Raw genomic sequence first — 99,567 nt, 5'->3', positions numbered from 1 at the left:
CGAATCCCTCTTTCTCCGCTGAGAGCTTAAAAAGAGACTTTTCAAAGTTTACAAAAAAAGCTAAAATTCACAAAAAACCCTGCAAATTAGAAAATTTACAGGGTTTCTTCTTTTATTCCGCTTTTCAATATTTTCAAAACCGCACAGAACTTTAGTTGAAGAATCACGGCACAAAATCGCGATTGAAAAATGAACAAAACCAACGATACTGAACTTTGGTTCGAATCTGCAGGAATTTGGTTTATTTTACAAACAAGTTTCGAATAACCTACTGATATCCCGAAACTTGAGACAACAAAATCTCAACAAAATAATTATATTCTCGCCAAAACAGCAATGTCCCTGCCAGTTAAACCCTCCAAATCTTGTTTTTACCATTACCATTTTCGAATCTAATTATCAATTTTTCGTTTTGGTTATGACAATCCTCATTTAAGCAACGCCATTATCTCTATTTGGAACCAACTTTGCCGTTATATTTATACAATTAAAAAATGGAAAATAAACAGAAAGAAAAAGTTTGGTTCATTACAGGATCTTCAAGAGGTTTTGGAAAAATATGGACAGAAGCCGCCCTGAAACGCGGAGACAAAGTCGCAGCTACGGCACGCAACATTAATAGCATTGCCACATTAAAAGAAATGTATGGCGATCAGGTTTTGGTTCTTGAAGTGGATGTAACCAATGCCTCGCAAGTGCAGAATGCCATCAGTGAGGCCAATAGATATTTTGGAAGATTAGATATTGTGTTCAATAATGCAGGATATTCTCTGGTGGGCACCATCGAAGAGAGCAGCACCGATGAGATAAAGGCCATGTACGAAACCAATATTATGGGAGCTATCCATATAATTCAGGCGGCATTGCCTATACTGCGGGCTCAAGGTTATGGCCATATTTTGGGGACATCCAGCGCCGTTGGCATTTATAGCAATCCTCTTATTGGTTATTACTGTTCTTCAAAATTTGCGTTTGAAGCTATCTATGATAGTTTATCGAAAGAAGTTGCCACATTTGGCATCAAAGTAACGCTGATTGAACCTGGGGCATACAGCACTGAATTTGGCAGTGCCGAATCGCTAAAAATAGCCAGCAAAAAAATAGCGGATTATGATGATTTAAAAAGCAGGTTGATTGAAAATTTACAAAAGCTGGAACGAGGAAATCCTATTGCCACTCCCGAGGCTATATTTGCAGTTGTAGATGCTGAAAATCCACCATTGAGATTGCTTTTGGGTAAAAATGATTTGCCATATATTCAACAAACCTATGCTGAACGTCTTCAGGAATGGGAAACTTGGAAAACTGTTTCAGAAGCAGCTCAAGGCTAATCTCATCTATGATGTTTTTGACGTACTTTTATTCGCTTTTTTTCTAGGGAAAAAGCGAATATTGCTTAACTTGTATTCTAGAATTTTTATAACATGGTTTCAAAAAAATCGAATCAATCCATAAAAAGATTCAATACGCTGGCTGACGTAATGGAGACATCTGGTTTTCCGCCCCCAAAGCACCCTTTAATCGTTTTGCTAAACGGAGTGGACAAGCCGCTTAAAGGCCATGCGCCTAAAAAATCGCACGTGTTGAATTATTATAAAATAGCTTTTAAACCAAATACCGGAGGAGAGTTGATGTACGGCAAGACTAAATTTGATTTTAAAGAGGGAGGTTTGTTTTTTGTAGCTCCACAGCAAATTCTATCTTCAATAGAAGATAATAAAGAGGAAACTGCACAACAAAAAATACTTAGCCCGCAGATCACACTGCTTATAGATCCTGATTTTTTACTGCAATACCCATTGGCACAAAAGATCCATCAGTATACCTTTTTCTCTTATGCTGCCAATGAAGCGCTTCACCTTTCGACAAAAGAAAAAGAAACCATTCTATCGCTATTCAGAAATATTGAAGAAGAGCTTGAAAACCGTATAGACGAAATGAGCCATAATGTGATCATATCTCAAATTGAACTATTACTAAACTATGCACAACGTTTTTATAATAGGCAGTTTCTTACGAGAAAACAAAACTATTCTAGTCTTACCGATCGTATTGATCAGTTGTTGGAGGATTATTTTAATAGTAATAAGGCCTTGCATGCTGGAGTTCCAACCGTTAATTATTTAGCTGATCAGCTACATATGTCAGCAAGTTATTTAAGTGATCTATTAAGAAAACTTACAGGGCAAAACACCCAACAAATTATTCATGATAAAATGATTTACCGTGCTAAAAATAAATTATCTGCTACAGCTCTAAGTATTTCTGAAATTGCATTTGAATTAGGTTTTGAACAGCCTCAATCCTTTAGCAGATTATTTAAATTAAAAACCAAACATAGCCCACAACAATATAGAGCTCAATTCAATTAATTTTTTACAATTTGCTCATTTCAGTATTTTTTTTTAAGGAGTGTGGCGCCAGCATGCGTTTACCGGAAATCTACACTGGCAACAGCTTTAGGAATTTTCTATCTTCCATTTTTATATATCCAAGATCTTTGTATAATATACTCGCGGCATTTTTATAAAGCTGTATATTTGATATGGATTGGAATAAATTAAAAACAAACCGAAACAGCCACAATTGGTACCTAGAATCCAATGGAAGATAAATATAATTTGCTAAAAGAACATATAGAGAAAGTCGTTCCCCTTACTGACGAAGAATTTGCATTTGTAAGAGAATGTTTTATTCACAAGAAATATAAAAAATCTGAATGTATTTTTAAGGAGGGTGAAGACGTAAAATATATATACTTTGTTTTGTCCGGTCTTATGAAGTTCTATTATACAGACAAGAATATTAAACAGCATATTGTTTCATTTGCAATGGAAGATTGGTGGGAAACCGATGTTTCGGCCTTTTATACGAGGGGGTATGCTTCATTTACTTTAGAATGTTTGGAAGACACTGAATTACTTTGTCTATCGCTAGAAAATTTTGAAATGTTGTGTAATCATCTACAAAAGATAGAACGCTTTTTCCTTCGTAAATCAATTGCCGGTCATATCGGTTCTCAGCAACGGATTTTATCATTTTTAACTTTGGGGGCAAAAGAAAGATATGAGCAGCTGATAGCCCGAAATCCAGCTTTGGTACAACGAATTCCAAAATTACTGCTTGCTTCTTACCTTGGTGTGTCCAGGGAAACCTTAAGCCGTCTGTTCTCTTGATTTTATTAATTGTGAGGTTTGTCACACGGGTGAATGAAAAAATATCTTGAGCTTTGTCTCATAATATTTTTATAGAAATGGAAAAGAAAGTAATCAATCCTTGGAACTGGCAGGATGCCAGAAATTATGTGCAGGCAGTTGAAGTTAAACATGCAGATGCCACTTTATATGTGTCAGGCCAATGTGCCATTAGTGAAGACGGAATATCGAGCAATTCTGATATGAGGACGCAGATTATCCACACCATTGAAAATCTTGAAAAAGTTATTCGATCAAGTGGATATGAAGCTCGAAATCTCGTTCGTCTCAATATTTATACCATTGATTCTTCTGAATTATTTGAGAACTTCGATGTTATACAGCAGTGGCTCAGCAAAAATCAGGTACAGCAAACTAGTACTGTTTTGGAAGTCAAGTCTCTTTTTGAAACTTTAAAGGTAGAGTTTGAAGCTACTCTTGCCAGATAATTTCGGTAAGAGTTAAAAATGGCAATTATTTCACTATTTGCCATTTTTATTTTTGTGATTTTTCGTGCTATTATAAATTAAAAACGCATTTTTTTTAATCAAAAAAAAGAACTATAACTAATTAAAAAGCAATACATTACACATTAAAACGTCACATTTTAAAGTTAATGGCAGAATCGTTGCGCAATAAATTATAAAAAATTAGAAACAGTATAAATGAGATGGGGAAAATTTGTCCCTTTTTCTCCTAACTTTAAAACCCATAAATCTGGTGAGAGGCTTTCTTTTTTAATATTTTCAAGAAATCGAGAAATACAACAATCCCCTTCAAATTAAATAATTTGAAGGGGATTGTCTTTTACACGAATATCCAATATTTACAAAATTTCTCAAAAAGTTTCGCAATTTTTTTTTGTGCGCTATTTTATTGCTCTATTAAAGATTATCGAATCACGATTCAAATATAGTAAGGCTTTAAAACTGCATCTTTAATTTTCATAGCTGCTAATCAGGTAGTTATACTTGAAGCCACAAGAATCATTTTAAATAACTTTGTGTAAATCAATATTTTAAACACTAAGAATACAAAAATATTAGCACTCAAAAACAAAACACTATTTCTAACCAATATCACAAAAAAATGGATCAGAAAATTATCAATAACAAATATGGATTTGCCACGTTCCCTTCTGTAAAAATAATGGACTATGTTACAGACAAAAAAGGCAAAACAACATTTAAATGGGTAAAACACTTATTATTTGGAGATTGGATCGGTCTTCTAACAGGACCTGATGGTCTTCCTGTCTACAAAGAACATAATAACAAACAATATGTGAAGGTTAGAGGAAGAAATAAAAGCGGCTGGATCAGACCTGAAGAAATACAGCCCAACAGAATACTAGAGGTTAATTTTGTTGATGTCGGTCAAGGAGACGGCTGTCACGTAGTTACCCCCGAAGATCAGCATTACATTATAGATGCAGGTGCCTCTGATAATATGTTCCGCTTTTTAAAATGGAGATTCAATCTTAACAAACCTGGCAAGTTTCCACCTCCCATGGATATCATTATTTCACATTCAGATGAAGATCATTATGCTGGTTTCACCAAAATTTTCACACATGAAAAAGAAGGACGTAAAACCTTTACAATAAAAAAAGTATATCATAACTGCATGATCGAAAAAAGCGGAGAAGATCCATCTTCACTCGGAACATTAATCTCTCATCAAGGTAAAGATTACATTACTGATCTTTGTGAATATAACTCAGACTTTCAAAACAGAGTAAGCTCTCCCACAGGACAAGGGAATTACATTAAAATGCTGTTAAAAACCACGGCAGATAAAATCGGGCTGCGCGCTGGACTACCTGCTCTTGGCAGTCAAAATACAGTTATGGAAATTTTAGGACCTGTTGCGGAAAACATTCAAGGCAAAAGAGCTTTACAGGTTTTTAAAGACAATAAAGGCAAAACTAAAAATGGTCATTCTATTATTCTAAAACTTAAAATAGGCAAAGTCAAACTGCTCCTTGGAGGAGATTTAAATGAACCCGCCGAAGATCATTTGATGAAACATTATACTGGAGCAGATATTCCAGCACTTCGAGCTGCACTTAAATCAGCCACTGCAACTCAAAGACAGGATGCCGAAAATGCTCTTCGTGCCGCAATACTTCAAGCAAGGACAGTTTTTCAAACTGACATAGCCAAATCTTGCCATCATGGTTCATCAGACTTTACTAGTGAGTTTATGGATGCGCTAAACCCTATCGCCACCATTATTTCTAGTGGAGATGAAGAACCGCACTGCCATCCGCGTCCCGATACGCTTGGAACCATTGGAAAGTATAGTCGTGGTTTAAGATCATTGATATTTTCAACAGAGCTTTCCAGATCTACACCAGAATTTTTGCAAAGAACTCAAAACAAAACTTCTTCAGCCATACCAATAGACAAAGAGCGTTTAGTAACAGTTTACGGTATGATTAACGTGCGCACTGACGGTGAGAAAATAATAATTGCTCAAAAATTAGAAGCACCCTCAAACAGGGGCTCATGGGATATCCAAGAAATCTTGTGGAATCAAGCCTTAAATGACTTTGAATATCAATTCTGACAATAGTTTTTATTTGGCTTGTATTTACCCATTAATAATATCAAACTAGGATTTGAAATTACTTCTTAAAACAAAAAAGGATGAACTAAACCTCATCCTTTTTTGTTTTTAATCACATAGAAAACTGACCGCTCCTAATAAGGCAGCGATTTCATTGTCATTTGAAATGGAAATTTCGATTTTTAAATCAGATTCCTGAATTACTTTATCAAATGAAAACAGAAACAAATCACTTGCATTAGCAATTTTACCGCCAATAATAATATGGTCAGCTGCAAATTTTTTAATCCACGGAATAACAACTTCGGCTAAATCCTCTCCCATTCTTTCAAATACCAAGATTGCTTGCTTATCTCCGTTTTTTGCTAGATTATAAAGTTCTAATCCATTATTAAGATCTTTATTGCTCAAAGATTTATAATGCGACAAAAGACCTCTAACTGAAACATAATCTTCTGCAATTCCATCCCTATAAGGCAGGTTGTATATTTCTCCGTCAGTCGGAACAGAATTTCCTGAGCTGATAGATGTTCCTTTATCAATAAAACAAGCTCCTAATCCTGTTCCTAATGTAACGGCCATTACTTTTTTAGAAAGGTTTTGTTGTTGTTTGAAAACTTCTCCTTTTCCAAAGCAGACCGCATCATTTTCAAAAAGAACTGGAAAATCTGCAGGAAAACCAAGAGTTTCGAGAAGCAATTCTCTAATATTCAATCCGTAAAAGTGTTCATATTTAGATTGATCTTTAATCCAGCAAATTCCGGTTTTATAATCAAATGGTCCAGGCATGCAAATAGCAATTCCTGTAATGTCTTTAATCTTAGAATTTTCAATTGAGGTGCTGATTACTTTTTTCCAAATGTTCATAACCTCGTCTACTGGCCTATTCGAATCGAAGGACTCTTTACAGAGTGAAAAGTCAAGCACTTTCATCTCTGTTTTATTAATAACCGCAGCTGTAATATGCGTTCCTCCTATATCTAGCCCAATGGCGTGTGATGTATTCATTTTTAATTATTAAGCTTTAGTACTAGATATTTTTATCTTTTAGAATTTGAGGATAATGTACACTGGTATGTACAATCATTTCGCCAAATAATGTATTTGCCCAAGCAAACCATTTACGGGTAAATTTATTGACATCGTCTTTATGGAACGATTCGTGCATAAATCCAGTATCTGCATTGGTTTTAATTAAATTACTGATACAAGCTTTAATTTCGTTTTCGTCTACACTCGTAATGGCTCTCAAAACAATACTCATAGGCCAAATGGTATCAACTCCTGTGTGCGGACCTCCGATACCTTCTCCTGCTTTTCCTTTATAGAAAAACGGATTATTTTCAGACAATACCACTTTTCTTGTGTTAAGATATAAAGGATCATTTGGAGCAATCGCACCTAAATATGGCAATGATAATAAAGAAGGTACATTAGCATCGTCCATCATGTGGAAACTGCCGTAACCGTTTACTTCAAAAGCAATGATTTTTCCGAATTTTGGATGATTGATAATTCCGTGTTCTTTTAATCCGTTTTGAACCTCATCTCTTAATTTTGTGGCTTTCGCTACTAAATCATTATCTTTTAAAGCTGGAAGAGAGAAAATTTCAATCAGATAGCCTAATATTTCAATAGCGAACATATTGCTCGGAATCAGGTAACCGAATAAAGTAGAATCGTCGCTTGGTCGGAAAGTCGAAACGATTAATCCGCAAGGTTTTACTGGATAACCATAACCGCCTAACGGAACTCCATCTGTCGCCCAAGCCGTCTGACGCTGAAAACTATAAGGACCGCCCTTGCCATCCATTCGCTGCTGTTCTTTAAAAGTTTGCAGAATCAAAAGCATGGCTTCTTTCCATTTGGCATCAAATAAGCTGATGTCTCCCGTTTCTTTCCAATATCCGTGCGCTAATCGAACGGGATAACACAAACTGTCAATTTCCCATTTTCTTTCATGAATTCCGGGTTGCATCTTGGTAAGATCGTTTTTCCACTCACTTTCCTTCGTGAAATCTTTATAAAAAGCATTCGCATATGGATCCAGCAGAATACATTTCGCTTGACGATTAATTACTCCTTTTACCAATTCTGCCAGTTTTGGATCTTCTTTTACAAACGGAATATAAGGCCAGATCTGAGCTGTACTGTCTCTAAGCCACATGGCATCAATATCACCCGTAATTACATATGTATCTGGTTTTCCGTCAATAATTTCAAAATCTACTGTTGTATCTAATGTGTTTGGAAAACAGTTTTCGAATATCCATGCCAATTCTGGATTGGCAATTTGTTTTTTAATGCGCACGATCGCAGCTTCAATCGCTTTACTTGTAAATTTTCTTTCAGCAACTGGAGGCCTTTTAGAAACAAAATCTTTTAGCGGCAACTGAAAAGCATCTGAATTAAATCCGAAAGCTTCTGTTTGAAGTGCTAATACTCCTGCGGAAAAAATGCCTGCGTTTTTTATAAATTTTCTACGTGACTGCATATCTTTTTATTTTGAATTTGAATACGAATATGGGTAGGCTTCTTTTGTTGTTCCTCTTTTTAAATTCGGAGAACTTGTCATATCAAAATTTAATTCGCCTCCTTTTAATACATCAAAATGGTTGATGTAATTTTTAGAATGAGAAGCATTATCCCATTTCAATTCGTTTACATATTTGTTGGTTTCTGAATTATTCGGTGCATTGATAATAAGCTGTTTTCCGTTTTCTAACTGTAACGTTGTTTTCTTAAACAAAGGCGCTCCCAAAACATATTCGTCTGTCGCTGGACAAACTGGATAAAACCCCATTGCTGAGAAAATATACCATGCAGAAGTTTGTCCGTTATCTTCGTCTCCGCAATAACCATCTGGAGTTGGTTTGTACAAACGGTTCATCACTTCTCTTGACCAATATTGCGTTTTCCAAGGTTCTCCTGCATAATTATATAAATAAATCATGTGTTGAATTGGCTGATTTCCGTGAGCATATTGCCCCATGTTCATAATCTGCATTTCACGGATTTCATGAATAACAGCTCCATAATAACTGTCATCAAAAACTGGAGGCATTGTAAATACATCGTCCAATTTTGCAGTGAAATTCTTTTCTCCTCCCATTAAATCAATTAAACCTTGAATGTCGTGAAAAACGCTCCAACTGTAATGCCAGCTGTTACCTTCTGTAAAAGCGTCTCCCCATTTGAACGGATTAAAATTGGCCGGAAAACTGCCGTCTTTATTTCGTCCGCTCATTAATCCAACAGAAGGATTATAGAGATTTTTATAATTCATCATTCGCTTTTCAAGCAAATTGATTTCTTTTTTAGGACGATCTAAAGCTTTTGCCAATTTCCAAATTGCAAAATCATCATAAGCATATTCGAGTGTTCGCGCTGCATTTTCGTTGATCTTCACATCATACGGAACATATCCTAAAGTATTGTAATACTGAACTCCTTTTCTGCCAACAGCATCCATTGGTCCTTCATTATTGGCTCCGTGCTGTAAAGCTTCGTACAAAGTATTGATATCATAACCGCGTAATCCTTTCATATAAGCATCAGAAACTACAGAAGCAGAATTATTTCCAACCATGACATTTCTAAAACCTGGACTTGACCATTCTGGCAGAAATCCACCTTCCTTATAATCATTTATCAATCCTTCTTGCATTTCCTTGTTTATAGAAGGATACACTAGATTTAACAATGGGTATAAAGCACGGAAAGTATCCCAAAATCCAGTTCCTGCATACATATAACCCGGCAGAACTTTCCCATTATATGGGCTGTAATGTACTATATCGCCGTCTTTATTGATTTCATATTGTTTTTGAGGAAAACAAACCGTACGGTACAAACAAGAATAAAAGGTTTTTAATTGATCTTCATTCGTATCTTCTACGGCAATTTTTCCTAAAACTTTATTCCATTCTGTTTTAGATTGCGAAACCGTTTCTTCGAATGAAGCATTGGCTAATTCATTTTTTAAGTTTAATTCAGCCTGTTCAAAACTTATAAAAGATGATGCTATTTTTACATTTACTTTTTCACCTTTTTTAGTTCGAAATCCGATAATTGCTCCTACATGTTTTCCTTCTGCTTCTAATTTATCAGCAGATAAAACTTTATCAATCCAAGTTGAATTGGTTAAAAACTTTTTATCAAATACTAGCACAAAATAATTCTTAAAATTTTCAGAGACACCTCCACTGTTACGCGTTGTATAGCCAATTATTTTGTTTTCTGAAGGAATTATTTTGATATACGAACCTTTATCAAACGCATCAATTACAATAGAAGATTTTTCGTTCTCTGGAAATGTGATCTGAAAATGTGCAGCTCTTTCTGTTGTTGTAATTTCAGTCGTAACATCATGATCTGCCAGATAAACGCTGTAATAATAGGGTTTTGAAACTTCTGCTTTATGACTGAACCAACTCGCACGTTCGTCTTCAGCGAAAACCAATTTCCCCGTAACAGGCATAATCGAAAACTGACCGTAATCATTCATCCAAGGAGATGGCTGATGAGTTTGTTTAAATCCTCTGATTTTTTCTGCCGTATAGGTATAAGCCCATCCATCGCCCATTTTCCCCGTTTGAGGCGTCCAGAAATTCATTCCCCAAGGTCTGCAGATGGCGGGATAGGTATTTCCGTTTGAAAGATTATGCAAAGATTGTGTTCCCATTAACGGGTTTACATATTCTACAGGATCTACGGATTTTACCTGTGCATTTAAAAAAAGACAGGACTGTACTATTCCTAAAAAAATTAAACTTTTTATTTTCATATTCTGTGTTGCTATCCTAACAGGTTTTAAAAACTTGTTAGGTATTTATTTTTTTATAAAATGCCAATTTCTATTATCCAAGCTTTGTCAAAGTTTAAAACTTTGACAAAGCGACCATGAATCTTAAACTTAAATTATACCTAACAGATTTCAAAAACTTGTTAGGAAATCTAAAATCAGAACTCTTAAATCTTAAATTATTGAGGTCTATCTTCTTTCTTCACTCCAAATGTTGCTGACGGTTTGCTTCCCATATACAATTTAAGTTCACCGCCTTTTACAATCATATCATGTGTGATGTATGATTTTGTGTACGGCTTCCCATTAAATTCTACTTTTTGGATATACATATTTGAAGCACTGTTATTAATTGCACTTATTGTAAATGAAATACCTTTTTTGTGATGGATAATGGCTGAATTTACCAATGGACTTCCTAAAACATAAATTCCGTTTGCTGGATTAACTGAATAGAATCCCATAGAAGATAAAACATACCAAGCCGACATTTGTCCTAAATCTTCGTTACCGCATAATCCGTCTGGTTTTGTTGAATAGAATTTCTCATCGATTTCTCGAATTAATCTTGCTGTTTTCCAAGGCTGCCCCACATAAGCATACAAATACGGAATATGATGATTTGGCTCATTTCCATGAGCATATTGCCCAATTAAACCGCTGATGTCTGGCGAAACATCCTCCCCTTCTACTTTATCTGTCAGAAGAAAAAGTGAATCCAGTTTTGCGATAAATTTATCTTCGTTTCCAAATAAATCGATCAAACCGTACGGATCTTGAGGAACCAGCCAAGTATATTGCCACGCATTTCCCTCAACATAATCGTCTTTACGGTGTGCAGACGAAAGCGGATTAAATGGTGTTCTCCAATTTCCATTTGCCAATTTACCGCGCATAAAAGTGGTTTCTTTATCAAAATACTCTTTGTATAAATTCGCTCTTTTGGTGAAATAATTATAATCGTCTGTTTTGTTTAAAGCTTTTGCCATTAAAGCGATACAGTAATCATCAATCGCATATTCTAAAGCATTTCCAACAGATTCTAATAATTTATCGGCAGGAATATATTCTAATTTCTGAACATAATCCATTCCGTCGCGGGTCTGCATTGCCGTTTTTTTAATCGCTTCATATGCCAAATTGATATCATAATCACGATATCCTTTTAAATACGCATCAACAATAACCGCTATAGAATGGTTTCCGTTCATGGTATTGGTCTCATTGCCCATTAAATGCCAAACCGGCAATCTTCCTTGCTGCTGATAAATCGCTAAAAACGATTTTACAATATCATTGATTTTTTCAGGCTGTGTAATAGTGTATAATGGATGCAGTCCGCGGTACGTATCCCAAAGTGAAAAAGTAGTGTAATTGGTAAAATTGGCTTTTTCGTAAACCTTTTTATCTGTTCCTAAGTAATCTCGATTCGCATCATTAAAAATAGAAGGTGCAAACATCGTATGATACAACGAAGTATAGAAAACTTTCATTGTTTTTTCATCTGCTTTTATCTGAACTTTATTTAGCTCTTTGTTCCATTTTGAATCTGCCAATTTTACAACTGCATTAAAATCCCAATTCGGAATTTCTGCTTTTATATTGGCAGATGCATTTTCTGTGCTAACTGGAGAAATTCCGACTTTTACCAGAATCTGTTTGCTTTTTAAGTTTTTAAAATCTAAAACCGCTTTTATTTTCAGGCCTTCGCCTTCTGTTCCCTTTACTGTAGCTGTACTATCATAAACCATCATATTTGTAATCGACTCAGAGAATTCCATTGCAAAATAAATACGCTGATCGGCAGCCCATCCAGCCGAATAACGATACCCTTCAATTTTGGTTTCGCTTATTTTTTTAATGAAAGTTTTTACTGGTCTGTCCCAGCCGATTCCGTCAGCAAGATCAATTAAAATGTGTGAATCGTTTGGGCTCTCAAAAGTATATTTATGAAAACCAACTCTTTCACTTGCCGTTAATTCAGCTTTAATTTTATATTTATCCAATAAAACGCTGTAATATCCTGGTTTTACCACTTCGTTTTTATGAGAGAAATACGAACCGTAACCGTTTACCATATCTTCTTTTGTTCCTTTGGTCAAACCAACTTTTCCGCTTATAGGCAAAACAAGAATATCATTTAAATCCCCAATTCCGGTTCCGCTTAAATGCGTGTGTGTGAAACCTAAAATCGTATTGCTGGCATAATTGTAACCGCTGCACCAATCCCAACCTTCAAAAATATTTACCGGTCCCAACTGTACGGCTCCAAAAGGAACATTTGCACCTACAAATACGTGACCATGCCCCGCCGAACCAATAAGCGGATCTACATATTGCGTATAATTTACATCTGTTTGTTTTGTCTTTTTTTGCTGTGAAATTATCGGATTGGCCAAAAGTAAACTTAAAGCCAAAAAACCGCTAAATACTATTCTCATATATTTTAATTTTTAAATTCTGTAGGTGAGACGCACTGCGGTGCGTTTCTACGGAATATCCTTGTCCGTTTAATTGTTTAAATGTTTTTAAATTCTGTGGGTAAGACGCACTTCAGTGCGTCTCTACGAAAAACCTTTATCCCTTTACAACTTAGAACCTCAGCCACCTTAGTACCTTTCGAAAACCTCAAACAAAGAATAAATCTTAATCTCTGGCTTCGCCATTTTACCTTCAAACGAAATTGTTTTTTCTTCTCCCGCTTTTAGATCAAAATAATTATCGCTCCATTTTCCGCTATAGCCTTTCATCGAAATGCAAACATATTTTGCCATTTTCTGGGCTTTTACAACTACGTTATTTCCTTTTATTTTCCAGCTGATTTTTGGGTCTTCTAATGCCAAATCTTTCGGATGTGTAAAATCGGTTTCTGGTTTTATGTCGTCTCTATAAGCTTCTTTTATGGCATACCAAGCAGCTTTTGGCTGTCGATTATTGTAATCTGTAATGCTCCAACTTGCTACAGGCCAACAGTCATTTAACTGCCAAACTAAAGTCCCCATATTATAAGGCGCTTTAGCACGATGTATGCCAACAATATTTTTTATGGAATAATAATGCAGACACTGGCTCAAATAGGCATAATCTTCCAAATTCATCTTTTTTATTTTAGATTCATCGATAAAATATTTGGCGAGATAGGAATCTAATTTTTCAAAACCTTTGCCTGCTTTTAAATGTACTTTTAGTATATCTGAATATAATTGTCGGTCTTCTGGCGAAGTGAAACTTTCAATTGAATTATAATTTGGCAAAGACAGCATTCCGTATTCGCTCACAAAACGTCCTGTCTTTTTCTGAACAGCTTCAATATCTTCTAATCCCCACCAAATTCCCCAATAGTGGCTGTCTCCTTCGGTCACGCTTTTTGCTTTTGACCAATGATATAATGGTGAAGAGCTTAAATACGGACGTTTTCCATCGACTTCTTTTACCCATTTTGGGATACTGTCATGAAATAAACGCGTATAATCTTTCCACAAACGGATTGAATATTGTTTTGAAATTTTAAAACTTTTCATCCAGCCCCAATTTTTAAAAGCTTCGTCTGATTCATTATTTCCGCACCATAAAACAATGCTTGGATGATGGCGCAATCTCTTTACCTGATATTGGACTTCTTTTTTTACATTATCAAAAAAAGCGTCGTCTCCAGGAACCATTGTACCTGCGAACATAAAATCCTGCCAAACATTTATACCGTATTTATCGCATAAATCGTAGAAATAATCATCTTCATAAATGCCACCGCCCCAAACGCGAAGCATATTCATATTGGCTTCTTTGGCAGATAAAATTATTTTTTCATATTCTTTTTTGGTCACTCTCGAAAGAAAAGCATCTGACGGAATATAATTGGCTCCTTTCATGTAAACTGGTTTTCCGTCAATCTTAAAATAAAAAGAGCGGCCAAGACTGTCTTTGTCTTGTATTAATTCAACTTTTCGATTTAAAACATACGGTTTCTCAGGTTCTTTTTCATCATAAGCTTCAAATCTTGGCGTTTTCCATATTCCGCAAGTGGTGAATTTTGGTCCCCAATCCCAGCCAAAATGGTATTGCGCTTTGCGAACATAGGCGCGTGGATTGTCTGGAATTACAAATGGATAATCTTTTTTTGCCAATGAATCGACTACATTTTGTGCTGATTGAAATACGATTCGCAAATCATTATTTCCCGATTTCAAAACTTTTTTAACGTCAACACGCCATTGACGGAACATGTTGTCGGCTTTTAAAACTAGCTGATTATTTAAGTAAACTGATGCATAAGTATCTAATCCGTCAAAAACTAATTCTGTATTTTTCTTTTTCAGCATATTTGCCGAAACCTGAAAAGCAGTTTTGTATTCCCAGTTTTTACGTTCAATCCATTGCAGTTTTTTCTCGTTATCTCTGTAAAATGGATCTGGAATTAATTTGCTGTTTAGCAAATCGGTATGAATTTCTCCTGGTACAGTAGCCGAATACCATTTTTGTGTTTTTTCTTCACGATACTTCCAATTGTTTTTTAAATCAATTTTCTGCGAAAAGGAAATTGACGTAAAACCAGCCAGAAATAAGGACATTATCCAATGAAGTTGTTTTTGATAATTCATTTACAGAGTACTATTTTAATACCTTCTAAAATTACTAAAAAAGGTAAGTAATTTGGCAGTTTTAGAGAAGGAAAGACTGACCGCACTATTCCTTCTCTTGAAAATTTATTCTTTGTTAGTAACTCTAAAATACAACTAGAAATATTTTCTTTTCCACTGCCTTATGTTTTATTTTATTTTGATGTGGGTTGTTTTTAAATTCAAATAATTGAAATAAACTTTAAGTATAGGATTTTGAAATTTTTAAAATCCAGAAAATAAAATCCATCTTTTTCAGCAGAATCGTATTGGTTGCTGCGAAAAAAAAGCATTTAAATCTGTAAAATAATTTTTCAATTCCTTACTTCTCAGATCAATCAATTAAACGATTTTAAAAATAAGCCGGGTATGCTCAGTACCCGACTTATCTTAACTAACCAACCAATTTAAAAATTATTTATCCCACCAGATTCTTGTGGTCATTAAATCTAAACCTTGACGTTGAATTGCTGCTTTATAATTAGCCTCATTTGTGATAAGTTCTGACTGATCATAAATTAATCTTCTCGGAATTGTTCCTTGTGTTTCTCCTGTTGGATCATTCACAGGAACTAAAACTGGGTAGCCTGTTCTTCTGTATTCTGAAAAAGCTTCAAAACCGTTGAATAACAATACAATCCATTTTTGAGTGATAATCTGTTCGATTTTTTGCGCTTCTGTTCCTGCAGATTTAAACGGATACGTTGTAATATAAGTGTTGTATTCTGCTGGAGTTACCGCAGGCACTTTATCTCCAAAAATGGTTAAGATATTCATCGCCGCCTTTACTCCGTTTTCATAGTAAGTCTGAGCCGATCCGCCAACATTCCATCCTTTTACTGCTGCTTCTGCTAATAAAAACTGAACCTCAGCATAAGACATAATTAATGTTGGAGCATCTAAACGCAATACTGTAGAAGTATTTGGGTCTGAGAATAATTTTTTGTCTCCTCCTGGAAATTCTTTTGCATCATTTGCCAAACCTTGCTGACTTGCCGGATTATTATCTCCTGTTGCTTCCAATTTTGCATAAATTCTTAAACGTGGATCGTTTGTGTTTTTCAACATATCGATAAACGTTTTACTGAATTTAATGTTAGATTCTCCTCCGTTCAAATCGTTTCTCACCCAAGAAGATGTAATTGGATTGGTTTTAACTCCTGCAGGACCTGCATCGTGTTTTAAAACCAAACTGTCATCATTTGAAGTAAAAACTCCTTTTGCATAAGCTTTTTCTACAAATTCTTTTGCTTTTGCAGGATTTACTTTAGATAAACGCATTGCTACTCTCAGCATTAAAGAGTTTGCTAGTTTTTTCCATCTTGCAACATCACTTTGGTAGTACAAATCGGCACTTCCGACAAATGGTTTGCCTGCATCAAGTGCAGTTCCAGCTTCGTCTAATTCTTTTAAAAGATCATTGTAAATAGCCTCTTGTGTATCATACTTTGGAGAAAACACGTTTCCGTTATATCCTTTTCCAGCTTCAAAATAAGGAACTTCACCGTAAGTATCTGTCAATTTTTGGAACAAGAAAACTTTCATAATTCTTAATGCCTGAATCATATTGGTGTTTTCTGGCGTATTTTCTACTACAGATAATAATTGGAAAATCTGATTTAATCCTTTTCCGTAAGTCTCACCAAAAAGAGCGGCAGAATACTCAGAAGAATACGTGTATTTTGAACCCGGCCCTCCAAGTGAAGAAAACTGCTGTACGATTTGTGCAGCGTATAAATTGTTTCCTCTTGTGTTAGAAAAATCTTGTCCGTCTACATAAATCTCAGCAAGCGTAAACATAGATTTTACAGCTGGATCTGTTAAGGCATTTGGATTCTTATTCATTTCTTCGAATCCTTTATCGCATGAAGCTAATGTCAAAGCACCAACAATTGCGACACAAAATATTTTGATATATCTATTTTTCATCTTTTTTAGAATTAGAATTTGACATTAAGTGCAAAACCATAGTTTCTTGTCAATGGCATAGAAGCTCTCTCCATACCTTGAGCATTACTATTTGAGTAATTTGACTCAGGATCGATATTTGGAACTTTGTCATAAATAGTCCATAAATTATGAGCTGAAAATGCTAAACTAACAGACTGGAATGGTGTTTTTTGTAAATACGCTTTTGGGAAATTGTAAGCAAATGAGATTGCTCTAAGCTTAACAAAATCAGCATCGTAAACAAAGTTTGACGTTACATCACTATAGCTTCTCCAATAATTGTAAGCAGAAACGTTTGTATTAACTGGGTTTCCGTTTACATCTGTTCCGTTTACTTGAACACCATTTTCACGTCCTGGAAGCGTAATTTCAGATAATCCGTAACGTGTTCCTAACTGGTTTGTAGCTGAATAGATTTCTCCTCCAAATTTAGCATCAACAAAAACTGAAAGTGTGAAATTTTTATAAGAGAAATCATTTGAAAATCCCATTGAAGTTGGTGCAACACCTTGTCCTGCAATGATTAAGTTTCCTCTTAAGAATTTACCATCCGTGCCAAGCACTATATTTCCATTAGCGTCTCTTAAATAGTCATACGCTTTAATCACTCCAAATGGCTGTCCTTTTTCTAAAACTACATTAGCTCTTCCATCTCTGTTTCCTTCTAATGTTTTCGTCGTAATTTTATCAGAAAGATTCAAAACCTCACTATCATTGTATGCAAAATTATAAGCTACGTTCCAAGAAAAACTTGGCGTCTTAATAGCTTTCACATTAACAGCAAACTCCACCCCTTTGTTTAGGATTTCACCAACATTAATTTTTGTTGTTCTGTAACCAGAAGCTTGAGAAACGTCAGCATCTGTAATATCATTTGTAGTTTTTTTGCTGTAGAAAGTCAAATCTGTACTCACTCTATTATTGAAGAATGTATTTTCGAAACCAAACTCAATTGTACTTACATTATAAGGTTTTAGAGTTCTGTTTGGAATTGTTTCTCCGTTTACACCCAAAATTGGCTGTCCTAATGAATCTGTCTGTCCGTCTGGTGTAGTGTAAGTTAATGCTAAAGCATAAGCTTCTGGCAATGCACCTCCAACGTTACCCCATCCTACTCTAACCTTACCATAAGACATCCATTCAGGAAGACCAATAACTTCAGAGTAAATAAAACTTGAGCTTACAGAAGGATAGAAAGTACTGTTGTTTGCAGGATCTAATGTTGAAAACCAATCTTCACGACCTGTTAAACTTAAGAATAAGAAATCTTTATACCCAATATCTGCAGAATAGAAAAGAGAGTTTACTTCGCTTTCCGAGAATAATTTTTCTGTTTTATCTGGTTGTGTATTTCCGTAGAAATATTTGAACGGAACAATAAAGTTGTTTCCTTTCATTTTGATTCCGCTGTATCTGTTATGCTGACGGTTTGCACCAATAAAAGCATCCAATGAAATATCTTTAGCAATATCTCCTTTGTATCCTAAGAAACCAGAAGCATTTACTTCAGAACGAGTTTCGATTCTATTTTCGATAGATCCTCCTGGATTATAGTTTATTCCAGTAGGTTCAATTTCAGTGTATTCATAATTAATATCATCAATACCAATAACAGCCTTAGCATAAATTTTATCTGTAATGTTGTAATTTACTTTTGCAGAACCAATAAAACGCTTCCTAAGATCATCATTTAATGGAGATTTCGTAGCAAAATAAGGATTGGTATGATATACGTTTGCTCCTAAAAAGTCTTCTTCGCCTCCATTAGCATCATAAGGATTGCTTAACCATCTAATATCTGAACCTGGAGTCATGAAAGTAGTTGGAAAAGAAGGGTTTCTTGGCGAATCATTTAAATATGGACGATTATGGCTTTTCTCTGAAATATATTGAGCATTACTTTCAATGCTAATTCTTTTATTTGGAGCCGAATTTAAGCTTAAAGCTACGTTGTTTCTTCCAAAAGTAGTTTCTGGCATAATCGATTCGTCTTTAGTATTTCCGAAAGACAATCTGAAATTTGTTGATTCATTTCCTCCAGAAATTGCTAAAGTATTGCTGAAAGAATATCCAGTTCTGTAGAAATTCTCCACATTATCTTTTCCATAAGCTTGATAAGGTCTTGTTTTACCGTCAAGTGATAAAGATGGCGTTCCGTCATATTTATCCCCCCATGCAAAATAGTATGAGTCTCTAAGTTCTTGCAAATTGTTAAATCTAGTTGGCACACCACTCGCATTTGGAGCTCCAGCACCATATTGATCTTGCCATTTCAAAAGGCTTGCAGGCGTATTAAAAGAAGAATTTGTGCTGAAATCTACTCCTATTCCCGTTCCGTTTTTACCTTTTTTAGTTGTAATTAAGATAACACCGTTTGATCCTCTGTACCCATAAAGAGCAGAAGCGGCACTACCTTTAAGAACCGACATCGAAGCGATATCATCTGGGTTAAAAGATGACATACCATCTCCTTTATCCGCGCCTCCCCACATACCCGCATTTCCCTGCTGTGTATTGTCAATCGGAATTCCATCAACAACATACAACGGCTGATTAAGCCCTGATGCAGAAGTTGCTCCACGAATTACAACACGACTAGAACCTGAAGGTCCAGTAACTGGCGCCGAAACGTTTACTCCGGCAATTTTACCTTGAAGCGCGTTTCCTAAGTTAATTTCTTTATTTTTTGTCAGGTCCTCTCCTTTTAGTTCTCCAACTGCGTAACCTAAACTTTTCTTTTGTTTTTTAACTCCAAATGAAGTTACAACAACATCTTTCAATTCTTGCGTTGTTTCAACTAACGTAACGGCAACTCTTGTATCTTTTTCTTGAACTGCCACTGATTGTGACTGAAACCCTATAGAAGATACATTAAGGGTAACTTTACCTTCGGGAACATTCATTCTAAATCGGCCTTCGGCGTCTGAAATAGCACTAAATGGTTTTCCCTGAACTTCGATTGATGCACCGACAATTCCCTTGTTCTCTGCATCTGTAACTATACCGGTTATTAATCGATTTTGCGCGGCAGCACTCAAACTGCTAAGCAATATCACTCCTAACACTGCTAATATTCGTCTCATAAGCGTTTTTTTGGTTATTGGTTTTGATTTGTTTTGTGTTTTGTTGTTAAGTTGTTTGTTTTTAAATAATTAATAAAAAATTGTACTCTATTTCAATATTACAGCTCGAATAACAAGTAATCTCAATAGCTGTTTTAGTTTTTTAAAGTCTAAGAAAATCCAGAAAAAATCTTACTAAATCGTTTTAGTGAAATGATTAAAAAAAAAGTCACACTTTTTAATTTCTAATTTTCGTTTTTAATTTTCGATTGGTTAAACAGATTCTCTTATTATCAAAGTCCCTTTCTTGAGAACCTTTTCTATTTTGAAATCTTCCAAATTTGTCATCTGGCTCATTAGCAACTGTATCGATTTGACGGCAATTTCTTCAATGGGTTGTGCAATAACTGAGATTGTGGGCGTGTGCAACTTGAAGCTGTCATGATCATCAAAACTTATGACGGAAACATCTTCGGGAATTTTACATTTCAAAATCCTAAAAGCCTGAAGTCCTGCAAGTCCGAGATAGTTGGCTGAAAAAAGAACTGCATCTATTTCTTTATTTTTCTTGAAGAAATTTACAATGGCTTCAATTCTGCTTTGCTCACTTGAATGATAATCCAAATGAAGTGTATACTTTTCGTTATAAATTCCTTCTTCTTTTAAGGCTTCTACATATCCTTTTTCTCTTAGCTTCATCTGAATCATTCCAGACTCATTATTCACAACGGCGATATTCTTTTTTCCTTTGTGGATTAAAAATTTAGTGGCCGAATAAGATGCTTCGTAATTGTCCATTAGAACGTGACTTACTTTTTGGTTGGCAAAATATCGGTCAATCAAAACAACAGGTTTTTGCAATTTTAAAAGCTGTCCGATTGTTTTCTCTAAATTACGAGTCGGCGTAATAATAAAACCCTCCACATTGGCTTGCAAAAGACTTTGCACTAATTCTTCAGAACGGTTATTATCATCACCAGTACTGCAATAAAAAACTCTGTAATCTATATTTTTTGCTTCGTCTTCTATAACTCTAGCCAAATCCGCAAAAAACTGATTGGATATGTCCTCTACAATAAGTCCTATTGATCTTGTTTTTCCAGTTCTCAAACTACTAGCAATCATACTTGGCTTATATTGCAATTTTTGCGCTACATCCTGAACTTTTTTAATTACCGTTGGGCTAATAGCCATTTTTTCGCCCTTTCCGTTGATCACAAAAGACACAGTAGAAATAGAAACTTCTGCCTGTTTCGCAATATCTCTAATTGTAATCTTTTTCATCGGACAAAAAATGTATTGTTGAATATTTTAGTACATCGCAAATATATGCAAGTGAAACTTACAAAAACGTTTTAGTAAAATTTTTTTTCAATAAATCGTTTTTTTAAAGCGAAAATAAAGCGAAAAATTCAGCAAATACTGGTTTTTGATTAGTTATTGTCAGTTTGACTTTTAATATGTATTTTATAGATTTTGTACAGATTTAATTGATTTTAATGGGATTTACCAATCATTTTTCATCACAATTTTTCTCTAAAAGGTTCAAAAAATGGAAAATATGTTTGAAATGTTAAAAAATACATTTGCAAAATTTTAAGGTTCTAAATTTTCACCCAAACTTTCACTTGGAAAGATTTTTCCTTCATAAATTTATATCCAACGAGTAGTTTAAAAACTACTTTATTACTTATCTTTGGCTATTTATAATTAAAATCAGGTCTTTTATATATTCAATGACAAAAGAAAACCAAATTGAAGAAAGCTTAGTTAACAAGCTGAAAGATTTAAAATATGCCTATCGTCCTGATATACGAGACAGACATTCTCTTGAAAAAAATTTTAGAGAAAAGTTTGAATCACTTAACAGAGTAAATTTAAGTAATTCAGAATTTGCTCGTTTACGTGATGAGATTATTACGCAGGATGTTTTCACAGCTTCGAAAACTTTACGTGAAAAAAATTATTTTCAGCGTGAAGATGGAACGCCTTTGCATTATACTTTAGTAAATATTAAAGATTGGTGTAAAAATGAGTTCGAAGTAATTAATCAGTTAAGAATAAATACTGAAAATAGTAACCATCGTTACGATGTTATTATTCTAATCAATGGTTTGCCTGTTGTCCAAGTTGAGTTAAAAGGGATTAGTATATCTCCTAGACAAGCAATGCAGCAAATTGTTGATTATAAAAACGATGCAGGAAATGGTTATAACAATTCTCTTATGTGTTTTATGCAATTGTTTATTGTAAGTAATCAATCCAACACGTATTATTTTGCTAATAACAAGAATCAACATTTTCAGTTTAATGCTGACGAACAGTTTTTACCTGTTTATCAATTAGCAGACGAAAGCAATAAAAAAATAACTCATTTAGATTTATTTGCTGATAAATTTTTGTCAAAATGTACTTTGGGCGAAATGATCAGCAAATACATGGTTCTTGTTGAAAGTGAGCAAAAGCTTTTAGTAATGCGACCTTATCAAATATATGCGGTTAAAGCGATTGTAGATTGTATCAATCAAAATCGCGGTAACGGATATATTTGGCATACAACGGGAAGTGGAAAAACTTTAACTTCTTTTAAAGCTTCGACACTCTTAAAAGAAAATCCTGAAATTGATAAATGTTTGTTTGTTGTAGACAGAAAAGACTTAGACAGGCAAACAAGAGAAGAATTCAATAAATTTCAAGAAGGAAGTGTTGAGGAAAATACCAATACTGAAAGTCTAGTTAGACGTTTATTGTCTTCTGATTATTCAGATAAGGTTATTGTTACAACTATCCAAAAATTAGGATTGGCTCTTGATGATACTAAAAACTATAAAGAACGATTACAATATCTGAAAGACAGCCGAATGGTATTCATTTTTGATGAATGCCATCGTTCTCAGTTTGGAGAAAACCATAAAGCAATTAAAGCCTTTTTCCCAAATTCTCAACTATTTGGTTTTACAGGAACACCTATTTTTGAAGATAACTCAAATTATACAGTAAGAGAAGGCGAAGAAGCAACATACAAAACAACAGAATCAATTTTTGAAAAACAATTGCATGCTTATACAATAACGCATGCAATAGAAGACAAAAATGTACTGCGTTTCCATATCGATTATTTTAAAGGGCAAGGTGATGTAAACCCAAAACCTGGTGAAGTAATTGCCTAGCAAGCTGTAGTAGATGCCATTTTAGAAAAACACGATGCCGCAACAAACCACAGAAAATTCAATGCGGTTTTAGCAACGGCTTCTATTAATAATGCTATTGAATATTATCGTTTATTTAAGCAAACCCAGCAAAAAAAGAAACAAGAGGACGAAGATTATGTTCCTCTAAATATTGTTTGTGTTTTCTCTCCACCTGCTCAATTAATGGCAAAAGAAGGAGATCAAAAAAATGCTGATGATATTAAACAATTGCAAGAAGATTTACAGCAAGAGAAATATGATAATCAAGTAAATCCTGAAGAAAAGAAAAAGGCTTTAATTGAAATTATTGACGATTATAATAAACAATTTGGAAGCAACCACAATATTAATGAATTTGATGGTTATTATCAGGATGTACAAAAACGTATCAAAGACCAAAAGTGGGCACTCTCACGCAAAGAAAGAATAGATATCACTATTGTAGTAGACATGTTGCTTACTGGTTTTGATTCTAAATTTTTGAATACTTTATACGTAGATAAAAATTTAAAATATCATGGATTAATTCAGGCTTTTTCACGAACCAATCGTGTATTGAATGACACTAAACCATACGGAAACATTCTAGATTTCCGTTCGCAACAGGAACAAGTAAATCAAGCAATTACTTTATTTTCTGGTGAAAACAAAGACAAAGCCATTAAAATCTGGATGGTAGATCCTGCTCCTGTCGTTATCGAAGAATACAAAAAAGCGGTAGAGGCTCTGGGGTATTTTATGGAAGAAAACAATTTGGTGTGTGAGCCTTCAGCAGTGTATAATTTGAGAGGCGACAGCGCTAAAATTGCTTTTGTAAAAAACTTTAAAGAAGTACAGAAACTAAAAACACAATTAGATCAATATACTGATTTAAACGAAACACAAAAAGAAGCAATAGAAAGCATTTTGCCAACAGATCTTTTGCAATCGTTTAGAAGTTCATATTTAGAAACAGCCAGACAATTTAAAGCCATACAAGACAAAGACGGCAATAATGCTCCAGAAGATATCCAGCAATTGGATTTTGAATTTGTATTGTTTGCCTCTGCCTTGATTGATTACGATTATATCATGAATTTGGTAGCAGATAACTTGCAGATGAAACCGTCTAAACAAAAAATGACGAAGCAGGAAATTATTAGCTTGTTGACTTCTACTGCCAATTTAATGGAAGAACAGGAAGATTTAACCGATTATATCAATAGTTTAGATTGGAACACTGGACAAGATGTAGAAAAACTACGCAAAGGCTATCAAACTTTTAAAGCTGCAAAAAATGATAAAGCTTTAGCTAAAATTGCTTCTTCGCACAATTTACAAACAGCCGATTTAAAAGCTTTTGTAGAAAATATTTTAAGCCGATTGATTTTTGATGGTGAAAAATTAACTGATTTGTTAGAACCTTTAGAACTGAACTGGAAAGAGCGAAGCGTAAAAGAACAAGCTCTTATGACCGACTTAATACCATTATTAAAAAAACAAGCCCAAGGGCAAGAAATTTCTGGACTTACGGCTTATGAATAAAGAAACAAATAAATTGATTCCTGAACTACGATTTCCTGAGTTTGTAAATGATAAATGGGAAGAAAAATTAATAGGAAATATTTTTAATTCATTCAGTGGTGGAACACCAAACACTTCTGAAAAGGAATATTATAATGGTAATATCCCTTTTATTCGTTCCGCAGAAATAAATAAGGAAAAAACGGAATTATTTTTATCTGATTTAGGACTCAAAAACTCATCTGCCAAAATTGTAGAAAAAGGAGATTTACTAGTAGCTCTTTATGGAGCAAATAGTGGTGATTCTGCAATATCTAAAATTAATGGTGCAATAAATCAAGCTGTATTATGTTTAAAATCTGAATTCAGCAATGTTTTTACGCATAATTACTTAACGTACAGAAAGAATTGGATTATTTCAAAGTTCGTACAAGGAGGACAAGGAAATCTTTCTGGTGATATTGTAAAATCGTTATCTATTCCTTTTCCAGAAAAACCAACTGAACAAAAAAAAATTGCAGATTGTCTTTCTTCATTAGATGAATTAATAACAGCTCATACAGATAAATTAGAAACTTTAAAAACGTACAAAAAAGGATTGATGCAAAATCTTTTTCCTCAAGAAGGTGAAAAAGTACCGAAGTTAAGATTTAAGGAGTTTGAGAAAGATGGAGAGTGGGAAGAAGAAATTCTAGGAAATTTAGGGACATTTTTAGGTGGTGGAACTCCCGAAAGATCAAATCCAGAATATTGGAAAGGAAATATTCCATGGATTTCAAGTTCTGATGTAAATGAAGATGACATACACAATATTTCAATTACAAGATTTATTAATGAAAATTCAATTAAAGAATCAGCAACTAAGATAATTCCAAAAGGCAGTGTACTTTTTATTTCCAGAGTTGGGGTTGGAAAATTAGCAATAAATAATGAAGAAGTTTGTACTAGCCAAGATTTTACAAATTTTATTCCAGAAAGAGTTTTGAATTATTTTATAGGGTATTATTTTATTGAGAATAAAAATCTTTTACAATCATTAACGCAAGGTACATCAATTAAAGGTTTTTCTAAAGGAGATTTAGAAAATTTCAAACTCTGTTACCCTGAAAACAAAAAAGAACAGCAAAGAATAGCCGATACACTTTCTTTTTTAGATAATCTAATTAAAGAGCAAAGTAACAAAACAGAACAACTGAAATCACATAAGAAAGGATTAATGCAAGGTTTGTTTCCTAAAGCAAGAAATTAAAGTATGAGTACATTAACAGAAATAGCTCAGGAATTAAAAGATACAAAGGAAAAAATTATCATTGTATATGCTTTTAATGCAACAGGAAAAACCAGATTATCTGTTGAATATAAAAATATAACGAAAAATCCTGAAGATGGAAAGCACGCAGGAGTTTATTATAATGCTTTTAGTGAGGATTTGTTTGTTTGGGACAATGATGAAGCACATGATAATGAAAACATAAAACTGGACATTGTATCAAGTTCATTGAATCAATTTCATTCATTACTACTGGATACAGAAATATTAGAAGAAACATTATCTCTATATCATCCTAGATATAAATTCAATTTAAATCTTTATGAAGATGGAGATAGAGAAAAAGGCATTCATTCGGTAACTTTTTATTTAGATGATGAAAATACTGATCCAATAAAGATATCAAGAGGTGAAGAAAGAATTTTTATCTGGTGTTTTTTTGTAGCCCTATTTGAAACTGATTCTTGGACAGGTGTACAAGATGCACATTTCTTCATTGATGATCCTGTTTCAAGTATGGATGATCACAATATATTTTTGACTGCAGAATCTATAACAAAGTTAATTGATGATACGTTTCCTAAAAAACAAATAATTGTAACAACTCACCATATAGGATTGTTTTCTATATTGTTTGATCGATTAAGCAAGGGAGAGAAAAGCGATAAATACAAAAAGAATTCAAAGTATTTTATGCTTAAGAAGCAAAAAGATGAATTAGAATTAAAACCATTTAATAAGGAAGTATTTCTTTTTCATCTACATCTTTTACAAGTATTATCAGAAGCAAAAAATTCAAATGAGCTCTATACTTTTCATTTTGTTCTTTTACGACAATTATTAGAAAACATTACTTCGTTTATTGGCACAAGCCAAATAAAATTGTTGTTACAAGAAATAAAGGTCGAAAAACCTGAAGATACAATAATGATGATTAATTCATTATCTCATACAAGAGTTTTTGCTCCTCAAATAAGCGAAATGAACGAAGAGCAGGCAAAGGTATTTAATGAAGTATTTGAAAAGTTAGTAATCAGATACAATTTCAAATTTTAAAAAATGACAAAAAAAGAACAACAACAGCTGGGTAAAACCCTTTGGGATATTGCAGATAATTTACGAGGCGCAATGAATGCAGATGATTTTCGTGATTATATGCTGTCATTTCTTTTTCTTAGATATTTATCTGCTAATTATGAAGAATCTGCTAAAAAAGAATTAGGCAGAGATTATCCACAATTATCAGAAAACGACAATAGAAATCCTTTGAGTGTTTGGTACAAAGCCAATGAAGCAGATGTAGTTGATTTTGAAAAACAAATGCGAAGAAAAATCCATTATGTTATTGAGCCCAAGTATTTGTGGAGCAGTATAACAGAAATGGCTCGTACTCAAAATAACGAATTACTTGAGACATTAAATAGAGGATTTGATTATATAGAAAATCAATCGTTTGGAAATGCCTTTCAAGGTTTATTTTCTGAAATCAATTTAAATTCTGAAAAATTAGGTAAAACTCATCCAGATAGAAATAGTAAACTTTGTGTTATTATTCAGAAAATTTCAGAAGGAATTAAAGATTTCAGCACAGATTCTGATACTTTAGGAGACGCTTACGAATATTTAATTGGTCAATTTGCAGCTGGTTCTGGAAAAAAGGCAGGAGAGTTCTATACGCCACAACAAATATCTTCTATACTTTCTGAAATTGTAACTTTAGACAGTCAAGATCCTACAACGGGACCAAAAAGCAAGTTAGAAAGAGTATTAGACTTTGCAAGTGGTTCAGGTTCGTTGTTACTTAATGTTAGGAAACGCATTAAAGAAAATGGTGGAAATGTTGGAAAAATATACGGTCAGGAAAAAAACATTACGACTTACAACTTAGCTCGTATGAACATGCTTTTACACGGCATGAAAGATACTGAATTTGAAATATTTCACGGCGATACTTTACTCAATCAATGGGATGATTTAAACGAAATGAATCCTGCTAAAAAAATTGAGTTTGATGCTATTGTTGCCAATCCGCCTTTTAGTTTGCGTTGGGAACCTAATGAGGCAATGGCAGAAGATTTTCGTTTTAAAAGTTATGGTTTAGCGCCTAAATCAGCAGCCGATTTTGCTTTTCTATTACATGGTTTTCATTTCTTAAGTCAAAACGGAACAATGGCTATTATTTTGCCTCACGGGGTATTATTCCGCGGAGGAGCAGAAGAAAGAATCAGAACCAAATTATTGAAAGATAACAATATCGATACCGTTATTGGTTTACCTTCAAATTTGTTTTATTCTACAGGTATTCCAGTTTGTATTATCGTTCTTAAAAAGTGTAAGAAAGAAGATGATGTTCTTTTTATCAACGCTAGCGATCATTTTGAAAAAGGCAAAAGACAAAATACACTTAGCGAAGAGCATTTCGAAAAAATCATTGATACTTATAAATACAGAAATGAGCTGCCGAGATATTCGCGTAGAGTATCAATGGAAGAAATTGCAAATCAAGGATACAATTTAAATATTTCTCGTTATGTAAATACTTCTATCGAAGAAGAAAAAATTGATTTGAAAGAAGTTAACCAAAAACTTATCGACATTAATAAAAGGATAGAAGAAGCAACAAATAAACACAATGAATTCCTAAAAGAATTAGGTCTTCCTTTGATTTAATAAATCTAAAAACAGTTTATTTTAAATAATATTTAGTGTGAAGTTTTCTAAAACTTCACACTAAATATAAATTACTTTAATTTTAAATTTTCAATATCTTCTACAAAATCATATTCTTTACTATGGATTTTTGTACTGGTAAGATCAATTTTCACAGTTTCTATAAAATCCTTAAAATCATTGTTCATCGCCAATTTATTTATAGTTTCTAAGTCCAGATTTTTCTTGTACTTAGCTGGAATAATAATCTCTGAAGAATGCGGATCTTCGACATCCAATTCTATAACTCCAATACCAAAAGAAGCAGACAATCTAGACAATTCATTAAAAAAATCTTCATCTTCAGAAATTCTGGCAGCCACCAAATAAGATTCATTTGCCCACGAAGAATTTGAAACACATTGAAAAAAGCTTTCTCTTAAATTCGTAAAATTCAATTCTCTTTTTAATTCAAAAGAATACAAAACAATCGACCTTACTCCTATTGCATTACTAAAATCATTTACTTCCTTTTTCCAATCCTGCATACGAAAATAACAACCAACCATATCAGGATGCACCCATTCTCCAAACTCTTTTTTATTGGATATATGATGTTTTATGGTTTTGGTATAACAATGCATATGATAATAAGCAAAATAGGTCAAAATTTTATGAAGATCTTTCTCTAAGTAATTAAACTTTTTCTTTTTAACTGGAAGTAAATCTTCTGGAATAGTATGATCTTCAAGATTAAGACTACTTGCCATTGATTTTAAATAAAACTTTTTAGGTCTAGAGTCAGTTTTACCGAAAATTGTTCTAGGATTATCCTTTGCATTAACATAAATGAGAGCACCTAAAGTTGCCCATGGTGTTTTACCTTGAGAATTCAATTCTTTATCATATTCTTTTTTGACAGCTATATTCCATATTTCTGACGAAGTTAAAGGTCTCTTTTCTTCTTTTAAAACTGATTCTGCTAATTCAAGAAATGTCATTTTTATAAATTATAGTTTGTTATGCAACCTCTGCTATTATTGGCTAATGTAAGGAAAATATTAAAATATTGCCGTTCGTTTTTTATTAAGATACACACTTGATTTTTCTGGCAACTTTATTCAGGCCTATCCAAAAAACAAATCCTCAACAAGCGACAACAACATGTAGCAAGTAAGAAAAAAATCACTATTTTTAAACTAACCTTCATTCTTTGCATTATGAACGATAAATCTCAGCTTTTAGGTTCCATTTTCAGACATCTTGACGGATTAGTTACAGCTCCTGTAGCGATAGCATTCAAAAACAAATCGGTTTTAGAATTTATATTAAGCAAAGAAAAGCTCACTTTATCTGAGCTTACAGCCGCTTTTAAAGCCAACGAAGGTTATCTGAATGTCGCGTTGCGAGTTTTGGCTTCTCAGGGTTTTCTGGATTATGAGGTTGATAACCAAAAGCAGAAAGTCACAATTTCAGTAAACGAAAAAACAAAAACAGCTTTTTCACTGTTTTATCTCTATGAAGATGTGGTGAGTTTGTTACAATTGTCTATTCAGTTTCATCCGCGTTTGTTTGAAGATGTTCCTTTTGAAAAACTCAATATTATCTTCGAAAAATATAAAAAAAGATACGGAGTTGAACCTTCAGAAAATCCACTGAAAAACAGCATTCAAGAACAGATTTTAAAACATATTGAAGGTTATCTGATTGGCCCGACCATTGTTCGTTTGGCAATGAATGGAATGTTTCACAAGTATTTTATGGAAACTTCTTTCAGACCCGAAGAATTTCATAAATCACCTGAAAATTTTAAAAAGATATTAGACTTTTTTGTTCATCTGGGGTGGTTTTTGGAAAAAAATGGCAATTATCAGTTTACTGAAGCTGGTTTGTTTTTTGCTAAAAGAGCCAGCGCTTATGGCGTTACGGTTTCTTACTTGCCAACTTTTGCCAAAATCGAAGAATTAATTTTTGGCAATCCAGATATTTTAAGAACAGCTGAAGGTGAAAACGAACTTCATGTAGATCGTGAAATGAACGTTTGGGGAAGCGGTGGCGCTCACGACACTTATTTTAAAGTGGTTGACGAAATTCTGATCAAACTTTTCAATCTCCCTATTGACGAACAGCCAAAAGGAATCCTAGATATGGGTTGCGGAAATGGCGCTTTTCTACAGCACATTTTTGAAGTAATTGACAGACAAACTTTAAGGGGAAAAATGCTCGACGAATATCCGCTGTTTCTAGTTGGTGCCGATTACAATCAAACCGCTTTGAAAGTAACCAGAGCCAATCTTATCAATGCAGATATTTGGGCAAAAGTAATCTGGGGTGATATCGGACGTCCAGATTTACTTGCCAATGATTTGAAAGAAAATTATAATATTGACTTGAAAGATCTTCTGAATGTAAGGACATTTTTGGATCACAACAGAATTTGGCAAGATCCGAAACATATTAGCAAAAACAGAGTCAGTACCTCAACTGGTGCATTTGCATATCGAGGAAAAAGAATTAGCAATAATCTAGTTGAAGACAATCTTTTGGAACATCTGCAAAAATGGTCCCCTTATGTACACAAATTTGGTTTGCTTCTGATTGAACTTCATACCATAAATCCTAAATTAACAGCCAATAATCTAGGCAGAACTCCTGCAACTGCTTATGATGCTACTCACGGATTTTCAGACCAATATATTGTCGAAATTGATGTTTTTAATACAATCGCGGCAGAAGCAGGATTATTTCCAGACAAATCCATTTTCAAGCGATTTCCAGACGCAGATACAGCAACAGTTAGCATTAATTTGTTGAAAGGAAAATAAATAAAATGTAACGTTTAAAATTAACCGAAATACTATATTTCACCCCGCTGGGGCTCTTTCTTAAACCGCAATTCTATTTCTATAAATATTTCGTCCCTCTGGGACTTTCCTAAGACACATTGTAAAGCTAATATATTGTTTCATTGGGATTTGAAAAACGTTTTCAAGCTCTGGAAGAGCGAAATATTTATAGAAAAAAATTCAAAGACAACGATTAAAAAGCTACAGCGGAGCGATATATTTCTGAAATCAAAAAGGAGCTGTCTTTTTAGGCGCTCCTTTTTGAATTTTATATCAATTGAAAACAAATCATTTCCCTCCAATCAACTCCATAATTTTGTCATAAATCGCTGTATTCTGATACACACCCATGAATTTTTCAGAACCTGGTCCATAAGCAAAAACAGGAACTGGAATTGCTGTATGATCGTTTGTACTGAAACTTCCATGAACATATCCTTTTTCAATGCTTCCGTCAATTAGAGATAATCCGCCCGTTTCGTGATCTGCAGTTACGATTAGCAAAGTTTCCGGATTTTTATCTACAAATTCCATTACCTGGCCAACCAATTTGTCAAAATCCAGCATTTCTCTCACCACATATTCTACATTGTTTTGGTGTCCGCCGTAATCGATTTGAGCGCCTTCACCCATTATAAAAAACGGATTTTTTGTTTTTGAAAAAGTAGTTGTCGCTTTCGTTAAGGATTTGGTTAGAAAATCTCCTCTTCCGTTTTTCATAGAAACCACGGCTGCATCTTCTAAAACTACAAATTTGTTATTTTTAATCGTATCCAAACTCGCAAATTTATCTGAGAAAGTATAACCCTTTTCAATTAAGATTTTAGACAAATCTTTTCCATCTTTTCTGGAAATAAATTCTTTCTGCCCTCCTCCTATTAAAATATCTGACGGATTCGAAAGAAAATCATTTGCAATTGGCTCGCTTAAACTTCTTTCTGGCTGATGTGCATAAAACGCCGCTGGAGTTGCATCGGTAATATTTCCAGCAGAAATAATGGCCGTTTTATAGTTTTTCTTTGCCAATTGCTGTGTAATCAATTCAAGAGGTCTTCTGTTTTCATCAACACTTATAAAACGGTTATTGGTTTTATGTCCCGTAGCCATTGCTGTTGCGCCTGCAGCAGAATCTGTAATATAACTATCTGAAGATTTTGTGATTGAAAATCCTTGAGTTGGAATGTTAAACAAATTCAATTGCCCTTTGTTTGCCGTATAACCTGAATAGATTTGCGCTAATCCCATTCCGTCTCCAATTAAGAGAATAACGTTTTTTGGACGCTTATTCTTGAAAACATTTTTAGGAACATAAGCTTGATGAAATTCTGTATTCTGGTAAAATGTCGTTTTAATATTATTTATAAATTCAGTCAGTTCGGCTACTTTATCCGTTCCGATAAAGTCAACTTTTAAATTCATCAAAGTCATATATGTATTCACGTTGTCTTGAGTGGCCCAGAATCTTATCTTTTTGTTTTGATCGTGGACTTTTTTGATAATGGCCTGAATTTTTTCAGAATCGGGCTGCGTCAAAACACCTTTTCCGTTCCAAACTGTGATTTGATGCAAATCTTCACTAATCATTTCAACTCTCGCCAATTGATCTGGAGTATAGCTTTCATTCAGCCTTCCGTCAAAATAAATAAAATCTGGATACGTTGCCCAAAGCGATGGTAAAGGTCTATTTCCAGAAATAACCACTTTTATGTTTTTATTCGAAATAATATCTGGAAAAGTCTTTAACTGCTGTGTAATTGCTTTTAGAGTCGAATCGGCATCCGACTTTATATCAATCATTAAAATCAATGGCTTATTACTTGGATATGCTTTCCCTTCCAACGTTTTTAATTTAGCAGAAAGCGGTTCTAAATACAGACTTTTCAATGTATTGTGAGGAGCAATTTCTTTAGAAGTGTGAGCTACAAACAGCTCATTATTTACTAAAAAAACATCGGCTTCTATAACGCCTGTTTCGTTAGAATAAGCTCCGTAGAATGGTAACTTACTTTCATAATCGTTATGCGAATGAATGTTGGACGAACTGTATTCTTGCGCTTGAGCGAACAAGCAAAATTGAAGGCTAAAAAGGGTGATTATTTTTTTCATCGAAAGTGATTTTATTCTTTTAAAGCTGTAGGTGACTTTATTAGAAATGGGTTTAAGCTATTTATTTTTTAACACATAGAAACATAGCTTTTCTTTATGTGTAAAGGCGTTTCACTTGTTTAAATGCACATAGCAAAAAGTAATCTTGTCATTCCTCAAAATGACAAACTTTATTTTTTACAACTGCAGTCTCCTGACTAAGACTGCAGCGTAAAAAACAAAAAAAACACAACAAAATTTTTTATTACCAGCCTTGGTTTTGAGTCAACGCTCCTTTACTTACTGCAATTTCATCTGGCGGTATTGGCCACACATGATGAATTGCAGGATTGAAATTACGAGCAGGATAAATAACGCTTCCGTTATAATGGTGCAATGGTTTTGCGTAAGTTTCCTTTGCATCTCCCCAACGCACTAAATCAAAATGGCGGTCTGTCCACTCGCCTGCCAGTTCGCATCTTCTTTCTCTTTTTAAATCGACCATTGTAGCTCCAGAAATATCTGCAAGACCTGCACGGTGACGAATCATATTGATTTCTGTATCTGCATTTTGGCCTTTCATTAATTTCGCTTCCGCTAACATTAAAATCACATCAGCATAACGTAAAAGAGGCACATTTAAAGCTGTTGAAGGTTTGTCTCCGTTTGCATTTACATAACGAATATCTACTCCTCCCGATGTTGTTTTTGGATAACTGAACGGCTCCATGTATTTTTTAAACTGATAACCCGTTCTGTTACTTGAACTTACTACGTGATTTCCTTCATTAAAAGTTACTGTTTCTCCGAAATAAACAAATTTGTCTCCTTTTTGTAAAATTGTCGCACTACGTCTTTTATCGTTTGGAGCATAAGCATCAAATAATTCTTTTGTCGGATAGAAATTTCCCCATCCGTTGTAAACTCCCCAACCTTTATCTTCTAGACAAACTCCAGGAAAAATAGAGCCTAAAGAAGTATTTTCTGCACTTGAAGTTACAGACCAGATATACTCTGAGGACCAATTGTTGCTGATTTTAAATACATCTTCAAAATTGTCCAATAACTTGTGCTTTCCGCTAGCCACAATCATATTGGCATATTTGATGGCATTGTCCCAATCTTTTGCATATAAATACGTACGAACCAAATATGCCCAAGCCGCAGTTTTGTGAGCGCGTCCGCGATTGTCTGGTGTAAGCTGATCGAAATAAGGCAATAAATCTGCTGCTTTGATTAAATCTGCTGCAATGTAAGCGTAATTTTCGGCTACATTTTTAGCACGAGGCACATAAACATTTGTCGGGTTTGCCCTGTCTTGAATTGGAATTCCTGCACGATCGTCTCCGTAATGATAAGCCAATTCTAAATGCATTACAGCGTGATTAAAATAAGCTTCTCCTAACATTCCGTTTCTTGTTTTTTCATCCAAAGCAATATTTGGAATATTACGAATCACGTCGTTGCAACGCTTCATAATTTCGTAGTGAATTCTCCAGATATCTTTAGTATCCGATTCTGATCCGTCTACAATAAAGTTTTTGATTCTTTCTGCATTTTGTCTTGGCTTTGTACCGATATCATCGCTGGCATTATTTAGCCAAAAGAAACCACGACCGTACATATTATCATCAGAATACAAAGCGTAGATTGCATTTACTCCTGCTTTTGCATCTGCTGGCGTTTTCCAGAAATTTCCGCTTGACGGAGCTCCTTGTGGTACAACATCAAGTTCGCTTTCGCAAGCCGATGTGCTTACCAAAAGCACAAAACTCAATAATAAAAGACTTATTTTTTTCATTTTAATTGTTTTTTATTTTTTAAAAAGTTGCGTTAACACCTGTCATGTAAATACGAGAAAGCGGATAACGTCCTAAATCCATTCCGAAGTTTTTAAGACCAACTTCAGGATCCATTCCAGAATATTTCGTGATTGTAAATAAGTTTTGTCCAGAAATAAAGAATCTCAATTTTGCTTTTCCGTTCAGCCAGCTTTCTTTTATTGTATAACCAAGCGAAACGTTTTTCAATCTTAAGAAAGAAGCATCTTCAATGTACAAATCAGAAATACGTCCGAAGTTGTTATTGTTATCTGTTGACGATAAAACCGGAACATTTGTATTGGTGTTTGTTGGCGACCAAGCATCTTTCGAATCTGCCAATAAGTTGTAACCAGGAAAAGAAGCATTTAAACCTGTATGTTTTACAGCATTGAAAACACTGTTTCCTGCAGCACCTGTGAAGAAAATATTCATATCAAATCCTTTGTATCTGAAATTGGCATTCAAACTATAAGTTGTTTTTGGGAAAGGACTTCCTAGAACCACCCTATCGCTGTTGTTGATTACGCCGTCGCCGTTTTCATCTTTAAATTTAATATCTCCTGCAACCGCATTTGGCTGATACATCACACCATTTTTGTTTACATACGCTTTCACCTCATCATTGCTTTGGAATAATCCATCAGTAGCATATCCGTAGAAAGCTCCAACTGGGCTTCCAACTTGGTAAATATTGGCTAATGGTAAACTACGAACTCTGCTTAAACCTAGAGGTTCTAGTGAATTCAAATCATCTTTAATAGAAACAATTCTATTGCTTAAGAAACCCGCATTTGCCGTTACATCAAATTTAAATTCGCCACGAGTTTTTTGATAGGTTAAACTCACCTCGATTCCTTTATTTTCTACATCTCCCGAGTTTACAATTCTTCCTTGCGGAGTTCCAGAAACTCCAGGCAATTGATCACGAACCAACATGTCTTTGTTTTTCTTGACGTAGGCATCAACAGATCCTACTAAAGTGTTATTTAACATGGTAAAATCTAAACCGATATTAGTCTGTTCAGAACTTTCCCATTTTAAATTCGGGTTTGATAATTCGCTTTCAGCATAACCATAATTGATTGATGGCACAGCGCCAATTAAAGCTTGAGTTTGAACTAAAGGCACACTAAATTGGTATGGGCCAAGGTTTCCTAAGTTTCCAATTTGTCCCCAGCTTGCACGAAGTTTCAAATTGCTGATGATTGGCTCAATACCTTTCATGAAATTTTCTTCAGAAATTAACCAACCTGCAGAAACTGAAGGATATACTTTCCAACGATTATTTTCTAATAATTTTGAAGTTCCGTCACGACGAACAATTCCGGAGATTAAATATTTCTGATTGAAATCGTAATTAATTCTTCCCACATAAGAAGAGATAATTTCATCTGATCTTCCTGCTGCTGTCTGCTGAATTAATTTTGCATTCAATAAATAACGCTGTGATGGATCTTCGTTATCAAATCCAGTTCCTTCAACTGTGTAGAAATCTCTTTTCGTTTCTTGATACGTATATCCAGCCAAAGCTTTTAAATTGTGTTTTCCGAATGATTTCTCATAAGAAATGGTTTGCTCGCTCAATAAATCGGTAACTGTTGAGTTTTTCAACGTCAATCTGTTGAAATCGAATATTTTTCCTGGTTCAGTAACCTTTACTGTAAAATCTGTCGCATTGTCCTGAATTCTGGTATATCCCCAATTCGATTTTACTTTTAAACCCGGAACAATTTCCCATTCTGCATACGGATTGATCAAAATGGTAGAAATTGGATTTTTATTGTTTAATCTTTTCAAATACGCCACCGGATTGATAACGTCTCCGTAAGAACCAACATATTTTTCTGGAACACCACCAAATTGGCCCGAACCATCTTCTCTGTAAATTGTTGCGTTTGGCGGATATAAAATCGCTGCCTGAATTGCTCCTGTATATGAACTTGAAGTATTAGCCGTCTGACCATCAGTTAAGGAATACGATAAATTTTCTCCAATGGTGAAATTATCTGCCAATTTGAAAGAAGAGTTTGCTCTTACTGTGTAGCGTTCTCCATAAGTATTTAGCAAAATACCTTCGTTTTTTCTGTAACTTCCAGAAAGAAAGAAATTAGATTTTTCTGTTTTTCCGTTTACCGAAAGCGACAAATCTTGAATTTCTCCTGTACGGAAAATTTCATCCATCCAGTTGGTTTTTGTTGTTCTTGCTGTTGGTTCAAATGCAGGATCGAAAGCTGGAATTCTTGGCAAACCTGCATTGTCTCTTGCAAGATTCATTGCATCAGCATATTCTGCAGCATTTAAAACCTCTAATTTTTTGGCTACATTCTGAAAACCTCCTTGGTAGTTTACATTCACATTAATTTTGTCTGAAATTCCTTTTTTAGAAGTAATTAAAATTACTCCACCAGAAGCTCTCGCTCCATAAATTGCTGCAGAAGCTGCATCTTTCAAAACGTTTATCGATGCAATATCATTTGGATTTATAGTGTTTAATGATCCGCTATAAATGATTCCGTCTAAAACAATTAAAGGCGTTTCAGCGTTCAAAGATCCAATACCACGAATGTTGATTGTTGGCGATGCAGTCGGGTCACCGCCATCGTTGATTACGGTAACTCCGGCAACTGTTCCTTGCAATAATTCAGCGGCGTTATTGTAGGTTCTGCTTGAAGTTTCTTTCATAGAAACAGAACCAACGGCTCCTAAAACTTCATTCTTTTTTACGCTACCGTAACCCATTACTACAACTTCTTGAAGCTGTTTTACGTCAGCTGCCAATTTTACAGTAATATTTTGTGAACTCGTTACTTTTACTTCTTGCGTTACATAACCCACATAAGAAAAAATAAGCGTGGCTTCAGAAGCATTTACTTCCAATTTAAATGTTCCGTCAAAATCTGTTGCTGTTGCTGCGTCTGAACCTTTATCTTTAATTCCAACTCCCGGCAATGGCATATTATCGTCTCCTCCAAAAACAGTTCCTGAAACAATAATTTTATTCTGATCTGCAGAAGCAACTTTCTGATTTTTCTTGATTACAATATTGTTGCTCACAATCTCATATCGAAGCACATTGCCGCAAATTTTATCCAACGCTTGTTCCAGCGTTACATTATTCAGTTTTAAACTTAATTTCTGATTGGCGTTTACTTGGCTGCTTTCGTACATAAAATGCACATCAACCTGATTTTCAATTTTTTGAAATATATTTTTTATACTCTCATTATCAACTTTTAAAGTGACTCTTTTGTTAATGTCAACATTCCCGGCTTTTACTGTTAGTGCAGCAAAAAACAAAGTCATAAACAGGAATAATTTTGCTCCTATTGTCCTTATGCTGGCATACCGCATTTGTTTTTCATTCATAGTTTTTAGATTTAGTGTAATTGTTTTGTTTATAGTTGCTACGTAGTTTTATTTTTATTGCTTAAAGAATTATTCGATTTTATAAACTCCAGAATCCATTTTGTATTGAGCGTTGATGATGTTGCACACCAATCCAATTACCTGATCGGCAGGAAGTTCTTTAAAATAAGCGCTAATCTTTAAATCGTTTAAATTCTTGTTTTTGACTTCGATCGAAACGTTATAATTGCGATTGATCGTGGCTACAACTTCTGCCAAAGGTGTTTCTTCAAAAACCATAATGTTTTTACGCCATAGCGAAATAGTATTTACCGGAATATCCTTAAAAGCCTGAAGCTTATTATCTTGAGATTTAAAAACCACTTTCTGACCTGGAGTTACATATACATTCTCGTCTGTGACAGTCGATTTCACATTTACTCTTCCAGTTGCCACCGAAACTTCTTGCGTGGTCTGATCAGGATAAGCTTGAACATTAAAACTGGTTCCGAGAACTTTGGCATCCATTTTATTGGTATGAATAATAAAAGGATGTTTCTTGTCTTTGGCTACATCAAAAAAAGCTTCTCCGCATAAATACACTTCTCTTGTATCGCCTTTAAATTCCTTCGGATATTTAAGAATACTTCCCGCATTTAGCCAGATTTGTGTTCCGTCACTTAATTTTATCTGAGCATGTTCGCCTAGTTTTACTGCAAATTCCTTGCTTTCAATAGTATTGGATGTTGCGCAAAAAAACACTGATAATCCAACAAGGAAAACCAAAGAAGCCGCAACAGCCCAGTTTTTATATTGAAGTGAAATAACTTTATTGGTATTCTTTATTTGTCTTAATTCTTTTTTCAGTTTTGAGCGATCCGATTGAACCACTTCCATATTATCAAAAAAATCATCTGTACGGTCGTACCATTTATTCCACATCTCTTGTCCTTTCGGAGAATACTTTCCTTCTAAAAAATTTTTGATTTCGTTATTTGAATTTTCAGGCATTATAATTTCTTTATGTCTTTAATAGTATGTCTTGGGAATTGCAATTTTAGGTAGGCGCAAAAGGTTACGCTTCTGTTAAGAAAAAAGTTGGGTTCTTAATCTGAAGTTTACTTTTAATTGAATTCGCCCAAATAAGTGCGCATAAATTTCAGCGCATACGTAATGTGGTATTTTACTGTTTCGATCGAAACATTCAATTCTTCGGCGATTTCTTTATTGGTGTAATGTTTTATGCGGCTGAGAATAAAAACCTCTTTTGATTTTTTAGGAAGTAATGATGCTGCTTCGTCAACCGCTTTTTGCAACTCATCGTAATAAATAGAATCTTCGATCGCATTATAACTGGTTTGCGAAACCGTATTTTTTTTTAAAACTTCTTGAATGTATTGATCGGTAACCTCGTGCGATTTTATATAGTCTAAAGTCATGTAGCGAACCGAAGTGTAGATGTACGCCGCAAAACTTTTCTGGATTACAATTATTTTGCGTCTTTCCCAAATAGAGGTAAAAACTTCCTGCACAATTTCTTCTGAAATGGCGATCGATTTCATTCGCAGATATACGAATCGAACGAGCAGGTCTCGATATCTAAAATAAAGTTCATCAAAAGCTTTATCCTTGCCTGATTTTAATAATTCGACAAGTTCTTCGTCTGTAAACTTCTTATACATGATTCATTATTTTATGATTAATCAAATTAAAAGTGCTAGCCAAAACACTTTTTCTGATTTCGTCTTGATAATGATCGTGCTGTTTTAAAAATGGCATATACAAAGTATTGGTTTCTTCTTATATGTCTCCAAAATTAAAGCTGAGGGTAGGTCGATTAGGTTACGTTTACATTAATAAAACCTTTCTAAAACGAAACATATTATTAACATTTGAAGTCAAAAGCCAACTGAAAAATAAGGGTTTGCAGTATTTCGCGTAAAAAATGAAATACTTTGTTTGGTATAACAATCTTTCTCTTATAAAAAGCAGAAAAAGTGCTTAACAAATAATTAATGAGAATGCATTAAGATGGGTTTATTCTTTTCAAAATTCTTTCAAAAAAAAAATAAAAATCAAAAACTAGTTGACAAAAGCAACTAAATTTATATATTTGTACCTCAACAATACACTATTTTAATCATGAATACTACAACTTCAAAAATCAGAAGTTTCAACCGATTTTATACGGCACATTTAGATATCTTAAGTCAACATTATTTAGATAGCGAATATTCTTTAACAGAAATACGAATCTTGTATGAAATCAGCGAAAGCAAAACCATAACAGCACAAAAAATCACTGAAATTCTAAATCTGGATAAAGGATACTTAAGCCGAATTTTAAAACGTTTTTTAAAAGAAAACTTAATAGAAAGAGTTGCTTCAGAAGAAGATAAACGCGCTTTCAATATTAAACTTTCTAATACAGGAAAAGAATTATTGGCTGTTTTAAACACCAAATCTGAAAACAAGATTGAAGGTAAAATTGAAAAACTAAACAATTCTGAAAAAGAAATTTTAGTCGATTCAATGAATACGGTTAGAAATCTGCTGACAGAAAATAAAATAGCTCGAGAAGATATCGCATATCGCCATGAAATCACGCCTGGAGATATTGGCTACATTATTCATCTACACGGCGCGATTTATGGCAAAGAATATAATTTTTCGACTGATTTTGAGAAATATGTGATCAAGACTTTTTACGATTTCTTAGAAAAATATTCCCCAGAAAATGACCGAATTTGGATGGCAGAATACAATAATAAAATTGTGGGATGTGTTGCCATTGTGCATCAGCCAAACGAAGAAGCCCAACTGAGGTGGTTTCTTCTGGATTCTGCTTTTAGAGGCCTTGGAATTGGCAAAAGATTATTGACTGAAGCTGTAGATTTTAGCAAAGAGAAAAAGTTTAAAAATGTTTTCCTGCTTACGACAAACATGCAAGACAAAGCGCTTCGAATGTATAAAATGATGGGATTTGAACTTACGAAATCGGAGGAAGTTCAGGAATGGGGAAAAACGTTTTATGAGGAGCGGTATGATTTAAGGCTTTACTAAGCAGTATGATATTTTTGTTTTTTATTAAAATATAAAAAGCGCAAAAGTCTTCTAACTTTTGCGCTTTCTATATCCCTCATTGTAACTGCATTTAATTCAGTATTCAATTATAGAAAACATTCTATTTTATCTTTATAAAATTTATTTAATCTTTTTGAAAATTTTATCATCCGAACCTAAATCAGATTTCAAAACAAGTTTGTTAGAACTTTTTATTTCAAAAATCAATTCCCTGTTAATTTCAAGCTCTGTTACTTCCCATTTTTTATTCCCACTTTTTAAAGCTTCTTGAGTAGATTGAATTGGTGGATAAATTGGTTTTTCTAAAATATCTGAAGAAGCTATATTTATATTAACTTTCACAACATTATTCTCTAAAGGCTCACTCTGTATTGTTCCAACAAAAAATCCTGGTTTATATCCTTCTCTAGCCTCGCCAAACAAATCTGTATTTCCATAAAATATTCCTGACAAAGTAACATCAATATTTTCTCCTTTTTCATTTTTCTCTTGCCAAGAATAGCCTTCAAAATTAGGGATCGTTTTAATATCTACTTTTTTAAATATCAAAAGGAGACTTTCATCTGGAGTATCAGTATTTTTATACTCATATTTTCCAATTAAATTATCCAAACTATCATTTTGCACAACAGACACTTTACTGTCAACGGAAGTTTCTGCTTTTTGTTCTACTTTTTGTTCTTTTTTCTGCTCTTTACATCCAATAAGTGAAAGGAATAAAAAACAAAATACTATACCATTTTTTTCATTACTTTTTTTCAAAATAGATTAATTATTGCGTCTTAAATGATCTTTTTTTGCATGAAATTACAAGTAAAAATAGTGCCCAAATAAAACTTCTTAGCATAATATTTTGTAAATGAGAATACAACTTAAAACTAAAAAATTATACTTAGCAACTTAGAGAAATATTTTTTCACATATGGTAACTGCAATTGTTAGTGAAAATTTATTCTTCCTCAATAAATTTACCATTGTTTCTTAAGATAAAATTTTTAAATGAGCCATCAGAGGTTATTATTGGTCCTAACAAAATCTGCGTTTCATCTATCTTCTGTAAAGTCACTTCCTCTTCATCATGTACGGTATTAAATATTTTTAAATCAGTAATCTCATTTTTTGAATTTAAGATAAATATGACACATAAATCATCTATCATTTCTGGATAAGCAATTAATAATGTCTTATCACCACTTAACATTTTTCCATAAATATATATGCCTGCATCATCTTTCTGCTTAATTTTAAGGACTTCTAACAGACTATTATAATAACCTTGTGAAAATTTGCTTTTTGAAAAAAATATCCTTTTAATTTCATCAATATTTAACAAGGTTGATCTTGAAAAAATTGGATCATTTGGGCCGATATCTAACCTAAGATTTTCTATGTCTTTTAACAAATCAGTTTTTTTTATTATATATTGAAATCGATCAGCATCTGACATATTTTTTTGATCTAGAGGCGTATATTTTTTTATTATTTCAAATTTGCCTTGATTATTTACGTTGTACAAAACATAAGGATAATAAGGTGCGCCAGATTCAATATAGCAATTTATTATTCCTTTAGAATCAATAAAAAGTTTTGGCATACATCTGCAAAACAGCTGGTTGTATTTGGACAAATCAAGAAAATCAATTAGTTCACCCTTTTCATTGTAATTTAACAATATATAAAAATCCGTTGTAAATAGTATAATTGTGTTAAACTTCTCATTTAGTTTAATTCGGCCAAAAACAATTGAATTTTTAATCAATTCCTCATTATCTCCATAATGAAACTCTCTATACTTCGTAGAAGTTTCCCTGTCAAATTTTTTATGTTTTACTAATAATTCAGTAAAACTTTCCTTATAGTTTTGATATTTTCTCCATTCATCTCCAAATTGATCTGTGTTTTCATTGAGAAACAAAGTATCTTTTATTGTAATTAATTTTATATCATTAATATTAAGTGTTTTGCTTGTAACACTATCCTTTTTTTCTTCATTTTTGCCTTCATTTTTGCAACCAAGTATAATTAGTAGTAATCCAAAAATTACTGATCTATAAATAATACCACTCATAACGTTTAAATATAATTTTATCATCTTTTAATTGTTTAAGCTTTAATATTTGCTTTTTTGTACGAAAATACACTTTTAAATTTCCAAAAAACAATATTATTAAATCAAAAAAGCGCAAAAGTTAAAAATACTTTTGCGCTTTTTATAATGCTATTAATTCGGTTTTATAAAAGTTTAATTTTTTCCGGATTATCTTTCTGTATTGAAAATTTAATTTTCTCAACCCAGTCAGTATCAGGAATATTTAATGTTGCTTTAAAGAAGTAATCTCCATTCTTTTCATTAACAAATTCAATATACTTAATAATAGAATATTGATTGAACTCTGAGTCTTTAATCCTGAAATCAGATTTATTGATTTTTTTTTCTAAAATAGTTTTACCTCCTTTACTTAAAGAGATAACTGATATGCGATTATGATACACGTCAGAGTTAATATGATATAAATCACTATCAACATTCTTTACAATAGAGCTATCATTAAGGCTGTAGTTTATTATTCTTAAATCAAGAATTTCTTCATTATTTTTTATATTTTCTGAACTTTTAATAGTATCAAGATCAATTGGCCAAAAGTTTTTAATTGTATCTTTATCTTGTTTCTCTTCTACAATATCATACTTAGTCAATTCTTCTTTATTAGGGGTTTGGTAAATTTTATTTTCTTTAGGTTGATTCTTTTTACAGCTCAATATTACCAGTAAAACCAAAAAAAATATTATTCTCTTCATAGGGTACTTTTTAAAGCTAAAATAGCATTTTTAAATTATTTAATCCAATCTTGAGGATCTATTAAGTAATCTTTATTTTTTCCATGTCCTTCGGTAGGGTCAATTTGAGTATATGTTTTTTCACTTTTCTTACCTTCCAATTTCATTATTTCATAATGTAAATGCGCACTAATGTCTCCTCCTTTTTCTTTTCCATTATAGGATGCTCCTAGTTCTCCTATTTTTTGACCTTTTTTAATTTTTTCGTCTTTTTTGACAACTATTTTACTTAAATGTAAATATCTAGTTTGAAATAAATTATCCTCAGAACGAATTATTAAATATCTACCAGTATTTCCACTTGCGTCATCTTTTAAGCTATAGATAAAACCATCATGAGTTGAAAAAACAGGAGCTCCAATATCCGTATCTCCTCCTCCTGAGTAATTAAAATCTAAACCTTTATGAAATTTTGATCCTACTTGTACATCTCGTTTACCATAACCTGAAGTTATTTGATTTAATGTCCAATTTTTATATTTTAAGTTAAGAGGTAGAGCTTTTAAGACTTTCTCAAATTTTTCTCCTTCATTTTTAATCCTTTCAAGTTCTTCCCTAACTTCCCACATAAATGTGGTGCCTTCTTCAAATCCCCTTTTAGTTTTTCCACTTTTAATAATTTTATTATCATATTCTCCCTTTTCTTTATGATAAGATGGATTGTTATAATATGCCATTCTATTACTAGTCCATAGAATATTACCATCTTTATCACCTTGTCCGACACTTGTAGGCTGCAGTACAGCTAGATATAAATCAGTTAATGATTTATATCCATTTTTTCCTAATTTTTCAAATCTCTTCTCAACATAATTCAATTGAGTTACTGCTGTCATCTTTTTTAATTCCGCATGTGTTGTTCCTACTTGTTCAGCAGAAGCTTCACTGAATTGAATAAGTCCTACATATCCAATACCATTATCAATATGCGGGTCAAAAGTTAGAGAAGTCTCTTTCGCAATAATAATCATAATCCAATTAGGGTCTACTTTAAGCTTCTTAGCTATTTTAACAACTTTTACTCTAAATTCCTTACTTACTTTAGAACCCCAAATTAATTGTGGATCATTTTCATCAATTATTTTGTTGTTATTTTTATCCTTGTTCCCCTCACCCACAATCATAACCAGCACTTTATTAACCAAGTGCTTTGTAGAATAACCTTCAACACCCGCATAATAATTTATTTTTGATCCTAGCTTGAGTTTCTTATCAAGATTCTTTAAAAGGAAACTGGTTGTGGCAACCCCCTCTGAGTTTACTGTTGCTTTACCTGCAAAAGATGGCTTTTCGCTTACTTTATGAGCACTCAATGTAACTTCTTCTCCAATCATATTTTGGGTTTTCGCAACAATAGTCACAATTGCGCCTTTTTTGCCAAACGGAACCTCATCTTCTGGTGTTACTCTATTGCCGTCATAGGTAAAGTAAACATCAAGTACTTTTTTATCTGCTGTAAGAGACAAAGTTGTATTAGCATCGTAATTGGCTGGTGACTTAAATGGATATGGTTTACTATTCTGGATTCCTAAGAGTTTAAAACCAATTTTGGCATTTTTCTTTCTTCCCAATCCAATTGCTTTTTGAAAAGTGGCATCAAATTTTACCTCTTCAAAAATTTCACCTTTACTATTTGTTTTTACGTCAATGTAATGGTTAGTTTTTGCGTTGCCTAAATAAAAATAGATTCTAACGGTTTGATTGTTATAATATGGAATACTGGCGTTTATCCAATTGCTTTCTAAAAGACCCGAAATTGTTTTTTTACTTCCTCCCCTCCATGCCCAATATGCTTCGGTTATTTCAGGCTGTTTTACTTCCATTTTAAAAGTAACACCATCTTTTGGCCCTTTTTTATCATTACAGTAGGCTTCTATTTTGTAAAATCCTATTTTTTGAGGAATTGGTACATCATAGAAATCCCACTTATGAATATATGGTTTTTGAGGATCTTTATTTTCATTTATAATTACCTCTCCGTCTGGAACATATAACTTATTATTAGAGTCATGAATTATCCATTTTACATCTTTTTTTTCTGTATCTGTAGGAGGATTTATTTTGAAAGTCTTAGCTTCTAAAGTTAAAGCATTACTCGGATTACCTAATAAAAACACATTTTTTTTAGGTGTGTCCTTAACGTGACCGATACTTGTAACCTCATTTTTAATTACCGAAGTTTTGAATTCCTTATTTAATCCATATTGGTCTTTACTGTTAACTTTAATTTTATAAATGCCTAAATCTCGCATGGCAAGTTTAATAATACCTGTCGAGTCTAATTCTCTTTCTTCTGAGATAACAGCATTTTTTCCGCCAACAACAGTTTCAATCTGATAATAAAGCTTCATCGGATTTAATGTTTTTATTGCTTTATTTTTAAGAGAAACTTTAAATGTTTTTTCTTCAGCAAAAGGTCTTATAAATTCAGCTTTAGCAATTGCAGGTGGTGTAATTATAATATCTTGTGCTACTATCTTTAGCTCTATGAAAGTAGCTGTCGCAGCGCTCTTTTTCTGTTTTACTGTATGTTTTTTTCCATAAGCATCAATTCTATACGTTCCTGGAGTATCAAAATTATAACTGAATGAAGTGCCTTCGTTTTCAAAAATGTTATCGCTATCGGTTGTAATATTATAAACTATCCAGTTAATATTTTCTTTTTGATTCACTTTCTGATTTATAAAAGCTTCATCGACGAAAAATTCCAGACTTTCGCCAACAATAAATGAGGTTGCATTCGCATTCTTAATTTTTACTGCTCCTTTGTTTACGCCACTTCCGTCCAAATCAGTTTCGTTGACTTGCTTAAGGAATACATAAACGTCTTCTTTGCCAATAGAAGCATATAGTCTGTCGGCACTTAAATTAGGATATATTTTAGTTTTAGTAGTAATGGTAATGCTATTTGGCAATGCATCAAGTCCTTCAACTTCTTTCAATAATAAAAATAATTCATCATATCGCTCAAAAAGATTCGCAACGTTCGTTTTATCATCTGCCAATTGTTTTTTGATTGTTTCCCAGCGACTTTTAGCAGCTTTAGAAATAGATCCTTTGAGAATGTTGGCCTCTATTGCCTTAATCATCTTTTTGCACACCACATTCCAATTAAAGTTTTGAACTTCAGCAGAGGTCTCCGTCATTTGTTTTAAAGCATTATACATTTCTGTAAACAGCATTTCGTTTGGTTTATCTACAAAATCTGCTACTGCTGTCTTCTCATCATCAAAAGCTTTGCTAATACGTGTCCAATATTGAATCGCTTCAGGATTATTTTCTTTAATTGCCTGATCTAATTTCTTTTTGATTTCGGCTTTGATAAGTTCCATCGATGGTTCATTGTTATTTGATTGAAGCATTTGTGGTACTATCAGCATTTGTTTTGTATCGATACTTTCGTAAATCTGACTAAATGCATTGCTTAAAACTGTATTTTCTGCTTCTGAAACCGGAAGAGTATTGCCAGTTGATCCAAAAGAACTCATAATTGTACTTTCAGTGCTATCAAAAGCGCCTCCTCCGATTGAAGCATTAAGCGTTGATCCAGGAAATAAATTTGACCTCGGAGCCGAAGAAGTATTGCTAAACGATGGGACTGTTTTAATTGCAGCATTGGTATCGAAAACGCCTTCTCCAGCCGAGTCTAAAGTATTGTTCATGACATTATTTGAAGCATTTTGCTCCTGCCAAATTTGTACGATATCTTTTTGCTCGTTGATTTCTTTTGAAACCTGAGCAAGTTCTTTTATAAAGCTTTTTGTTAAATCTTCAGAGCTTTCTAAAGAAGAATTATTTTTTATTAAAATATTGAAATTGTGAACTGTATTTCTATTCATAATGAAACGTTTTTTCTGGAGACAAAAGTACGCCCATCATTTATGTTTTGAAAATTACAACGCCTTTGAATTCAGTAGTTTCAGCGGGTTTTCTTTCTACTGAAACTACTGAAAACCATCGACTTTTTTCAATCAAAAACATATTCCTTTTCCTACTTTTGCTTCTTCCAAAAAAAAAAATAATCACATTGCATTTTTTTACCTCATTGCAATTGTGTCTTCCTTTGAATTCATAAAAAATACCACTCGACTTTTATTATTAATCAACTTAAAATAGCCGTTATGGATTTTTTATTTTCAATAGGCATACGGAAAATGCCTAAAATTCCCGACAAGAGTAATTTTGATTATTTACTATCGAAAAAATCTTTCTTAAAAATTATTTACCCAACTCTAAAAATGATTCTTATATGTAAAGTCATTTTCAATACCTAATAAGAGTTGAATTTCAAAACCTTATAATTACAATTTAAACATGGCAATTCAGGCATTAAATACCATTAAAAAATGGTTTCAAACAGGTTTGAAACCCTCTCAAAATCAGTTCTGGGACACTTGGGACTCTTTCCGTCATAAATTGGAGAAAGTTCCTTTAGAAGATGTTGAAGAACTTGAATCAATTCTAAATGCAAAAGCAGAAAAATCAGAGCTGGACGAACATAAAAATGACAATACAGCTCATTCTGAACTTTTCGCAGCTAAGGAAGATAAATCACAAAAAGGTATCGCTTTAGGTTATGCTCCTTTAGATGAGTTTTCAAAAATTGCTTATCAGTACTTAGAAATTGTAGATAATCTTACTTCTGGCGGTACAACATCAATGCTTTCAGCCGAACAAGGAGTTGTTTTACAAAACCAAATTGACAGCATCAGAACATTATTGTCTTCTGATAATCCTGAGCTTGATACTTTTCAAAAAATTGCTGATACGATTGAACAGATTCAAATGTCATTGGATACTATTTTGGTAAATGATTTAACAACGGGAGGCGCTACAAAAGCTTTAACAGCCGAAATGGGTAAGCAATTAGAAGCCAACAAAGAAGACAAATCGCAAAAAGGTGTTGCTGGCGGATATGTTCCTTTAAATGATCTAGCTAAAATTGCTAGCCAATATTTAACCATAATAAACGATTTGACTACTGGAGGTTCAGAATCTATACTAAGTGCTGAACAGGGAACTGTTTTACAAAATCAGATTGACAGCATTAATACTTTACTTGCTTCTGATAATGTTGATCTTGACACGATTCAGGAAATTGTAAATGCTATTGAACAAGTGCAAATGTCACTTGACACTATTTTGGTAAATGATCTCACTACTGGCGGCATTACAAAGGCTCTTACTGCCGAAATGGGAAAACAATTAAATGAGATTAAGCTTACGGCAACCATTGCAACTGATGCAGAAACACAAATAACAACTTCGGTTACAGAAGATAATAAAGTTGTTAGTCGTTCTAAACTGTATAATTGGTGGAATTGGCTGAGACGCTTGCCTTTAATTTGGAACAATGACATTTCTACAACTGATTATTTAGGACAAGCAAAAAGTGTCATGAATTATCTTGGATTTACTATTTACAATACATCTGGCACTAAACTTTTTTATGTTAATAAAAATGGAGTACACTTTAACTCTAATGGATCTGCAAGTGGTGGTATTACCTTAATGGATGACCTAAATAATGTGAACTCTAATTTATTGACACTTCCAAATAAGAGCGGAACTTTGGCAATTTGTTATGATGCTGTAAATACCTGTTATGGAACTGCTACAAAAGCTCCTCTTACTATTCCGAATGGAACATTAACTACTGTTCCTCAAAGTGGAGCAATCGAACGAGATATACAAGGAAATTTATATCATTCGACAGGTTCTACTCGCAAAAAAATAATAGATGAATCAGATGCAGTAAAATATCTACAGACTACTTATCGAAATTCGAAAACTAGTAACGTTACAAATAGTTATAGCCCTTACAGTACAACCATGTCCTCTTTTGCACCTTCAATAATGAATGCATTCGGATCTGCTGAAACTGGCAATTATTTACTAAAAACTGTAGATCAATACGAAGATGGATATCTGCCTGTTGAACCTGGATTTTATCTTCCAGACAATGTAGTTTTTGAATTTTACTTAAAAGGGATGAACTGCAAATTTGGCGGTGAAAGCAAAATTAAAATGTATGGAATACAACGAACAGGTGCAACATCAACTAATTTAAGGTCTTATGAAATCCCTCTTATTATTACCACAGCATCTGATGGAATTAATTCTTGGTCAATTTTATCATATGAAGAAAATTCATATGATATGAAAGGAAATATTATTGATACAGTTTATAGATCTTACCCTCTGCAAACCTATAGTTACACAGGTTACAATGGTAACGGAAACTTAAAATTCAATGATTCAATAATATCACTTGACCCAAGTATTACATTCTCTTACGAAGATCCATATAATGAAAATGGCATGAATACAATTTCTGGATCATCTTACACAAACATTTCAACGTCAATTATAAAATTATAAAAAAATGAAAACACAAAAAATTGTCCAAAAAATTTCAAACAGTCCAGTATTTGAAACTATAGAAAGAGAAATTCAAATAGCAGGAATAGTTCTTAATTTTGACTTACAATTATTAGACTTGTATTATACAATTTCTTACTTTAAAGATGGTGAAAATGTCAGCCAATTATTTAAAAAAGAAGTTCCTGAATGGCATATTGATAATCAGCAAACTATTCTTGTTCGCGATGAAAATTTTAATCCTGTAGCAAATCCAGATTATGTTGAGCACAAAGATGAGAATGGCAATGTGAAAAATTTACAAGAAAAATTTCTTACTGAACCAGCTTTTGATTATGTTTCAAATATAATGCTCAACACACCTATGAATTTGAGTGATATTCTTAGAAATTATATTTTAGAAGAAGATAACTCAGGAAGATTCAATTAAGAAATGGGATTAATACTATATCTAATTGCTGTTATCTTATTTTTGCCTTTGACAGCATTAAACATCATTGTAGTTGTTTTAAAAAATGCAAGAGCAAAAGGCTTTCTCAGAACTCTAAATCAATATTTTTTTACTGGTGCAATTGGTTTGGACATTTTTGCAAATTATGAATTTCGTACTCTTTGGAATACATTTTTGCGAAAGAAAACCGGCTATCAGTTTGGTATGAAAGGCGAAACAATTTCAAGCGCACTTGGTAAAAATCAGAAAGATAAAACATTATCCGGTGCAGGTTGGGTCCTTGTCTATTTTCTCTGGGCTGTAGATTATCAGTATTGGAAAAAAGGAGGCCATTGCATCAATTCAATAATTTAAGAACCCAAATATTTTTTCTTTAAATAAAACCGTTAACAATGAGAGACAAAATCTCTTAATTGTTAACGGTTTTATATTCTACTGAAACTACAGAATACAGAGGTCTTTTTTTTCGTTTTTTAGTGTTCTTCTAACCTACTTTTACATCCTCAAAATTAAATAACAGCATCTCTTTTGCATAAAGAAATCTACTCCTGTTATTCTTAAAGCATTTCCAGAAGAACATATTATTAATTCAATTATAACAAATACCACTATGAGTTATGTATTATCAAAAGGTATTAGAAAAATACCTAAAATTCCAGACAAAAACTATTTGAAAAATTTTCTAAATCTGAAATCAAACCCCTAAAAAATCCAAAAACAACAACTTAATTAGACATTATTATCATGGCTATACAAACATTAAATACCATAAAAAACTGGTTCAAAACCACTTTAAAACCTTCTCAACAGCAATTCTGGGACACTTGGGATTCGTTTAGACATAAACTAGACAAAGTTCCAGTAAAAGATGTTGAAGGAATCGATGAATTATTATATACAAAAGCAGATAAAAACGTTTTAAATGATCATATTGCTGATATAAACGCGCATGCTTCCTTACTTGAACTAAAAGAAGACAAATCGCAAAAAGGCATAGCTCACGGATATGCTCCTCTAAACGGTTTTACAAAATTAGCAAGTCAATATTTAGACATTGTCAATGACTTGGTTTCTGGTGGTTCTTCTTCACTTTTAAGCGCTGAACAAGGAGTACTTTTACAGAATCAAATTAAAAACATAAACTCCACTTTGGCCTCAGATAATCTTGATCTAAATACTTTTCAGGAAATCGTTGATGCGGTCGAATCAATTCAAACTTCTTTGAGTACTATTCTAGTAAACGATCTTACTACAGGCGGAACTATGAAGGCGTTGACAGCTGAAATGGGAAAACTATTGCAATCTAATAAAGTAGACAAAGTTACAGGAAAAAGTTTGCTTTTAGACTCGGAAATTGATCGTTTAACTACCCTTGAGAATTATACACATCCAAATAATCACTCACCAAATATTATTACTCAAGATGCAAACAATCGATTTGTAACAGATAGTGAAAAAGAATTTTGGAATGAAAAACAACCTGCATTAGGATTCACTCCAGAAAATACTAGCAATAAAAATACCGCTAATGGATATGCCGGCCTTGGAGCAGATGGAAAACTAATTTCTTCACAAATTCCTTCTATCACTATAAATGATACTTTTGTGGTCGATTCACAAGTCGAAATGATGTCTTTAAATGTAGAAACTGGGGATATAGCTGTCAGATCAGATTTAAATAAATGTTTTATTTTAAAAGGCACTAATCCAGAGTCCCTCGAAGATTGGCAAGAATTGCTCACTCCGAGTAGTGAAGTAACAACTGTTTTTGGCCGTAACGGCGCCATAACGGCTCAAACAGGAGATTATAATGCAGATCAAATTAATGAGACACCAACAAGACGATTTCAATCTGCTAGTCAACAAACATTTAACGATGCAACTTCAAGCATTCAAACGCAATTAGATTCAAAAATTTCTAATGCCACACATACAGGAGATGCAGTTGGAGCAACAGCTTTAACAGTAAAGGGAATTAACGGCACATTACTTTCGCAATTGCCAACTGGTCTTTTAAAAAATACAACCTCTACAGGAATTCCAGTTATAGCAAAAGCTAGAATCGATTATGCAGAGTCAACTGCTTCTCTTGCAACAGGTATATTAAAAAATACAGCTTCGACAGGAGAGCATAGTATTGCAACAGCTGGTGATTTTCCTATATTAAATCAAAATACCACAGGAACAGCAAATAATGCAACCAATCTTGCAGGGCAGCCATCAACTTATTATGCTCCGATTTCATCCCCAGTATTTACAGGAACTCCAATGGCACCAACTCCTGCTTTAGGGATAAGTAGTGAGCAATTGGCAACAACTGCTTTTGTATATTCAACTTTAGCAGTTGGTAATTTTGTTGACAAAATGTCTATTCAGACAATTCTAGGATCAAAAACCTTCTCGAGTCAAGCTGTTTTTAATGGTGGCGTTTTTTTAAATTATTCATCTTCTGATACGTTTAATTCTGGATCTCCCGGAAATATAGTTATAACAAACTCAATAGATGGTGGTGCATACATGGATTTCGGAAGTTTTTTTAGAACAGACAGGGCATATCGAATAGGTGTTGATACTGACAGTAAGTTTAAAATAGGATATGCAAATGAAGCAAGTAAATTTATATATAATAAAGCTGATGGTAATTTAGAGATTTCATCTTTAAATGCTACCAACCTAACTGGTGGTAACGCTACCGATGGTTATTTTCCTTTTGCATCAACTGGAGGTTTATTAAAAAATTCTGCCGTTTTTCAAAAAGCAAATAATATAGGCATTGGCACCAACACGCCTACAACTTCGCTTCACGTTTTGGGAAGCATCAGAACAGAAACAACAGTCCCTGTACAAGGAGTTACAGCTGGTAACTCTGGTGAAATACGAGCTGTAGCAGGCTACATTTATGTATGTTCAGGCGGTACAACATGGACTAGAGCAACATTGTCAACATTTTAAAACAGAGAATAAAATGCAATAAAACCACTATGATTTTTTCTTCATAGTGGTTATTTAATTTCTCAGTCTTCTCTTCCAAAATATTCCCAAGTCGGATTTGCTGAAACTACTGAAAACCAAGCGCTAATTATTCTTTTTTAGGCTTCATATATCCTACTTTTACATACTCTAATTTATCTATTAGAATTCCCAAAACACTCACGATTACACGATTTACTTTTAAGATATTTTCCTAAAAGTCAGCACTTCATTTGCATTAATCATTCAAATAATTTTATCAACTTTTAAATATTTATCAATCATGGATTACGTGCCGAAAGATTTAGGAGAAACGCCTAAAATACCAGACATGAGCAACTTTAAAAATCCTTTGGAATCAACATCCTCAGGTAGCATTTTTATTGAAAACTTCAATATTACTCCTTCAACTTCAATTGAAAAAAGTGAAAGTTTAGCTGAAATCATAAAAAAAGAAAGCAAAGACAGCTGTATTTAAACTATAAAAACAAAATAATGACAGACGAAATATTTATCCAAAACCTTAAAGAGAAATACGGTCAGATATTAAAACTTACTTCTGATGATCAATCAATTACAGCGTATTGTAAAAAACCAACTTTCGAAATCTATCTAAAATATCAAAAATTATACAAAGATAATCCACATGAAGCGATTCTATTTTTATTTAAAGAATGCCTACTTGAGAAAGAAAATTATAATGACGAGTTCATGCTTGCTTCAGGAAACTCAATCATCGAAATAATCAAAAAAGATAGTGAATTCAATATAGACTCAACACCTCAGAAAGATGAGTTTAAGAAATCGGCTGCTCTTATTCGATATGCTTTTCAGGTCGATCCATACAAACTTACTATGGATGAATTTTATAAACTTCTTGAGGAAGCGCTCTGGCTGCAAAAACACAATGACAACAGAATGGAAAACACTATGATGGCAGCTTTTGCTAAAACATTTTCAAACTAAAAAATAAAAAACAAAATCATTATGAAATTCAATTTTAATGTAAACGAAATTTTAGAAGCTAAAGACATCGAATACAGCGGTATCAATTATAACGAATCTGAATCGAAAGATTTTATTATTGACAAAACTGGCGGCGAATTTAATCTTCGCGTTTTCGCTCCTTTGGTTTTTGAACCTCTCGCAAAAAATGATCTTAATCTGCCAAGTTTAAGAGTCGACGCTGTTACTGTAAATCTAAGCCGTTCTAAAATAATTAAAAAAGAAAATGTTGAAGGAAGAGATTCAACCATTAAGGAACATATTACAAATGGCGATTTCAGCATTTCTATTGAAGGACTGATTGCCAATGAAACAGGAGATGAATATCCAAAAGAGAAGCTGTTTTTATTAAAACAATTCCTTAATGCTCCATATTCCTTAAGAGTAACACATGCCATTTTGAACCGATTTGGAATCTATGAATTAGTTATTGATTCTTATTCGATTCCTTCTATTTCGGGAACAAAAAATATCCAAAAATTTACGGCCAGCGCCACATCAGATGAAACTGTCGAACTAATAATTAGAGACAATGCTTAAGCTCAATGCCAAAATTAAAGTTTACGAAACTGTACGACTTATTCCCACGCCTAAATTTTATGAATTTAATTATGTAAAGAACGTAAACATAAATAGTTCGTACAAATCACTTACCGATACGGCAACTATTGTAATGCCACAGAAAGTGTATACTGATACAAAAGGATTTGATCAAAGTCTGTTTACAAATGCCAGCGGAGGAGAAAAAACAATCCATGATTTCTTTAAACTTGAAAGTTATATCGAAATATTCTTAGGATACGATGGCGACTACAAGCCTGCTTTTAGAGGATACATTACAGGAGTTCAATCAGATACTAATGCTGTAATAACCTGCGAAGATGCAATGTATGCTTTTAAAAAAGTAAAAGCCGTAAAAGACAACAATGTTCAGGATAAAAAGGACAATCTTAATTTTGTTGCTGTTAATCCAGCCACCAATGTTGACAATTTTAATCCTAAAACATTTTTCGAAAAAAGAATCAGAGAACTGAAACTGCCTTTTAAAGTCAATGCGCTAAATGAAAATATTGGAAACATTATTGTCAGCAGAAATCATAGTTTGGCTCAAGTTTTTGAAATGCTAAAAGACAAGGGAGTTTACACCTATTTTAAAACCGAAATAACTGGTCCAGTTCTTACGATTACCAATAATCCTCAGCAACACACCGCCAATGAATTATCAGGTTTTATTGATCGTAATTTTATTAAAAGCCCATTGGCTGGCGCTCTTGTAAAAAAACTGATTAATGAAGGTTTAAATCTTCTTGCTTCACAATTAAACAAAGCCATTCAAGCAGTTTCAGGCGGTTTTTCTGGAAGAGTCAATTTAAAATTCCGTCATAATATTATCGAAGATAAATTGGTTGTTGTCAACGAATCCAGCAAAAATACACGAACTAGAGTTGAAAAATACTTTAAGAATTCAAACAGTCCAATTTATATCGAATTAGGAGATCCTAACGGCCAGCTTTTAAAAACACATGTTTTACACAGCGATAATGAAAATTTACCTAATGATCCAGCCTTATTTGAAAAAACAACAACAGAAATCGCTTCAAAATTGTATCAATACGGCGCCTTGCGAGCCATGCAGTCTAAACCAAACGGATTTGAAGGTTATATTTTGACTTTCGGAGAACCATTTGTACGTCCGACAGATAAAGTGATTCTTGAAAACGGAAAAGACGAAGAAAAAAATGGAACTTTTCAGGTTGAAAAAGTAGAACGCAGTTATGGTGAAAACGGCTATAGACAGAAAATTTATTTAGGGAGAAGAGTCGAATCTGTATAAAAATTGAAAATGGGAAATATAAAAGATTTAATAAAAAATGTTGCCAGCAGTAATCAGAATATTGAAACTTTTGCGGCCAAAGTCATAGAAATAAACAAAGAAGAAGAATCTCTCCATAATCCAGAAGATGCTTATACCGTAAATATTATGCGAGCTGATGGCGCCATTATTAAAAATGTGCGTCTAAAAGCTTCTATTCAGGATCTGGAACAGGGAATTATTACAATTCCTAAAAAGGACAGCTGGGTTTTGGCTTCTATTATTGATGGAGTTGAAACGAGAGCGTTTATTTCGCAATTTTCTGAAGTAGAACGCAATTTCATTCGTTTCAAAAATGATAATAATCAATACTTGGAAATTGATATTGATGCTGATAAGTTTCAAATGTTGTTTAAAGAAAAAGAAGCAGGAAAAACTGACACAACCTCAACCACACAGCCTTCTTATAAAAACATTGCACAGATAGAATTTTTAGGAAGACAACCAAACATCAGCGCTTCTTTTTATGATGAAAACGGGAAAGAAATTTCTAAAAACAGTTTCAACATCAATGGCCAATATATCAGTATTAATGAAGGCGCTACTATTTTTAATTTGCAAGATAAAGAAGTCAAAATAACTATAAAAGATGGTTTTGAAGCCCTTATTTCTGATACCAAAACTTCTTTTAAAAAAGGCGATTTAAATTTTGAAATGGATGATAAATTTAAAATTAATGCTGGAAAAAAAAACCTTCTGACCGAATTAGAAAATATTATAACCGAAATTTCAAACATTGTAGTTGTTCAAGGAGTTGGTCCCAATGTAGGCAACTTAATTACAATCAAATCCAATTTAAAAAATTTACTAAAAACTTAAAAAATGGCATTAGCGACACCTATACTACAACAAAAAATATTAGAAGCATTAGAAGCAAGTTCAAAAATAAGCGTTGATACCGATAGTAGTTCTGACAATTCAAACCAATCTTATAAAGCAAGAAAGGATACAGCTGAAGCGTTAGCGAAAGCTATTGAAGCATTTGTAAAGTCTGGCACTGTAACCACGACAGTAACAACAACTGGAAGTGCATCGGCACAGACTGGTACAGGAACAGGGAACATTTCATAGTTCTTTATAATCAATCATAAAAAAATGCCTCTTGTTATTAATGACAAGAGGTATTTTTATTTTAAACTATCTAGAAATGATAGTTTATTAATTCAACTTCTTTTTCAAAGCCTCTTCCAATTCAAAATATTTACTTTCAAGAGCATGAAGCTTTTCATAAATATTAATTGGGTCAGGCATTTGTCTGGATGCATACATACTTGCGTACCAAACTTCAAGAATATCTTCGGCATAAATAGAATACATCGGATAATTTCCGTCTCGGTTATCAGATTTTAAGATCAATTTTCCGCTTTCTCTGATTCTATTTAAAACCCTTTTTACCACTACTCCATCGTTCTTACTGACAATTACATAAATTCTTCCATCAAGAATATCATCAAAATTATCTACATATTTTCCAAAAAGGTAATCTCCGTCATGTATTGTAGTTGACATCGAATTTCCTTTAATTTCAAAACATCTGTAAGTTCCATTTTTAAGCATTGGCATACTAAAAGAAGGAAGACTTTCCATATATTCCGGATCAGCATATCCGTCTAAATATCCTGCACGAGCTTTTACTCCAACAAAGTTGATGTTTTCATCGCCTTCTTCATTTACCGTTATAATTTTCGGTACATGTAAACTAACCGCATTACTAGATTTATTCGCAAAAATATCTTCACTATCACCAAAAAAATAATCCGGGTTTACATGACAATGTGTAATAATACTTTGAAGAAGATCAAAACCTGGTTTGGTTCTTTTTCTTTCTCCATCGGCTTGTAATCTTCCAATTGTAATACTGTCTATAGTTGTGCTTGTAACTCCAATTAACTTTGCAAATGAGTTGTTGTTCAACTTCATTTCGTCTATAATACGTTTTATTTTATCATGTATTTCCATACTCAACTCGTTTATTGTTTTATGTAATATGTTTTACTTAAAGCAAAACTTCAAGTATATGTTGCAAAACTACACAATATATGGCTAATAATCACAATTTTAAGTAAAAATTTCATAAAATACTGATTATCAACGTACAAATTTTAACAAAAACAGGAACTATCATACATATTCATAATCAAACAATTAAATCATATTACTGAAATTACCGCATATTTATATGTAATATGTTTGTAAAAACAAAACATATGTTTTATATTTGCTTCAAAATAATCCAACATATGATTTTAAAAGAATTTTATAACGAAAAGAAAAACGCCATTGAAACAGAATTTAATTCTGATGCGTTAACAGTTCATCTATATACTGATGCTGTTTTTAAAACATCTATAGAAAAACCTGTAGTAATGTTTAAGTATGACAATATATCTTGGGAAACCTCTTCTGAAAAAAACTATAAAGCTGATGTTTCTTTTTGCCTTTATGTTGTAATGCCAATCGGAAGTGCATCTTATCCAAATTATGAAGAGGTTTTTGAAATTGCGCAACGCATTGATAAATCTATATTATCAGTAAATAACAATAATACACTTATTGATACTAATTCGACTTTTAAAGTAAAAGAAAAACAATCTACCAACGAATATGACTACTGGAATAAAAACGATTATTTCATCTGGGAGATTGCTTATAAAACAACTTTAATCGAAAACAGTTTAAAAAAGAAATATATCCTTTTCAATAACGGATTAAGCAATGAAGAATTGGAAGAACTTGGATACAACCTAACTTCAGATATAATCGAAATAAATCCAAATCAAGTTGAAGGAAATGTCGATTTAAGCGCCAATATTTAGTCTGAAAGAACTGCAGCACAACTATACAAAGCCATTTGAAACAAAAAAAATAAACATACATTCTAAACCGAAAAATCATGAAAAGAAGCAGAACATTATTAGACAAAAGGAGAGATTATGTTATGAACTATATTAACACTAATCAAGCCAAACAAATGAAAGTTGTAGTTGCAGAACTTTCAGACACTTTGTTCCTTACAGAACGCACTATTTATACTATTATAAACGAAGGTCTTGCTACAGAAGCAAAAGCATAAAGCACTGAAACTACTGGCTTTGACACTTCAAAAAATTGGAAAACCAAGCATTGAGCCTTAAATTTGTTCTCACAAACAAAAGATAAATTTTACCGTACGGCCTAAGGTAAAACTGAACTTAAAGAACGAAATATTAGAGAAGGTTCAAAACTACAATCCAGAAATTTTGGATTAGAAAACACAATCACATTTTCAAGTCATAAAACATTTACAATAGCAAGTTTAACTACTTGTTACAGCCACTCTTTTGCCCTTTTTGTGCAAAATCAAAATACATAAACATTTAAAACAATTTATATTATGAGTACATTAAACGATGTAGTAATTACCAAATTATCAGGCGGATTAGGAAGAAGAAACCCAGAGCAGGATATGGTTTCAGGATTGCTTTTTAGCGGTGAAGAAACTTCAAGTTTAAAATTTGATACAATCAAACGCATTGCTTCTCTAGAAGATGCAGAAGCTCTTGGTATCGATGAAAGCTACGACATCAACGGACAATCTGCTTATTACCAAATTCAGCAGTTTTTCAGAATGAATCCTTCTGGCGATTTATATGTTATGCTTGTAGGCACAGAAGTGTATGGTGATACTGTCAAAAAAGCAATGAGCATGCAGGAAAAAGCAAATGGAAACATTCGTCAAATGGCAATTATCTTTTCTGGCGATACCACATTTGCGCAAACAAAAGATGCATTAGCCATTGCACAAGAACAGGCAGATCTTGCCTATACCGATTATATGCCATTTGAAATCATTTTAGAAGGAAAAGGTTTTAATCCTGCTATAGAAGCAGATTCACCTTCTTTAGCTTTATCAAACTCAGAAAATGTTTCTGTCGTGATTGCAATGGATGTTGAAAAAGCATTTGAGCAAAAATTAATTCAACAAGACACAAACAAAGTTTATACTTTGAAATCAGGTGAAGAATTAGTTCCTTCTCAAAGCTCTTCAGACATTTACAATGTAAGAGATGCTGATGGCTTGAAAAAAGACGGTTCAGTTGTTCTTGAATTTGCATTCCAAGAGTCATACAAAAATACTGCTGCTGTAGGATTAGCTTTAGGAGCTTTATCTAAAGCAAAAGTATCTGAAAACATTGCTTGGATAGAAAAATTCAATCTAACTGGTAACGGTTTTGCAAAACCAGGTTTTGTTGGCGGAAAAGAAATAAAATCACTTGGAGATTTGAGAACTCTAAATGAAAAAAGATACATTTTTACGCAAACTCACACAGGTTTAGTCGGAGTATACTTTAATGACAGCCACACTTGTACAACTGGCACTTCAGACTTTGCTTATATCGAAAACAACCGTACTGTAAACAAAGCAACTCGTTTATTACGCACTGCTTTATTGCCAAAATTGGCTTCTCCGGTTTTAGTTGATATTGACGGTAAACTGCCTCAATCTGTTTCTAAAAGTTTCGAAGATTTATGCAGAAATGCATTAGAAGGAATGGTGGCTAATCAGGAAGTATCTGCTTTTGATGTTTATGTAGATCCGAAACAAAACATTTTGTCAACTTCTGAATTAAAAGTAAAAGCCGAAATCACTCCTGTTGGAACTGCACGTAAAATTATGGTCGATTTAGGATTCAAAAATCCTTTCGGAATTGATAAGGCATAATTTTTACAAATTACAATTCCTAAAATTAAAACAATAAAGACAGCTAAATGTGAAGTCACTAAACGTTGTCTAAAATATCAAAAACAAACAAAAGCTACACTATGAATAAATTGCCATTAATTAACGGACAACAACACAGCTGGTCATCAATTGAAGTAAGCATTGCAGGTAACATTGTTACTGGAATTACAGCAGTAAATTACAGCGACTCAGTTTCTAAAGAAAACCATTACGGAGCTGGTGACATGCCAGTACATAGAGGAAGAGGAAAATACGAAGCAAAAGCTTCAATCACTTTATACAATTATGAAGTAGAAGCTATTTTAGCCGCTTTGCCAAAAGGACAAAGATTACAGGATATTAACCCTTTCAGTATCATTGTAAGCTACTTAGATGACAGCAACGAAGTTATCACACATACAGTGAGAAATTGCGAATTCAACTCAAACAGCAGAGGAATCAGCCAAGGAGACACTAAGATTGCTGTTTCTTTCGATTTGATCTGTTCTCATATTGAGTGGAACTAATCTGCTAAAAATACTTTCCTAAACCATAAAGCTGTTTAAGAAAACCGACTCAAAAGAGAAAACCAAACTCATCGCGTTACGCAAAAAAGAAATTCTAAGCAACATGATTTTTGCAGCAAATTATTTTATCAGCTCTTTTTGCAGTCCGTTTTAAACAGTCTAATTACTTCAGAAGGCTGCCTTGAGCATTTCGTCCTGGAATACAGCTCAGGCAGTCTCTTTTTTTAATAAAAAAACATTTCAGAATGAAAAAAACAGCTCCAGAAAAAAACGAAATTCTTGACGGAAATATTACTCAAGCACAATTAAACCAATGGAAATTCAAACACAATAAAGTAGTCAAACTCACTATTAAAGATGATGACGACACTACTCTTTTTGCCTATTTCAAAAAACCAGATATCAACATTCGTTCGGCGGTATTGCAAGCTTCAAAAATGGATGAATTTAAAGCGCTTGAAGTCCTTTTTAAAAATTGTTACCTAGGCGGTGACGGTAAAATCGAACAAGAAGATGATTTACGTCTTAACATCACCACAGCATTTTCAGACCATATCCAACCAAAGTCTGTAAAAGTAGAAATTCTCTAAAAAAACGCATCTTTTTATTTCTTCCTGTAAAACCAAAATCATGATTATTAAAAACCATACGATAGAACTAAATGACACCAGCGCTTCTGAAATGGCAAGGTTTAGACAAATTATTCTTAACATTTGGCGACAGCAGATTGAGGATGATAGGAATGCCGCTGAGATGGAGAAGTTTTTGAAAGAATCCCCAAAATATATAAAAACAATAAATATTGAAGATTTAAACGACTTTCAAAGCAAAGAAGTTGATCCAGATAAAGGAAAGTTAACGGGAAGCAAAAATTTGGTTATTTTTACTGCGGAAAATGGTATTGACAAAAATAAAATGAATCAAAATTCTGGTGCATATGATTGGATAGCAGTTCAAAATCCTGATGATGCCCAAAATATTTTAAAAGCTTATTATGGCGAGAAAAAAAGATTTGTACAAAACTTTGTTTGGAGATCACATGGTGAAACCGGTGCTGCGCTTCTTGATGTTAATCCCAAAATAATTTTCTCAGATCCAAATAAAGTAAAAGCTTTACATTATATAAAAGAATTATTAACAGACAATGCAAATGTAGTTTTTACAGCTTGTTCAATAGTGGGTGAATCATTACAGCCTGGAAAAAGATATCATGAACAAGGCCGAAATGCTTTAAATAAATTTTCTGATTTTTTTGTTAAAGGCTCTCAAAGAAATTTATTTTTAAATTATACTCTTTCGAGTGCTACAGATGAAACATTTAATAGTTTTAATTTTGATGTTGGATTGCACAAACAAAATTGGGCAGGCTTTTTGTGGTTAACGAGGGAGGGAATAAAATCAAATTTTTATGATGTTACAATCAATAGTTCAGGGGGAATCAATATCCAAAAGATGAAGTGGTTTATGGATTTCAGTCGGTATAAAAAACCTTTATATAAATATTAAGAAACATATGAAAAAAATAATAATCCTTTTTTTACTTATAAATGCCTATTGCAATTCACAGAGTAAACAATGTATTGATAAAGGCATTAAAATCGAATATTTATCAGATATTGATAAACTCATAAAAAGTAAATACATCTGCGATTATTCTTTTGAAACATTTGGAAAAGATCGATTAGATAAATGTAAGGTTTTGTTTTGTGACAAAAATTACAAGGTCATATCTGACCAATACAAAACTCGAATTCTTATAGATAAAAAGCTAAAATTAAATTTCGCAATTGTCTGCATTTTACCTGATTTTAAAATTAGGAAAGAAACTCCCAATTCGCTTTATTTATTAGATGATAAATTAATGCCTGTATATTCAGTATCTATGTCTGGTGAAAAGAATTATCATGTATATAAATATGAATATACAAATGGAAATATAATTACAAAAAAAGCAATTGATAAAGAAAGCCAGAATATTAATATTGATAAGCTAACGTATAAGGAAATCCTTCTGTTAGTATCAAAAATAAAACAAAAATTTACCTTTAAGAAAGAGAAAGATAGTTTTAATAATTATTTTTACGATGTTCCTTTATGGACTGAAGGATACAGATAATATGTAAAAAATATTTTTACTCTTAATCATAAACCCGTTTTTCTAAGCTCGAGAAACGGGTATTTTTTTGCTTTTCTTTTTATAATTTAAATCCAAAAAGACATTTGTTCATCTACTGAAACTACTGTTTTACAACACCATAATATTTCTAAAACACTTTATTTAGACGTATTTTTACAGTCTAAATAAATCCAAATTTTAATCTCAAAATGAGATTAATAAAAGAGTTTTTTTTTCAATTCTAAAAACTCAAAAGCACAAAAATCTTATCGCCAATTCAACACCGTGATTGTTTTTTAGACAATCGGGAAAGGGCTTTTTATTCTTAAATCATTAATACAAATAATATGGATCAAACAACAAAAAAACACATTGATTTGCTTCATCCTTCAGTACGAGAAGAGGTTACCAAAATCATCGAAGAATGTGATTTGGCTTTAACTGGAAGAGCAAAAGTACGCATTACTCAAGGACTTCGAACTTTTCAGGAACAAGAAGATCTTTACGCTTTTGGCAGAACCAAACCAGGAAAAAAAGTAACCAATGCAAAAGGCGGACAATCTATTCATAATTACGGTTTTGCGGTAGATATCTGTTTAATCATCGATGGCAAAACCGCTTCTTGGGACACAGCAAAAGATTGGGACGATGACCAAGTTTCTGATTGGCAGGAATGTGTTGACATCTTCAAAAAACATGGCTGGAATTGGGGTGGAGACTGGAAAACTTTTAAAGATCTTCCGCACTTTGATAAAAAAGGTTATGACGATTGGAAATTGCTCAGCAGACTGAAACGTGACAGAAAAAATTATGTAATTCTATACAAATAATCATATGAAACATTTAAAACTAATTGTTCTTTTAATTGCTCTCTCTTTCATTACAATTTCCTGTGATTCAACCAGAACTGCTTTATTTGATCCCTATTCGTATCAAAAAACAACTGAAATTAAAGTGGAAGCAATTAAAATTATGGATAAAGCTGTTACGCCTTATCAAAATCACAAACAAGAAGTTGAAGCCCTTTTTCTAGAAATTGAAAAGCTGCAAGAATATGAAAAGAATAAGCCTAATAATGAAATTACTTTTGCGATGTGGCAAGTTCTTAGTAATAAGGAAAAAAATCTCTTAGCAGGGTTCTTTAAACGTTGGGAAAATAAAGAAATTTTATCTCCTCTCTTTATTGATGAATCTAAAAAGCAAATATTAAGTGCTCTCGATCTGCTTATTCAATATGAAATCAACAAAGATAAAGAATCAAAAGAACAGCTTTTAGAACTAATCAATCTTAACTCTTAGAAAATGAACACCAATAATTTAGTACAAGAAATAAAAGAAAAAGTGAGGCTTCTAATAGCTGAAAGTTATAAAGATTTTAAACCTGGATTAGAAAAGGATTTGAAAACTTTTTTAGAAACATCTGCCGAAAAACTGGAACGCTGGACTATTCTTTATGCCAGTGAAGGAATTAATGAAGAAGAACTAGAATGGCTCTTAAAAAGTCAGGTAGATTTAATTTCACTTCAAGCATTGCAAACTGCCGGAATATCAAAAATTAAATTAAATGCTTTTAAAAACAATATCCTAAAATTGATTTTTGAAATCATTATCAGTTTAGTTGTTAAACGATCTTAACTCACTGAAATACAATAAAAACATCTTACTGAAACTACAGAATCTGAAGCTCAAAAATCTTGATTAAGGCAGAAGCATGATGTATTTTTACAGTATCAAATCCGATGAAGATGGCGCGCAAATTCAAAGGAAAATCCACACACATTTTTAACAAACAATCCCTTAAACAGTAACAAAATATGAAAGATTTTATCATAGATGAAGATCTACTAATTCAAGGCGGAGACTTCGCTATTAAAGATTCAGATCAGCAAAACATAGAACATTTACTGCTAAGCCAAAAAGGAAGTTATAAAGAATTTCCAATTCTTGGTGTAGGAATTAAAAAATACATTAACAGTCCGGATGCAACTTCCAGACTACGACTAGAAAACGAAATAGATAAACAATTATCGTATGACAAATTTCATGTAAAAACGTTAGATGTCAACGATTTACAAAACATTAAAATCGATGGAAACTATTAAACCACAAGAAAATCAGAACATTTTTGACATTTCTCTACAAGAATATGGAAGCATAGAGAAAGTATTTGACATTTTAGAAGACAATGACCAATTTGACCTTACAGAAGATCTTTCTGTATACAAGGATTTAAAAACTGGAAGAGAAGCCTTTAAAAAAGACATTGTTGAATACTATAATTCAAGAAACCTAAACCCTGCAACTGCTATTACAGACGAAGAACAATATCTACTGGATAATTTCTCTGGAATTGATTACATGATTATTGAAGATGATTTTATCATTTATTAAAATCTTCCACTTTAAATTCTGAGTTTAAATTCTCAGAATTACATTGATTCAGATTCTCTCTTTTAGAAATCTCTAAAACGAAAACTACATTTCTGTAGTACTCACCAAAATCATAAACAATTATCTATAAGCATATTTACATGTCTTACAGGCTAAACTATATCTAAAAATAAAATATGGCACGTACAATTGCTGAAATTCAGAACGAAATTCTGATTGAAAAAAAGAAGCAAAGCTCCCTTAACGGCTTAAATAGCGACTCAAAAACAAGCATTTGGGGACTTTGGACAAATATCGTAGCGACGGCTATTTGGGTACATGAAAAAATAGTAGAAAAAAATGCCTTAATATCTCGACCGCATACATTAAACTGGTATCGCGAACAGGCTTTAAATTTTCATTATGGTTCTCCATTAGACCCAAACTCCAGTAATGGAATGTCTGTGATTTGGAAAGATGGTTTGTATCAATTTGATACTACAAATCTTTCTGAAGCTCAAATTGAAGAATCTAAAATTATAAAGCACTGCGCTGTAAGTGAAATTGATTTGGAAACAGTGCTCGATCCTGATAAAGAAATAACAGAAATTTTTTCTGATTATTTTCATAATAAGGTTGGAGTCGTTTTTATAAAAGTAGCAACTCAAAAAGGAGATGCTATTTCTAGAATTGATGTTCCAAATGAACTTTTTGCCTTCAAAGAATACATTGCTAAAATTAAGGATGCAGGAAATCAGGTTTATATTACTTCTGATGATGGTGACATCTTAAAATTAAACCTAAATGTTTATGTAGATCCTTTAAGCATCTATATTGATCCAAAAGATATCGAATACTATCAGCTAAAAAGTTTGAGTAGAGATCTAACCGCCGAAGAAATTGACAAAATAAATAACCACGGAACTGTTTCAGACTTAAACGGATCATTAATTTTAGACAGAAGCATATTTCCTGTCATTGATTCTATAAAAGAACATCTTAAAAATATAGAATTCAACGGTGCATTTGTCAAAACGTACTTAATTGATTCAATTCAAAAGGCTGAAGGCATTAAAATCCCAATCTTGAGTAAGGTTGAGACTTCTATTGCGAAAAATCCTAATGACACTGAAAATCCTAGTTTAAAAGATGTTACTCCAATTGAATATTTCGTCCCTAAAGCTGGATACTTTGATTTGGAAACTCTAGAGATTGAAGTCAACTATATCCCATATACTTTTTACAGAGACAAACAATAGCCAAATACTTTTACAATGAATAAATACACCGTTTTAAAGTGGGAAAAACTTCTTTTGTGGCTTATTCCCCCTATTCTTAGAAAAAAAACACATTTCGATTGGCTTGATGTTTTGCTTAGTCCGCTTCATTCCTTATATGAAGATATTCTTTATAAAATGCAGCATACTGGACAGGTTATTTATCTGGAAAAAGTACTAAATGAGACTTTTAATATCACAAAAAATTACAATCCAAATTCCAGCATCGAAGAAAAACGACAAGAAGGATTAATTTATATAGATGAATCTATCAAACCCTCTTTACAATATTTATATCTCCATAAAGAATATTACAATCCAGATGAAGCCTTACCTAATGGAGACAAAGTTCGAGGAGATTTAAGGCTTCCGCTTTTTGAGATTTTTAGAAATTTAGAATACCAAAACAAAGATAATAAACCCGTTTATTTAGCTCATCGAAAAGATTACACCAAAATTTCTTATGCCAATTTTAGGGTTTTTATTCCTGAAAGTTTAATTACAAATCAAACCATAGTTGCGGACATCAACGGAAATTCTCCAAACCAGCAAACAGAAGCAATCAATATCATTTCTGCTGAATATCATACTCTTCTTAACTTTTACAAATTAGCTGGAAAAAGCTATCAAAGTTATTGTTATTCAGTATAGAACCATTCGAAATAAATATAACACTTTACATTAAATAGTAAAAATGAAACAAGTAAATTTTACTCATCCTGGAGGTTTTCCTCTAGAGCAAGAAACTTTAGAAAGACTTCAAACAGCATATAGATCTGAATTGTACGAAGCTATAAAAAGACATTTAAGCATTCTACCAGATAAAAATTATATTATAGCACATGCTCAAAATGGAAAACAAGGCTGGGCTGTCATTCATCAAGATGAAGAAGGAATTCTATATCCTATTACTGGAGCCATAACTAATTTTTTAAAAACCACCAGAACAATCACAAATTTAATTTATGGTGATGGAACTTCTCAAACAGCTTACACTGATTATCAAGCAGAATACGTAAGTACCATAGGAACTCCATCAACAAATGATAAAGAAACCATAAACTATTATGATCTAAATACTTTTGAAGCTGTAAAAAGCATGCAGGCAATTGACCAGATCCTAAAATCTATAAATCTTAAAATTGATAATAATACTGCTGACATTTTTGCAATTGAAGGAGATATTAATCAAGCAAAAAGTGACATAAATTATATTTATGATTCTTATCTTCCTTTAAACGGCTCAAAAGCCATGCAGGGAGATTTGAATCTTGGTACTCATCAATTATATTTGAATAATTTAAACCTAGGATCTTCAAGTGATTATTTATTAGCAGTAAATAATCAAAATCAAGTTGTTAAAAATAGCACTTTGCTTTCATCTTTAATTGACCGTATTGAAACTTTAGAAAAAAGACCAGTAACATCAGTCCCTCTCGGAATGATTGCGTTGTGGGGCAAGCCGGCTCCATTTCCTGAAGGTTGGGAAGAATATGTTCCTTTAAGAGGAAGAATGCCTATTGGATTAGATACAAATGACTCTACATTTAATACTTTATTAAATTATGGTGGTAATAAACAAAAAACTTTAACAATTAATGAAATCCCACCACATACACATAGTTATGATAAAGCTATTTCTGGCAGAGGATACCAAACAAGAAGTGATGATAATCCACTTGGATCAAATGTTTCCGAAACTTCTGGCTCGACTGGAGGAGGATTGCCTTTTTCTCTTATGAACCCATACCGAGTTGTCCATTTCATAGAGTATACTGGAAATTTAAGTGATACCCAAAAACCAACAAGTCCAACTAACTTAACTGCTTCAAACATTGGAACTACAACTTTAACTTTAAACTGGAATGCGTCCACTGATAATGTTGGTGTTACTGGTTATCTTGTTTATAAAGACAATGGCAATACTCTTTTAGCTGAACTAGGAAAAGACTCTCTTACCTACAATGTTACAGGATTATCTCCCAACTCAACTTATAACTTCCAAGTCAAAGCAAAAGATGCTGCGGGTAATATTTCTGAGCCAGCGAGCGAAAATGCGACTACTAGCCCAGTACCTACTCCAACAGTACCTACATTACAGTATGCTTATTACGGAGGAGAGAACATGACGCTTCAATGGCCTAATTATATTGATTCAGAAGCCATAACTTATGAATTATTTCGTAGCATAAATGGTGGTACTCCTATGCTTTTACAAAGATCAACGGATACTTTTTTTTATGATAAATTATCTAATGGGGTAACATATTCATATCAAATTAGAATTAATCATAATGAATATGTGTCTGGTTATAGTAATACAGTCACAGTAACAGGTAGATCTTCTTAAAAAAACTGATTCATAATCTTTTGGGGTCGATAACCCCAAAAGATTTCTTAACTAAACCCAAAAAGACCTTCTAAAAACAAAGAAATGCAAAAAATATCAGAATATACAGACCAACTAAAACTACTACTGTACGTAATTTTTATGTACTTAGAGATGGATACTGGAATTGTCAAAATATTATTTTATTTAATGATAATGGATACTTTTTTAGGTGTTACCAAAACCATTGTCCTAAATAATCATTTTACTTTCAAAAAATTGGCTGTTGGATTTGTTTCCAAACTAGCTGTCTTATTAATTCCAACCGCTTTAGCATTGATGAGTAAGGGCCTTAATTATAACTTTAATTGGTTCGTAACTGTCGTAATGGATTTGCTTATTGTTAGTGACGGAATCTCCATAATCAGTAATATCATTGCAATAAAGACTAAAAAAGAAGTCGAAAACTTTGACGCTATGACACTAATTCTTAAATCAATTCGTAATCGCTTAATAATGCTTTTTAAAAAGCTTCTCATTACAATTGATCCAAAATTTCATGTAGAAAAATAAACCTCTAAAATCAAATTGATTTTGGAGGTTTTCTTAATGTCTAAATAAAAAAACTCCCTTCTAAAAAACAAGAAGAGAGCCTTAAAAACTATAAAAAGGAAATAAAAAACACTATAAATTCATCTTTTTAGCATCTTCAACAAACTGTTTCAATCCAATATCTGTTAATGGATGTTTCAATAATCCTTTAATCGCCGATAATGGTCCAGTCATAACATCTGATCCTATTTTAGCGCAATTGATAATATGCATCGTGTGTCTTACAGATGCCGAAAGGATTTGGGTTTGATAATTATAATTATCGTAGATTTCTCTTATTTCAGCAATTAGATTCATTCCGTCTGTAGAAACATCATCTAAACGACCTAAAAACGGAGAAACATAAGTTGCTCCAGCTTTTGCAGCCAATAATGCCTGACCAGCAGAAAACACTAAAGTAACATTGGTGCGAATTCCTTTTGAGGAAAAATATTTGCAAGCTTTTACACCGTCTCCTATCATAGGCAATTTTACAACGATTTGCGGATGCAAAGCGGCTAATTCCTCGCCTTCTCTTACCATTCCTTCAAAGTCTGTTGAGATTACCTCAGCCGAAACATCACCGTCTACAATATTGCAAATAGCCAGATAGTGATTTAAAATATTTTCTTTTCCCGTAATACCTTCTTTTGCCATTAAAGACGGATTGGTGGTTACGCCGTCTAAAACACCTAAAGCCTGCGCTTCTTCAATATCCTGAAGATTGGCAGTGTCAATAAAAAATTTCATAAGTTTTTTGATTTGTAGTTAATTGTAGAGACGCACTGCAGTGCGTCTAAATTCTAGTGAGTTAAAATGTGCATTTTCGATTGATTCTATTCTTCAAAAAACCTTCAATAAAAAAATATCCTCTTATTATTTTATCAAACTGACTTTTTATTCGTTTTGATTTTCAAAAAAATAGCAACTAAACCTTAAATCTATTTTTTTTCAGATCTCAATGGAAAAAAGCCATAATCTTAATACACATTTTCAAAGTTTTAGATTTTCTGTCTCACTAAATAGTTTTGAAACCTAACAGTCCCGATGCATCGAGGCTGTTAGGTTTGATATTAAAATCTAAACCAATTAAATATATTGGTTGATGATATTTTCAAACAATTCTTGTTTACCGCTTTGAAGCGTTAATTCTCCATTTTGGTTTGCAATATCATAAAGATCTTTAAGGTTTAATTTTCCGTTTTCGAAATCTTTACCTTTTCCAGAATCAAAAGAGCTATATCTTTCTTTTCTTAATTTCTCGTAAGGAGAAGATGTGATAATTTTATCTGCAGTCAGTAATGCTCTTGCAAAAGTATCAGCTCCACCAATGTGCGCTAAGAAAACATCTTCTAAATCTGTTGAGTTTCTTCTGATTTTAGCATCAAAGTTAACTCCACCGCCTTGTAATCCGCCAGCTTTTAAGAAAACCAACATTGCTTCAGTCGTTTCTTGAATATTATTTGGGAACTGGTCTGTATCCCATCCGTTTTGGTAATCTCCTCTGTTGGCATCGATACTTCCTAACATTCCCGCTTTTGCAGCAACTTCCAATTCGTGTTGGAAAGTATGTTGTGCCAAAGTAGCGTGGTTTACCTCGATATTGATTTTGAAATCTTTATCTAAACCGTATTCTTTCAAGAATCCGATTGCTGTAGCCGAGTCAAAATCGTATTGGTGTTTAGATGGCTCCATTGGTTTTGGCTCAATGAAGAAAGTTCCTTTAAAACCTTGTGCTCTTGCATAGTCTCTAGACATTGCCAAGAATTGCGCCATGTGGTCTAACTCTCTTCCCATATCTGTATTAAGTAAAGACATATAACCTTCTCTACCTCCCCAGAATACATAGTTTTCTCCGCCTAAAGCGATTGTAGCATCAAGTGCTAATTTTACTTGTCCTCCAGCTCTTGCCACAACATTAAAATCTGGATTTGTAGCTGCTCCGTTCATGAATCTTGGGTTTGAGAAACAGTTTGAAGTTCCCCAAAGCAATTTAATCTCAGACTCCGCTTTTTTCTGTTTTAAATAATCAGTAATAAAAGCCAAACGTTTTTCTGATTCTGCGAAAGTTGGACCTTCGTTAATCAAATCATAATCATGGAAACAGAAATAATCGAATCCCATTTTGCTGATGAATTCAAAAGCAGCATCTGCTTTATCTTTTGCTGCCTGATATGGATCTGAAGACTGATCCCAAGCAAAATTTTGAGTTCCTGGTCCGAATGGATCGCTTCCTTGTCCGCAGAAAGTATGCCAATAAGCGATAGCAAATTTAAAGTGCTCACGCATTGTTTTTCCAGCTACAACTTGATCTGGATTGTAATATTTAAATGCCAACGGATTATCAGATTCTTTTCCTTCAAATTTAATTTGGCCAATACCTTTGTAGTATTCTTTATCTCCTAAAACTATCATTTTATCTTTTTATTTATTTGTTAATATTAATTCTAATTCTTGTTTCCATTTTTTATAAGCCGTCTCATAGGGCTCCTTGTTGTGCAATGGTAAAAACGTCATTACATGGTCGTTGTCACTAACATTAGCTCCAAATTTGCTGTAATCGCCATCTTTTAAGCCAACCGCTCTCGCTGCGCCAACTGCTCCTGTCGTATTGTAAATCTCAATTTCGTGGCCAATTAAAGTTGCCACAGTATTTGAGAAAATCTCCGAACGGAAAAGATTGTCATTTCCAGCTCTAATTACATTGATGGTTGCGTTATCGTCTTTCAAACATTCCATTCCGTATACAAACGAAAAAGCAATTCCTTCAAGAGAAGCTCTAAACAAATGCGCACTATTATGAATATTCAAATTCAGATTTAAGAAATGTGTTCCGATGTTTTTATTGTTAAACATACGTTCAGCTCCATTCCCGAACGGAATCACAACTACTCCTTCTGATCCAATTTCAATATTTGAAGCTTTTTCATTCATTGCTTCATAACTTTCGTTGCCCATATTATTACGAAGCCATCTGTATTGAATTCCCGCTCCGTTGATATTCAAAAGTTTACCCACTCTTGGCGTTTCCAGTTCATAGTTTACGTGAACAAAATTGTTCACCCTTGTGCTTTTTCCAGAAGATGCTTCGCTTACTGCATAAAATACTCCAGAAGTTCCGCCCGTAGCTGCCACTTCTCCCGGATTTAATACATTTAATGACAGCGCATTATTTGGCTGATCACCCGCTCTGTACACAATCGGAATTCCTACTGGCAATCCAGATTCTTTTGAAGCTTTTTCAGTAACAACTCCTTGGTTTGTAAAGTTTTCTACAATTTTTGGAGTTAATTTTGTATCAATTCCGTAATATTCTAAAAGCCAGTCGGCTACTTTATTTTCTTTGTAATCCCAAAGCATTCCTTCAGACAAACCATTTTTAGTAGTCGTTACTTCGCCTGTCAGTTTCAAGGCGATGTAATCTCCTGGAAGCATGTATTTCGAAATTTTACTGTAAAGCTGAGGTTCGTTTTCTCTAACCCATTTCAGTTTCGAAGCGGTAAAATTCCCTGGCGAATTCAATAAATGCGACATGCATTTCTCTTCTCCAATTTCGGCAAAAGCTTTATTTCCAATTTCAACCGCACGGCTGTCACACCAGATAATAGAATTTCGTAACGGAGCGCCTTCTTTGTCTACAATCACCAATCCGTGCATTTGGTACGAAATACCAATTCCTTGAATTTTCGATGCATCAACATTTGCCTCCTTAATCGCTCTTTTAGTCGCCGTACAAATGTGCTGCCACCAGATTTCAGGGTCCTGCTCGGCCCAGTCTGGGTGAATCGAAAGGATTTCCATTTCGTTCTGAGGTTCATTCAAAACGATTACTTTTTTACCTGTTTCTGCTTCCACCAAGGCTGCCTTGACAGAAGAACTTCCAATATCATAACCGATATAATACATACTATAATGATTCTCTTATTATTAATTTTGTCGGCACATACCACTGCGTTTCTTCGTCATGTGTAATAAATGCCGCTGCTTTGGTTCCCATTTCTTTAAAATCAGTTGAAACAACTGAAATTCCTTTGTATATAAATTTCTTCATCGGGGTTTCGTTGTAAGATAAAAATCCAACGTCTTTCCCTGGTTCAAAATCTTTCTCTTTGCATTGCTCTAAAAAGTGTCCCAAAATCCTGTCACTTACGCTGATATAGGCAATTCCTTTTTCGATACTGAACTTCTTTGGATCGGTTATTACTTCATATTCAAAACCAAAATCGGCACAGAATTTCTTGAAAAACTCTACCGTTTCCCACGGATGATTCGTAAAATCAGGATATACAAACTGTATCTTTTTATACTTTTTAAACAAATCCACCGCTTCTGTCAAAGACTTATAAAACGCTTTTCCAAAATCCTGAAAAATGTAATTATTCGTTTTATCAGCCTGAATATTCCAATCTATCAAAAGCAGTTTTTCTTTTGAAATCGCCGATAATGCTGGAGCAATATCCTTGTGATCAAAATTCATCACCACATATTTGTAATACTTCCCGATTCCGTTATTGATGATCGTTTTAAAAACATCAATATTATAATGATGAAATTGCACATCTGTAATCACATTATCCGGCAAATTGTTCACAAACGAATGATATAAAACCTCTTTATAAGCCTTAAACGTATCCAAAACCAAAAGCACTTTCCTCGTTTCGCCCGCCACATAATAGCCTTTATTTGGCACAGAATCAATTACATTTTGATCTTTTAAAATCGAATACGCCTTAAAAACCGTATCTCTCGAAAGCTGATAGGTCTTGCAGATCACATTCACAGATGGCAGTAAATCTCCCTTTTGCAAAATATTCTCCGCAATGGCATTCGTAATTCCGTCAACCAACTGCTGGTACTTTGGAATATCACTTTCGTGATTGATTATAAACTCAAATTTTTCTTCTTCTTTTAGCATACCGTTCTGTTCCGTTCTGTTATGCTAAAGTAAGTAAAATTCTTTTATAAAAAATTGTCTTTTATATTAATTATGTTAAGTTTTTAAAATTCTATATTTCAATATTTTGGGTGTGTGCTTGTCCCGATAACTATCGGGATGCTATCCGTTGCAAGTCCTCGCACTTCCTTCGTCAGGCTCCGGGCTTTCCACTTCTATCCCTCACGCGTAAGGGTTTCAGAAGAACTTTAATCGTAAACCTTGTCATTGCCAGAAACAAATAGCCCCACTCCGATCTGGATTTAACAAATGTGATTACTTCGTTCCTCGCAATGACAAACAGCACGGCTAAAACAAACGCAACTGATTGTAATATTTATGAAATTTTTTTTACAAAAATCTTAATCAAATAATCTTCTTATTCCGTAGGGATCAATCGTAACGATCGAACCGTCTTCCAGATAGTCGATTTTAGTCACTTTCATGCTTCTCAAATGCGTCACCCCTTTTGAAAGGCTCGAATCATGGTAGAACAAATACCACTCGCCTTCCACTTCGCAGATCGAATGGTGCGACGTCCAGCCTATCACCGGATTCAGGATTCTTCCCTGATACGTAAACGGCCCGTACGGACTGTCTCCGATTGCATAGCAGATGAAATGCGTGTCTCCCGTCGAATACGAGAAATAATATTTTCCGTTGTATTTGTGCACCCACGAAGCCTCAAAAAAACGGCGCGCATTATCCCCTGCCAGAAGCCCATTTCCGTTTTCGTCCAAAATCTGGATTTCTCTCGGCTCTTCAGCAAACTCGAGCATATCATCTCTTAACAAAGCCACAATCGGCCCCAAGGCTTTTTCACCCGCAAGAGGCTCTTCGTTGTTTTCATGATATTTATTCTTGCGGTATTTCTGAAGCTGTCCTCCCCAGATTCCCCCAAAATAGATGTAATGTTTCCCATCTTCATCTTCAAAGACCGCAGGATCGATGCTGTAGCTGCCTTTTATGGCGTCCTTTTCAGGAACAAAAGGTCCGACTGGCGAGTCTGAAACCGCTACGCCGATCTGGAAAATTCCGCTGGCGCGTTTGGCGGGGAAATACAGATAGTACTTTCCGTTTTTATGCGCGGCATCGGGCGCCCACATCTGCTTTTCGGCCCAGGCAACGTCATCCACATGCAATGCAACCCCATTGTCGACGGCTTCCGATGAAATGTCCTCCATCGAAAAGACATGGTAATCCTCCATTCCGAAATGGTCGCCGTTGTCGTTGAACGGAATCCCCGCATCGATGTCGTGCGACGGATAAATGTAAATCTTTCCGTTGAATACATGCGCCGAAGGATCGGCGGTGTAGATATGGGAAACTAAAGGCTTGGAAATTGCCAGATTGCTTATTTCTTCAAAATTAATGTGTTCAATGCTGTCTTCAGGCATAGTGATATTTTTCTTTAATAATTAACTTCTTCTTTCTTTCAGTTCCGTTTCGATCTGCACTTCCATCTCCTTGTTGATCTTATAGAAAAACAGTAGTCCAGCTCCAATTAAAAAAGGGATTGCAGGGAAAATGCTCACTAATAATTTGATTCCATTTATAGCCGTTTGAGACTGTTGAGGTGTATTTGGAACGTAATCAAAATATCCTAAAAATAAAGTAGTTAAAGCACCTCCTATACTTAATCCCGTTTTCAATCCAACCATCATGGCAGAAAAAATAATCGCGGTTGCACGACGGTTATTCAGCCATTCTGAATAATCGGCAACATCGGCAATCATTGCCCAAAGAATCGGGATTGTGATTCCGTAGAAGAATCCATGCAAGATTTGAGAGAAAAACATCAGTCCGATTGAAGTTGACGGAAAGAAATAAAAAGCTAAAATGAACAAAGTCGAAATGAATAAAAACAATCCAAATACATTTCTTTTTCCGTATTTGTCAGCCAGATTTTTGGATAAAGTAATTCCGACAATCATAAAAATAATTCCGCCGGCATTGAATAAACCGAATCCTGCCGATACGGGATCATTTCCAAAATGATTCAATCCGATATTAGTTAAGAAATCCAAAATAGGTTGGATAAAAACAGCTAATTGCTCTTTATCTACATAATTCTCGAAATAATACACATACGAACCGCCTTTCATTGCCAGAGTCACAAATACCAAAGTGGTTAGCGAAAGCATAATGATCCAAGGTCTATTCTTGATTAAATCGCTTAAATCTTCCTTTACACTTGACTTTTGTTCTGGCTTCGGAATGATTCTTTCTTTGGTGGTTAAAAATGTAATTAAAAGCATGATGGTTCCGATAATCGCCAAAGCGGTCATAACTTTTTCGATTCCCACTGCTTTATCTCCGTTTCCTGCACTTTTAATAATGCCAAGCATAAAAACCTGAACGAAAAACTGCGCAAACATCACCGCCACAAAGCGGTATGATGACATACTATTTCTTTCGCCCATATCGCCTGTAATGACACCGCTTAACGCAGAATAAGGAAGATTGTTTCCCGCATAAAAAAGCAGCAATAAAGTATAGGTTACAACAGCATAAATTACTTTCCCTTTATATGAGAAATCGGGAGTTGAAAATGCCAATAAAGCCACCACTCCCAACGGAATCGCAGTTATCAAAATCCATGGTCTGAATTTTCCCCATTTGGTGCTTGTTCGGTCTGCCAAAACCCCAATAATCGGATTAAAAATAAACGCGGCAATTAATCCAACAATCAGCATGATAATGGATGAATCTGTTGGCGATAATCCGTAAATATCTGTATAGAAATAAGCCAGATACGTCATCAAAGTCTGAAAAACTAGATTAGCGGCTAAATCTCCTAAGCTATATCCAATTTTTTCTTTGATGGAAAGTTTTTGTGAAATGTTTCTCATTCTTGGGTTTGTGGTCATTTTATCGATAGTTAGTTCCCTCGAGGTTTTTTTAAAACCTTGTTGGTTTCGGTTATTTTGTTCTGCTTCTCAAATAAGGCCTAAAAATAGCAATTGCAATCAAAACAATCGGTTGTGTAAAATTAGACAAAAAAACATATCTTGCAAATTTAGTTCACTTTATTTGAATTATTTTTCATTTCACAACCGATTGCTGTTAATTTATCAAAACTTCAGCCTTTTAGACGCCTATTTTTTAGTTTCTTTCAGCGTTAAGAGACTATCGTATGCTTTTTTATGTTTTAAATCTTTATCAAATGGCAACGGATAATTGGTTCTTCCTTTTATAGGCCAGTTGTTCAGCCAAGATTGTCCGTCATGAACACCCCAAAAAGTCACTCTGCTTATTTTATCTTTATGTTTTAAAAATAGTTTAAAAATCGATGCGTAACGTTCCGCAAGTTTATTTTGAATAGAATCTGGCAATGATTTTGGATACGGATTCATTTTTTCACTTCCTTCAAAATTCTGATTTACATCTGCTCCTTTTAAATCCCACGGATTTGGCAAAACTGTAATATCCAATTCTGTAAAGGCCACTTTCAGTCCTAAAGCTGAATATTCTAATATACTTTTCTCAATCTCTTCCAATGATGGACTTTCCAATCTCCAATGGCCTTGAATTCCCACCCCGTCTACTTTTCCGCCTTCGGCTTTGATCTTCTTGATTAAAGCAATTGCTCCAGCTCTTTTTGCTGGTTCTTCGATATTATAATCATTGTAATATAAATCCACTTTCGGATCGGCTTTTTCTGCTAATTTAAAAGCATCGACCAAATATCTTTCTCCAAGTGTATTCAGGAAAACCGATTTTCTCAAGGTTCCGTCTTCATTTAAAGCCTCGTTTACAACATCCCACGAATTGATTCTTCCTTTGTATTTAGAAACTATTGTCGTGATATGGTCTTTCATGAATGCCTTCATTTCTGTACTGTCGGCAATTTTTTGCATCCAAGGCGCTAATTGGCTGTGCCAAATTAAAGTATGCCCATGAATAAACATTTTATTTTTCTCTCCATACGCCACAAATTTATCTGATAGTGTAAAATCGTATTTATTTTTCTGCGGATGCGTAAACATCGATTTCATAATGTTTTCTGCCGTAATCGCATTAAATTCTTTACGAATCAGAGAATCCTCTTTTTTGTTTTTTTCATTAATCTGATTTAAATCTAATGCAGTTCCTATATAAAAATCATTTTTATAGACATCCTTCAAACTAGGTTTTTCTTTCTGAGATGTACAGCTCACAGACAAGAGAACCGTAAAGGCAAATAAATAAGGTTTAATAAATTTCATGTCTTTTGGTTTAAATAGTTAATAGTTTTTATTTGATTTTACAAATTCAATTTATAAGCAATTCCCATTTCCAAACCTCTTAATTCAGCCAAACCTTTTAATCTTCCTGTCAGGGAATAACCTGGATAAGTTTCTATCTTTTCATCCACTTTATGTAAAAAACCATGATCTGGGCGCATTGGAAGACTTGTTTTTCTTTCGTTCATTACTAATAATAATTTCTCAACAATAACTTCCATTTTGACATTTCCGTTTAAATGCTCTGATTCTCTAAAAATGGTTTCGCTTTCGCGAATGGTGTTTCTCAAATGTAAAAAATGAATTCGGTCTCCAAAATCGTCTATTATTTTTTCGAGATTGTTTTTGGGGTCGGCACTTAAAGAGCCTGTACAATAACATAATCCGTTGGCCTTTGAAGGAACGGCGCTAAAAATAGCTTTCAAATCGCTTTCTGTTGAAACAATTCTTGGCAGACCTAAAACCGAAAATGGCGGATCGTCTGGATGAATGGCTAGCTTTTGCCCATTTTTCTCCGCAATTGGAGTTACTTCTGATAGAAAATAAATCAGGTTTCCTCTTAATTTTTGATTGTCGATTTCGGCATAATTTTCTAAAAGAGATAAAATCTGTTCTGCTGTAAAATTGATTGTGCTTCCTGGCAGTCCTAATAAAACATTTTTAAACAATAATGCTTTTTCTTCTTCAGATAACTGACTTCCAAATTGCAGTGCTTTTTCTTTTTGAGCATCAGAATAATCATTTTCTGAATTTGGTCTTTTCAAGAGAAAAATATCAAAATAAGTAAATGCATCCTGATCATATAACAAAGCTTTACTTTTGTCTTCGTTTATAAAATTATGATTCGTTCGCACCCAATCCAGAATCGGCATGAAATTGTAGGTTATGGTTTTGATTCCGCATTCTGCCAAATTTTGCAAACTGATTTTATAATTTTCAATGTATTGCAGATAATTTCCCGAAGCTCGTTTGATTTCTTCATGAACAGGTAGACTTTCAACTACAGTCCATTCCAACCCTTCATTTCTAATCATCAGCTGTCTTTCTTGAATGTCTTCAACCGTCCAAATTTCTCCAACGGGAATTTGATGCAAAGCGGTAACGATTCCCGTTGCACCAGCTTGTCGAATATCAATTAATTTGACATTATCATTTGGGCCGAACCATCGCATGGTTTGTTGCATTTTAATCATATTTGCCTTCTGTAAAAAATTAAAAACCAATACTATTTCCACCATCAACTGGCAAAACTGTACCAGTAGTATATTTTGATTCGCTTAAAGCAAAATAATAAACGGCATCTGCAATATCTGAAGGTTCTCCTAAATAGCCCATTGGTGTTCTTCCTAAAACTTTATTTTTTCTTTCAGGATCGTTGTCAAGTGCTGTTGCAGACATTTTGGTTTTGATAAATCCCGGAGCGATACAATTGGCACGAATACCAAACTGAGCCAGCTCAACCGCCATTGCACGTGTCATGGCTTCAATCGCGCCTTTGCTTGATGAATACGCAATAACTTTTGGGATTCCGTATTGCGATGCCATCGAACTGATATTAATAATGCTTCCGCCTCCGTTTTCTTTCATATTTTTTATCACTTCTCTGCTCACAGCAAAAACGCTCAATAAATTGGTATGAATTATCGAAAGAAAATCTTCATCGGTTACGTCTGGGATTTCTTTTTTCATATTGATCCCTGCATTGTTCACCAAAATATCAACTGGATTATCTTTTGTAATATTTGCAATCATCGCTGGAATTCCCTTCAAATCATTTAAGTCGAAGATTACCGGAATGGCATTTTCTCCAATTTCCTTACAGGCATCTTCTGTTTTCTCTTTTGATCTTCCGATTATATAAGTTGTGATTCCGTTCTCACAAAGTTTTTTTGCGGTTGCAAAACCTAATCCCGAATTTCCTCCGGTTACAATTGCTGTTTTCTTGCTCATAATTTATTACAATAATTTCATGCTTAATTTTTTAAACACATAGAAGCATAGTTATATTTTTGTGTACAAAGGCGTTTCACTTGCATCAATACACATAGCTATGTGTGAGAAACTAGTTTCTTTCTTTAATCTTTTTAAGTTAAATATAAATCTATGTTTCTATGTGTTTATTTTATTTTTAGTACGCGGATGAAACGGATTCGCTATCGCGAAAACGCTGATTGACACAGATTTTTATTCATATTTAATTAGAAAAATCTGCTTTTTTCCGTGTCTTCGCGATAGCGAATCCGCGTCATCTGTGTTACAATTACTCTATTTATTTACCCATTCCCTGGTGCAAAAGGGAATTTTAATGTTTTAAAATAGTCTAAAGTCTGCGTTGGTTTTTCTACACCAGCAGGAAGCTCTTTCCCTGAAAATTGTTGAAAATATAACAAACACGCATCACGCCACCATTTTGCTTCTTTGTACTGAATTTCTAGTAACATTTCGACTTCTTTAAAACGTTCACTGTCGATATATTTTTCCATTTTCTTCCAAACGTCCTGCATTTCCTTGACTTGATTTACGCCTTCCTGATATTTTAATGCTAAACCATTCCAAAGCGTTTGTCCATTTTTCAATTTGTAATCCCACGAAACGTGATGAAACCATAAAAGGTCTTTTTCAGGACAAGTTTCTAAGTTATCAAAGAGATTTGCGACTTCTGGCGCGTATTGCGAAATGGCATTCGTTCCCGATTTAGATCTGTCAAAACCAATCCCGTTTTTATCTACTTTATGATAATATGTCGGATTCCATTCTGGTCTTGATAAATTGGAAACCCACGGTCCTGGCCCATAATGATGTCCCGTATCCATGATATGATGCAGACCAAGCGGCGTCATATAATTGACAACGGCTTCACGAGAATCGATCATGATATTTTTGACTGGTTGGATGAAATTTTCATCATTAGAAAAAGTACTTCTTAACCATTCGTCGGCAATGGTTTCTGAATCCAGATACGGATTCCACGCCAGTCTCCCGAAACCGTACCAATTGGCCTGTGCAAACGGATGTCCTGTCCAGTTTAAATCGTTTCCCATATTAGCAACGCCTGCGATTCCTGTTAGTTTATTTTGATATAAAGTGCCGTCAATCACTTTGGCGACGGTTGAACCTTTTCCTTTTTGATAAGTATCGGATTCCAGAACTTCCTGAAATAATTTAGGAAGGAAAACCAAATGCGTGCTGAAACCTAAATATTCCTGTGTAATTTGAAATTCCATCATTAAAGGCGTTTTCGGCATTGCTCCAAATAATGGATGAAAAGGTTCTCTTGGTTGAAAGTCTATCGCTCCGTTTTTGACTTGAACGATTACATTTTCTTTGAATTTTCCGTCATACGGCTGAAATTCGGCGTAAGCTTGTTTAGCCCTATCGTTCGCATCATGTTCCGAATACACAAACGCTCTCCACATGATAATTCCGCCAAAAGGCGCAACAGCATCAGCGAGCATATTCGCTCCCTCAACATGGTCTCTTCCATAGTTTTGCGGCCCTGGCTGACCTTCTGAATTGGCTTTTACCAAAAATCCGCCAAAATCGGGAATTCGTTTATAAATTTCAGCCGACTTGTTTTTCCACCAATTAATAACTTCAGGATCTTTTGGATCGGCAGTCTTTAGCTTCCCAATTTCAATAGGAGCCGAAAATCTTGCAGTTAAATACACTTTTATTCCGTAAGGTCTGAAAACATTGGCTAGTGCTTCCACTTTTTCTAAATATTGTGGGGTAAGAATTAAAGCGTTGGCATTTACATTGTTCAAAACTGTTCCGTTGATTCCGATTGAAGCATTCGCTCTTGCATAATCGATATAACGCTGGTCAATAAAATCTGGCAATTTCTGCCAGTTCCAGAGTGAAAATCCTGCATAACCACGTTCGATAGTTCTGTCGAGATTATCCCAATGATTCAGGATTCTGATATTGGTTTTAGGAGAATCCGCAATATTTAAGCTTTTAATCGATTTATTCGTCTGCAGTATTCTCAAGAAATTAAAAACTCCGTATAAAACGGCAACATCATTTTTGCCTGTAATGATGATTTGTTTTTTGTTTTTAAGCGAAATGGATTTAATAATAAAACCTTCATTATTTATCTTATCAAAATCAGATTGCAGTTCATTTTTTATTTCGGAATTTAAATTTGAATGTGAACCCACAATAATATAGCTCTCTCCTTTTACTTCTGATCTAATTTCAGGAGTATTTCCCAACATATCCAAAAATCCCGTTTTCAGTTCTTTTTCAGCAATTTTGATGGTTTCAGAATTTCCTAACATTGCGATTCCTTTAATATTGCTTTTGTATTCTGAAGCGATTCCAGAATTGGTAACGGCATTATACTGAAGCCAAAGTTTATAATCCTTTTGTGCTGAAGCAGAAAAGGAAATCAGAAAAAACAGAAAAACAAATCTTAGTAAAGCCATTAGTTTTAATTTATTTTTTTTTAAAATCGTATTCTTTAAGCATTAATATTTTATTTCTTATTTAAAGCATTTGATAAAATTTTAATTCAAAAAATATATTATTCGAAATAAAACAATAATTGCAATCGGTTGCGTAAAAATATAGGATTGTTATCTAAGAAAAAAATTTTGGCTACTTTTTTTTCAAAAAAAATAATTTATATAACAAATAAAAGCAGGATAATTATAAAAACTATCCTGCTATGACGGGGTTGAATTTAAGTTTTATCGCTTAAATTATCTCTTGTAATAGGCAACAATACTTGCTTTTGCCAAGGTCTGGTTCCAAAGATTAAATCCTACTACTGCTGGATTTGTATTTTCATCTGTTCCTAGTTTATTTACTTTTAAAGCATAAACGGTAATAATGTATTGGTGATATCCATGACCAATTGGCGGACAAGGACCTCCAAAACCTTTAATTCCATAATCGGTAATGCTTTGAATTGCTCCTTTTGGAATAAGATTTTTAGTTCCCGCATTAGTTACCAGTTCGTTTACATTTGCCGGAATATCTACGACTACCCAATGCCAAAATCCGCTTCCTGTTGGCGCGTCTGGATCGTACATGGTTACCGCAAAACTTTTAGTCCCTTCGGGAGCGTTTTTCCAAGATAGCTGTGGAGACTGATTTTCGCCTGAACACCCAAATCCGTTGAATTCCTGAACTTTAGTTGTTTCTCCTCCTAAATCTTTACTAGTTAAAGTAAATGTTTTTTGTGCAAAAATCGATGTTGAAAAAATGGCTGACATTGCCAAAATTAAACTTAGCTTTTTCATTTTGTCTGTTTTAAAATTTTAAGCAAAGTTAGATTTGGAATCGCTGAATAACTTTAGCTAAAAAGCCAAAAACTGTTGCTAAAAGCTCAAATCAACTTATGATGTTTAGGTGTTACGCCGTATTTGGTTTTATAAGCTTGACTAAAACTGGAAAGGTTTTCGTAACCTGCTTCGAAATACACTTCAGAAGGGCTTTTTTCCTGGCTCAGCAAATAGTGCGCATGTTCGAGCCTTTTGTTTTGAAACCATTTAATAGGCGACTCTGAATAATATTTTTCAAATTCTCTTTTGAAAGTCGAAACACTCATGTTACACAAAAAAGCCAATTCTTTTAATGTCAATTTGCTTAAATGGCTGTTTTCGACTGTTCGAATGAATCTTTGAGCCGCATCGTCACTATTTGCAGTTAGCGAATACAGAAAATCGGTTCCGTACTGCGCCGTCAAATAAAGCATAATTTCGTCAAACTTAACTTCGAGCAGTTTTGTCTGAATGGTTTTTGAAAGTTTTGAAATATCTGTTAAACTGTCTACAAAACGTTTCAGAAAATCATCATAATCAAAAGCATAAATCGATTTTGGTTCAATAGCTTCTGATTTTTCCAATTCCATTTTTCTGATGAAATTATGAACCATTTCGCTCGAAAAAAACAAAAGAATGCTTTTATATCCAGAGATTTCAGAGATTCTTTTTTCTGTCATTAAACAATTTCCGGAACGCATTATAAGAAACTTAGAAGGTGTTATAGACAATTCTGTAGTATCAAAAATGACTTCTTTGGTTCCTTCAATCAAAAAACTGATGATATTCTGATTTAAAATGATCTGCCGTTTCGAAACGTCTTTAGAACTGCTGTAATCGACAACGTGTACATGTTGCGATTTTTCTAAATTCATTTCGTCTGGAAGTGTAATTGTTTTCATAAAAGTTATTGGCCTATCAAACCAATGATAAGCCTTACTATTTAGAATTTTATTTCTGAGTAGATTCTCTTGCGAGTACTTCTGTATTTAAAAAAGTGATTTCTTTGGCATCGTCATTTTTAGACGATTTTAAATTTTTAATGATAATTTCTGCCGCCGCCTTTCCCATTTTTTCAGCTGGATGCGTAATAGTCGATAAATTCGGATCTATAATCTGCGAAATTGGGTCATTATTAAAACCAATCACTTTAAATTCTTCGGGTACTTTAATACCGCGTTTTTTAGCAGTTTGAACAGCGCTTACAGCCAAAATATCTCCTGGCGCAAACAATCCGTCTGGAAGTGGCTTTAAATCGAATAAAGCGTTACTGGCTTTTACGCCGTCTTCATAAGTAACCGAATTCAAATTGATAATCAATTCTTCTTCTACTTCTATATTATGATCTTTTAAGGCTTCTATGTAACCTCTTTTTCTTTCGTTATACAGATTTCCTAATTCTGAACCAGCAGTAAAATGAGCAATACGAATACAGCCTTGTTCAATAAGGTGCTTGGTTGCTTTGTAGCCTGCTGTATAATTGTCTATTACAACTCTGAAAGTATTATAACCTTTTGGAACCCTGTCAACAAAAACCAACGGAATATTATTGTTTGAAAACTGATGAAAATGAGCCGTATCTCTGGTTTCCATCGCTAGAGAACAAATTACGCCGCTTACGCGATTTGAGTACAAAGATTTCGCCATATTCACTTCTTCTTCATACGAATCATGCGACTGCATAATAATTACCGTATAATCCGATTTTTGAGCTGTGATTTCGATTCCGCTAATTAGAGAAGACAAAAAGGGCTGTGTAACGGTAGGAATCAAAACACCAATTGTCCTAGTTTTGTTGCCACGTAAACCTGCTGCTAAAGTATTTGGGACAAAACCCATTTCTTCAGCGGTTTTTTTCACTTTCTTAATCGTTTTATCACTTATCGTGTGATGATCTTTTAAAGCTCGTGAAATAGTAGATGTGGCCAGATTAAGTCTCTCGGCAATGTCGTAAATCGTTACATGTTTATTTTCTTCCATGAAATAAAAAATAAAGATGTAAATATAAACTATTTTCTCTCAAGATGTTCTTTAGAAAAACTGAGATTAGACAAAATATTCCCAACCAACGTCTTATAAATAGCAGTTGGTTAGGAATATTAATTTCTGTCCTGATCCTTTATTTTTGAACATTGTTCTTTTTGTCTTTTAGAATTTTACCTTCTTTGGTAAATTCTAAATCAATTTTATTAGTCAGATCGACATCAAGATCTTTGTGTCCATAGTCGATGTGCGTTATTTTTTCGTTCGGATGATTTTTGGCTACATAAGCCTTAATATTATCTGGAATAAAATCGGTTGGAATTGGGTTGTCTCCGCCGTCAACTTCACGGTATGAACCATCTTTCCAGAACTCCACTTCTGTTCCGTCTTTCAGTTTTACTTCATAACCTTTTTCACCATGCTCGGGATCCTTCTGAGCCTTTTCTACCGAAGTATGGCTAAAATGCTTCTTTAGAAATTCCTGTGCCGGTTTTGGCAGTTCGGTTACTTCGATTTTTTTCTGTGCGCTGGCCGAGATTGTTATAATAAGCAATGCTATGGCTAAAAATATCTTCGTTTTCATAATTTGATTTTTTAAATGTGGTCTTACTAATTTACTACAACCAAAAATGCATTCAAATGATTTTAAGAAAGTTTTAGATTTTTAATCAACCATAAAAACCTGATTTACAAAGATTTTAAAAACAATTAATATCACAACTTTGCTTAAAAATTTTATTTTTAGAAATATTATTTTGATTGTTTTGTAGTACTTTTACCTCCAAGCCAGAAATTAATTGGCTTCTTAAATCCCAAGTTTACAAGACTTTAAAAACTATTCTATTTTTTATTTAGGATACAAACCCAAAACGTATGGCAATCTGGTCAGGAAGATTATATTTATTGATTTTCATCTTTTTTTCGTTTGGTCTGCAGGCTCAGATTGAAACGAAAAAGAAGACTTTTATTTCCAGAAATCCCGCAAAAATTAAAGAGGATAAAAATACGCTGGCACTTTATGATTTGTACAATAAAGGTGAAGAGAAAAAGGCTTACAAAAAAGCGCATTCCATTTTAAAATCGGGCACTGTCGACAATAGAGTTCTCGCACGAACTAATCTCCTTCTGGCTTATTATTTCAATAAAAGAGCCATTATCGATTCTTCTATTTATTATACTCATCAGGCTTTAAAATTTAATACCGCTGTAAATGATTCATTAAAAAGCAGGCTTTTTTCACTTGGTTATAATTTGCTGGCCATCAATTATAAAAAAAGAGGTTTGCTGAATGAAAGTAAAAAATGGCACTTAAAAGGTATTGAAGCTTCTCAAAAATATAACGAAACAAATCTTTTTTATACTCATACGCACGGTTTAGCACAGACGTACAGTGAGTTGGGCGATTACGACAATGCACTGAAATTGTTCAAACAATGTTTGGAATATAAAGATGACAACGAAATTATCTTAGGAAGTTATATCAATATTGGCGATATTTATTCGAAACTGAAAGATTATGACAATGCCAATATTTTTTACAAAAAAGGAAAAGTGCTCTGCGAAAAAACCAATAATAATCAGGGACGGGTTATTGTTTTATTAGGTCTCGGAGAGAATTATCAACTGCAGAATAAATCTCAGGAAGCTTTAAAAATGTTTCAGGAAGCACTTGCTATTGCTGATAAAAGCGAACTAAACCAACTCTCGATTGTTTCCCGAAGCAGTATTGGAGATACCTATATTTCTTTGAAAAAATATAACGAAGCGAAACTGATATTTTCTGAAGCGCTTCAAAAATCTGTTTATTTTGGCCTGCTTCAAAATCAGAGTTATATTTATGATGAATTGAGAAAAATCGCTATTCAACAGGACGATTATAAAAGTGCTTATTCATTTTTTGAAAAATCGACACACATAAAAGATTCCATCAATAATCTTCAGAAAATAAAAGAGATTAATGAGTTAGAAGTCAAATACAAAACGGCACAAAAACAAAAAGAAATCGAAACTTTAAAGTTTGAAAACGAAGCTAGAAAACTGACGCTTGCCAATCAGGAGGAAGCCATAAAAAACATGATTCTGCAAGAGGAAATTTCGAAGAAAAATAACGAAAATACAATTCTGGCATTTCAGAATTCATCAAATAAAAAAAGAAATGAAATTGCTCTTTTAAAGAAAGATCAGCAATTGAAAGCTTTAGAAATCAATCAGCAGAAAAAAATGCGATGGTTTACGGTTATTGCTTTTCTAGTTTTACTTATACCTATAATGGGTCTTTTGTTTCAGTATTACAAACGTTTTAAAGTTCAGCGTTTACTGAATATCAAACAGGCAGAAGTCAGTTCTCAAAAAATTGATGGCATTCTAAAAGAACAGGAATTAGAACTGATAAAAGCTTCGATAAGGGGACAAGACAAGGAAAGAAAGCGTATTTCGCAGGAATTGCACGACAGTATTGGCGGAAACTTAGCTGCTATTAAACTACAAGTCAATCATTTGAATGCTTCAGATTTCTCTACTATTCAAAGAATCAGTCTTCAATTGGATGAAACGTATCAGCAGGTTCGAAATTTATCGCATACTCTTCTTCCAAAGAAATTCAGCCAGAATAATTTTTTAGAAGTTCTCGAATCGTATTTGAAAAATATCAGTGAAGCAAGCAAAATCAAGATTTCGTATATTCCTTATCCGAAGAAAGAAATTAATGAATTGGATGAAAATATTCAGGTTGAGGTTTTCAAAATTATCCAGGAACTTTTAACGAATACGATTAAGCATGCAAAGGCTTCGGAAGTGGAAATCCAGCTGAACTATATTGAAAATATATTGAATGTTATGTTTGAAGATAATGGAATTGGTTTTGAAACGAAAAATAACTCTAAAGGAATTGGTTTTATTAATCTCGAGAACCGAATCAAAAAACTAAATGGCTCTTTTGCAATTGATTCGAAACTAAAAAGAGGTTCCATTTTTAATATCGAAATTCCGATCGCAGAGCCTAAACCTAAAACGAAAATTAAAGGAATTGATTTGAAAAATCAGCTTGATGAATTGAAAAGCAACTAATATATTTGTTGAATGAACCCAGTTAACTTACTTATTGCCGACGATCATACGATGTTTCTTCAGGGAATTACTGCTCTTTTGGAACAGGAACCTAATATTACCGTTATCGACAAAGCAATAAACGGAATTGAAGCGCTTGAAATCGTTAAAAAGGGAGTTGTAGATTTTGTTATCTTGGATATCAGCATGCCTGAAATGGACGGAATTGAATTGAGTAAAATCCTCAAAAAACAGTATCCAAATGTCAAAATATTGATTGTAAGCACACACAGCAATGTGATGGTTATTTCGAGACTAATTCGAATTGGGGTGAATGGATATTTGTTGAAAAATGCTGAAAAAGTAGAGCTTTTAAAGGCTATTAATACAATTGCTTCGGGAGAAAATTATTTTGCAGAAGAATTAGAAGAAAAGCACCTTTCGAATAGTTCTCGAATTGAAAAACAGGTTTCAAATTTAACTGAATTGAGTTCGAGAGAAAAAGAAATTCTGGTGTTGATTGCACATGAGTATAATACGGCAGAAATTGCCGAAAAAACGTTTATTAGTTTAAATACCGTAAATACGCACCGCCGTAATTTATTGTCCAAATTGAATGCTAAAAATACGGCGGGTCTTGTAAAATACGCAGTCGAAAATGGTTTAGTTGATTAACTAAAATCCCTTTCCTGCCCTGTAGTTTAAAACTAATCCAAAAGTGTCGGGAATTACTACATTATCGATTGATTTATTATACGTGCAGATAACCCTGAAATTGTCTGAAAGGTGAAAACCGGCTAAAAAATTCAATGTTTTTGAAGTTCGATAGCCTCCGCCAAATTCTACTTTATTTTTGTAATTGATTAAAAGATTTAGATCGGTCTGAAATGGTGCTCCTTCAACATATTTAAATAATACGCTTGGGTTTATCAGTACTTCTTCAAAACGATTGGTAAAAAATTTGTACCCAAAATAACTATAATAGACATTTTTTAAATGGGTGTTATTGCTCGAATTAAAAGCAGAACTTAACAAATTTGGAGATGATAAACCGAAATAAACCTGATCTCTGTTATACAAAAATCCAACACCAAAAGTAGGCGTAAAACTGTTTACATTTTCCTGAAATTCTGGATCGTTTTCAAGATCCAATCGGGTCAGGTTTTCGTTGTAAAGCATTGCTCCTGCCGTTACTCCAAATGAAACAATACTAGGATCGTAGGCCCACCATTTGCCATATTTATAATCAGGATCATAGTAAATTTTATACGAATATGAAGTAAAAAAATTGGTTGTATGAGTCACTCCTATTTGGTCATGTGAAATCCCTGCTGCTAATCCTATTTTTTCTCCCCATGTCAATTTATTTACTGAAAGATCAAAATTCTTGGGACTTCCTTCTACCGAATTGAAATACCCGTTGGTTGTCATGGCAATATCTATATCCGAATAATATCCGGCATGGGCTGGATTTATTAAAACGGCATTGTAATTATAACTTGAAAAAACAGGTGTTTGCTGTCCATAGGCTCTTTCTAAAAAAATGATGATTATAAATAAAGCTAAGATTATATTGAATTTACTTTTCATGAATTAACGTTTTAAAACAAGATATCCCTTGGTTTTCTTAAAATGATGGGGCTGATTGACACGGATTTCAAAGAAATAAGTTCCTTCGGGAAGCTGATCGGCTCCAAGATTTCGGCTCTTATTAGCAATTCCACTAAAAACATTGGTGGCGTTGTCGTAACCTTTTGTATGGTAAACCAAATCCCCCCAACGGCTGTAAATCAGGACTTCATTCTCTGGATAATCTGTTATTCCGTCAATTTCCCAAAAATCATTAATTCCGTCTCCATTTGGAGAAAAACCATATTTAGTTTCATCTTTTTCAATAGGAGGAATTACAGTTACAGTTACCAAATCTTCTGTTTCGCAGCCTTCTTTGTTTGTAAAAACTACTTTGTAAGTTGTAGTTTCTGATGGTTTAGCAATTGGATTTCCGATTTTACTATTATTTAATCCTGTTGCAGGCGACCATGAAAAAACACCATCTTCTAAAGCAGTAGCATACAATTGAATAGAGTCTCCTTGATTAATTTCTGCATCTTGTCCTGCATCAACAAAAATTGGATAGCTGAAAAGCTGAAAGGAGCATGCTGAAACATTGTTACTTTTATCTGAAACTTTTATGGTAATAGTCATTCCGTCTAAAAATGCTGTTCCTGGCGCTGGAGACTGCGTTATTACAGGGTTTGGATCTGTATTATCACTTGCAAAAATCATTTTGGTGTAATCCGGAACCTGACTTACACTACAGTCAAACATTTGATCTGCAATGCAAGTAAAAACTGGTGGCTGTGTATCTTTTGCAACATTAATTTTAAAGGTGCACGACGTACTATTTCCACTATTATCTGAAGCATTAATTGTTACATTCATTCCGTCAGTTACATTTGATCCAGAAGACGGAATTTGTGTGACAGTTAAATTCGAATCGCAATTATCAGTTGCAGTAATCATCGTTCGATAATCTGGAAGAACATCTCCAATGTTTAAATTCTGATCTGCAATACAAGTAATTGACGGAGCTGTTATATCAGGAGAAGCATTAACTTTAAAACTGCAATAGGATTGATTATTAAAAACGTCTCTGGCTGTTATCGTAATCTCCATTCCGTCGATAAAAACACTTCCCACAGACGGATTTTGAGTAATCACGGGATAAGGATCGCAGTTATCATTTGCTATAACTAAAGGCGTATAATCTGGAATTATACTGCCACATGATAAAGTCTGATCTCCTATGCAGGCAATTACTGGCGCTGTAACATCTGCAGAAGCGTTTACTTTAAAACTGCAAGTGGAACTATTATTGGAAATATCTTTTGCTGTAATGGTAATGGTCATTCCATCCGTAAAAACACTTCCTGCTATTGGATTCTGCGAAATTACTGGCGAAGCGTCACAATTATCTGTAACGACTACTAAAGCTGTGTAATCCGGAATTATTGCTCCGCATGATAAGATTTGATCTCCTAAACAGGCAATTGCAGGCGCTGTCACATCTGGGGAAGCGTTTATTTTAAAATTGCAAATGGAACTATTATTGGAAACATCTTTTGCTGTAATTGTAATGGCCATTCCATCTGTAAAAACACTTCCTGCAGACGGATTTTGAGTAATCACGGGATAAGGATCGCAGTTATCATTTGCTGTAACTAAAGGCGTATAATCTGGAATTATATTGCCGCATGATAAAGTTTGATCTCCTATGCACGCAATTACTGGCGCTGTAACATCTGCAGAAGCGTTTACTTTAAAACTGCAAGTGGAACTATTATTGGAAATATCTTTTGCTGTAATTGTGATGGTCATTCCGTCTGTAAAAGCAGTTCCAGCAGACGGTTTTTGAGTAATCACAGGATAAGGATCGCAGTTATCATTTGCTGTAACTAAAAGCGTATAATCTGGAATTGTACTGCCGCATGATAAAATCTGATCTCCTATGCACGCAATTACTGGCGCTGTCAAATCTGCGGAAGCGTTAACTTTAAAACTGCAAGTGGAACTATTATTGGAAACATCTTTTGCTGTAATTGTAATGGCCATTCCATCTGTAAAAACACTTCCCACAGACGGATTTTGAGTAATCACAGGATAAGGATCGCAATTATCATTTGCTGTAACTAAAAGCGTATAATCTGGAATTGTACTGCCGCATGATAAAATCTGATCTCCGATGCACGCAATTACTGGCGCTGTCACATCTGCGGAAGCGTTAACTTTAAAACTGCAATACGATTCATTGTTGGATGCATCTTTTGCAGAGATTGTAATGGCCATTCCATCTGTAAAAGCAGTTCCAGCTATTGGATTCTGCGTAATTACAGGTGTAGCGTCACAATTATCTGTAACGGTTATTAAAGCTCTATAATCTGGAATTACTGCTCCGCATGATAAAATCTGATCTCCTATGCACGCAATTACTGGCGCTGTCGCATCTGCGGAAGCGTTAACTTTAAAACTGCAAGTGGAACTATTATTGGAAACATCTTTTGCCGTAATTGTGATGACCATTCCGTCTGTAAAAGCAGTTCCTGCAATTGGATCTTGTGTTAGTATGGGTGCTGTGTCTTTATTATCAGAAACTGTAACCAAATTCAAATAATTTGGAACTAAACTTTTACAATTGAGCAACTGATCTGAAGGACAAGTTAAAACAGGCGCCTCGGTATCAGCATCATTTGAAATTTTAAAAGTACAAATCTCAAAATTTCCACTTTTATCTGTAACGGTCAACGTGACATCTTTGGTGACGCCATCAAAAATTGTCCATGGCGCTGGAACTTGCGTTACAGTCGGATTTGAATCACAATTATCTGTAACGGTTATAACATTTTTATAATCTGGAATAGGAAATCCAGTTGAAACAACTTCATTAGAAGGACAATTGGCTATAACTGGTTTCTGAGTATCTGTTACTTTTTTTCCAAAAACAACAAAAGCTTTTCCTGGATTATAATTTACTTTCAAATTTGAACCATAGGAATTGTAAGGATTACCAATTATAATATCACTGACACCATCATTATTAACGTCTCCTGCATAATTTACACTATACTCGTAAAGATAATCAGACATAATTCTAAAATTCTTATCGGTACTTGGACTTACAGTAGCTGTCCAAATCTTCTTTCCAAAAAAGATATAAGTAGTTCCAGGATCATGCACAAATAAGTCATCAATAGTATCGCCATTAAAATCTCCAGCGTAACCAAAACTATTACCAGCACTTACACCGTTTATTTTAAAGCCATTAGTACCGTCAAGATTTTTTAAATCTACTAGAACAGGAAAAACAGTTTTCCCAAACAAAACATACTGTCCTGTAATAGCAATATCATTAATGCCATCGTTATTTAAATCTCCTGCTTTTTCAATTCCATTATAAGAATCCAAAGCAGTTTCTGAGTTTTCAATTATAAATCCGTTTGTTCCATTTAAAGCTGAAATATTAAAATTTGCTGGAAAGTTATTGGAGCGTCCAAAAACAACATACTTACGTTTTTGATCTGATCCGTTATAAGAGCCTAAAGCAATATCTACAATCCCATCTCCATTGACATCTCCCAAACCAGAAACCGACCGACCCAATTTTCCCGTAGAAGCATCTCCTTCAATTGTAAATCCATTTGTTCCGTTAAGTTCAAAAGTTCTCAATATTGCCGGAAATCCTCCTGCTCTGCCGTACACAACAAAACACTTGCCATTCACTGCTCCCGAACCTGAAGTAATAACTGCAATATCCTGAAAACCATCAGAATTAATATCTCCTATAAGATCTATACTTGATCCTGTAGCTGCATAATTTTCATTGCCTATGAGAGTAAAACCATTAGAACCATTTAGCGACGAAAGTTTTATTTCGGCAGGAAAACCGCTTTTTTTCCCAAATATAATATAGGTATGCCCAGCTTCTGGACCGTAGGAAGAATGTCTGTATGGATCACTTACCATAAAATCTCCAATTCCATCGCCATTTATATCTCCCGCACTGCTGACATCGTATCCTGTTAAAGGAAAATTAGAAGACGAAATGTCATTTCGTATCGCAAAACCATTCGTACCATCCAGTAAGCCTAAATCAATATTTGGTGCAAATCCCGAAGCTTTGCCAAATATTACATAAGCAGCACCTGGTATTATCTTATAAATTTTTGAAGCTCCATACCATGGATTATAATTTCCAGGAGCTCCAATAATTAAATCTTTTATTCCATCACCATTTACATCTCCGGCGTTATTAACGCTAAACCCAGCTTCTCTGGTTAAAATTTCGCCATAAATAGAGAATCCATTTTCACCGTATAGATTATTCACATTTATAGAAGCCGATTTACAGTCAATATCCTGCTTAACAGTCCTTAATTTTACTAAAAATGTGCAGAAATTAATGTTTCCTGATGCGTCTTTAGCTGTAATGGTAACATTTGTATCTGCTGTAAAAAGTGTTCCCTGAGGTGGAGTTTGCGTAAAAATGATATCAAAATTATCTGTAAGGTCATCACTTAAAGCAGTTAAATAGGATATATAGTTTGGTAACGTTGAATTTTTGTACAATTCCATTCCTGAAGGACAGCTTAAGATTGGGGGTAAATCTCCCCCCAAGGGATTTATGTAAAAATTACATACTGATATATTTCCTGATGCATCTTTTGCTGAAATAACTACATTCGTTCCTGAAGTAAAAATAGTTCCCGGTATCGGCACTTGCGTTACTGTCGGATTAGTGTCACAATTATCTGTTACATGTATTAAGCCCAAGTAATCAGGAATAGCATCCCCAATTGCTAAAGTTCGATTACTAGGGCAATTAGTTATAACAGGTTTTACAGTATCGGCTGAAGCATTAATTACGAAACTGCAAGCAGAAGTATTATTTGAAGCATCTTTTACCATAAGAGTAACTGTCATTCCAGGCGTAAAAGCAGTTCCTGGAGATGGCGTTTGAGATATAGTTAGAATTCCATCGCAATTATCACTAACTGTCAGCAAGGTTTTATAATCTGGAAGAACTGATCCACATGCCAAAAACTGAACTCCTGGACAGTTTGAAATAACTGGTTTTATAACATCTGGATTAGAAGTAATGGTAAAATTACAATATGATTTATTCCCAGTTTTATCAGAATACTCTATTTCAATAGGAGTTGGATTACCATAAAAAATGGTTCCTGCTGCGGGAGTCATTTTATATTTTAAATTAATACTGCAATCATCCTTGAGATTCATAATGGGACTTATTGCATAATTTGGTATAGCATCGCCACAATTTAATTTAATATTTGTCGGACAAGTAAATGTTGGAGGAGCTACATCTGGATTAACAGAAGTAATAATAATGCTGCAACTGCTTGTGTTTCCTGCATCATCTTTAGCCGTAAATTGAATTTCCATTCCATCATAAAAAAAAGAACCTTCTCCAGGATATTGAGTTACATCTATTTCAGTATCAAGATTATCATTTACAGTTAACAGATCGAAATAACTCGGAACAAGCATCCCACAAGTCAATTTCTGATTTGGAGGACAAATCAATATGGGAGGTTCTGTATCAGCAGCAGATTTGGCTATTTTAGAAGTAAATTTGGTGACAGCTTTTATTTTTCTACTTACTGACTTCATATTATTATCATTAATAAGCGTAACAATATTTGAATCTGACTTAGTAAAATCTTTTTCCTGCGCATAAACTGTTACAAAAGAAAAAGAAATGATAAGCAGTAAAATTAAATTTGTTTTTTTAGTTAAAATCTTAAATTCGACCATGCTGAGGTATTATAATTTGCAAATACTATTTAAAGCGCAAAACTATAATCTCGCTAATTCTCTCACATCACTATAAATAGTGATTTTTAAATTCCACATAAAATAATACAATCAAAAAGTACACTGCGAATTTAATTTGTAAATTAGTCTAAACCATTAAAAACTAAAATCATGCGTAGTATCATTGCTCTTTCCTCTCTTTTGCTTTTAACATCTTGTAAAAATGAAAACAATACTAATATCTTATCAGACTATTTTACATATGAGAAAGAAAAAGTAGAAACTGCAGGGGTAAAAATGATACCAATAAAAACACCCATTGGAGAATTTAAAGTTTGGACAAAACGTTTTGGCAATAATCCAAAAATTAAAGTTTTACTACTGCACGGAGGCCCAGCAATGACGCATGAATATATGGAATGCTTTGAGACATTCTTCCAGCGTGAAGGATTTGAGTTTTACGAATATGATCAACTAGGATCATACTATAGTGATCAGCCAAAAGACAGCAGTTTATGGACAATTGACCGATTTGTAGATGAGGTAGAGCAAGTTCGAAAAGCCATTAATGCTGATAAGGACAATTTTTATGTATTGGGAAATTCTTGGGGCGGAATACTAGCAATGGAATATGCATTGAAATATCAACAAAATATGAAAGGATTGCTAGTTGCTAATATGATGGCAAGTGCTCCAGAATATGGTAAATATGCCGATGAGGTTCTGGCAAAACAAATGAAACCAGAAGTTTTAAAAGAAATTAGAGACTTAGAAGCTAAAAAAGATTTCAGCAATCCAAGATATATGGAATTATTGATTCCAAATTTCTATCAAGAGCATTTATGTCGCTTAAAAGAATGGCCAGACGGATTAAATCGTGCAAGTAAACATGTTAATTCTGAAATATATACACTCATGCAAGGACCAAGTGAATTTGGTATTAGTGGGCGTCTGGCTAAATGGGATATTAAAAACAGACTGCATGAAATCACTATTCCAACTTTAATGATTGGAGCAAAATATGATACTATGGATCCAAAAGCAATGGAAGAACAGAGCAAATTAGTTAAAAAAGGACGTTATTTATACTGCCCAAACGGAAGTCATTTGGCAATGTGGGACGATCAAAAAGTATTTATGACCGGCGTAATTCAGTTTATTAATGATGTAGATAGTCACAAATTTTAATTTCCTAAAAAACATAAAGTACTGATTTAAAGCATTTAAAAAACACGGCATTTTCCCTTGGGTTATGTTGTCCCTTGGATCTTTTGCGAATGAAGGGATAAGAAGCTCTCACATCCCTTAAAAGGAGCCCTTTCCATCCCACCGCTTAGTCAGGAAAAAGTTCTAGGGCA

General features: G+C 33.6%; 76 protein-coding genes. 41 read left to right on the top strand and 35 right to left on the bottom strand.

The window, feature by feature from the left end:
- The first annotated feature begins 494 nt into the window (after positions 1 to 494).
- From FF52_RS00380 to FF52_RS00360, 5 genes are all read left to right on the top strand, one after another.
- Positions 495 to 1,331: an SDR family NAD(P)-dependent oxidoreductase gene (locus tag FF52_RS00380; protein WP_008462003.1), complete on the top strand. Its 837-nt coding sequence runs from the start codon at positions 495 to 497 to the stop codon at positions 1,329 to 1,331.
- A gap of 93 nt (positions 1,332 to 1,424) precedes the next feature.
- The gene (locus FF52_RS00375; RefSeq protein ID WP_008462002.1) at positions 1,425 to 2,372 is read left to right on the top strand and encodes a helix-turn-helix domain-containing protein; all 948 of its coding nucleotides are present in this window, start codon (positions 1,425 to 1,427) and stop codon (positions 2,370 to 2,372) included.
- Between the two features lie 231 nt (positions 2,373 to 2,603).
- Positions 2,604 to 3,176, top strand: a complete 573-nt coding sequence (locus tag FF52_RS00370; protein ID WP_008462001.1) for a Crp/Fnr family transcriptional regulator — start codon at positions 2,604 to 2,606, stop codon at positions 3,174 to 3,176.
- Positions 3,177 to 3,253: 77 nt separating this feature from the next.
- Positions 3,254 to 3,643, top strand: coding sequence for a RidA family protein (locus tag FF52_RS00365; protein WP_008462000.1), 390 nt, complete (start codon positions 3,254 to 3,256; stop codon positions 3,641 to 3,643).
- A gap of 700 nt (positions 3,644 to 4,343) precedes the next feature.
- Positions 4,344 to 5,765: a ComEC/Rec2 family competence protein gene (locus FF52_RS00360; protein ID WP_157498475.1), complete on the top strand. Its 1,422-nt coding sequence runs from the start codon at positions 4,344 to 4,346 to the stop codon at positions 5,763 to 5,765.
- 108 nt (positions 5,766 to 5,873) lie between these two features.
- Here FF52_RS00360 and FF52_RS00355 read toward each other — a convergent pair whose 3' ends face one another.
- The 8 genes from FF52_RS00355 to FF52_RS00320 form a co-directional block, all read right to left on the bottom strand.
- Complete coding sequence (locus tag FF52_RS00355) at positions 5,874 to 6,773, bottom strand: ROK family protein (protein WP_008461998.1); 900 nt, start codon at positions 6,771 to 6,773, stop codon at positions 5,874 to 5,876.
- Positions 6,774 to 6,795: 22 nt separating this feature from the next.
- On the bottom strand, positions 6,796 to 8,259 hold the full coding sequence (locus tag FF52_RS00350) for a glycoside hydrolase family 125 protein (protein WP_008461997.1): 1,464 nt from the start codon (positions 8,257 to 8,259) through the stop codon (positions 6,796 to 6,798).
- 6 nt (positions 8,260 to 8,265) lie between these two features.
- Entirely contained in the window at positions 8,266 to 10,551 is a 2,286-nt protein-coding gene (locus FF52_RS00345; protein WP_008461995.1) for a GH92 family glycosyl hydrolase, read from the bottom strand.
- A 197-nt stretch (positions 10,552 to 10,748) separates the two neighbouring features.
- Entirely contained in the window at positions 10,749 to 13,010 is a 2,262-nt protein-coding gene (locus FF52_RS00340; protein WP_008461992.1) for a GH92 family glycosyl hydrolase, read from the bottom strand.
- A gap of 168 nt (positions 13,011 to 13,178) precedes the next feature.
- Positions 13,179 to 15,167, bottom strand: a complete 1,989-nt coding sequence (locus FF52_RS00335; RefSeq protein WP_157498473.1) for a beta-mannosidase — start codon at positions 15,165 to 15,167, stop codon at positions 13,179 to 13,181.
- Positions 15,168 to 15,599: 432 nt separating this feature from the next.
- On the bottom strand, positions 15,600 to 17,114 hold the full coding sequence (locus FF52_RS00330) for a SusD/RagB family nutrient-binding outer membrane lipoprotein (protein ID WP_008461989.1): 1,515 nt from the start codon (positions 17,112 to 17,114) through the stop codon (positions 15,600 to 15,602).
- 11 nt (positions 17,115 to 17,125) lie between these two features.
- Positions 17,126 to 20,218, bottom strand: coding sequence for a SusC/RagA family TonB-linked outer membrane protein (locus FF52_RS00325; RefSeq protein WP_008461988.1), 3,093 nt, complete (start codon positions 20,216 to 20,218; stop codon positions 17,126 to 17,128).
- A gap of 252 nt (positions 20,219 to 20,470) precedes the next feature.
- A complete protein-coding gene (locus tag FF52_RS00320; protein ID WP_008461987.1) occupies positions 20,471 to 21,481 on the bottom strand; it encodes a LacI family DNA-binding transcriptional regulator in 1,011 nt (336 codons plus the stop codon).
- 452 nt (positions 21,482 to 21,933) lie between these two features.
- Between FF52_RS00320 and FF52_RS23830 the strand changes: the two genes are divergently transcribed.
- From FF52_RS23830 to FF52_RS00300, 5 genes are read left to right on the top strand one after another with little or no spacing between them, the layout of a single operon-like run.
- Complete coding sequence (locus FF52_RS23830; protein ID WP_237718508.1) at positions 21,934 to 23,367, top strand: type I restriction endonuclease subunit R; 1,434 nt, start codon at positions 21,934 to 21,936, stop codon at positions 23,365 to 23,367.
- 18 nt (positions 23,368 to 23,385) lie between these two features.
- Entirely contained in the window at positions 23,386 to 24,912 is a 1,527-nt protein-coding gene (locus FF52_RS23825) for a type I restriction endonuclease subunit R, EcoR124 family (protein WP_416371842.1), read from the top strand.
- Positions 24,905 to 26,140 (top strand): restriction endonuclease subunit S, encoded by a 1,236-nt coding sequence (locus FF52_RS23305; RefSeq protein WP_008461986.1) that lies wholly within the window; start codon positions 24,905 to 24,907, stop codon positions 26,138 to 26,140. Before FF52_RS23825 ends, FF52_RS23305 begins: the two co-directional genes overlap by 8 nt.
- A 3-nt stretch (positions 26,141 to 26,143) precedes the next feature.
- On the top strand, positions 26,144 to 27,217 hold the full coding sequence (locus FF52_RS00305; protein WP_008461985.1) for an AAA family ATPase: 1,074 nt from the start codon (positions 26,144 to 26,146) through the stop codon (positions 27,215 to 27,217).
- A 3-nt stretch (positions 27,218 to 27,220) separates the two neighbouring features.
- Complete coding sequence (locus FF52_RS00300; protein ID WP_008461983.1) at positions 27,221 to 28,831, top strand: type I restriction-modification system subunit M; 1,611 nt, start codon at positions 27,221 to 27,223, stop codon at positions 28,829 to 28,831.
- 71 nt (positions 28,832 to 28,902) lie between these two features.
- Here the strand turns inward: FF52_RS00300 and FF52_RS00295 are convergent, their stop codons facing one another.
- Positions 28,903 to 29,811, bottom strand: coding sequence for a COG2958 family protein (locus FF52_RS00295; protein ID WP_008461982.1), 909 nt, complete (start codon positions 29,809 to 29,811; stop codon positions 28,903 to 28,905).
- 219 nt (positions 29,812 to 30,030) lie between these two features.
- On the opposite strand from FF52_RS00295, the gene FF52_RS00290 reads away from it, so the two are divergent.
- Entirely contained in the window at positions 30,031 to 31,635 is a 1,605-nt protein-coding gene (locus tag FF52_RS00290) for a class I SAM-dependent methyltransferase (protein ID WP_008461979.1), read from the top strand.
- Between the two features lie 309 nt (positions 31,636 to 31,944).
- Here the strand turns inward: FF52_RS00290 and FF52_RS00285 are convergent, their stop codons facing one another.
- From FF52_RS00285 to FF52_RS00265, 5 genes are all read right to left on the bottom strand, one after another.
- A complete protein-coding gene (locus tag FF52_RS00285) occupies positions 31,945 to 33,762 on the bottom strand; it encodes an alkaline phosphatase (RefSeq protein ID WP_008461977.1) in 1,818 nt (605 codons plus the stop codon).
- A gap of 244 nt (positions 33,763 to 34,006) precedes the next feature.
- Complete coding sequence (locus FF52_RS00280; protein WP_008461976.1) at positions 34,007 to 35,542, bottom strand: RagB/SusD family nutrient uptake outer membrane protein; 1,536 nt, start codon at positions 35,540 to 35,542, stop codon at positions 34,007 to 34,009.
- 19 nt (positions 35,543 to 35,561) lie between these two features.
- Positions 35,562 to 38,930, bottom strand: a complete 3,369-nt coding sequence (locus FF52_RS00275; protein ID WP_008461974.1) for a TonB-dependent receptor — start codon at positions 38,928 to 38,930, stop codon at positions 35,562 to 35,564.
- Positions 38,931 to 38,999: 69 nt separating this feature from the next.
- Positions 39,000 to 39,920, bottom strand: coding sequence for a FecR family protein (locus tag FF52_RS00270; protein ID WP_008461972.1), 921 nt, complete (start codon positions 39,918 to 39,920; stop codon positions 39,000 to 39,002).
- A gap of 113 nt (positions 39,921 to 40,033) precedes the next feature.
- On the bottom strand, positions 40,034 to 40,591 hold the full coding sequence (locus FF52_RS00265) for an RNA polymerase sigma-70 factor (RefSeq protein ID WP_008461970.1): 558 nt from the start codon (positions 40,589 to 40,591) through the stop codon (positions 40,034 to 40,036).
- A 460-nt stretch (positions 40,592 to 41,051) separates the two neighbouring features.
- Here FF52_RS00265 and FF52_RS00260 point away from each other — a divergent pair, with 460 nt between their 5' ends.
- Positions 41,052 to 41,972 (top strand): bifunctional helix-turn-helix transcriptional regulator/GNAT family N-acetyltransferase, encoded by a 921-nt coding sequence (locus FF52_RS00260; RefSeq protein WP_008461969.1) that lies wholly within the window; start codon positions 41,052 to 41,054, stop codon positions 41,970 to 41,972.
- Between the two features lie 141 nt (positions 41,973 to 42,113).
- Here the strand turns inward: FF52_RS00260 and FF52_RS00255 are convergent, their stop codons facing one another.
- From FF52_RS00255 to FF52_RS23060, 4 genes are all read right to left on the bottom strand, one after another.
- On the bottom strand, positions 42,114 to 42,755 hold the full coding sequence (locus FF52_RS00255; RefSeq protein ID WP_008461966.1) for a hypothetical protein: 642 nt from the start codon (positions 42,753 to 42,755) through the stop codon (positions 42,114 to 42,116).
- Between the two features lie 187 nt (positions 42,756 to 42,942).
- Entirely contained in the window at positions 42,943 to 44,085 is a 1,143-nt protein-coding gene (locus FF52_RS00250) for a hypothetical protein (RefSeq protein WP_008461963.1), read from the bottom strand.
- Between the two features lie 140 nt (positions 44,086 to 44,225).
- Positions 44,226 to 44,792 carry a DUF4738 domain-containing protein gene (locus FF52_RS00245; RefSeq protein WP_008461962.1) on the bottom strand — a complete coding sequence of 189 codons (567 nt, stop codon included), beginning with the start codon at positions 44,790 to 44,792 and terminating at the stop codon, positions 44,226 to 44,228.
- A 35-nt stretch (positions 44,793 to 44,827) separates the two neighbouring features.
- Complete coding sequence (locus tag FF52_RS23060; protein WP_008461961.1) at positions 44,828 to 48,670, bottom strand: M23 family metallopeptidase; 3,843 nt, start codon at positions 48,668 to 48,670, stop codon at positions 44,828 to 44,830.
- 475 nt (positions 48,671 to 49,145) lie between these two features.
- Between FF52_RS23060 and FF52_RS00235 the strand changes: the two genes are divergently transcribed.
- The 10 genes from FF52_RS00235 (at position 49,146) to FF52_RS00190 (ending at position 58,582) form a co-directional block, all read left to right on the top strand.
- A complete protein-coding gene (locus tag FF52_RS00235) occupies positions 49,146 to 51,212 on the top strand; it encodes a hypothetical protein (protein WP_008461960.1) in 2,067 nt (688 codons plus the stop codon).
- A gap of 4 nt (positions 51,213 to 51,216) precedes the next feature.
- Positions 51,217 to 51,642: a hypothetical protein gene (locus tag FF52_RS00230; protein ID WP_008461959.1), complete on the top strand. Its 426-nt coding sequence runs from the start codon at positions 51,217 to 51,219 to the stop codon at positions 51,640 to 51,642.
- A 3-nt stretch (positions 51,643 to 51,645) separates the two neighbouring features.
- Positions 51,646 to 52,017 carry a hypothetical protein gene (locus FF52_RS00225; protein WP_008461958.1) on the top strand — a complete coding sequence of 124 codons (372 nt, stop codon included), beginning with the start codon at positions 51,646 to 51,648 and terminating at the stop codon, positions 52,015 to 52,017.
- A 390-nt stretch (positions 52,018 to 52,407) separates the two neighbouring features.
- Entirely contained in the window at positions 52,408 to 54,615 is a 2,208-nt protein-coding gene (locus tag FF52_RS23055; protein ID WP_008461957.1) for a putative bacteriophage tail fiber protein, read from the top strand.
- A gap of 301 nt (positions 54,616 to 54,916) precedes the next feature.
- Positions 54,917 to 55,111, top strand: coding sequence for a hypothetical protein (locus FF52_RS00215; RefSeq protein ID WP_008461955.1), 195 nt, complete (start codon positions 54,917 to 54,919; stop codon positions 55,109 to 55,111).
- Between the two features lie 17 nt (positions 55,112 to 55,128).
- A complete protein-coding gene (locus FF52_RS00210) occupies positions 55,129 to 55,599 on the top strand; it encodes a hypothetical protein (RefSeq protein ID WP_008461953.1) in 471 nt (156 codons plus the stop codon).
- A 21-nt stretch (positions 55,600 to 55,620) separates the two neighbouring features.
- Entirely contained in the window at positions 55,621 to 56,178 is a 558-nt protein-coding gene (locus FF52_RS00205) for a DUF6046 domain-containing protein (protein WP_008461951.1), read from the top strand.
- On the top strand, positions 56,171 to 57,472 hold the full coding sequence (locus FF52_RS00200) for a hypothetical protein (protein ID WP_008461949.1): 1,302 nt from the start codon (positions 56,171 to 56,173) through the stop codon (positions 57,470 to 57,472). The genes FF52_RS00205 and FF52_RS00200 overlap by 8 nt, the downstream gene beginning before the upstream one ends.
- Before the next feature lie 9 nt (positions 57,473 to 57,481).
- Positions 57,482 to 58,330 (top strand): hypothetical protein, encoded by an 849-nt coding sequence (locus FF52_RS00195; RefSeq protein ID WP_008461947.1) that lies wholly within the window; start codon positions 57,482 to 57,484, stop codon positions 58,328 to 58,330.
- Between the two features lie 3 nt (positions 58,331 to 58,333).
- Complete coding sequence (locus FF52_RS00190) at positions 58,334 to 58,582, top strand: hypothetical protein (RefSeq protein ID WP_008461945.1); 249 nt, start codon at positions 58,334 to 58,336, stop codon at positions 58,580 to 58,582.
- Positions 58,583 to 58,669: 87 nt separating this feature from the next.
- Here the strand turns inward: FF52_RS00190 and FF52_RS00185 are convergent, their stop codons facing one another.
- Positions 58,670 to 59,470, bottom strand: a complete 801-nt coding sequence (locus FF52_RS00185) for an XRE family transcriptional regulator (protein ID WP_008461941.1) — start codon at positions 59,468 to 59,470, stop codon at positions 58,670 to 58,672.
- A 281-nt stretch (positions 59,471 to 59,751) separates the two neighbouring features.
- On the opposite strand from FF52_RS00185, the gene FF52_RS00180 reads away from it, so the two are divergent.
- From FF52_RS00180 to FF52_RS00100, 16 genes are all read left to right on the top strand, one after another.
- The gene (locus FF52_RS00180; protein ID WP_008461940.1) at positions 59,752 to 60,327 is read left to right on the top strand and encodes a hypothetical protein; all 576 of its coding nucleotides are present in this window, start codon (positions 59,752 to 59,754) and stop codon (positions 60,325 to 60,327) included.
- Between the two features lie 77 nt (positions 60,328 to 60,404).
- Positions 60,405 to 60,584 (top strand): hypothetical protein, encoded by a 180-nt coding sequence (locus tag FF52_RS00175; RefSeq protein ID WP_035690512.1) that lies wholly within the window; start codon positions 60,405 to 60,407, stop codon positions 60,582 to 60,584.
- A gap of 300 nt (positions 60,585 to 60,884) precedes the next feature.
- Positions 60,885 to 62,213 carry a DUF2586 domain-containing protein gene (locus FF52_RS00170; protein ID WP_008461939.1) on the top strand — a complete coding sequence of 443 codons (1,329 nt, stop codon included), beginning with the start codon at positions 60,885 to 60,887 and terminating at the stop codon, positions 62,211 to 62,213.
- Positions 62,214 to 62,314: 101 nt separating this feature from the next.
- A complete protein-coding gene (locus FF52_RS00165; RefSeq protein WP_008461938.1) occupies positions 62,315 to 62,740 on the top strand; it encodes a hypothetical protein in 426 nt (141 codons plus the stop codon).
- Positions 62,741 to 62,985: 245 nt separating this feature from the next.
- A complete protein-coding gene (locus FF52_RS00160) occupies positions 62,986 to 63,330 on the top strand; it encodes a hypothetical protein (RefSeq protein ID WP_008461937.1) in 345 nt (114 codons plus the stop codon).
- A 40-nt stretch (positions 63,331 to 63,370) separates the two neighbouring features.
- Positions 63,371 to 64,246 carry a hypothetical protein gene (locus FF52_RS00155; RefSeq protein WP_008461936.1) on the top strand — a complete coding sequence of 292 codons (876 nt, stop codon included), beginning with the start codon at positions 63,371 to 63,373 and terminating at the stop codon, positions 64,244 to 64,246.
- A 7-nt stretch (positions 64,247 to 64,253) separates the two neighbouring features.
- Positions 64,254 to 64,856 carry a hypothetical protein gene (locus tag FF52_RS00150; protein WP_008461934.1) on the top strand — a complete coding sequence of 201 codons (603 nt, stop codon included), beginning with the start codon at positions 64,254 to 64,256 and terminating at the stop codon, positions 64,854 to 64,856.
- 347 nt (positions 64,857 to 65,203) lie between these two features.
- Positions 65,204 to 65,686, top strand: a complete 483-nt coding sequence (locus tag FF52_RS00145; protein WP_008461932.1) for a M15 family metallopeptidase — start codon at positions 65,204 to 65,206, stop codon at positions 65,684 to 65,686.
- A gap of 4 nt (positions 65,687 to 65,690) precedes the next feature.
- Positions 65,691 to 66,155 (top strand): hypothetical protein, encoded by a 465-nt coding sequence (locus FF52_RS00140; RefSeq protein ID WP_008461931.1) that lies wholly within the window; start codon positions 65,691 to 65,693, stop codon positions 66,153 to 66,155.
- Between the two features lie 3 nt (positions 66,156 to 66,158).
- Complete coding sequence (locus FF52_RS00135; protein ID WP_008461930.1) at positions 66,159 to 66,491, top strand: hypothetical protein; 333 nt, start codon at positions 66,159 to 66,161, stop codon at positions 66,489 to 66,491.
- 179 nt (positions 66,492 to 66,670) lie between these two features.
- On the top strand, positions 66,671 to 66,958 hold the full coding sequence (locus FF52_RS00130) for a hypothetical protein (RefSeq protein WP_008461929.1): 288 nt from the start codon (positions 66,671 to 66,673) through the stop codon (positions 66,956 to 66,958).
- The gene (locus FF52_RS00125) at positions 66,945 to 67,247 is read left to right on the top strand and encodes a hypothetical protein (RefSeq protein ID WP_008461928.1); all 303 of its coding nucleotides are present in this window, start codon (positions 66,945 to 66,947) and stop codon (positions 67,245 to 67,247) included. The genes FF52_RS00130 and FF52_RS00125 overlap by 14 nt, the downstream gene beginning before the upstream one ends.
- A gap of 176 nt (positions 67,248 to 67,423) precedes the next feature.
- Entirely contained in the window at positions 67,424 to 68,485 is a 1,062-nt protein-coding gene (locus FF52_RS00120) for a hypothetical protein (RefSeq protein WP_008461927.1), read from the top strand.
- A 15-nt stretch (positions 68,486 to 68,500) separates the two neighbouring features.
- Entirely contained in the window at positions 68,501 to 69,154 is a 654-nt protein-coding gene (locus FF52_RS00115) for a hypothetical protein (protein WP_008461926.1), read from the top strand.
- Between the two features lie 43 nt (positions 69,155 to 69,197).
- Positions 69,198 to 70,853 carry a fibronectin type III domain-containing protein gene (locus FF52_RS23050; protein WP_008461923.1) on the top strand — a complete coding sequence of 552 codons (1,656 nt, stop codon included), beginning with the start codon at positions 69,198 to 69,200 and terminating at the stop codon, positions 70,851 to 70,853.
- A gap of 84 nt (positions 70,854 to 70,937) precedes the next feature.
- Positions 70,938 to 71,405 (top strand): phage holin family protein, encoded by a 468-nt coding sequence (locus FF52_RS00100; protein ID WP_008461921.1) that lies wholly within the window; start codon positions 70,938 to 70,940, stop codon positions 71,403 to 71,405.
- Positions 71,406 to 71,516: 111 nt separating this feature from the next.
- Here FF52_RS00100 and fsa read toward each other — a convergent pair whose 3' ends face one another.
- From fsa to FF52_RS00030, 14 genes are all read right to left on the bottom strand, one after another.
- Positions 71,517 to 72,173: a fructose-6-phosphate aldolase gene (gene fsa, locus FF52_RS00095; RefSeq protein WP_008461919.1), complete on the bottom strand. Its 657-nt coding sequence runs from the start codon at positions 72,171 to 72,173 to the stop codon at positions 71,517 to 71,519.
- Positions 72,174 to 72,512: 339 nt separating this feature from the next.
- Complete coding sequence (gene xylA, locus FF52_RS00090) at positions 72,513 to 73,838, bottom strand: xylose isomerase (RefSeq protein ID WP_008461916.1); 1,326 nt, start codon at positions 73,836 to 73,838, stop codon at positions 72,513 to 72,515.
- 9 nt (positions 73,839 to 73,847) lie between these two features.
- The gene (locus tag FF52_RS00085) at positions 73,848 to 75,329 is read right to left on the bottom strand and encodes a xylulokinase (protein ID WP_008461915.1); all 1,482 of its coding nucleotides are present in this window, start codon (positions 75,327 to 75,329) and stop codon (positions 73,848 to 73,850) included.
- A 1-nt stretch (position 75,330) separates the two neighbouring features.
- Positions 75,331 to 76,338: a GntR family transcriptional regulator gene (locus FF52_RS00080; protein ID WP_008461913.1), complete on the bottom strand. Its 1,008-nt coding sequence runs from the start codon at positions 76,336 to 76,338 to the stop codon at positions 75,331 to 75,333.
- A gap of 380 nt (positions 76,339 to 76,718) precedes the next feature.
- A complete protein-coding gene (locus tag FF52_RS00075) occupies positions 76,719 to 77,753 on the bottom strand; it encodes a glycoside hydrolase family 43 protein (RefSeq protein ID WP_008461911.1) in 1,035 nt (344 codons plus the stop codon).
- A gap of 21 nt (positions 77,754 to 77,774) precedes the next feature.
- The gene (locus tag FF52_RS00070; protein WP_008461906.1) at positions 77,775 to 79,208 is read right to left on the bottom strand and encodes an MFS transporter; all 1,434 of its coding nucleotides are present in this window, start codon (positions 79,206 to 79,208) and stop codon (positions 77,775 to 77,777) included.
- 246 nt (positions 79,209 to 79,454) lie between these two features.
- Complete coding sequence (locus FF52_RS00065; protein ID WP_008461904.1) at positions 79,455 to 80,564, bottom strand: endo-1,4-beta-xylanase; 1,110 nt, start codon at positions 80,562 to 80,564, stop codon at positions 79,455 to 79,457.
- Between the two features lie 38 nt (positions 80,565 to 80,602).
- Positions 80,603 to 81,766: a mannonate dehydratase gene (gene uxuA, locus FF52_RS00060; RefSeq protein WP_157498477.1), complete on the bottom strand. Its 1,164-nt coding sequence runs from the start codon at positions 81,764 to 81,766 to the stop codon at positions 80,603 to 80,605.
- 28 nt (positions 81,767 to 81,794) lie between these two features.
- Positions 81,795 to 82,532 carry an SDR family NAD(P)-dependent oxidoreductase gene (locus FF52_RS00055; protein WP_008461901.1) on the bottom strand — a complete coding sequence of 246 codons (738 nt, stop codon included), beginning with the start codon at positions 82,530 to 82,532 and terminating at the stop codon, positions 81,795 to 81,797.
- 323 nt (positions 82,533 to 82,855) lie between these two features.
- Positions 82,856 to 85,009: an alpha-glucuronidase family glycosyl hydrolase gene (locus FF52_RS00050; RefSeq protein WP_008461899.1), complete on the bottom strand. Its 2,154-nt coding sequence runs from the start codon at positions 85,007 to 85,009 to the stop codon at positions 82,856 to 82,858.
- 276 nt (positions 85,010 to 85,285) lie between these two features.
- Positions 85,286 to 85,828 (bottom strand): YbhB/YbcL family Raf kinase inhibitor-like protein, encoded by a 543-nt coding sequence (locus FF52_RS00045; RefSeq protein WP_008461897.1) that lies wholly within the window; start codon positions 85,826 to 85,828, stop codon positions 85,286 to 85,288.
- An 86-nt stretch (positions 85,829 to 85,914) separates the two neighbouring features.
- Positions 85,915 to 86,751: a helix-turn-helix domain-containing protein gene (locus FF52_RS00040; protein WP_008461895.1), complete on the bottom strand. Its 837-nt coding sequence runs from the start codon at positions 86,749 to 86,751 to the stop codon at positions 85,915 to 85,917.
- Between the two features lie 49 nt (positions 86,752 to 86,800).
- On the bottom strand, positions 86,801 to 87,829 hold the full coding sequence (locus FF52_RS00035) for a LacI family DNA-binding transcriptional regulator (RefSeq protein ID WP_008461893.1): 1,029 nt from the start codon (positions 87,827 to 87,829) through the stop codon (positions 86,801 to 86,803).
- A gap of 139 nt (positions 87,830 to 87,968) precedes the next feature.
- Complete coding sequence (locus FF52_RS00030; RefSeq protein ID WP_008461892.1) at positions 87,969 to 88,415, bottom strand: PepSY-like domain-containing protein; 447 nt, start codon at positions 88,413 to 88,415, stop codon at positions 87,969 to 87,971.
- 290 nt (positions 88,416 to 88,705) lie between these two features.
- On the opposite strand from FF52_RS00030, the gene FF52_RS00025 reads away from it, so the two are divergent.
- Complete coding sequence (locus FF52_RS00025) at positions 88,706 to 90,898, top strand: sensor histidine kinase (protein ID WP_008461890.1); 2,193 nt, start codon at positions 88,706 to 88,708, stop codon at positions 90,896 to 90,898.
- Positions 90,899 to 90,910: 12 nt separating this feature from the next.
- Positions 90,911 to 91,552, top strand: coding sequence for a response regulator transcription factor (locus tag FF52_RS00020; protein ID WP_008461888.1), 642 nt, complete (start codon positions 90,911 to 90,913; stop codon positions 91,550 to 91,552).
- On the opposite strand, the gene FF52_RS00015 is transcribed toward FF52_RS00020, so the two are convergent.
- Both FF52_RS00015 and FF52_RS00010 read right to left on the bottom strand, forming a co-directional pair.
- Positions 91,553 to 92,467: a type IX secretion system membrane protein PorP/SprF gene (locus tag FF52_RS00015; protein WP_008461886.1), complete on the bottom strand. Its 915-nt coding sequence runs from the start codon at positions 92,465 to 92,467 to the stop codon at positions 91,553 to 91,555.
- A gap of 3 nt (positions 92,468 to 92,470) precedes the next feature.
- The gene (locus FF52_RS00010) at positions 92,471 to 98,209 is read right to left on the bottom strand and encodes a T9SS C-terminal target domain-containing protein (protein WP_008461883.1); all 5,739 of its coding nucleotides are present in this window, start codon (positions 98,207 to 98,209) and stop codon (positions 92,471 to 92,473) included.
- Positions 98,210 to 98,380: 171 nt separating this feature from the next.
- Here FF52_RS00010 and FF52_RS00005 point away from each other — a divergent pair, with 171 nt between their 5' ends.
- On the top strand, positions 98,381 to 99,397 hold the full coding sequence (locus FF52_RS00005) for a proline-specific peptidase family protein (protein WP_008461881.1): 1,017 nt from the start codon (positions 98,381 to 98,383) through the stop codon (positions 99,395 to 99,397).
- Positions 99,398 to 99,567 lie beyond the last annotated feature (170 nt).

This window comes from Flavobacterium sp. F52 (genome assembly GCF_000278705.1).
Lineage (GTDB): Bacteria > Bacteroidota > Bacteroidia > Flavobacteriales > Flavobacteriaceae > Flavobacterium > Flavobacterium anhuiense.
This window is presented reverse-complemented; position numbering and strand designations above follow the sequence as displayed.

Excerpts from the sequence above, each read along its gene's own strand:
- FF52_RS00195 (WP_008461947.1), top strand. The coding sequence starts at position 57,482 with ATGGGAAATATAAAAGATTTAATAAAAAATGTTGCCAGCAGTAATCAG.
- FF52_RS00010 (WP_008461883.1), bottom strand. The coding sequence starts at position 98,209 with ATGGTCGAATTTAAGATTTTAACTAAAAAAACAAATTTAATTTTACTG.
- FF52_RS00265 (WP_008461970.1), bottom strand. The coding sequence starts at position 40,591 with ATGTATAAGAAGTTTACAGACGAAGAACTTGTCGAATTATTAAAATCA.
- FF52_RS23830 (WP_237718508.1), top strand. The coding sequence starts at position 21,934 with ATGACAAAAGAAAACCAAATTGAAGAAAGCTTAGTTAACAAGCTGAAA.
- FF52_RS00100 (WP_008461921.1), top strand. The coding sequence starts at position 70,938 with ATGCAAAAAATATCAGAATATACAGACCAACTAAAACTACTACTGTAC.
- FF52_RS00145 (WP_008461932.1), top strand. The coding sequence starts at position 65,204 with ATGGATCAAACAACAAAAAAACACATTGATTTGCTTCATCCTTCAGTA.
- FF52_RS00200 (WP_008461949.1), top strand. The coding sequence starts at position 56,171 with ATGCTTAAGCTCAATGCCAAAATTAAAGTTTACGAAACTGTACGACTT.
- FF52_RS00175 (WP_035690512.1), top strand. The coding sequence starts at position 60,405 with ATGAAAAGAAGCAGAACATTATTAGACAAAAGGAGAGATTATGTTATG.
- FF52_RS23050 (WP_008461923.1), top strand. The coding sequence starts at position 69,198 with ATGAAACAAGTAAATTTTACTCATCCTGGAGGTTTTCCTCTAGAGCAA.
- FF52_RS00350 (WP_008461997.1), bottom strand. The coding sequence starts at position 8,259 with ATGCAGTCACGTAGAAAATTTATAAAAAACGCAGGCATTTTTTCCGCA.
- FF52_RS00050 (WP_008461899.1), bottom strand. The coding sequence starts at position 85,009 with ATGGCTTTACTAAGATTTGTTTTTCTGTTTTTTCTGATTTCCTTTTCT.
- FF52_RS00065 (WP_008461904.1), bottom strand. The coding sequence starts at position 80,564 with ATGAAATTTATTAAACCTTATTTATTTGCCTTTACGGTTCTCTTGTCT.
- FF52_RS00080 (WP_008461913.1), bottom strand. The coding sequence starts at position 76,338 with ATGCTAAAAGAAGAAGAAAAATTTGAGTTTATAATCAATCACGAAAGT.
- FF52_RS00160 (WP_008461937.1), top strand. The coding sequence starts at position 62,986 with ATGAAAAAAACAGCTCCAGAAAAAAACGAAATTCTTGACGGAAATATT.
- FF52_RS00120 (WP_008461927.1), top strand. The coding sequence starts at position 67,424 with ATGGCACGTACAATTGCTGAAATTCAGAACGAAATTCTGATTGAAAAA.
- FF52_RS00365 (WP_008462000.1), top strand. The coding sequence starts at position 3,254 with ATGGAAAAGAAAGTAATCAATCCTTGGAACTGGCAGGATGCCAGAAAT.
- uxuA (WP_157498477.1), bottom strand. The coding sequence starts at position 81,766 with ATGCAACAAACCATGCGATGGTTCGGCCCAAATGATAATGTCAAATTA.
- FF52_RS00190 (WP_008461945.1), top strand. The coding sequence starts at position 58,334 with ATGGCATTAGCGACACCTATACTACAACAAAAAATATTAGAAGCATTA.
- FF52_RS00295 (WP_008461982.1), bottom strand. The coding sequence starts at position 29,811 with ATGACATTTCTTGAATTAGCAGAATCAGTTTTAAAAGAAGAAAAGAGA.
- FF52_RS00030 (WP_008461892.1), bottom strand. The coding sequence starts at position 88,415 with ATGAAAACGAAGATATTTTTAGCCATAGCATTGCTTATTATAACAATC.
- FF52_RS00275 (WP_008461974.1), bottom strand. The coding sequence starts at position 38,930 with ATGAATGAAAAACAAATGCGGTATGCCAGCATAAGGACAATAGGAGCA.
- FF52_RS00230 (WP_008461959.1), top strand. The coding sequence starts at position 51,217 with ATGAAAACACAAAAAATTGTCCAAAAAATTTCAAACAGTCCAGTATTT.
- FF52_RS00170 (WP_008461939.1), top strand. The coding sequence starts at position 60,885 with ATGAGTACATTAAACGATGTAGTAATTACCAAATTATCAGGCGGATTA.
- FF52_RS00135 (WP_008461930.1), top strand. The coding sequence starts at position 66,159 with ATGAACACCAATAATTTAGTACAAGAAATAAAAGAAAAAGTGAGGCTT.
- FF52_RS00330 (WP_008461989.1), bottom strand. The coding sequence starts at position 17,114 with ATGAAAAATAGATATATCAAAATATTTTGTGTCGCAATTGTTGGTGCT.
- FF52_RS00040 (WP_008461895.1), bottom strand. The coding sequence starts at position 86,751 with ATGAAAACAATTACACTTCCAGACGAAATGAATTTAGAAAAATCGCAA.
- FF52_RS00035 (WP_008461893.1), bottom strand. The coding sequence starts at position 87,829 with ATGGAAGAAAATAAACATGTAACGATTTACGACATTGCCGAGAGACTT.
- FF52_RS23305 (WP_008461986.1), top strand. The coding sequence starts at position 24,905 with ATGAATAAAGAAACAAATAAATTGATTCCTGAACTACGATTTCCTGAG.
- FF52_RS00205 (WP_008461951.1), top strand. The coding sequence starts at position 55,621 with ATGAAATTCAATTTTAATGTAAACGAAATTTTAGAAGCTAAAGACATC.
- FF52_RS00290 (WP_008461979.1), top strand. The coding sequence starts at position 30,031 with ATGAACGATAAATCTCAGCTTTTAGGTTCCATTTTCAGACATCTTGAC.
- FF52_RS00025 (WP_008461890.1), top strand. The coding sequence starts at position 88,706 with ATGGCAATCTGGTCAGGAAGATTATATTTATTGATTTTCATCTTTTTT.
- FF52_RS00285 (WP_008461977.1), bottom strand. The coding sequence starts at position 33,762 with ATGAAAAAAATAATCACCCTTTTTAGCCTTCAATTTTGCTTGTTCGCT.
- FF52_RS00055 (WP_008461901.1), bottom strand. The coding sequence starts at position 82,532 with ATGAGCAAGAAAACAGCAATTGTAACCGGAGGAAATTCGGGATTAGGT.
- FF52_RS00340 (WP_008461992.1), bottom strand. The coding sequence starts at position 13,010 with ATGAGAATAGTATTTAGCGGTTTTTTGGCTTTAAGTTTACTTTTGGCC.
- FF52_RS00130 (WP_008461929.1), top strand. The coding sequence starts at position 66,671 with ATGAAAGATTTTATCATAGATGAAGATCTACTAATTCAAGGCGGAGAC.
- FF52_RS00150 (WP_008461934.1), top strand. The coding sequence starts at position 64,254 with ATGAAAAAAATAATAATCCTTTTTTTACTTATAAATGCCTATTGCAAT.
- FF52_RS00015 (WP_008461886.1), bottom strand. The coding sequence starts at position 92,467 with ATGAAAAGTAAATTCAATATAATCTTAGCTTTATTTATAATCATCATT.
- FF52_RS23055 (WP_008461957.1), top strand. The coding sequence starts at position 52,408 with ATGGCTATACAAACATTAAATACCATAAAAAACTGGTTCAAAACCACT.
- FF52_RS00140 (WP_008461931.1), top strand. The coding sequence starts at position 65,691 with ATGAAACATTTAAAACTAATTGTTCTTTTAATTGCTCTCTCTTTCATT.
- FF52_RS00360 (WP_157498475.1), top strand. The coding sequence starts at position 4,344 with ATGGACTATGTTACAGACAAAAAAGGCAAAACAACATTTAAATGGGTA.
- FF52_RS00165 (WP_008461938.1), top strand. The coding sequence starts at position 62,315 with ATGAATAAATTGCCATTAATTAACGGACAACAACACAGCTGGTCATCA.
- FF52_RS00250 (WP_008461963.1), bottom strand. The coding sequence starts at position 44,085 with ATGATAAAATTATATTTAAACGTTATGAGTGGTATTATTTATAGATCA.
- FF52_RS00180 (WP_008461940.1), top strand. The coding sequence starts at position 59,752 with ATGATTTTAAAAGAATTTTATAACGAAAAGAAAAACGCCATTGAAACA.
- FF52_RS00235 (WP_008461960.1), top strand. The coding sequence starts at position 49,146 with ATGGCAATTCAGGCATTAAATACCATTAAAAAATGGTTTCAAACAGGT.
- FF52_RS00075 (WP_008461911.1), bottom strand. The coding sequence starts at position 77,753 with ATGCCTGAAGACAGCATTGAACACATTAATTTTGAAGAAATAAGCAAT.
- FF52_RS00345 (WP_008461995.1), bottom strand. The coding sequence starts at position 10,551 with ATGAAAATAAAAAGTTTAATTTTTTTAGGAATAGTACAGTCCTGTCTT.
- FF52_RS00020 (WP_008461888.1), top strand. The coding sequence starts at position 90,911 with ATGAACCCAGTTAACTTACTTATTGCCGACGATCATACGATGTTTCTT.
- FF52_RS00355 (WP_008461998.1), bottom strand. The coding sequence starts at position 6,773 with ATGAATACATCACACGCCATTGGGCTAGATATAGGAGGAACGCATATT.
- FF52_RS00260 (WP_008461969.1), top strand. The coding sequence starts at position 41,052 with ATGAATACTACAACTTCAAAAATCAGAAGTTTCAACCGATTTTATACG.
- FF52_RS00300 (WP_008461983.1), top strand. The coding sequence starts at position 27,221 with ATGACAAAAAAAGAACAACAACAGCTGGGTAAAACCCTTTGGGATATT.
- FF52_RS00070 (WP_008461906.1), bottom strand. The coding sequence starts at position 79,208 with ATGAGAAACATTTCACAAAAACTTTCCATCAAAGAAAAAATTGGATAT.
- FF52_RS00280 (WP_008461976.1), bottom strand. The coding sequence starts at position 35,542 with ATGAAAAAAATAAGTCTTTTATTATTGAGTTTTGTGCTTTTGGTAAGC.
- FF52_RS00335 (WP_157498473.1), bottom strand. The coding sequence starts at position 15,167 with ATGAATTATCAAAAACAACTTCATTGGATAATGTCCTTATTTCTGGCT.
- FF52_RS23060 (WP_008461961.1), bottom strand. The coding sequence starts at position 48,670 with ATGAATAGAAATACAGTTCACAATTTCAATATTTTAATAAAAAATAAT.
- FF52_RS00155 (WP_008461936.1), top strand. The coding sequence starts at position 63,371 with ATGATTATTAAAAACCATACGATAGAACTAAATGACACCAGCGCTTCT.
- FF52_RS00115 (WP_008461926.1), top strand. The coding sequence starts at position 68,501 with ATGAATAAATACACCGTTTTAAAGTGGGAAAAACTTCTTTTGTGGCTT.
- FF52_RS00375 (WP_008462002.1), top strand. The coding sequence starts at position 1,425 with ATGGTTTCAAAAAAATCGAATCAATCCATAAAAAGATTCAATACGCTG.
- FF52_RS00045 (WP_008461897.1), bottom strand. The coding sequence starts at position 85,828 with ATGAAAAAGCTAAGTTTAATTTTGGCAATGTCAGCCATTTTTTCAACA.
- FF52_RS00215 (WP_008461955.1), top strand. The coding sequence starts at position 54,917 with ATGGATTACGTGCCGAAAGATTTAGGAGAAACGCCTAAAATACCAGAC.
- FF52_RS00320 (WP_008461987.1), bottom strand. The coding sequence starts at position 21,481 with ATGAAAAAGATTACAATTAGAGATATTGCGAAACAGGCAGAAGTTTCT.
- FF52_RS00325 (WP_008461988.1), bottom strand. The coding sequence starts at position 20,218 with ATGAGACGAATATTAGCAGTGTTAGGAGTGATATTGCTTAGCAGTTTG.
- FF52_RS00270 (WP_008461972.1), bottom strand. The coding sequence starts at position 39,920 with ATGCCTGAAAATTCAAATAACGAAATCAAAAATTTTTTAGAAGGAAAG.
- FF52_RS00305 (WP_008461985.1), top strand. The coding sequence starts at position 26,144 with ATGAGTACATTAACAGAAATAGCTCAGGAATTAAAAGATACAAAGGAA.
- FF52_RS00370 (WP_008462001.1), top strand. The coding sequence starts at position 2,604 with ATGGAAGATAAATATAATTTGCTAAAAGAACATATAGAGAAAGTCGTT.
- FF52_RS00005 (WP_008461881.1), top strand. The coding sequence starts at position 98,381 with ATGCGTAGTATCATTGCTCTTTCCTCTCTTTTGCTTTTAACATCTTGT.
- fsa (WP_008461919.1), bottom strand. The coding sequence starts at position 72,173 with ATGAAATTTTTTATTGACACTGCCAATCTTCAGGATATTGAAGAAGCG.
- FF52_RS00210 (WP_008461953.1), top strand. The coding sequence starts at position 55,129 with ATGACAGACGAAATATTTATCCAAAACCTTAAAGAGAAATACGGTCAG.
- FF52_RS00185 (WP_008461941.1), bottom strand. The coding sequence starts at position 59,470 with ATGGAAATACATGATAAAATAAAACGTATTATAGACGAAATGAAGTTG.
- FF52_RS00380 (WP_008462003.1), top strand. The coding sequence starts at position 495 with ATGGAAAATAAACAGAAAGAAAAAGTTTGGTTCATTACAGGATCTTCA.
- FF52_RS00085 (WP_008461915.1), bottom strand. The coding sequence starts at position 75,329 with ATGTATTATATCGGTTATGATATTGGAAGTTCTTCTGTCAAGGCAGCC.
- FF52_RS00125 (WP_008461928.1), top strand. The coding sequence starts at position 66,945 with ATGGAAACTATTAAACCACAAGAAAATCAGAACATTTTTGACATTTCT.
- xylA (WP_008461916.1), bottom strand. The coding sequence starts at position 73,838 with ATGATAGTTTTAGGAGATAAAGAATACTACAAAGGTATTGGCCAAATT.
- FF52_RS00245 (WP_008461962.1), bottom strand. The coding sequence starts at position 44,792 with ATGAAGAGAATAATATTTTTTTTGGTTTTACTGGTAATATTGAGCTGT.
- FF52_RS00225 (WP_008461958.1), top strand. The coding sequence starts at position 51,646 with ATGGGATTAATACTATATCTAATTGCTGTTATCTTATTTTTGCCTTTG.